Raw genomic sequence first — 115,343 nt, forward strand, 5'->3', positions numbered from 1 at the left:
ATGAGCTACATATCAAGCGCAAACTTAGAGACAGCAGATAAAGAGATATTTGATATCGTTGAGCAAGAGTTAGAAAGACAAACAACACACTTAGAAATGATTGCTAGTGAAAACTTTACTTCACCAGCAGTTATGGAAGCAATGGGTTCTGTATTTACTAATAAATATGCAGAAGGTTATCCATACAAAAGATATTATGGTGGATGTGAATTCGCAGATAAAGCTGAACAATTAGCTATTGATAGAGCTTGTGAAATTTTTGGATGTAACTATGCAAATGTTCAACCTCACTCAGGTTCACAAGCAAATGGTGCAGTATATGCAGCATTATTAAAAGCAGGTGATAAAATCTTAGGTATGGACTTATCTCATGGTGGTCACTTAACTCATGGTTCTAAACCTTCATTCTCTGGTAAAAACTACCAAGCATTTTACTATGGGGTAGAATTAGATGGAAGAATTAACTATGATAAAGTAATGGAAATTGCTAAGATTACTCAACCAAAAATCATTGTTTGTGGAGCATCAGCTTACGCAAGAGAGATTGATTTTGCTAAGTTTAGAGAAATTGCAGATGCAGTTGGAGCTATTTTATTTGCTGATATTGCTCACATTGCAGGACTTGTTGCAGCAAATGAACATCAATCACCATTCCCTTATGCAGATGTAGTTACAACTACAACTCACAAGACTTTAAGAGGTCCAAGAGGTGGTATGATAATGACAAATGATGAAGATATTGCTAAGAAAATTAATTCAGCAATCTTCCCAGGATTACAAGGTGGACCACTTGTACACGTAATGGCTGCAAAAGCAGTAGCATTTAAAGAGATTTTAGCTCCCCAATGGAAAGACTATGCTAAGCAAGTAAAAGCAAATGCAGCAAAACTTGGAGAAGTATTAGTTTCAAGAGGATATGATATTGTATCAGGTGGAACAGATAATCACTTAGTATTAGTATCATTCTTAAATAAAGACTTTTCAGGAAAAGATGCAGATGCAGCATTACAAAATGCAGGTATCACTGTAAATAAAAATACAGTACCAGGTGAGACAAGATCACCATTTGTAACATCAGGGGTTAGAATTGGATCACCAGCATTAACAGCAAGAGGAATGAAAGAGCAAGAGTTTGAATATATAGCTAATAAAATTGCTGATGTATTAGATGATATTGAAAATACTGATCTTCAAACTACTGTTAAAGCTGAATTAAAAGATTTAGCTAACAAGTTTGTTATTTATAATCAGTCTACTTACTAAATTTTGATAAATAAGGATCAATTATGGAAATTAAAGGCGATGATTTTTTAAAAAAAATCCAAGTACATCAAGAAAGAGAAGAGTTAGAACAGAAATTAAATGAATTAGAAGAAGTAGAAAGTCATATAGGAGCTTCTACTAATTTAAATAATAATGTTCCTCCAAAAGCTCAAAGAAATAATGAAGACCCAACAGAACAAGAATTGGATAATATCATGCTTCAATCTTCAAGAACAAATGAAGAGAACAAGAAAAAATATCTAATTTTAGGATTAGTTTTAGTTGTAGTATTTTTATTAACTATCATTGTAATTCGCCTTTTAACAGATAGTCCAAAAGAGGATCCTTTTACTTCAAATCAAAATGAAACTGAGTTTTCACAATCAAATGAAGAAGAAAACATAGAAGAAAATTTTCAAAAAATAATGAATGATAGAGTTAAAAAAAGCAATGAAGACGAAGAAATTATTTCAGAAGAGAAGTTAAATGAAATAAAACAAAGTGTAATTGAAGAAGAAAAACCTAAAAATAAACCTTCAATAGCTGAGAGTGACTTAGATGCAACAATTGCTAAAATTAAAGAGCAAAAGAAAAAAGAAGTAGAACAAAAAAAAGAAGTTGTTAAAAAAGTTGTAAAAAAAGAAGAACCAAAAGTAGAAGTAAAACCTAAAAAAAGCGTTAAAGACTTAATCCAAAGTTCATCAAATGCAGCACCAAAAGGTTACTTTGTGCAAATTGGAGCATTTAGTAAAACACCAAGTGCTAATTATATAAATAAAATTAGAAGTGCAAATCTAAAATATAAAATATATAAAGTTGATGTAAAAGGAAAAATGTATAACAAAGTACTTATTGGACCTTATTCATCAAGAGCAACGGCAAAACAAAATGTAGAAGATATTAAGAAAAAACTGAACCTAAGCGGTGCTTATGTTCTTAAATTTTAAACTGGACAATTAATGAATTTTTATAGTAAAGAACTATTTTTAGACCAATTTACACCTGTTTCAATATATGAAAAGGTAAAAGCCCTATATCAAAAAGAAGTTACATTTCTTTTTGAAAGTACTATCAACTCTAGTGATGGGAACTATTCTTTCATAGTAATAGGAGCAAGAGAACGTGTTTGGTATGAAAATGGAATTTGCTATTTTAAAAATGAAGAAGGAAATATCAAAGAAGTCGATTCTAATCCTTTAAAATTTTTACAAAACTATTATAAAAACTTTGATAAAGAGTTTTATAAACAAAAAGCACTAGAACTTGGTATTGGTTTTGTAGATGGATTTATTGGAAATATTGGATATGACATAGGCAAAGAGTTTGAACCTACTCTTAAAAACTCTATGAATTCTTTAGAAGATCAACTAAATATTCCCGATTTAGACTTAATACGACCAAATATAATTCTAGGTTTTTCCCATAAAACATCTAAACTAATAATGTTAACTTCTATTGACTCTCAAAAAAGTGAACTTGATAAAATTGAACAAGAGCTTTATACTCCATATAATTATGAAGCACCAAAGAAAGCTGAAATTTTAGATGAAGGAAAATTTAATTTCACTAAAGAACAGTTTTTTGAAATGGTAGCAAAATCAAAAGAAATGATTAGATCAGGTGATGTATTTCAAATTCTTATGTCAAATAGATTTATTCAAAAAGCAAAAGTAGACAATCTAAGTTTCTATAGATCTCTTAGAAGTAAAAACCCTAGTCCATATTTAGTTTTTTTAGAATATGAAAACTTTTGTATAGCAGGAAGTTCACCAGAAGTAATGGTAAAGTTAGTAGATGGTCATTTATTATTAAGACCAATTGCTGGTACAAGAAAAAGAGGTAAAACTTTAGAAAAAGACATTGAAATGGAAAATGAGCTTAAAAATGATGTGAAAGAGAATGCAGAACATCTAATGCTTGTTGACTTAGGAAGAAATGATGTGGGAAGAGTAGCAAAAGCTGGAACTGTTAAAGTTACTGATTTAATGAGAATTGAAAAATACTCACATGTAATGCATATAGTATCAGATGTAGAAGCAGTAATAGATGATAAATATGATATGTTTGATTTATTTATGGCAACTTTTACTGCTGGGACGATGACAGGAGCTCCTAAAATTAGAGCTATGGAATTAATAGCACAATTTGAAGGAATTAAAAGAAATTTCTATTCAGGAAGTATTGGTTATTTTGGTTTCAATGGAAATATGGATAGTTGTATTACTATTAGAACAACTATGATTACAGATGATAAAGTAATTTTTCAAGCAGGTGCAGGTGTAGTTGCAGATAGTAAACCAGAAGATGAATATTTAGAAGTTCATAATAAACTTGCTGCAAATATTGCTACGTTAAAAGACTTATCTTAAAAAACTAATTTTTATTCTCTTCTTTATTTAATATTGGATATGATTTCATCATTGAAATTAATCCATTATTAAAGGACCTATTTTGTTACTTGGTGTAAATATAGATCATATTGCTGTTTTAAGAGAAGCTAGAAAAATCAACGACCCAAACCCATTAGATGCTGTAAGTATATGTAAACTAAGTGGTGCAGATCAAATCACAATTCATCTAAGAGAAGATAGAAGACATATTCATGATAATGATGCAAAAGTAATTTGTGAACAATCAGCCTTACCTGTAAACTTAGAGTGTGCAATTGATGAAGATATTATTGATATTATATGCAAGTTAAAACCTGCACGGGCAACACTAGTTCCAGAAAAAAGAGAAGAAGTTACAACTGAGGGTGGGCTTGATTTAAAAGGTTCATATAAAAAACTTGAAAGTGCAATAAAAAAACTTCATAAAAATGAAATAGAAGTTTCACTTTTTATTGATCCAACAAAAGAAGCCATTGAATTATCAAAAAAACTTGAAGTAGAATGGATAGAACTGCACACAGGTTCGTTTGCCAATATCTATGCAATGTTAAATACTAACTTATCAACAACACACCATAGTATAAAACAATTAGAACTTAGTAAAGAAGACCTAAAACAAAAACTTTCTTTATCAATAAAAGAAATTAAAAAAGCTGTAAAATTTGCAGAAAAAAATGACTTAAAAGTAGCAGCAGGTCATGGCTTAAATTATCAAAATGTAACTTTAATTTCTGAAATAAAAGGTATTAAAGAGTTAAATATTGGCCAAAGTATTATTGCTAGATCTGTTTTTACAGGTTTAAAAGACGCAATAATAGAAATGAAAAACTTAATTAAATAGGGATAATTATGAAACCTAAAATAGCTGTAAGTATTGGTGATTTAAACGGTATTGGGATCGAAATTGCATTAAGAAGCCATGAAAAAATTTCAAAACTTTGTAAACCAATATATTGTATTAGTGAAAAAATGCTCAAAAGTGCTGCAAAAGAATTAAAACTTGATATTCCTAATGATTTTACTACTATTAAAGTAAAAGGCGAACATGAAATTAGACCAGGGGTAGTTACAAGAAAAGCAGGAAAATACTCTTTTGATTCATTTATGCAAGCTATTAAATTAGCTGATGAGAAAAAAGTAGATGCAGTTTGTACCTTACCTATTAATAAAGAATCATGGAATAAAGCAAATATAAAATATAAAGGTCATACAGAAGTTCTAAGAGACTATTTTGGGAAAAATGCAATAATGATGCTTGGATGTAAAAAAATGTTTGTAGGACTTTTTACAGAACATATTCCTTTAAGAAAAGTTGCTAAAAAAGTAGAAGAAAAAGATTTATTAAAATTTCTACTAGACTTCCACAAAAATACGAAAGCTAAAAATATTGGTGTTTTAGGATTAAATCCCCATGCAAGTGACAATGGTGTTTTAGGGGAAGAAGAAGTTCAAATTTTTAAGGCTATTAAAACTGCAAATAAAGAATTAAAAGAAAACATCTTTAAAGGTCCTTTAGTTCCAGACACAGCATTTTCACCAATGTCAAGAAAAAATTATACTTATTATGTAGCAATGTATCATGATCAAGGCTTAGCACCTCTTAAAGCTTTATATTTTGATGAAAGTATAAACGTAAGCCTAAATCTTCCAATTATTAGAACTTCTGTTGATCATGGAACAGCTTTTAATATTGCATATAAAAACCAAAAACTAAATACAAAAAGTTATATAAATGCAATTAAAGAAGCAATAAATCTAATAAAAAATAAATGAAAACATTAGAAGCTTGCTATGAGATTAATTTTTCAAAAATTAATTTCATAGAGAGAAAAATCAGAGTTACACACCCTAAAACTATAATAAAAGGTGCTCCTAAAGTAGGAAAAAGTTTTTTAATATATGACTATTTATCCAACTTTAAAACACAAGAATATATTTATATAGATTTTTATGATCCAAGAAATGATAAAGAAGAAATAAAAATATTTTTAGATGAATTTTTAAGAGAGAAAAAGATTAAAGTCTTAGTAATTGAAAATTTTGACTTTAGCTTTGATATTCCTTATTGTGAAAGTATAATAATAAGTTCTAATATAGATAAAAAACTTAAAGGTTTTAGATATATTACTGTATTTCCTTTAGATTTTGAAGAGTATTTGCTCCATGATAAAAAATATCAAAATACTACTCAAAGTTTTAACAATTTCTTGAAATATGGAAATTTACCAGAAATATCAAACTTTGAAGAACATAGAAAAGCCCAAAGACTTCAAGAAATTATAAAACTACAAGCAAAAGATGATACACATTTTAGAATATTAAATATTTTATTTGAAAACATTGATGAAAAGAAATCTTTATATCAATTATTTACTACCCTTAAATCAAAAATAAAAATCTCTAAAGATAAATTTTATGATACTTGTAAAAAACTAGAGAGTGAAAATATAGTTTATTTTCTATCTAAATATAACCAAGAAAAAGCTACTAAGAAAATATACTCTTATAATCATAGTTTTTTAAATGTTATAAGTCATACAAAAAAGTTTAAAAATGAGTTTACAAATATGATTTTTTTGGAACTAATACATAAAAACAAAGAAATCTACTACTTAGATTCTATAGACTTTTATTTAAAAAATAAGAGTCATGCAATTGTTGCTATTCCATTTTTTAATACATTTTTAATGAATGCCACTTTAAAAAAAATTTATAAAAATATGAGTGAAAATAATATAAAAGAACTTTTTATTATAACTATTTCAAATACAGAGATAATTAAACATAAAAAATTTAAGATAAATGTACTTCCTTTTTATGAATGGGCTTTAAGTTAAAAGCAATGTTAATCAAATATTAATTAAAACTTAGATATAATCGCAAAATTGTAAAGGAACATAGATGAATAAAAGAGTACTTGTAAAATTTTCTGGAGAAGCATTAGCAGGAGATGAAGGTTACGGTATAGATACTAAGATTTTAGACTATATTGCAAATGAAATCAAAGAACTAGTTGATAATGGTATTGAAGTTGGTATTGTTATTGGTGGTGGTAATATCATTAGAGGTGTAACAGCTGCTGCTGATGGTGTTATTAAAAGAACTAGTGCTGATTATATGGGTATGATGGGAACTGTAATTAATGGCGTTGCGATGCAAGAAGCTTTAGAATATAAAGGCTTAAGTGCAAGATTACAAACAGCAATTAAAATGGAACAAATAGCAGAACCATTTATTGTAAGAAAAGCAATGAGACATTTAGAAAAAGGAAGAGTTGTAATTTTTAGTGCTGGAACAGGAAATCCATATTTTACAACTGATACAGCTGCAACTTTAAGAGCTACTGAGATTGGTGCATCTATGCTAATCAAAGCTACTAAAGTTGATGGAGTATATAATAAAGACCCTATGAAATATGATGACGCAGTAAAACTTGATACAATCAGTTATGACAAAGCATTAGAAGATCATATTAAAGTTATGGACGATACAGCAATTGCACTTGCTAAAGATAACAACCTTCCAATTGTTGTAGCAAATATGAATGAAAAAAGTAATTTACTAAATATCATCAAAGGTGATTATAGTAAATGCTCAATTGTAAAATAGAAATAAAAAAGGATTTTTAATGATGAGATTAGAAGAAAGAATGACAAAAGCCTTAAAGCAAGTAAATAATGATAGATATATCTTAGCTATTGCTGTTGGACAAAGAGCTGATGAATTAAGTAAAGGTGCAAAACCACTATTAGAACAAAATACTCAAAATATGAAATATACTGACATTGCAATTGATGAAATTGCAAATGGTTTATTAAAAATTGATGGTTTTGTAGAAGAAGCATAGTTATAAAAGCTTAAGGCTTTTATAACTTTAGTTGGTGATCATGGATCCATTTATTACAAAAATTCAAAATATTAATACTGTTGAAGATGCTTTAGCAGAACTTAATAACCAAACAAATCTTTCCCCTAAACTACACGATTTAATCAATTTTATCATAGAAGCTCATGAAGGTCAGTTTAGAAAAAGCGGTGAACCTTATTGTGTGCATCCAATTCTTGTTGCTTGTATTACTGCTCACTTTTCCCAAGATGAAGCTATTATAGCAACAGCCCTACTTCATGATGTAGTAGAAGATACAAATTTTTCATTAGATTATGTTACAGAACAATGGGGTAGTGACATTGCCCACATGGTTGATGGTTTAACAAAAATTGTTGAAATTAGAGAAAGTGAATTTATATCTTCAAATAGTAAAAATGACTCTAAACTAATCTCTTCTGCACTAACATTTAGAAAAATGCTTATTGCCTCTATTGATGATGTTAGAGTTTTAGTTGTAAAACTTTGTGATAGACTACATAATATGCTAACTCTATCAGCACTTCCAGCGAATAAACAAAAAAGAATCGCCGAAGAGACTTTAGTTGTTTATGTACCTATTGCTAATAGGCTTGGTATTTCTACTTTAAAAAATACTCTTGAAGATTTAGCTTTTTATTATATTTATCCAAATGAATATAAACAAATTGATAAGTTTTTACAAGAACAACAACATGCAATGCAATTAAATTTTAATAATTTTATTGCTACAACAACTAAGCTTTTAGAAAAAAATGGCTTTGATCCAGAAAAATTTAAAATTTATAGTAGAGTTAAACATCATTATTCTATTTATTTAAAAATGCAAAGAAAAGGTATTTCAATAGATGAAGTACTTGATTTATTTGCTATTAGAATTTTAGTAGAAGATGATATTGCATGTTATAAAGCCTTAGGTTTTATTCATTTAGAATTTAAGCCTTTAATTTCAAGATTTAAAGACTATGTAGCAACACCAAAAGAGAATGGTTACCAAACTATACATACAACAGTGTTTTCAAATTCAAAAATTTATGAGATTCAAATAAGATCATTTGAAATGAATAAAATTGCAGAATTTGGTATTGCAGCACACTGGAAATATAAATCAGGTGAAAAGAATACTACAAATTTAAACTGGCTAAAATCTTTAGAATTTTCAAATGATAATATTGAAGAGTTTTATCAAGATACAAAAAATGATCTTCATGATGAAGATATGGTAGTTTACTCTCCAAAAGGTGAAACATTTAATCTACCAATTGGTTCAACTGCTTATGACTTTGCTTTTGCTATTCACAGTGATATTGGTAAAAAAGCTATTGCTTGTTATATAAATAAAATTAAAAAGCCTCTTCTTACAGAGTTAAAAAGTACAGATATTGTAACAATAGAAATAGGAGATAAAGAGATTCCTAGATGTACTTGGTATGATATGGTTAAAACATCAAGAGCAAAAAAACAAATCAAATTTTTATGTGCACATAGAAAAAGAGAAATTGATGAAATGTCAGGTAAAAATATAATTGATACTATTTTTTCAAGATATCACAATGAAGTTTCGAAAAAATACCCTTTTGAAGCCCCATATAAAGTTCCAGAAATTCCTGAGTACTTTAAATATGTAAAACAAACAGTTGAAAAAAGCATAGTAAAAGATAAAGGTTTAGTAACTAGATTTAAGATTTTAACTAGTAAAGTAAAAGAATTTAAATTTGATAATGTCTTAGTATATTCAAATTTTAGTATTAATTCTGTATCATTTGACCACTGTTGTCATCCAAAATTTGGTGATGACATAGTAGCCTTTAGAAATGGTAATGAAGCAATACTTCACCATAAAATGTGTGATAAAGCATACGAAAAAATCAAACAAAAACACCAAATGTTATTTTGTAAATGGACAAGAGATACACTATATCAATATAAAATGCTAGTAAGTCTTCCAAATACTAAAGGTGAATTAGCTAGATTGTTAACATATATGAGTCAATATGAAGGTTATATATTATCTGTAGATTATGGTAGACAAAAACACTCATATAGACAATATTGTGATATTGAATTTGAAATTAATAAATCAAATATAGACGAAGTTAAAAAAATTATAGAAAAAAAAGTAAAAGTAATAGAATTTTTTTCAAAAAAAGATGCATATAAAAATTAAGTGAAGGAAATAAGTTAATGGAACAAAAAATTAAAGAAGCATTAGCAGAAATCAAAAGAGGAACTGCTGAAATAATAGATTTAGAAAGAATTGAAAAACTTATTAGAAGATATTTTGAAACAGGTGAAAACTTTAATGTAAAGGCTGGATTTGATCCAACAGCACCTGATTTACATTTAGGGCATACAGTTTTAATTCAAAAAATGGCAACTTTCCAAAAATTTGGTGGAATTATTCAATTTTTAATTGGAGATTTCACTGCTAGTATTGGTGATCCAACAGGAAAAAGTGAAACTAGAAAAGTTTTAAGTAATGAACAAGTACTTAAAAATGCAGAAACATATAAAGAACAAGTATTTAAAATTTTAGATCCAAAAAAAACAAAAGTAATGTTTAATTCAAAATGGTTAAATGAACTAGGAACAGCAGGACTTATAGGTTTAGCTTCTAACTTAACAGTAGCAAGAATGCTTGAAAGAGATGATTTTGCAAACAGATATGCTGCAAAAACTCCAATTGCTGTAAGTGAATTTACATACCCACTATTACAAGGATATGACTCAGTTGCTATGGATACTGATATTGAAATGGGTGGAACTGATCAGAAATTTAACTTATTAATGGGAAGAACTTTACAAAAAGCTTATAACTGTAAAAAACAACAAGCTGTACTTATGATGCCTATTTTAGAAGGTTTAGATGGAGTTCAAAAAATGTCTAAATCTTTAGGTAACTATATTGGTGTTACAGATGAAGCATTTGATATGTTTGGAAAAGTTTTATCAATTTCAGATGAGTTAATGTGGAGATATTTTGAATTATTATCTTCTAAATCATTAAAAGAAATTGAAGAATTAAAAAAAGCAGTTGATGAAAAAACTGTTCATCCAAAAGATGCAAAAGATATGCTTGCAGTTGAAATTGTTGATAGATACCATGGAATTGGTTCAGGTGAGCAAGCAAAAGAAGAATTCAAAAAAGTATTTGCTAAAAAAGACATCCCAACTGAAATAGAAGAATACACATTTGAAGAAAATTCTTGGATTTGTCAAGTCCTAGTTGATGCTAATCTTGTAAATTCTACTTCTCAAGCAAGAAGAGATATTAAAGCTGGTGCAGTTAAAATTGACCAACAAAAAGTAACAGATGATAAACTAAATTTAGAAAAAGGTGAGTATATTTTACAAAAAGGTAAAAAGAATTTCGCTAAGATATTAATAAAATAAATAAGGGCTAATTTTGAAAATAGGAAAATATGAAATAAAACATCCAATCATCCAAGGAGGAATGGGTGTAGGAATAAGTTGGGATCAATTAGCTGGAAATGTAAGTAAAGAAGGCGGATTAGGAGTTATCTCTTCTGTAGGTACAGGATACTATAGACATAAAAGTGAAAATGTACAAGTAGTAATGAGAAAAGATAAGCCTAAAGATGCTGCAAATTTTTATTCAAGAGATGCATTTTTTGAAATTGTAGAAAATGCAAGAAAAATCTGTGGAGACGCACCTTTAGCATGTAATATTTTACATGCTTGTAATGATTATGGAAGAATGGTAAAAGATGCTTGTGAAGCAGGTATCAACATCATAATTACAGGAGCGGGGCTTCCTACAAACATGCCTCAATTTACTCAAGATTATCCAGATGTAGCATTGGTACCAATTGTATCTAGTGCAAGAGCATTAAAACTAATTTGTAAAAAATGGCAAAAATATAATAGAGTTCCAGATGCAATAATCGTTGAGGGTCCACTTAGTGGAGGTCATCAAGGATTTAAATATGAAGATTGTTTTAAAGAAGAATTTCAATTAGAAAATATAGTTGGACCTGTTATTGAAGAATCAAAAAACTGGGGTAAAGATATTCCAATTATTGCAGCTGGTGGAATTTGGGATAAAAAAGATATTGAAAAATTCCAAGCTTTAGGTTGTACAGGTGTACAAATGGCCACAAGATTTATTGGAACTTATGAATGTGATGCGCATGCAAATCTTAAAAATGTTCTTTTAAATGCAAAAGAAGAAGATATTAAATTAGGTAAGTCACCTGTTGGATTACCAGCAAGATCAGTTAGAACTAATTTACAATTTTCTATGGAAAATAACACTGCACCAAAAGTACAATGTATTTCAAACTGTGTAGCTCCTTGTAATAGAGGTGTTGAAGCTAAAGCAGTAGGATATTGTATTGCAGATAGACTTAGTGCAGCATACAATGGAGATACTGATACAGGTTTATTTTTCACTGGTGCAAATGGTTATAGAATCAACAAAATTATTAGTGTTAAAGAACTAATGGAAAAATTAACAAAAGGAGAATAAAAATTTTTAAAAAATTTTTTATTCTTAATCTTTTACTAATAACATTTTCTTTAAATGCTTTTAGTGATAGCTTAAAAGATGAATATCATTCATCTAAAATGAGCTACCTAAAAGCAGTTCTAAAAAAAGACAATGAACAAAAAATAAATTCCTTAAGAAAACTTATTATTTTAGGGAAGAAATTAAATAAAGACACAACTCCTGATAAGAAAAAACTTGAGATTTTATTAAAAAGACAAGATAAATCTCTTGGGAAAAAAATTACAGAAACAAAAAAAACAAATTTCTTTCAAACATCAACAAAAAATAAAATTGAGTCTATATATACACTAGAAAATAATATAGTAATTAACTACTCAAATAATGTAAGTAAAGATGATGTTTTAAGATTTTTTGAGTTAAAAAGCAAAGATTTAACTAAAGATGTATATGATTTAAAAGGCAATTTTCCTTTTGCAAAAGAGACTAAAATCTCTATAAAAGGTGTTGATAAAATTGTAGTAGGACAGTTTAAACCATATACCTTAAGAATAGTAATATCAAATAAAAAAAATCTTAAAACTTCATATTTAGTAGATAAAAAACAAATCATTATAACTATTGATGATTTAAAAATACAAAAGAAAAAAACAATTTTAAAGAGTAAACCTTCACCTATAATTGATAATAAGTTTATTGATAAAAAGAATAACATAAGAACTTTGTATACTCAAGAAAATAAAATAATTGTTGAATTTAACAAAAATATATCAAAAAAAGATGTTAAATATGTGACATATAAAAGTAATGGATTAGTTCAAGAAGTCTTTGATATCAAAGGTAAATTTAAATATGCAAAACCAATAAAACTTAAAATAAATGGTATAGATAAAATTGCAGTAGGCCAAACTAGTTCAAATAACCTAAGACTTAGACTTAGTAATAAAAAAGATTTAAAACTTATTTATATAGTTAATAAAAAAGAATTGGTAATAAAAATACTTAATCTACCTACTACATCAAAAACTTCACAAAACAGTCTATATAACATTTTCAAAGATAAAGTAGTAGTAATAGACCCTGGACATGGAAAACAAGATGTAGGAGCTGTAGGACCAAATAAAAGGTATGAAAAAGTTGTTACGTTAAAAGTTTCAAAACAATTATACTATATGCTAAAAAAAAGAGGTTATAAAGTTTATTTAACAAGGCATAATGATAGTTTTATAAAAGTAAGAAATAGAACAATTTTAGCAAATAAAAAAAATGCAGATATTTTTATCTCAATTCATGCAAACTCAGTTCCAAAAAGTAAAGCCCACAGAATATCTGGAATTGAAACATTTTTCTTAAGCCCTGCTAGAAATGAAAGAGCAAAAAGAGTTGCTGCAAAAGAAAATAGTGTTGATGTAAGAAAAATGAGTAACTCAACAAAAGCTGCATTTTTAGAATCATTAAACAGACCAAGAATTACAGCTTCACATAAACTAGCTATTGATGTACAAGCAGGGCTTTTACAATCAATTAAAACAAAATATAAAGGTGTAAATGACTCAGGAGTAAGAGAAGGACCATTTTGGGTTCTTGTAGGAGCTCAAATGCCTTCTATTTTAATAGAGTTAGGATATATGTCTCATCCTATTGAAAGTAAAAGATTATATAGTACTCAATACCAAAAGTTATTAGCAAAAGGTATTGCTAATGGAATAGATTCTTATTTTCTAAAAAATCCTTAATCTCATTTATAAGTTTTGATTGTTTTTTCTTTATAGGAGGTAAATCATCCAATGAAAAAAACTTTACTTTTGAATTCTCCCAAGATAAATAATTACTTTTTAAAACATAATCATTAAATTTCTCATCTAAATCTTCTATATTATTAGCATTTACTAACCAAATTCCTATATCTTTTTCTAGATTAATTTGTTCAAAATAATCTTCAAATAAGCCTATTTCAATATCAATAGAACTCTCTTCTAAAAACTCTCTTTTGGCACAAGAAAAAGCAGTTTCATCTTTTAACTTCATTCCCTTTAGGCAACCCCATTTATCTCTACTCATTACTGATTTACATAATAAAATCTTAATATCATTATTTTCAACTAGATAAGGAACTACACCATAAGCTTTTGCATGTGATTTCATTTAAGTATTACCTTTAGGAATTTATTTTTCTATTATAAATATAAAGTGATAATAGTACCCAAATTACCATTGGAAGTAAAATAGACACTTCTGGAATTAAAATACCACCATTTGTAAACTTATAAAGCATAAAAAATATACCCCAAACTATAAGTGTTCCAAAAACACTAAAAGAAACAAATTTTCCCATATTAAAAAATCTACTATTTAAAGAAGCAAAAGCAAATGTCAACAGAATCAAAGGAATAACAAAAAATGGTACAACTATTTGATTATATAAAGCTCCTCTAATTTTATCCGTATTAATTCCTTGATTTGTTAATAATATTAAAGCTGAAGCTGCATCGAAAATAGAAAAATTAGATTTTGATTCATAAACATTATCCAAAATTTTTGGTCTAAATCCATCAAGAGTGTGTAAAAACTTTTCGTATTTTACTTCTAGCTTTGCATTGGCTTTTTCCAAATTTGAAGGTTTTGTTATTACTTTTGCATCTACTATATACCATCTATCATTTTGAAAATAAGCATTTTTAGCAATAATTGTTTGAGTAATATCATTGTCTTTTACTTTATAAATATGGATATTTTCAGCTTTTTTTTCCAAAGGTAATAATTTTTTGAAATATACATAATTATCATTATATTTTAAAAAAATATCTGCTTTTGTATTAGTGAAATAATCTCCATTAGAGATTTTTCTTTTTTGATCATAAGAGTATGCTAAAGGTGTTGCTTGAAGCAAAACTAATAATGATATTAATGAAATCGATATTATTACTACAGGCATATATATTTTACTTCTTGTACTTCCCACAGCATTAAAAGCAACAAGTTCATTATTTTTTATAAATAAAACTAAGGTAATTATCCATCCAAAAATAATAGATAAAGGTAATGCTAATGTTAAAGTAAAAAAAGCATTATATAAAAGATATAAAAGTTGTAAGTTTGCTGAATTAGGTAAACTTTTAAAATTTTGTAAAAAATCTATTCCTACGAAAAAAAGTTCTAGGGAGATTAAAACAATAATAAAATTTAGTAAGTATTTTTTTAAAATATATTTAGTTAATATGCTCATTTTATTTCAATGTAAATTTAGATTTTACTTGAGCGATGTCTTCCCCACTTTTAAGTGCTTCAATCGCTTTAATAGTATGAGGTATTATATCTTGTAGTTTATTTAATTCTTCTTTTGAAAAGTTATCTAATACATAATTTACAACTTCGCTTTTATTTGCAGGCTTTCCAATACCTATTCTTATTCTTATATAATCTTTTCCAATATGAGAATCAAGTGATCTTAGACCATTATGTCCCCCATGACCTCCACCAATTTTGAACTTTACAGCTCCAAATGGTAAATCTAAATCATCATGAATAACAATTATATCTTCTAATTCAATTTTATAATACTCTTTTATGGCATGAACTGCTAATCCTGAGTTGTTCATATAAGTTGTAGGTTTTGAATATAGGCTGTAGCCTGATTTTAAAAGTGTTGAATGAAAGTTTGCTTTATTTATATTTGCAGTTGTAAGGTTTTTAGTTATCTCATCGATAACTAAAAATCCTACATTATGTCGTGTTAATTGGTATTTTTCACCAATATTTCCAAGACCAACTATTAAGTTCATAAGTCTAAAATTACTTAGCTTTAATTACACCAACAACTGGAACTCTTGGATCTAAGTAACAATCAACATTTTCTGGCATTTCTAAATCTCTAATTAAGATGTTATTCCCAACATCTAAGTCAGTTACATCTAGAGTGAAGTTTTCTGGTAAGTTTTCAAATGTACATTTAACAGGAACTCTTTTAGTGTGAACCATTAAAAGACCTTTGTTTTTGATACCTTTTGCAATACCAGTTGCTACTACAGGAACTTTGTAAGATGCTCTTACACCTGCTTGTGCTACCATTAAATCAACGTGTAATAAATCAGAAGTGATTGGACATCTTTGGTACTCTTGAACCACTACTTTTAATTCTTTATCTCCAACTTTTACATCAAATGCTAAACTATCTTTATTTTTCATAAATCTAATAAAATCATTTCTTTTGAATGCAGCTGAAATATTCTCTAAACCTTTTCCGTAAATGTTTGCAATTAAGAAACCATCTCTTCTTAAAGTTTTTGTTGCTTGTTTTGTCATACTATCTCTTACGATACCCTCTAACATAACTATCCTTTTTTTTAATTTTGAAGCGCGATTTTACCTGAAAGTAACTTTAAGTTTGTTTAAGTTTTACTCTATTTTAAGTTTAACTTTTTGTAATCGATTTTTAGATAATATATCTGTTTAAAATTAACAATATAAATAAGGGTTAAGCTCCATGACATTAATAGACGGGAAAGCGTTATCTGCAAAAATAAAAGAAGAAGTAAGAGTTGAAGTTGAAGAACTTAAAAATAAAGAATCAATTACTCCAGGATTAGCAGTAGTTTTAGTAGGAGATGATGCTGCAAGTGCAACTTATGTAAATAGCAAACACAAAGCTTGTGAAGCTGCTGGAATTTACTCAGAGGTACATACAAAACCATCGACTACAACTCAAGAAGAGTTATTAGAATTAATCGAAAAAATGAATAATGATCCAAAACTTGATGGTATTTTAGTTCAATTACCATTACCTAAACATATTGATACTACTACAGTTTTAGAAGCTATTAATCCACTAAAAGATGTAGATGGTTTTCACCCATACAATGTAGGAAGAATGGTTTCTAATTTAGATTCATTTTTACCAGCAACTCCATTTGGTGTGATGAGAATGTTTGAGGAACATAATATTGAATTAAGTAGTAAAAATTGTGTTGTTATTGGTTCATCTGATATTGTTGGTAAACCAATGGCATCATTACTTACAAATGCAAAAGCAACTGTAACTGTTTGTAACTCAAGAACAAAAGACTTGAGTGCTCATACAAAAGCTGCTGACATAGTAATCATAGCAGTTGGTGTTCCACACTTACTTAAAGGTAATATGTTAAAAGATGGTGCTGTTGTAATTGATGTTGGGATTAACAGACTTGATACAGGTAAATTAACTGGGGATGCTGATTTTGAAGATTGTAAAGATAAATGTTCATTTATTACACCTGTTCCAGGAGGAGTTGGACCTATGACAATTGGTATGCTACTTAAAAATACTCTTAAAGCTGCAAAATTAAGAGATAAAAGAGAAGGTAAAAATGTTTAGAAAATTATATGACTGGTCCTCTTCATGGACTGGTACTATTGTAATAGTACTAACAATTATTTTTTTCGTGGCACAAGCTTTTGTAATTCCAAGTGGTTCTATGAAAAATACTTTATTAATCGGGGATATGCTTTTTGTAAAAAAATTTTCTTATGGGATAGCAACACCAAGGATTCCTTGGCTTGAAGTAAAAGTACTTCCTGATTTTAATGACAATGGGCATTTAATAGAAGGAGATAGACCCAAAAGAGGTGATATTGTAGTATTTAGATATCCAAAAAATGAAAAGATACATTATGTAAAAAGAGCAGTTGCTACTGGTGGCGATATTATTGCTATTCAAAATAAAAACCTTTACCTTCATCCTAAAGAAGGGGATGAATACGTAAAAGCAAATTATCCAAAAGAAAATATTATAGAGTATGATAATAAACTTTGGGTTATAAATCCATACAAAAAAAAGCATCCTGGAGTTCATAATGATCCAAGCGTTGTAAATAATGGTTTACATCCAAGTGAACTATTTAATATGATGCCTGTAAAAATTCCAGAAGATGAAACATTTATGATGGGAGATAATAGAGATCATTCTAATGATTCAAGATTTTGGGGAACAGTTCCTTATAAATATATAGTGGGGAAACCATGGTTTATTTACTTCTCATGGGATGATGATTATAAAATTAGATGGGATAGAATGTTTAAATCTGTAGAAACATTAGAAGAAGAAATGGACAAGAAAAATTTTAAAATAGAACATAAAGAAGGAATTTATTAATGAAATATTTTATTGGGGCTGATCATGCAGGTATTGATATTAAAGCTTACGTAAAAGAGTTATTTGAAAAAAGAGGCCATGAAGTTGTTGATTTAGGACCAAACAGTAAAGATAGAGTTGACTATCCTGATTTTGCGGCAAAAGTATGTGAAAATGTATTAGATAATGAAGGAAGCAAAGGTATTTTAATCTGTGGTTCTGGTATTGGTATGAGTATGGCTGCAAATAAATTTGATGGTATTAGAGCTGCTCTTTGTCACAATGAATATTCAGCTCAAATGGCTAGAGAACATAATGATGCAAATGTAATTTGTTTGGGTGAGCGAGTTTCTGGATATGGAATGGTTGAAGCTATAGTTGATGCTTGGAATAATTCTTCTTTTGAAGGTGGAAGACACGAAGGAAGAGTTGAAAAAATAAATGCTTTAGGGAAAATGGGTTCTTGTAGAGTATAAAACTAAAATAAAAAAGGATTTTTCATGAGAGAGCCTTGGCAAGTATATTTAATGATGTTTGCTGTTGTAGCCTTAATGCTACTAGGGAAAAAAATGATGTTTTTTGGAGATGATAAAAAAGACCCAAAGGATAAAAAGTGATAAATCCAAAAATTATTGATGATATATTTTCATCTGCTTCAATCCAAAGATGGAATGACTATCCAAGAATGGTTGAACTTGTAGAGCTTGACAAACAAGCTCATAAGTTCATCATTGCTTACTTCATAGCAAAATTAGAAAAAGATGTAAACTTTACACATTTAATAGAAGCTGGTATATTTGAATTTCTAAGAAGAGTTGTTGTAACTGATATTAGACCTGATGTATTTAGAAAAGCTTTACAAAGAAAAGCTGATGAAATCAATAAATGGGTAATCTCAAAGTTAAGCCCTTCTTTAAAAGATATAGATAATGGAAATTTTCTTCAAAAGTTTGAAGAGTATTTAAAAACTCCAAATATGTATAAAAAAGAAAGATTTATACTAAAAGCAGCTTCTTATCTAGCAACAAAATGGGAATTTTCTATTGTTTATCAAACCTCAGCTTTCTTATCTGATATTGAAGATGTTAAAAAAAGTGTAGAAGAAGAGATTGAGGATTATTATGAACTAATAGGTGTCAGAAAAATTGCTTTAAATAAAAAATTAGCAAAAATAGTTGATTTAAGTGGAAGATTAAGGTTTCAAAAAAGATGGGCTCAAACTCCAAGGGTTCCAGAAACATCAGTACTAGGACACATGTTAACAGTTGCAGTTTTTAGTTACTTTTTCTCAATAGATATAAATGCCTGTGATAAAAGACTTCAAAATAATTTCTTCACTTCACTGTTTCACGACTTACCAGAAGCTCTAACAAGAGATATTATCACACCTGTTAAATACTCAGTTGATAATCTATCTGATATTATTGCTGAATATGAAATACAAAAAATCGAAGATGATATTCTTCCTTTCATACCTGCAACTTTACATGATGAATTTTCTTATATCCTAGGACTTTATGATGGACAGAAAGAAGAGTTTTTAAATAAAATATATATAGACAAAATTGAGATTGTAGAAGATACCTCAAAATATAATAGTGATAAATATAATACTATTGATGGAATAGCTTTAAAACAATGTGATAAACTTTCAGCTTTTATAGAAGCTAGTTTATCAATCTCACATGGAATAAAATCCAAAGAGCTTATAAATGGAAAAAAACAAATATTTAAGAGTTTAAAAACGGTACAAGGTATAGACTTTAAAGAAATAGCTAAAAAAATAGATCATGAGTTTGGAACAACTGGCCAAACTCAAGTTAGAATTGATTTTGATTAAAATATAGCTATTAAAAGCTATATTTTAAATTTGCGTAGAAATATCTTCCTGGGTCATTTAATAATTCAGTATTTCCATTTCCTATATATTTAATATCATTATAAGTATTTGTTGATGTATAAGTTTTATCAAAAATATTATCAATTCCAAGTGTAAATCCAATATTTTTAGTGATTTTATTACTATATTTTGTATTTACTACAGTATATCCACTTAACTCTTGCTCTCCATTATCTGAATCAAAACTATCCCAACTATCAACAGCTATAATTTCAGTAGTAAATTTTGCATCACCTTTTTCATAGTTAATAGCAAAATTTCCTTTTAAAGGTGCAATTTCAGCTAAATCTTTATCAGCATAATCTCCATCTTTTTTTCCCCTTTGATATGCAATTCCATAATCAAATGAGAATTCATCATTTAAGTAGTAAAAACCACTTATATCTAAACCATATATTTTGGCATCTATATTTGTAAAAGTTCCAGTATTATAGATATAATCTTCAAGTTTTGAATAAAAAGCTTTTGTTCTAATATTAAAGCTCCCTATTGTTTTTTCAAAACCTAGATCAATTTCATAGTTTTTTGTTTGTTCTAAATCTTTGTTTCCACTACCTGAATAATATAATTCTCTTGAATCAGGAACTCTTGAAGCCTTCCCTACTCCTGCAAAATATTTTGTATTTTCATCTGCTGTATATGTAGTAAATATATTTGCATTTAAGGAAGTATATTTTTTATCATTGTCTATTGAAATATTATCAATATCTGTATAGTCATATCTTGAACCAAACTCTAAATCAAATTTACCATAAGTTTTTTCAACTTTTACAAAAAAAGCTTTATTTGTAGTATCAGTTGAAGCTAAACTAACTGTATCCATAGATAAATCACTTTTAAATTTTCTACCTTTCCAGTTTCTTTGACTTGCATCTAAACCAAAAGTATATAAAGTATCAGAAAGTTCCATACTATTTTTAAGTTTAAGTCCCTTAATTGAGCTTTTCATGTGATTTGTAATATTTTTCATCATCATAGCATTATTTCTTTCTCTTACACTCATAGGATGATCAACATCTGAGTAATAATAATCAAAATTTAGCTCTTTTGAATATTTTCCTAAATCTCTTTTTGTATACCCTAAAGTATAAATATTTGAGTCATCATAATCTGCGTCCATTGGTGTATTCGGATATAAAACATTATCACTTCTGTTTGCATTATAAGATAGTTTTATCTCACTACTATCATCTATATTAAAAATAAGTTTTGTTAAAATTGTCTTTTTTTCATAAGCTTCTAAATCACTTTTTGAGTATTGATTAGACATTGGCACACCATGAGCTTTTTGCTGTTCTAAAAAGTCATTTCCATTTCCATCTTCATATTGATCACTCTTTTCTGTTGAGGCTGATACTAATACTTTAAACTTATCATTTCCTCCACTTACACTAGCACTTAGTTTTTGATATCCAAAACTTCCTAAACCTGCATTGATTTCACCTTTAAATTCTTTTGTTGGTTGTTTTGTATTTACTTTTACCTTTCCACTTAAAGTACCAAAATTTTCCACATCATAAGGGCCTTCAATTACTTCTACACTTTCTATATTGTTTGATAATACATGAGAAGTTGGTGGGTCCATTCTATTTGGACATGCACCATATATTTTCGCATTATCAATTAAAATATTAATATTATCTTTTTTTTGACCTCTTAAAATGATATCATTTGCTATACCACTTCTTCTAACAATTGAAATTGAAGGAACATTTTTCATCAGCGATTCAGCTAAGTCAGCACTTTTAATTTGATTATTACTTACATCTTTTACTATTTTAGTATTTACTTTTTCTTGAACTTCAATTTTTTCAAGTTTTATAATATCATTTGCACTTAAAATGCTCGCAGCGCATAAAAGTGAAATTGTAGTAATCTTTTTCATATTTTTCCTTGATAAATATTTTCGAAAATTATCCTATATAGGTGTTAATTTAATATTAATTATTAGTTAAATAAATGTTAAGTTTGGTGAAACTTTGTTATAATCCAAAGAAAAAAGGATAGGTATTGAGTAAAATTACACTTGATGTTGATAAGCAAAATGTCGAAACACTTTTAGTAATACTGAAAAATCTAAAAAGTGATCTAATAAAAAATATTAGTATAGACGAAAAAAATATTTTAAATAAAATACAAGAAAAAAAAGCTATAAAACAACAAGCAGTTTTAGAAGATGAGTTTATACAAAAACCTACAAATTCAAAATATTTATCAAGAGATGCTTTTAAAAATAAGCTTCATTCAAAAAAAGGATAAAAATGCAAATTTTAATATTTTCATTACTTATTATTGCATTAATAATTTATGTAGTTTATAAGATAAAAAAAACATTTACAAAAAAAGAATTAATTAGTTTTATAAGTATAGTTATTTTACTTATTACAGGTGCAGTGTATTTAAATCACTTAGAAGAAAATAAACTCCCAAATGCCTTTAAAGCAAACTACTTAGATGAAAAAGGTATAAAAATAGAAAAACTTTCTATCAATCAAACTAGTTTAGAAGTTTTAAGTAGTAGTAAACAAATTTATGATTTTATTTATATAATAAACAAAAATGGAAAAGATTTAGTTTGTGAAGCAAAAAATGTTGAAGCTCAATTAATTGAAGATGAATATGTCTTTAAAAATTTCAAAGAAGAATGTAGATTAAAATAGGTAGATAACACTATCTACCTATTTTAAAGTTATTGTGGTTTAAAAGATGACTTTGTCTTACATACATGAGGGAAAAGACAGTTATCACAGTCTGGCTTTACTGCTTTACAAATATATCTTCCAAATAAAACCATAGCTTGATGGAAAATATGTAAATCATCTCCTTTTAATCTTTTTACTAAATCAGCTTCTGTTTGATCAACATTTTTAGCATCAGATAGACCTAATCTATGAGAAACTCTAAATACATGAGTATCAACAGCCATAAGGTTAGCTCCTTCAAACTCAATCATAAATACATTTGCAGTTTTATTTCCGACACCTGCAAGTTTCATAAGTTCCCTTTGATTATGTGGAATTTCTCCTCCAAAATCCTCTAGTACACTTTGAGCCATTTTAATAATATTTTTCGATTTATTATTAAAAAATGAACATGACTTTAGAAGTTCTTTTACATCCTCTAAATTTGCTACGGCAAGTTCTTTTACACTTGGATATTTTTCAAAAAGTGCAGGTGTTATAATATTTACTCTTTTATCAGTACATTGCGCAGATAAAATAATAGCTATTAATAATTCATAATCATTTCTATAATTTAACTCTGTAACTGCATCTGAATATTTTTCAACAAATGCTTCTTTTATAATCTCTATATCTTTTTTTGTTGCTTTTTTCATATTTTTTTCACTTTATCAATTTCATCTCTAAGTCTAATAGCTTCTTCAAAGTTTAAGTCTTTTGCAGCTTTTTTCATTTGTTTATTTAACTCAATTAAGATCTTCTTTCTCTCAGCTGCAGGCATTTTTTCCATCTTCTCTTTTTTCCATGCCAAATCATCGTACTCTTCAAGTTTTAGATTTTCATCTAATCTTCTTTTTGTTGATGTTGGAGTGATACCATGTTTTTTATTATGTGCTTCTTGAAGTTCTCTTCTTCTAGCTGTTTCATCAATTGCATATTGCATAGAATCTGTAATTTTTTTAGCAAATAATATTACTCTACCGTTTTGATTTCTTGCAGCTCTTCCTATTGTTTGAATAAGAGAGGTTCTACTTCTTAAGAAACCTTCTTTATCTGCATCTAAAATAGCTACTAAAGAAGTTTCAGGAATATCAAGCCCTTCTCTAAGTAAGTTAATACCAATTAACACATCAAACTCACCTAGTCTTAACTCTCTAATAATCTGATTTCTCTCAATTGCATCAATCTCAGAGTGCATATATTTTACTTTAATTCCTAAATCAGAATAATAAGAAGCTAACTCTTCTGCCATTTTTTTAGTTAAAACTGTAATAAGAACTCTTTCATCTTTTTCAATTACTCTTTTAACCTCATCGTAAAGTTTTTCAACTTGATGTTCAATATCCATAATCTCAATTTTTGGATCAAGTAATCCTGTAGGTCTAATAATCTGTTCTGCTACTACAGCACTTTTTTCTATTTCTAAGTCATTTGGAGTTGCTGATACAAAAAGATATGAAGCTTTTCTATTAATAAACTCATCAAATTTTAAAGGTCTATTATCAAGTGCACTTGGAAGTCTAAATCCATACTCTACAAGTACTTCTTTTCTACTTCTATCTGCTGCATGCATTCCTCTAAACTGTGGAAGTGATACATGTGACTCATCAACTATAAGTAAAAATTCTTCGTGCATAGATTCAAAATAGTTCATAAGTGAGTATGGTGTTTCTCCTGGCTTTTGACCTGTAAGATGTCTTGCATAGTTTTCAATTCCCTTACACATACCAGTACCTTCAATCATCTCTAAATCAAACTCAACTCTTTGTTTTAATCTTTGATATTCAACTAATTTATCATTTGCTTTTAGGTTAGTTAGTCTTTCATCTAACTCTTCTTCTATTTGTTTAACTGCTGTTGCTAATTTATCATTTGATACAACAAATGGATTTACAGAATAAATTATCGCTTCATTTAACTCTTTTGTTTTATTATTTGTTAAATATTCATGTTTTGTAATTGATTCTACTTCATCACCAAAAAACTCAACTCTAATAAACTCATCTTCAAAGTAAGCAGGGAAAATATCAATAACATCTCCATTTACTCTAAAATCCGCTCTATCAAAAAATTTATCATTTCTTTTATAACCCATTTCCACAAGTTTTAGTAGAAACTCTCGTTGAGAATATTCAAAACCTACTTCAATTCTTTGAACCATAGATTTATACTCTTCTGGATTACCAAGACCATAGTTTGCTGATACAGACGCGATTACAATAACATCATCAAAAGATAAAAGTGAAGCTGTTGCACTAAGTCTTAGTCTTTCTAACTCAGCATTAATCGAACTGTCTTTCTCAATAAATAAATCAGTTCTAGGAATATATGCTTCTGGTTGATAATAATCATAGTAAGAGATAAAATATTCAACATGATTATTTGGGAAAAACTGCTTAAATTCAGAGTATAACTGTGCTGCTAAAGTTTTATTATGAGTCATAATAAGAGTTGGTTTTTGAGTCTTCTCAATTACCTTTGCCATAGTATAAGTTTTACCACTACCTGTTACACCTAATAGTGTGTTATATTGGTTTCCATCTTGGATACTTTTACTTAAGGCCTCTATTGCTTTTGGTTGATCTCCTGCTGGAGAGTATTCTGATTGAACTTTAAATTTTGCCATAGGCGATTATATCGAATTGAAGCTTTTTTAACTATTTTAATAAACTCTTTTTATTTAAGATAAGAAAAAAAAGTATAGATACTTCCCTACCTGAAAGAAGCATATCTTTACAAAGTTCGTCTTTAGTTCTTTTTACATTTACTTCACATACATATTTTTCAAGTATTTCATCTACTTGCCTCAAAAACTCTTCTTTATTCATTCGATACAAAAAAGGATGAAAGTTGTTTTTTGAAACTTCAACATTTAAATTGTAATTTGTTTTTAACAATTGCAGAAGTATAGATACTTGCCAAGAGTGCCACTCAATTTTATTTAAACTATGTTCTGATCTATTTGCATAATCAATAGCTTTAAAAATATCAAATATTTTTGTTGAAGCTTTAAGTAAAGTTGAAGTACTAAAACTCTCTATTTTAGAAGGGATTGGCAACTCTGATATTTTTATTTTTTCTTTTTGTTTTTTTTCTACATTAATTATTTCTTCTTTTTTTACTGTATTTGTTTTCCTAGAGAAAATCAAATATAAAACAATAATAATTAAAAGTAAAATGAAACATAAAAAAACAAAAAATATTAAGTTCATAAAGTTACTCCATTAAACTCTTCTTTTGAAAAAACTGTATACATATTATCACAACACAAAGAAGGTATATTTACATAAAATTTATTATCTAACTTATAAGTTTTACCCTGATGATAATGTCCTTCAATAACTATATTAGCATTATAATTGTCTACTCTTTTCTTCACTAAAGTTTTAAAATCATGAATTTTGTGGCATATATTTTTTTCAAGAAGTGCTTCATCTATTTTTTTTGATATAAAATTATTAAAATCAATTAAGTTTAAAAATTTCAATAAAAAAGTATTTCTTATTATTTTACAATATAAATCATACTGCCAATTTATAAAGTTATCACCATGAGATAAAGCAACACTTTGTTCTTTATAATTTATTATTAAAGGTTGTTCTTCTCTTTTTACAACTAAAATATTTGGAAAAAGTTTTGAAAGATTATAGTCATGATTTCCTTCTAAATATACTATTTGTATTTTATTTGATAGTTTATTTAAAATATCAATCAATTCTTGATTTTGTCTAATGAAATATTTACTTTCACCTGAAATAAAATCAAAATTATCACCCATTAAAAAAAGTTGTTTTGTTTGTATTTCTTGTTTTTCTAGTTTTTTTAAAAATAAAAGAAATTGAGTATTTTTTTTATTATAGTGAGAATCAGCTACAAAAATAGCTGATTCTTCTAATTGTATATTATGGTACATAAGCGATTTTTGGAATACCCTCACCTTCTTCAAAGCCACACATAATATTTGCATTTACTACAGCTTGAGATGAAGCACCTCTAAGTAAATTATCTATTGAAGAGTTTATAAATAAAGCTCTTTTATTACTCTCTACAAAAATATCACAAAAGTTTGTTCCTGCTGTAGATTTTAAATCAACAGGATTATTTCTTACTCTTACAAATTCACTATTTTTATATGCTTGATTTAAAATCTCTTTTACATCAACTTCTTCTTTTAGTGTTGCATAAACAGAAACTAACATACCTCTTGTTACAGGGATTAAATGAGGTACAAAATTAATTTGAAAATCTTTTCCTTTTACTTTTTTAACTTTTTCTTCTATTTCTGGCATGTGTCTATGCTTAAAAGGATTGTAAGCATGATGATTTTCATTTAAATTAGCAAAATGTGCGATTTCACTAAGTTTCTTACCAGCCCCACTTACTCCTGATTTTGCATCAATAAAAATAGGAGTTCCCTCTTCTATATAATCCACAAAAGGTAAAAGTGCTAAAAGAGATGCAGTTGGATAACATCCAGGATTAGCTACTAAGTTTGAATCTTTTAATTCTTTTGCATAATATTCTGGTAAGCCATATACTGAATCTTTTATATGTTCTTTATCCTCATGAGGACAATAATATTTTTCATAAGTTTCTAAGTCAAGTCTATAATCAGCTGATAAATCTACAACTTTTACACCTAGGTCTAATAACTCTTTAGCAAAAAACATTGATGTTTTATGAGGTAATGCCAAAAATGCTAAATCAGCTACTCTTGATACTTCTTTTGCATTAGCTTTACTTACTTCAATATCAATTACATCTTTTAAACAAGGATGTAATTCTTGAATATTTTCTTCACCTGTAGAATTTGCTATATATGTAATATTAAATTTTGGATGGTTTATTAAAATTTTTACTAATTCTAAACCTGTATAACCACTAGCTCCAATAACTGCTACATTCATTATAAATTAAACTCCTTATAATATACATCTAATATTTCAAAAGTTCTTGTAGCCCCTGGTAAAGTAGCAACAACTTCATCACCCTCTTCTTTTCCTAAAAGTTGTTTTGCTAAAGGCGAATTAAAAGAAATTAAACCTTTTTCTGCACTTGACTCAACTCCACCTACAATTGCATAAGTAAACTCTTCATCTGTATCAACATCAACTAACTTAACAGTTGAACCAAAACTTACCTTATCATGAGGAAGTGTTGAAGGATCAATAATCACTGCTTTAGAAATTACTGCACCTAATTCTGCAATTTGAGCATCTATTAATGCTAATTTATCTTTTGCTGCATGGTATTCTGCATTCTCTTTTAAATCCCCTAATTGTCTAGCTTCATCTAGTTCAATTACAGTATGAGGTCTTTCTTTAGATTTTAAGAAATCTAATTCCCCAGTAATTTTTTCATATCCTGCATTTGTCATAGGTTCTTTTTCCATCAACATCTCCATAAATTAATTTATGATATAATAGCAAAAAATTTTAAAAGAGTAGATTATATGCAGTATGATAGAACCATAAAACTTTTTGGTCAAGACAAATTTGACAAATTTAAAGATGTAAAACTAATCTTATTAGGTGTTGGTGGAGTAGGTAGTTTTGCTTTAGATGCCTTATATAATACAGGAATAAAAAATATTACAATTGTTGATTTTGATACTTATGAAGAATCAAATATGAATAGACAGATGGGTAGTCATGGAAATATTGGAAGAGTTAAAGTAGAAGCTTTAAAAGAAAAATATCCAGAAGTTACAGCAATTCATGCAAAAATAACACCTGAATGGATTGACAACTTTGATTTTTCATCGTATGATTACATATTAGATGCAATCGATGATGTAACTCCAAAAGTTCATCTAATCAAACGATATTATACAAAAGTAATTACAACAAGTGGTAGTGCAAAAAGACTTGATCCAAGTAAAATTGAATATAAATCAATTTGGGATACATTTAATGATCCATTTATAAAAAAAATTAGAACACAGTTGAAAAAAGAAGGCTTTAAAAGAAAGTTTAAAGTAATTTTTTCATCAGAAAACCCAAATTGTATTGAAAAGGGAAGTTTTGAAGCAGTTACGGGTTCATTTGGTCTAATGATGGCTTCTGTAGCAGTTCAAAAGATACTTAGAAAAATGAAAAAATAACTTAAAGTTACTTAAAGAATAAAAGATATATAATAAAGTAGTATAACAAAAAAAGGATTCTCATGAGTGGTATTAGTGGTAGTGTTGAACAAATGACTCAAGGTCATTTAAGAAATGTTCAACAATTAGCTGTTTTTTACACTGGTCATAATAATATTTATGCAATAAACATAGCAAAAGTAAAAGCCTTCATTATTAAAGATGAAGTTACTATTAATGATACACCAAAAGAAAGTGATGTAATAGCAGGTATTGCAACAATTAGAGGAGAACCTGTAACATTAATCAATCTTGATGTATGGTTAGGATTAAAACCTTTAGATATGAGTGAATATAAACTTATTATTTATTGTGAGTTTAATCATAAAAAAATTGGTTTCTTAGTAAAAGATATGCTTGACATTGTAGAAAAGACTACAGATCAACTAAGACACTCAGAAGAAACTAATGCAAGAATAACATATACAACTTATGTAAAAGTTGATGACAAAGATGAACTTTGTACAGTCTTTAATGCAGAACAATTATTAAGAGATGTAGGTTGGACTGATGATGGTGAAGATGATGTTAAAAAATATGTAGAAGATAAGCTTGATAGTCAAAAACTTATCTTAGCAGCTGAGGATTCAGGTGTTGCTAGAGAAGTTTTAAATAAATTCTTTAAAAGAACTGGTGTTAGATTTGAAGTTTATACTGATGGGACTCAACTTCTTAAAAGAATAGAAGAGTTAACTCCTGATAAAATTGGTATGGTAATTACTGATATTGAAATGCCAGGAACTGATGGATATCAAGTTGCTTCATTTATAAAAAATAATAGTAAATATGAGCATATTCCTGTTATTGTAAATTCATCAATGACAACAGATGCTGTAAAAGGTAAAATGAGTAGAATTGGTGTTGATGGTTTCGTTGGTAAAACTGATATCCAATCTCTATATGAAATGACTAAAAAATTCTTATAAGAAAAGATGAGTTTTTAACTCATCTTTTACTAAATTTAAATTAGCTTCTATTTAGAAACTAACCACTTTTTAAACTCATCAATTTGATATTTTGTTTGCTGTGTTGATGTTCCACCTAATGATGTTCTTGCATTCATTGAGTTTCTTAAATCAAGAAACATAATTATTTCTTCATCTATATTTTTTAACTCTTCATTTGCTTGTCTAATTTCATCAATAGTTAATTCACTGATATCCTTATTTAAAGAATTAGCTTTTGCCACAACATCTTTTGTAATATAATAAGCTGTTCTAAATGGCATATTTTGTTTTTGTACTAAATAATCAGCTAAATCAGTAGCACTTAAGTGCCCTACTTTACAAGCATTTTCCATTTTATCTACATTTACTATCATTGTTTTGATAACTTCTGTTAAAATTTTAAGAGATATTTCTATAGTCTTAACAGAATCAAATACACCCTCTTTATCTTCTTGTGTGTCTTTGTTATAAGCTAAAGGTAAACCTTTCATTACTGTAAGAAGTGATATTAAGTTTCCATATACTCTACCTGTTTTACCTCTTAATAACTCAGGTACATCTGGATTTTTCTTTTGAGGCATAATAGATGAAGTAGTAGCATACTCATCAGACATTCTTACAAATTGGAACTCATAAGAAGACCAAGTAATTAGCTCTTCTGAAATTCTTGAAATATGCATCATTGAAGTTGAAATATTAAATAAAATCTCTAAAGCAAAATCTCTATCTGATACAGTATCCATAGCATGAGTAGTTGGCGCAGTAAATCCAAGTTTTGTACTAGTTGAATTTCTATCTATATTATGTGGCGTTCCAGCTAATGCTGCACTTCCAAGAGGAGAATAGTTATTTCTTTCATAAGAACTTTCAAATCTTTGGAAATCTCTTTTAAACATATTTGCATAAGCTAATAAATGATAAGCAAAGTTAAGAGGTTGAGCATGTTGTAAGTGAGTCATACCAGGAATTAAAGTTTCAGTATGTTTTGAAGCAACATCTACAAAAACTTCAACTAAAGTTTTTAACTGTTCTTTAATACTTAATGATTTTTCTTGTACATAAAGTCTAAAATCAGTTGCTACTTGGTCATTTCTACTTCTTGCAGTATGAAGTTTCTTCCCAGGTTCACCAATAATTTCAGTAAGTCTTGATTCAACTGCCATGTGAATATCTTCAGTAGCTAATGTAAATTCAAACTTTCCTGATTCTATTTCTTCTTTTACTTGAAGCAAACCATTTTCAATAGCTTCTTGCTCTTCTTTTGTAAGAACCCCTTGCTCAAAAAGCATTTGTGAATGAGCAATACTTCCTCTTATATCTTGTGAATATAGTTCTTTATCGAACATAATAGATGCATTAAACTCATCTAAAATTTGTGCATTTGTGTTTTTTAATATTTGATTATTTTGATTTGACATTTATATCCCTATATTATAATAAGCTTGTTTTGGCGTATTATAACATAAGTGATATTATGAGTTTTTATTTTCTATATCTTTAATTGCTTCTTTTACAATATTTAATATTTTTCTTTGTGCTTCATCTTCATCATTTTCAGGAACATCCCATCCAACAATAGACATATATTTTGAAACAAGTGATTGTACATCATCAACTATTGTATCATGTAATTGTTCTAATTCTTTATCTTGTGCTGTCATTATATACTCCTTATTTATTTAAATATATTATAACATTATAAGTTTAAGTAAATAAAAAAAGGCCTATGTAAAAATATAGACCTTTTAAATAGTTGTTTGTATTTATATAAAATTAAATTGGTAAAACTCTTAAGTTTTCATCAATTTTTTGTTGTAATACAGATTCAATTGCATATAATGTTCCAGTACTTCCAGAAGCACATCCAGAACAAGCACCTAAGTATCTGATATATAAATCATAATGAGGTAGATTTTCTTTAATATCAATAATTTCCATATTTCCACCATCCATAGCAAGCATAGGTCTAATTTCTTCATCTAATAATGAATCAATTGCTTTAATTCTTTGAACTAAAGTCATTTTATCAAATGATAAAGAACCAGATGCACTTGCATCAGCAGCAGATTTTAATTTTTCTTCTTCCATCGCAGCTCTAGTGTCTTTTAAAATATCAACTAAATATACATCTTTTTCTTCATGCCCACCAGGCTTAATACATGATTTACAGAAAGCTCCTGCTTTTGTATAATCAGTGATTTCTTCAACAGTTTTTAAATCATTTAATCTAATAACTTCTTTGATTGTAGCTAAAGTAACTCTAGCACATTCACATACAATTTCCTCTTCCTCAAAAGATTCCATATCAACACCTTTGTACTCCCCAGCAGCTTTTTTGATAACATCATAAGCCATTACAGAACAGTGCATTTTTTGAGGTGGAACAGCAGGTGTATCTGGATTATCTCTTAGTGCATGCTCAACATCAATATTAGTAATTTTTACAGCTTCATCTACAGTCTTTCCAACACATAATTCAGCCATAACATCAGAAGATGCAATTGCAGTACCACAACCAAAAGATTTAAATTTAGATTCTAAAATTTTATCATTTGATTCATCAACTGCCCAATATAATCTTACTGCGTCACCACATGATTCAGCACCAAAATCAGCAATAATTAATTTTGCACCTAATTCTTTTGCTCTCTCTTCTGTAATCTCACCTTGATGTTGTGGATTATTCATTCTATTTACTACTTCATTTGAGTACTCGTCCCAAATTGAACCGCTAATTAAATCATTTTTAGCCATTTATTATCCTTTTTAAATTCTTTTTTATATTTGTTTGTATCTATTATAAACCTGAGTTATGAGATTCTGGTGCATAAGCATAAGAACTAGATAATCCTCTTAATCTCTCAACTGCATTTTTAATAACATTTATTGCATAATCTATTTGCTCTTCTGTATTAAATCTACTTAAAGATAATCTAACACCTGTATGAGCTAATTCACTATCACTACCAAAAGCATTCATAACTGGATTTGCTTCTAAGTCTTCACTTGCACAAGCACTTCCCGTAGATGCACCAACACCATTTTGATTTAAATCCCATAACATTGATTCACCCTCAACACCTCTGATTGAAATAAGTGTTGTATTTGGAGTTCTATTATCTTTTCCACCAATTACAATAGTTTCAGGAATTTCTAAAATTGCATCTTCTAATTTATCTCTTAATTTTCTTACATGATTTTCTTCATAAGCTAAAGCCATTGGATTAGTTGCTAAATGCATAGCAAGTCCCATACCTACCATTGATGCAACATCAACAGTACCAGCTCTATAACCACCCATTTGTTCTCCTCCATGTAATAAAGGAGTTAAAGCATAACCTTTTTTAACATATAAACCACCAACACCTTTTGGTCCATGGAATTTATGTGCAGAAAAAGTTAAATAATCAACATTTGCATCTTGAACATCAACTTTTACTTTTCCTATTGCTTGAGTTGCATCTGTATGGAAAGGAACACCTGCTTCTTTACATATTTCACCAATCTCTTTTATAGGGAAAATTTTACCTGTTTCATTATTTGCCCACATAATAGAAACTAATGCAGTATCATCTTTAATATAATCTTTTACAGAATTTGCTTCTAATATACCTTGTTCATTTACAGGTAAATAAGTAACAGCTACGCCTTGAGACTCTAAAAATTTACATGTAGCAGTAACTGCTGGGTGTTCTACTTCTGAAGTAATTATATGTTTTTTATCACCATTTAAAATTTTATCTACCCAGATACCTTTAATAACAGTATTTATACTTTCAGTTGCATTTGACATAATAACAATATCATCTTCATCTGCTGCATTAATACCTTCATATAAATAATTTAATGCTTCAACCATCTTAGGATGAGTTCCCGCTCCAAATCTATGTAATGAGTTTGGATTCCCATACTTTTCACAAAAAAATGGTTTCATTTCTTCAAAAACTTTTGGGTCAACCATTGTTGTTGCATTATTGTCTAAATAAACTTCCATCATATTTAATTTTCCTATTCTTTATGATAACAATTATCATTGTTAATTATAATTATTTTTTATATTTGTAATTAATTTTTTGTATTCTAATCTAAATCGGATAAAATTTGTCTTAATTAAAAGATTATGAGAAATTTTATTCCATTTTGTAACAAAAAACTGTAATAAATACTATATTATTAGTTTCTTTTCTAAAAAAATCGCGTATATTATATTGTAATCTTAATAAATTCTACAACTACAAATAAAGAAATGTTAAGTAAAGAGTAGAGATAATTAAAAAAAAATTATCCAAGGAAAAATATGAAAAATAAATTATTACTAATAATTACGCTATTTGTTGCTGTGTTATTTACAGCTTGTGATGATAAAAATCAAAATGAAATGACTAATGAGAATAAAAAAGAAGTATTAAAAGTTGGTATGGAACTAGCATATCCACCTTTTGAAATGAGTGATATTGATGGAAATCCAAAAGGTGTATCTGTAGATTTTGCTAAAAAATTAGGTGAATACTTAGGAAAAGAAGTAGTTATTGAAAATACAGCATGGGCTGGATTAATCCCATCACTTAAAACAGGTAAAATTGATTTAATTATTTCTTCAATGACTATCACAGATGAAAGAAAAAAATCAATTGACTTTTCAATTCCTTATGCACAATCATCTTTAGCTATTTTAGCAAATAAAGAATCAGGGGTAAGTTCAATTGATGAACTAAATATTGAAGGTAAAAAAATAGCTGTAAAAAAAGGTTCAACAGGTCATGTTTATGCTTCTAAAAATCTTAAAAATGCAGAGATTTTAGTTTTTGATAAAGAAAATGCTTGTGTACTTGAAGTAGTACAAGGAAAAGCTGATGGTTTTTTATATGATCAGTTAACTATTTATAAAAATCATGTACAACATAAAGATACAACTGTAGCATTATTAAAACCTTTCCAAAAAAACTTTGAATACTGGGGTGTTGCTTTAAGACAAAATGATCCTTTAAAAGAAAAAGTTAATGAGTTTATAAAAAAAGCAAAAGAAGATGGTACTTTTGATAAATTTGCAAACAAACACTTAAAAGAAGCAAAAGCTACTTTTGATGAACTTAATATTCCATTTTTCTTTTAGGACTGTCCTATCAAATTAAAAGACTTATTTATTAATGAATTAAGTTATAAAAAAGATAAACCACTTTCAAAATTGGTTTATCTTTTTAACTTAACTTTTTTAGCATTATTGATTATCACACCTGTTTATTTGATGTTTTCAAATATCTCTTATGATTTTAATTGGCCTCATGTATATGAATACAAGCAAAAATTTATAAATGGTTTTATAATGACAATTATAATTTCATTTTTTGCATTACTATTAAGTTTTGTGATTGGATTATTTTTTGCTTATGCTCAAAACTCAAAAATAATTATTTTAAGATTTTTCGCAAGGTTTTATATTGAAATTATTAGAGGTACACCTCTTTTAGTTCAGATACTAATTTTCTTTTATGTATTTGCTAATAATTTAGGTTTTGAAAATAGGTATATTGTAGGAACATTTATACTTGCTATTTTTTCAGGTGCTTATGTATGTGAAATAATTAGAGCTGCCTTACAATCTATTGAAAAAGAACAATTTGAAACAAGCCTAAGTTTAGGAATGACAAACTATCAAATGTATAGATATATAATTTTCCCACAAGCTTTTAAAAGAATGCTTCCTGCACTAACAGGACAATTTGCTTCTATCATAAAAGATTCATCATTATTATCAATAATAGCAATATCTGAATTTACTATGAATGCTCAAGAAGTTGATGCTATAACCTATTCTACTTTAGAAAGTTACATACCTTTGGCAATTGGTTATCTAATTTTAACTTATCCTATTTCTTTTTATACTAAAACTTTAGAAAATAAAATCAAATAGTTTAAATCTAAAAAACAATCTCTAGTTTTATTTTTATTTAATATATTTTTCGGTTATAATAAACACTAGTAGATTGTTAATCTCTAAAAAATAATTTTAAAGAAAAGGATTAGATATGGCAACAGCACAAGAAGTTACAAAACTAAAAGAAGAAATAAATGACTTAAAGTCAGACTTAAAAAGTTTAACTGAAACAATGAAAGAAATAGCTAGTTCAAATATTGATAGAGAAAAATCAAAACTACTAGATGAATTATCAATAGAAGAATTAACTAAAAAAGTTGAGAGCTTAAAAACTAAAGGACTTGAAGAAGTTGATGAAGTTGAAAAAAGAATTAAAAAAGATCCACTAAAAAGTGTTGCTATTACATTTGGAGTTGGATTTATAGCTGCTTGGTTACTTAAGAGATAATGTCAAAAGTAACAATTTCAGAATTTATAATATCTGTAGTAGAGCTAATTGAAGCACAAGTTGAGGAAATAAAATTATCTTTTAGTGAAACACTAAAAGGTTTAATCTTATTTTTTTTAGCTGTTTTAATATTTTTCACTACAATAATCTTCTTATTATTAGGAATTAAAGCAAGTATAGCAATTTATTGGGGTGAAATACCTGCTTATTTTTTAACAGCTTTAATTACGATGATAATAGGTTTAATCATATTGAAAGTTTCAGCATGGAAAATCAAAAACAAAAGATAGAAAAATTAGAAAATTTAATTTTATTATTAGAAGGTCAAGAAAAAAAGTTAAGAAGAAAACCCTCTCTTAAGAGTGCAAAAATGCGTCTTAGACTAAATGATCCAGGTTTTGATATATCAAATACAATGACCTATTTAAATACTGGTTCAAAAAAAGAGATGTTAATTTCTTTTTTAAGTGATAATTATCTAACTCCCTTTTTAATAAAATTGATTAGTTCACGATGAAACTTTAAGTTATTATAAATTCAATTTTAACTACAAAATAAATAGTAAAAAAGTATCAAATTTTTTAAATAGGACTTTATTTGTCCTATTTAAGTTCACTTTAATTATTTTACTGTTATATTCTAATTAAGACAAATTTTGTCCTATATAAAAATCTTAAAAATTGGAGTCTGTTATGAGTCAAAATCAACAGATACATGATGTTATTAATAGTGATTATAAACTAGGATTTGAAACTTTAGTAGAAAGTGATACATTTCCTAAGGGCTTAAATGAAAATGTTATTAAAGCCATTTCAGCAAAAAAAGATGAGCCCCAATGGCTTTTAGATTTTAGATTAAAAGCCTATGAAAAGTGGAAAAATATGGAAGAGCCTAATTGGGCAAATTTAAAATATCCTACAATAGATTATCAAGACATTGCATATTATTCTGCACCCAAAAAACCTTTAGGTTCACTAGATGAAGTTGATCCTGAAATTTTAAAAACTTATGAGAAACTAGGTATTCCACTAGAAGAGCAAAAGCAACTTGCAGGTGTTGCAGTTGATGCTGTATTTGATTCAGTATCAGTTAAAACAACTTATCAAGAAGAGTTAGAAAAATTAGGAATCATTTTCTGTTCAATCTCAGAAGCTGCAAATAAATATCCAGAACTTTTAGAAAAATACTTAGCTTCTGTTGTTCCAGTTGGTGATAACTATTTTGCCTGTTTAAACTCTGCTGTATTTACAGATGGAAGTTTTGTTTATATTCCACCAAATACAAGATGTCCTATGGAATTATCAACATACTTTAGAATAAATGCCTTAGATACAGGACAATTTGAGAGAACTTTAATCATCTGTGATGAAGGAAGTTATGTATCATATAATGAAGGATGTTCAGCTCCTACAAGAGATGAAAGACAACTTCATGCTGCAGTTGTTGAATTAGTTACTTTAGATAATGCACAAATAAAATATTCGACTATTCAAAACTGGTACCCAGGTGATGAGCAAGGTAAAGGTGGTATTTTAAACTTTGTAACAAAAAGAGGTTTATGTAAAGGTGAAAACTCAAAAATCTCTTGGACACAAGTTGAAACAGGTTCAAGTTTAACATGGAAATACCCTTCATGTGTTCTAAAAGGTGATAATAGTGTTGGTGAGTTTTACTCTGTTGCTATTTCATCAAAGGCCCAACAAGCTGATACTGGTACAAAGATGATACATTTAGGTAAAAATACTAAATCAACTATTATATCAAAAGGTATCTCTGCAATGCAAGGAATAAATGCCTATAGAGGATTAGTTAGAGTTGGTAAAAATGCCTACAATGCAAGAAATATTTCTGAATGTGATTCACTTCTTATTGGAAATGCTTGTAATGCACATACATATCCATATCATGAAGTTAAAAACATGACAGCAAAAATTGAGCATGAAGCAACAACTTCAAAAATTTCAGATGAGCAACTATTCTACATAGAACAAAGAGGAATTAATCCTGAAAATGCAGTATCTATGATAGTTAATGGTTTCTGTAAAGAAGTATTAAAAGAGCTACCAATGGAGTTTGCAGCTGAAGCTAAAGAGCTGTTAAATATATCACTTGAGGGAAGTGTTGGATAATATATCCAAGACCTAAGAATAAAAGAAAAAACATTTTAAGGAAATATATAATGTTAAGTATAAAAGATTTAAAAGTAAATATAAATGAAAAAGAGATTTTAAAAGGTCTTGATTTAGAAATCAAAGAAGGAGAAATCCACGCACTTATGGGTGTAAATGGAGCTGGTAAATCAACACTTGTGAAAACTTTAAGTGCTCACTATGACTGTGAGGTAACAGGTGGGACAATAACTTATAAGAAAAAAGACTTACTTGATTTAGATGTTAGTGAACGAGCTAATGAAGGTATTTTTATGAGTTTTCAAAACCCAGTTGAAGTTCCAGGAGTAAATAATAGCTACTTTTTAAAAACAGCAATCAATGAAAAAAGAGCTTATGAAGGTCAAGATGAAATCGATGCTATGGAATTTCTAAAACACGTGAAAAAAGAAACTGCAAAATATAATCTTGATAGAAAACTTCTTCAAAGAGATTTAAATGATGGATTTAGTGGTGGTGAGAAAAAAAGAAATGAACTAATTCAACTATTATTACTAAACCCTGATTTAATTATGCTTGATGAAATAGATTCAGGATTAGATGTAGATGCTATAAAAACAGTTGCAAATGTAATAAATGGTATGTTAGATGGTAAAAAATCAGTTCTTATGATTACTCATTATGATAGACTTTTAGAGTTAATCAAACCTGATTATGTACATATTTTAAATGATGGGAAAATTGTAAAAACTGGAGATTATAATCTAGCCTTAGAACTTGATGAAAAAGGTTTTGAGGGAATAGGAATAAAAGATGAGAATAAGTGATTTAGAAAATATTAATCTTCCTTCAAAATATGATGAAGAGTTTAGAAAAGTAGATTTACAAGCTCTTTTTTCTTATGATTTTAAAAATATAAAAAGTTATGAATTGGATATAGTTGGATTAGAATTAAAAGAAGATACAAACAATTATGAAAATCCATTATTTGAAATCACAAAAAACTTTGAGAAAAAACAAATAGTTCTAACTATAAATTCAAATATACCTGAACCTATTTGTTTAGTTCATAAGATAAAAGAGGATGAAACTTTTTATACAAATTCTATAAAAATAGAAGTAAAAAAAGGTGCAAAAGCTTCTCTTATTGAAGTATTTACAAATAGTTCTCAAAATAGTGCTTATAGTGTAAATAGAGAGTTTAATATAGAAGAAAATACTGATTTTGAATACGCCAAAATTCAAGATATAAATGAACAAAATAGCTTTTTATTTAATGCAATATTTAAACAAGAAGAAAACTCAAAATGCAAAGTATCAAATTTTGAACTTGGAACTGGCTTAATAGTAAATAGTTATGAAAACAGTATTGACAATAAAAATATTGAGTATAACTTAAATGGTTTAGTAAAATCAAAAGATAGTTCAAATACAGCAAACCTGATCAAAACTATCCATAATAATGAGAGTTCAACTAGTGATATAAACTATAAACATTCACTAAAAGATAAAGCAAAAGCTGTATTTAAAGCAAAATCAATAGTAAATAAAGAGGCTTTATACTCTAAAGCTTTCCAAAATTCAAATACTATTTTATTATCAAATGATGCAACGATTTTTGCTCAGCCTCATCTTGAAATTTTAATAGATGAACTTGAAGCAAGTCATGGAGCAACAACAGGTACACTTGATAAAGAGCAGCTTTTATATCTTCAATCAAGAGGTATAAAAAAAGAAAAAGCTTATGATATGCTTTTAAACGCTTTTGAGGGTCAAATATATGATAATATCAGCGATGAACTAATAAAAGAGTTTATCGATTCTTATGAAAGGACTAAATATGTTTAAAAAAGATTTTCCATATTTTCAAAACTCAGATATTATATATTTAGATAATGCAGCTACAACTCAAAAACCAAAAGAGGTTGTAAACTCTCAAATTGAGTATTATGAACACTACTGTTCTAATACTCATAGAAGTAATTTTGGTCATGCAAATAAAGCAACACAAAACTTTGAGAATGCAAGAAAAGTTCTAAAAGAATTTATCAATGCTTCTAAAAATGAAGAGTTGATTTTCACAAAAGGTGTAAGTGAATCTATAAATTTTATAGCCGAATCTTTTGTGAAAGATTTTAAAACAGTAATTATCTCTTCACTAGAACACCACTCAAATATAGTGCCTTGGCATATACAAGGAAGAACTTTAAGAGAGGGTTTAGAAGTTGTAAGATGTGATGAAAATCTTAGTTTTGATTTTGCTCATTTTGAAGAGTTACTAAAAAACAATCCAAATGCTTTTGTGTCAGTTACTCATATTTCAAATGCCTTTGGAAAAATCCATGATATAAAAGCTATTTGTGAATTAGCACACAAATATGAAGCTGTTGTTATGATAGATGGAGCTCAAAGTTTAGCTCATACTAAAATAGATTTACAAGATATAGATGCTGATTTTTTTGCTATTTCTGCCCATAAAACTTTTGGACCAACAGGTGTTGGAGCTATTTATGTAAAAGAGAAATATCTAAAGGATTTAAAACCTTATCAAACAGGTGGTGCAACTATTGATCAAGTTGACTTTGAAAAATCAACACTACTTGACTCTCCTTATAAATTTGAAGCCGGAACACAAAATATTGCAGGAATTATAGGTTTTGCAGAAGCACTTGAATATCTAAATCATGTTGGATATGAAAATATTGAAGCAATTGAAAAAGATGTATATCACTACTTAGATGAAGAACTTAGAAAAATTCCAGATATTGAATTTTATAATAATATAAAAGACTCTATTGGAAGTAGAAGCTTTAATATTAAAGGTTTAATTCATGATGATATTGGTATTTTAGTAGATAAAATGAAAATAGCATTAAGAGTTGGACATCATTGTGCTCAACCGATTATGAAGCAACTAGGAATAAAAGGAACTATTAGAGTTTCACTTGCATTTTACAATGATTATAAGGATGTAGATGCCTTAATAACTGCTCTTAAAAAAGCTATAAGTATGTTGAAATAAGAGGATATAAAATGAGTAATATAGAAGCTAGAGTTGAAGAAATAAAAGAAGATTTAGACTTTTTTGAAGATGAATTACAAAAATATGAATATATTATTGATTTAGGAAAAAAGCTAGAACCCTTAGATGAAAAACACAAAGTTCCAGCAAATTTAGTACATGGCTGTACATCACAAGTTTGGCTTATTTGTGAACAAAAAGATGGAAAGCTATATTTTTATGGAACAAGTGATGCAATAATAGTAAAAGGTTTAGTTTATATGATTTTACAAATTTTTTCAAATTCTACTGTTGAAGAATTAAAAGAAGTTGATATGGATATTGTACATGAACTAAAATTAGCTGAAGTTATTACACCAAATAGACAAAGTGGAGTAATAGGAATGATAAAAAAAATAAAAGAGTTTGCACAAAACGCATGAAGGAAAAATCATGTCATTATTAGACAATAAAGAAGAAATAGAAAAGAAAATTATAAATAATCTAAAAAGTGTATTTGATCCTGAAATTCCTGTAAATATTTATGATTTAGGATTAATATATGATATCGGTTTTGAGATGAAAGGAAATTATTTATACTGTAACGTCCTTATGACTCTTACAAGTCCAGCTTGTCCAGTAGCTGAGAGTTTAGTAGAACAAACAAAATATGTAACACTTGCAGTTGATGAAGTTGATGAAGTTAAAGTTAATCTTACATTTAACCCTCCTTGGTCTAAAGATTTGATGAGCGAAGAAGGAAGAGAAATAATGGAAGCTTCAGGAGCTGTAATATAAAAGCTCAAAAACTATTTTTGAGGGATTAAATAATAATTTAACTTAAAAGAGAAAAATTATTAATAATATTTAGATATTAATTTTATTTTTCTTTTTTAGTTTTTAACTACCTATTTTACGATATTTTGCTAATTAAAACCTTTTTTTAATAATTTTATCTATATAATATTAATCTTATAAAATAATAAAAAGCATATATATGAAAAATAAAAATATAAATTCAACTTTTTTAGAAAATGAAGTAATAATTAGTCCAAAAGAATATGATAATATTTTAACAATACAACATGAAATATTAAATATGATTGCTGAACAAAAAGAGACACAAACAATCTTAGATATGCTTTGTATTTTAGCTGAAACACTTTTACCAAATTCTGTAGCTTCAATTATGATGATAGATGAGAATGAAGAATATATGAATGTTTTAGCAGCCCCTTCAATTCCTAAAGAAGCACAAAAAGAGCTAAATTTTCTAAAACCAGGGCCTAATGCAGGTTCTTGTGGAACAGCTGTTTTTACAAATGAAGCAGTATTTGTAAAAGATGTAAAAACAGATAAAAGATGGGAAGATTTAAAAGAGTTTGTATCAAATTTTTCTTTATGTTCTTGTTGGTCTATGCCAATAAGAAATGAAAATAGAAAAGCTATTGGTTCTTTTGCTTTAACATCTTTTGAAAAAAGAGCTCCAAGTATTTTTCATAAAAAACTACTAGAAACAAGTTCTTCTATTGTAAGTATTATTTTAAAAAATCAAGAAAATGAAGAAAAATCTAAATATTTAGCTTACTATGACAATCTAACTTCACTAAAAAATAAGTCTTATTTTGAAAAATTAATTTATGATAAAAAATTTAGAACACTACTTTTATTAAATATAAATAACTTCAATTATATAAACACTGCTTATGGTTTTACCATAGGAGATAAACTTCTAAAAAAATTAGCTAAAATTCTCAAAGAAAAATTTGCTTCTGATAATACATTTAGATTCAATTCTGATGAGTTTGCATTATTATATGAAGAAAAAATAGATATAAAAGAAAAAATTAAAGAAATCAAAGAGTATTTTTTCTCTAATTCAATCAATATAAAAGAAATAAAAATCAATTTAACTTTTTGCATTGGTGCAGTATATGATAATAAAAATCTTTTAAGAAATTCATCATTATCTCTTAGAAAAGCAAAAGAATTAGGTAAAAATAGATCTTATATTTTAGAAAAAAACACTCAAATTAACTATGAAACAACACAAAGTTTCATTAAAGCTACAAACTTAATAAGAGAGGCAATAGATAAAAATAGTATAATTCCATTTTATCAAGGAATACATGACAATAAAAAAAATGTTATTACAAAATATGAAGTCCTAGTAAGAATAAAAAAAGATAGTAAAATAATAAGCCCTAGTGAATTTTTAGAAGCAGCAAAACTATCGGGCTTACTTCCTGACATAACAAAAATAATCATAGATAAAAGCTTTGAATATATGAGTAAAAATAGTTATATGTTCTCAATCAATATTACAGAAGAAGATTTAAGTAAAAACTATCTTATTAGCTATTTAAAAAGCGCTTTATTAATTCATAATATTAAACCATATAGATTAACATTAGAAATACTTGAAGGAGTAAGTTCAACAGGTAAAAAAAATCATATAAAACAATTAAAAGCAATTAAAGAATTAGGAATAAAATTAGCAATTGACGATTTTGGAAGAGAGTATTCTAACTTTGAAAGACTTATTGATTTAGATATAGATTCTATTAAAATTGATGCTAAATATATAAAAGACATTGATACAAATAAAAAAAGCTATGAAATCACAAAAGCCTTATCTAGTTTTGCTAAAGGTGGAAATATCTCTTGTATTGCAGAATATGTCTACACACGCGAAATTCAAGAAGTTATAAATAGTTTAGGAATAGACTATTCACAAGGTTACTTATTTAGTAAACCTTGCGAAAAAATAGACTAATTTAGCTTTTTAAAAAACATAAACAGCCGCAAACCATCCAAATAAAACCAATGGTATATTATAGTGAATAAAAGTTGGAACAACTGAATCCCATATATGATCATGTTGCCCATCTACATTTAATCCAGATGTAGGGCCAAGGGTACTATCAGAAGCTGGGCTTCCTGCATCTCCTAAAGCTGCTGCTGTACCTATAATAGTTATTGTTGCCATTACAGATAAATCAAGCTGCATACATAAAGGTGCATAAATAGTAGCAATAATTGGAATCGTTGAAAAGGATGAACCAATTCCCATAGTAATAAATAAACCAACAATTAACATTAAGAATACAGCTAAAGATTTATTATCTCCAATTAAACTTGAAATAGATGAAACTAAAGTTTGAACACCACCTGTTTCATTCATTACATTAGCAAAACCATTTGCAGCTATCATAATAAAACCTATCATCCCCATCATTTTTAAACCTTTTTCAAAAAAGTTTTGTGTTTGATTTGCTTTGATTACACCAGCAACGATAAAGATGATAAAACCTGCTAATGAACCTAAAATAATAGAGTTTGTATATAACTGTAAACCCAAAGCTAAAACTACAGAAACAAGAGCTATTAATACATAAAAATTATTTACTTCTTTTTTCTGTGATTCAGTTTCTAATATTTTACTCACATCATAAACTCTTTTTTTTCTGTATGAAAAAAATATGGCTACAAGAAGTCCTATAAACATTCCAAATACAGGAATAGACATAGCAATAGGAAGTTGACCCCTTGAAGCTTCTATACCACTATCAAGTAAGTTTTTTAATAAAATTTCATTTAAAAATATCCCACCAAAACCTACAGGCAATAACATATAAGTTCCTACTAAACCAAAAGTTATAACACAAGCAACAATTCTTCTATCTAACTCTAACTTAGACATAGAATGAAGTAATGGTGGTATTAAAATAGGAATAAATGCGATATGTACAGGGATAAGATTTTGAGAAGAAATAGCTGCTAATAAAATCAATGTAAGCATTAAATATTTTATATAAATAAACTGCATTGAAGAAGTGCTATTACCTACTTTTTTTATAATCATATTTGATAATAAATCTGTAATACCTGATTTAGAAATAGCTACAGCAAAAGTACCTAACATAGTATAGCTAAGTGCAATAGTAGCTCCATCACCAAGACCAGCATTAAAAGCTTTTATAGTTTCATTTAAGTCTAAGCCAGCACTTAAACCTCCAACAATTGCTCCAATAATTAAAGCAATAACAATATTTACTCTAACAAGCGAGAGTAAAACCATGACCATAACGGCAATAACTACAGAATTCATCTGTTTCCTTTTTAACTACATTTAGTGATTGTTTCACAAACAAAGTTAAAAGTTTACTTAAACTTATGTAAATATTTCATAAAATAGTATTTTAAGAGACTTAGAAGAAAAGAGAAAAACTACCTTTTTTGAGGTAGTTTTTTGTATTATTTATAAAAAAAGTCTATTTTCTCTTTATGATTAGCAGCCCACTGTTCAAAACTCATAGCTCTTTCTTTTTCAACATTTAACTTTGTTTGAGCATAAATTTCTTCTGCTTTATCTTTAGGAATTACAGCAATACCCTCTTCATCAGCGACAATAACATCTCCAGGATTAACAGCAATACCACCAGCAGTAATAGGAACATTTACAGGTACTGCATTTTTTTTACCTCCAGGCATTGGTAGTACACCTCTTCCAAACATTGGCATTTTAAGTTCTTTTATTTCACCAATATCTCTTACTGTACCATCAATTACAAAACCTGCTATTCCTCTTTTTTGTGCAATGGCTGTAACATTTCCACCTATTACTGAATAATCAACTGTATTTGATTGAGCTACAATGATAGCTCCAACTGGTGCTTCATATATTGCTCTATGTAAAGCTAGATTTTCACCTGCTACCATTTCTACTGTAAAAGCAGGCCCTGAAACTCTTGGAATACCTACCCATAATTCCTTCATTCCAGAATCCATAAAACTCTCCCTTTTTAAAGGCCCTGCATAATCACAAGGGGAAAAATCTGCAAACTTTTTATAATCCATTTCTACTCCTGAATATTAATAAAAGTATTATACTCCAAGAAAATAAATCAATACTTACTATTACAACATTCGAGGGATTTGTGATGAATGATGATGTAAAATTGGATTCTCTTTAGAAATATCAATAACATAAGAAAACCTTGCTTCAAAATTAAGTAATTCATCATCAATAATAAAACGCCAATTGTAAATACCACTTATTATTGAGATAAAATCACTTACTTCTTGAACTCTTAGTGTTTTTTCATGTAAAGTAACACTTAAACCCTCTCTACTTCCAAGCTTCATAAAATAGTCTTGAATTTTTTCTTCTGTATCTAATACTCTATTTGAAAATGTAGGAATTAAAACAGCATTTTTATCATATAAGTTTTCTAAATTTTTAACACTTTTTTCATTTACAGCTTGAATCCATTGCTCAAGTATAACCTTAGAATTTTTCATCATCTTTTTCTCCTTTTATTTAGTTTTTTCTTGAATAATTTTATCAATACTCCAAGATAAGGTTTGCCCTTCAAATAAAGGCACTACTTTTTCATTTCTGTAAGAATATTCCTTAGGAACTATAAAATCTTTTTTTACCAATACCACTTCTTTACCAAGGGGCTTTAAATCATAAATTTTTTGTGCATTTAAACTTATAAAAGCATTTAAATTATCAAGTTTTCCATTTTTTTCAAAAAGCTGTGTTAAAACTTGAAGCAAAATTGGTGAACTAAAAATCCCTGCAGCTCCATGATGGCACTCTTTTGTATTTTTTTGATGAGGAGCTGAATCTGAACCAAACATTACTTTTGGATGTGCATTAAGAGCTAATTTCAATAAGGCTTCTCTATCTTCTGGTCTTTTTACAATTGGTTTACAAAAAATATGAGGGTTTAACATTCCACCTGCTACATCATCTAAAGTAAGCATTAAATGATGTACTGTGATTGTTGCATATAAATTATCATATTTTTCAAGCAAAGATATAGACTCTTTTGAGGAAATATGTTCCATTATAATTTTTAACTTAGGGAAATTAATAGCCAATGACTCATAAATAGGTAAAAACTCTTTTTCCCTATCCATAACAAAACCTTTTGTTTCTCCATGAACACATAAAGGAATACCTAGTTTAGACATTGATTCCAAAGTAGGTCTTAAAACCTCAACATCCATTGAAGACACACCTGTTTGTGAATTTGTAGTTACTCCAAAAGGGTATAACTTAACTGCAATTATTTCATCTTTTATATCTTCTAAAAACTCATAAGAATAATCTACTTGAAAAAAAACAGTCATAAAAGGTTCAAATTTATCATCTTTACAGGCTTCTTTGATTCTTTTTTTATAAGATAGTAAATCTTTTTTTGTAGTAATAGGAGGTAAAATATTTGGCATTATAAGTGCTCCACAAAAACCATTTGAAGTCATATGTGCCACCAGTTTTAACATATCATCATCTCTTAAATGCAAATGCATATCTAAAGCTTGATTTATTATAAATTTTTCCATAGAAATTAATCCTTTTATTTTATGCAACTAAGTTGCATTTAAAATTACTTTGATACTATACCAAAATGCAACTTAGTCGCAAAAGGAATTTTATGAAAATAGATTTTAAAAAATCAAATGGTCTTGTTCCAGTTATAACTCAAGAGTTTGGAACAAATGAAGTTCTTATGCTTGGATATATGAATCAAGAAGCTTTAGATTTAACAAATCAAACAAAGATAGTTCATTATTTTTCAAGAAGTAAAAATAGAATATGGAAAAAAGGTGAAAGTAGCGGGCATATCCAAAAACTTATAGATTTAAAAGTTGACTGTGATTATGATACTATATTAGCTATTGTAGAACAAGTTGGAGAATCTGCTTGTCATACAGGTGCTAAGTCATGTTTTTTTAGATCCTATGAACTTGATACTTAGAATATGCTTTTTTATATTTCTTACAAATGAAGCTTTTAGTCATCCTCATACATTTATCGAAGTTAAACCAACAATAAATATAAAAAAAGAAACTATAGATAACTTTAATATAAAATGGATTATTGATGAAATGACATCGATGATGTTGATTATGGAGCTTGATACAGATGCAAATGGTAAATTTGATAAAAATGAAAATAAATATATTTTCGAAAACTATTTTAGTTCATTAGAAAAACAAAATTATTATATGAGTATTTACTTAGAAAAAAAAAATATAACTATAAAACCAAAAAATTTTAAAGCTTCAATAGAAAAAAATCGTTTAATTTATAGCTTTAATATTGAAAATATTAAAACACTTAAAAATTTAAAGATTGAATTTTTTGATAAAGATTTATTTGTAGGAATGATTATAGAAAAAAAGTATATAAAAACAATAGGTTTAAATAAAAATAAAAGTGAAAAAATAAAAAAATCTGTATTTGGAGTGGATTAAATGCAACTTTATGATAGCTTTTTAAAAGAATTAATACAATATCAATATAAAATAAATAGCTTTATTTCAGAAACAATAAGAAACATAAATGATGAAAATACCTTAACAAGCTCAATTATAGTTTTAAGTATTGCTTTTTTATATGGATTAATACACGCAGCAGGACCAGGTCATGGAAAAGCATTAGTTGCATTTTACTTTTCAACTACAAAAAATAAATATAGTCAAGCTTTTATTTTAGGATATTTAATATCAATAGTTCATGCAATTTCTGCATTAGTTTTAACTTTTGGAATATATTTTATTTTAGAGTCAATGTTTAAACAAAACTTTGATTACTACTCAAAAATCACAATGAAAATAAGTGCATTTATGATAATAAGTATAGGTTTTTATATAATTTTATCTTCATATTTTTCAAGAAAACAAAAAGAAAAAAATATAGAAAAAAATAAAAACAAGTATAGTATTGCCATTAGTACAGGAATTGTTCCTTGTCCTGGAGTTATGACTATAGTTTTATTTTGTATTGTATTAAAAAAATATTTATTAGGTATTTTAGCTGCTATTGCTATGAGTATTGGAATGGGTCTTACTATTTCAATAGTTGGTATTTTATCTATTATCTTAAATAAAAAAGCAAATAATTTTTTTGAAAATAAAAGTTTTATACTTGAAATAATAGGTGGTTTTTTAATAGTAAGTTTAGGGAGTTTATTATTTTATATAAATATTTAAGCACAAAGTAAAACTACCTATGACACTTAGGTAGTTTTTAATTTACCTTTTCCTAAAAGCTTGCGCTAATTAAACCTATTGCCGCAAATGACACTATAACTAATAGTATTAAGTTTCTTAGAAATTCCATTTTATATCCTTTTAAAATCTTTTTTTCTGCTGTTAATAAAATTATATAAAATATGTGTCAAGTATAAAATGTAGTATTTCTTTACATTTTCTTGACATATTATTTGCTTTTAAAATCTATAAAAAAAACATTTTGTGAATTTTCATACTTATAACCTAAAGTAAAATCATGTATTTCAATGATTTTATTTACAATATTTAAGCCAAGACCATGTCCTACTTGTTGATTAAGTTCTCTTGTAAAGGGTTGAATATAATAAATAAGACTACTTGAAAGTTTATCAGCAGTATTTTGAATTTGAATTTTATTATCAAAAGATTTAATCTTTATGGGGTAAGTATTTGCATATTTCATTGCATTATCTATTAAATTTTTAAGTGCTATAGTTAAATAGTATTTATCACCTTCTATATCAAAATCATCTTTTATATCAAGAAAAACCTTTGATTCATCATCAATTGAAAGTTTTGATAAAGCCTCTAAAATTAAAGAACTAATTTTAAATTTTGAGGGATTTATTTTTGCGAAGTTAAGTTTTTCTCTTTGTAAAAGTTTACTTATAAGCTCTTCCATATCTATGAAAACATTATTTATATTTTCAATTTGTATATTATCTTTATCGTGTTTTAAATTCTCAAGTAAAAACTTTGCTTTGGCAATGGGAGTTTTTAATTCATGGCTTATATTTCTTAAAAGTTCTTCTCTTGAATGTATTATATCTGCTTGTTTTTCAAGATATGAATTTAAATTATTTGTTATTTCACTTAATTCATTATCTTTACCAATATCAACTTTTATACTATTCTCGTCATCTTTAAAAAGCTGTAAAACTCCTTTATTTAATTTATCAAGCATATCTTTTATCTCTTTTGTTATCTTTGATGAAATAACAAAAGATAAAAGAAAAGCTATTAAAAGAAGTATTACTAATTCAAGTTTTATAGTATCAATAAACTGATTTGTATTTTCTTCTGTTTCATCAAGTTTTGTTTGAAGATAAGCAATTTCTTCTTCCAAAAGCTTATGAATTTTTAAATTTATATTTTCAAAGTTTTTATTAAATAGCATAAAATCATTTTGATTTTTACTTTTTTGTACTATTTTGTATAAATCATGATTTATAAGTATTTGTATTTTTTTAAAGTATTCAAATAATTGTTGAAGATTTTCTTTTTCTTTTTTTATTTCTGCATTATTTATAATCTCTTTTTTTTGTGAAAGCAAAGCTTCAAAAAGTTTATTTGATTTATTTAGACGTTCTTGAACTACATCTTTTTTTTCATAATCAGTAATAATATCTAAAACAACCCATGAAAAAGAGTTATTGTATTCTTTTAATTTTTCTACTCTTCTTATTTGAGCATATCTATGTATTTGAGTTTTATGTATTTCACTCAAATTAAAAGTAGTATAAAAAAATACTCCTATAATAGATATAATAATTAGTAAAATTAATGAAAATGAAATAAAAAGTCTTTGTCTAATTGTCATCACAAAACTTGTACCCTATTCCCCATACTGATTTTATATATCTAGCTTCTTTTGAATCATCATTTATTTTAAAACGTATATTACTTACGTGCATATCAATCGTTCTATTTTTAGTGTCTTCTTTTAAAGAAGTTTGATTTATAATATCTTCCCTTGAAACTACTTTATTTAAATTATTTATAAACATAAAGAATATTTCTGTTTCTATTTTAGTAAACTCAATTTGATGATTTTGTAAAAACACACTTTTTTTATCTAAATCAATAAATAAATCATTAATCTTTAATTCATCACTATCATTATATCTTTTAAGTGTTGCATCTATTCGTAAAACTAACTCTCTTGGTTCATAAGGTTTTGATAAATAATCATCAGCTCCTAACTCAAACCCATAAATTTTATTTCCTATATCATCTCTTGCAGTTGAGATAATAATAGGAATGTTTTTAATAGCTTTTAGTTTTTTAAAAAGGTCAAAACCATCCATTCTTGGAAGACCTAAATCTAAAATAATTATAGAATAATTAAAATGATTCTTTTCAAACTCTTCTAAGGCTTCTAAGGGTTGAGAATAAACACTACACATATACTTATAATCCTTTAAAAAATCACTTATAAGTTTTTGTAGTTCAAGATTATCTTCAATCAAAAGAACATTTTTATTTTTCATTTTATGCCTTTGTCATTTATTACACTATTTTAGTATTTACTCTTTTTTGATATTGATTTTAACCAAAAATATCCAAATAAACCTGAAAATAAAGAAGCACTTAAAATTCCAATTTTTGATTGAAATATAAGTTCAGGATTTCCAATAAAAGCTAAGTCAGCTACAAATATAGACATTGTAAAACCAATACCAGCTAAAAAAGATACTCCAAATACTTGACTCATTGAGCTATCTTTAGGAAGTTGTGCTATTTTTAATTTGATAGCTATCCATGAAACACCAAATATTCCAATGACTTTTCCTAAAACTAATCCTAATATAATTCCAAGGGATACAGGTTCTAAAATAGTAGTTCCAATTGATGCAAAATCAATTTTTATACCAGCATTTGCTAAAGCAAATATTGGAATAATCAATAAAGCAACAGGTAAATGAAGCGAATGCTCTAAACGAGCAGCTGGAGTTCCAACCTCATCAACCTTATCTTTTATATTAGTAAGTATTTTTTTCTGTTCTTCATGCATAGTATGATTTTCTTTAACTGAGTATTCATCATATTTATCTAATAAATGTTTTGTATCTAAAGTAAAACTTTTAGGAGCTCTTTTAGGGGTAGATGGAATAGCAAGTGCTGCAAGAACTCCTGCAATTGTTGCATGAACTCCTGACTCTAGCATAAAAAACCACATAAATAAACCAATAACAAAATAAGGTAATATAGCATGAATACCGAATCTATTAAATAATATCATTATTAAAAACATTGTTCCTGCTAAACTAAGAGGAAGCATATTGATTGTTTCTGTATAAAATATAGCTATAACTAAAACAGCTCCCAAATCATCTACTATAGCAAGTGCTACTAAAAAAGTCACCAATGCTGTTGGAACTCTTTTTCCTAATAAAACTAAAGCACTAATAGCAAAAGCAATATCAGTTGCCATAGGAATCCCCCAACCTGATGCTCCTACTGTTCCGTAATTTAAACTAGTATAAATAAGTGCAGGGAAAAGCATACCACCTATTGCAGCTAAAATAGGTAAAAGGGCTACTTTAATATTTGATAACTCTCCTGCTGTTATCTCTCTTTTTATTTCTAAACCAATTAAAAAAAAGAATATTGCCATAAGTCCATCATTTATCCAATGATGAAGAGAATGAGAAAGTTTCCATGAACCAACATTGAAATCAATATATGTATGAAAAAAATGAGAATACATTTCAGAAAGTGCACTATTTGCTAAAACTAAAGCTAATATTGTCATTACGATTAAAATTAAACCTGTAGTAGTTTGAGCATGTAAAAACTCTTCAAAGGGAGTTGATACTTTTTTAAAAGCCTTTTCCCATGGTGCATATAATTTCATCTAAACTCCTAATATTTATATTTATAGATTGTCAAATTATAGTGTTAAAATGTAAAGATACTTACACAAGATTTATTGACATTTTCTTGACAATAACAAAAAATAAAAGAAATAAAGATGAGATATTTAAGTTTTTGATTTAGTTAAATAAACTGTGTTTAAAGGGATTTTAAAAGCTTAATTATTCAATAATTGACTTGGGTTTGAATATTAATTGCTTTAAAAACTCTAATATATCTCATCTTAAAATATTGGAGAATATTTTAATCACATTAAATAATGTTGAAATTGCACTCTTTTCTTAGGAAAGTCCATGCTACTTGTGATTAAAAAAAGTATACAAAAAAACTGTAAATTTTAAAATGTAATATATCTTGACAGTTTATTTACATATATAATAATATAATCTTAACTAATTATATGCAAAAATAAAAATATAAAAATAGTAGGAATAAAAATGTCAGAAAAAAAAGAAAAAGAAGATGATTTATCAGGAAAAATATTTAAAATACTTGTAGCACTAGTAATATTAGTTTTTTTTCTAGTTATTCTAAAACAACCTAGTGGTAGTTTTTCTTTTTCTCAAAATAAATTAAGAGAACCTAGTTCAAAAACAGATTCAAGACCTTCAAAAAGTGTACCATCTGAACTTAAATGGACTGATCCTTTCAAAGGTATTTCCAATGAAGAAAGATAAGGATTAAAAATGGAATTATTATTTATTATTTTTTATATACTTATGTTTATATTAGCTTTATTTCTTTCTTTTCAAAGCTTTAAATATTTTAAAACAATGTGGAAATTTAAAAATAGAAAAAAAGATGGAAGTGAAGACAAGGATTTTAGATATTTTGATTAGTTTTTCTTTTAACAATAGAAATAATTACTCCTAAAGATACTAATATTGTCGCAACTAAAAGATTTGTAGTAAATATTTCATCTAAAAATATTACACTAATCAATATAGCTAAAATAGGTACTAAAAGTTGTAGTATACTAGCTGTAATAATAGTAATTTTAGGTAAAACTTTATACCAAAGAACATAACCAATTGCAGAAGTAATACTTCCAGAAATAAAACTTAATAAAAAGCCATTTAAAGAAATATTCAAACTATGAACACTAACAAATATAAAAAAAATAAACGTAAAAATAAAAGCTTTAAAGAAATTGTCATAAGTACTAAATAAGGCATTTTTAGATTTTTTTCCAAAAACAGAATAAACTCCCCAAGCAAAACCAGAAAGACACATCAAAAATAAATGAAAATACGATATTTTAAAATCTTGTGAAGGATATAAAAGATAAATCAAACCTATAAATGCAAGCACTAAACCTAAGATTTTATTTAAACTTATCTTTTCTTTAAAAAAAATAGAGCTAAATAGCATAGTTATCTGTACAACTGTAAATAAAAGTAATGTTCCAAATCCTGCTTCTAAACTCAAATATGAATAAGAAAAACCAATTGCATATAAAAAAAGCATAAAAGCACTCAACCAATTACTCTTAAAATCTATTTTGTTTTGTTTTAGTTTTTTATTTTGATTAAATTTAATCAAAAAAAGAAGTGTTAAAAAAGCAGAAAGAACTCGGAAAAAAGTAAAAGAATAAGGATCAATAAAACTATTTACTAAAGCTATTTTACATAAAATAGAGTTTAAACTTAAAAATAGTAAAGAAAGAGTTATCAAAATAAATAATTGAAACTCTTTTTTTACTAAGTTTTGCATAGAACTATTTTACTTCAAAAATTCTATCAAGCGTTGCTATTGATAGATACTTATCAAAATACGCTCTATTATATTTTTGTTTTGCAGAAGTTAATAAAAAGTTTGCATCTGTTAAATCTGTAGAAGTTGAAACACCTTCTTTAAATCTATTGTTTACAATTGAATAGTTTTCTTTTGCCTGCTTTAATGCTAAAGTTGCTGTCTCAAAGTTTTCACTAGCAACTTCTAAGGCTGATTTTGCATTTTCATACTGCAAATTTATATCAAGCTGTGTTTTTTGTATTTGTGTTTTTAACTTTGATATTTGCGTATTAAAAATAGCTAATTGCGTTTGAGTAGAACCACCTTCATATAAATTCCAAGTGGCACTTAATGTTGCTACATTTTGATTATCATTTCCATCAATTTCATTAAAACCTAAATCTTCATAAAATCTATTATGTGATAGCTTTGCATCTAATTTTGGAAGATAAGAGCCTTTTTGAGATTTTTTTTGTTTTTTTAAGGCTTCAAGACTCATTTTTAAAGCTTCAATTTCACTTCTTTTTTCTAATAATTCTTCTTTATGTATAGAAGAAGAGATTGTTTTAGGTTCTAAGTTTTCTATAAACTCATTTGATAAATCAACTCCTCCCAAAATATTTGATAATTGAAGTTTCGCAACTCTAAGATCTGATTTTGCTTTTACTACATTTTGCTTTGCACCTGACATATTTACTTGAACTTGTAAAAAGTCATTTCTTGCCAATAATCCTTGGTCATATTTATTTTTTGCATCATTAAACTGATTGTTAAAAAGTTTATATTCACTTTCATAAGTTTTTAAAGCATTTAATTTATCAAGATAATTAATATATGCTTTTTTAGTTTCTAATATAATATCATGCTTCAAAGCATTTAGTGAATAACTTGAAGATTTTGATAAAAATTTTGAAGCTTGTTTATTTGATATATCTTTTAAACCATTAAATAGGTTATAAGAAATAGCTGCACTAAATGTAGCATCTTCTTTATTTTGAGAACCTATTACTTCATTTCTTTTATTATAATCATAAGATAAATCAAGTTTTGGTAAATAGTTTGCATTTGAAAGCTGTATATTTTGAATACTTTGTTTATAATCATAAGCTTTTGCTTTTAGCTCATGATTATTTTTAAGGGCAAGATTTACAGCCTCATCTAAATTTAAAGCAAATGCTTCACCTACAAAAATAGATGCTACTAAAGATAATTTTAATAACTTGTTTTTAATATTTTTCATATACTTATCCTTTATGCTTTACTTACATCAACTGGTTTATTTTTACTTCTTACTACTTGCTCTAATTTAATGAAGAACATTAAAAGTGCAGGAGTTACAAAAATAGTAAAAATTGTAGAGAATGCTAAACCACCTGTAATAACAGATCCTAAACCTCTATAAAATTCTGAACCAGGACCGGGAACTAAAACCAATGGTAGCATACCAAAAATAGAAGTTAATGAACTCATATAAATAGGTCTTACCCTTGTTCTTGTAGCTTCAACAACTGCTTTTTTATGTTCCATTCCATGATTATTAATATAATTAATACTTTGGTGAACAATTAAAATTGCATTATTAACAACAATACCAACTAAAATAATAAAGCCTAGCATAGTTAAAATATCAAGTGGTTGTGGTGCAATAAAGGCGTTTGTTAAGGCAAGACCAATAAAACCACCAGCTGTTGCTAAAGGAACTGTAAACATAATTACTATTGGATATATAAAGTTACCAAATAATGCTGACATTAATAAGTATACAATAACTAATGCTAATAAAAAGTTACCAAGTAATAAACCAATTGTTTCAGTTAATTTATCTGCTGTACCTGAAAGATTTATTTCTACATCTGATGAAATCATTCCTTTTTCTTTCATACCAGCTAACATTCCACCAATACTTTTCATAGCTTCATCAATAGTCATACCAGGAGGTGGTGTAACTTGTAGTGTAATTGTTCTTTTCCCATCTAAGTGTCTAATTTCTGAAATACCAGTTGTAGACTCATAAGAAGCAAGAGAAGAAATAGGAACTAAAGATCCATTTGGTAAAGCTATTTGAGAACCCATAATATCTTGTGGTGTTTGAATAAACTTATCATCAGCTTTTAAAACTAAATCAATTTTCTTTTTACCATCTTGTTCAAAATCACCTACTTGTCTACCACTCATAAGTACATCAACAGCTACACCTAAATCACGAGAACTCATACCTAAAGCTTTTAAAGCATCTTGGTTAGGTTTGATTCTAACTTCTGGATATAAAAGCTCAACTGATGGAACTGGTCTTACTTGACTACCTTCAATAGCTTGCATAGTAGCACCAAATAATTGTCCTCCAACTGTAGCAATATCTTCAATACTTTCACCACTAATATCAATGTTTACAGTATTACCCTCACCAATACCATTTTCAAATACTCCTGATTGTAAAGATACACCAAATACTGATGGCATTGAGTTTACAATTGGTCTAAACATTGGTATTAAATCTTTTGCTCTATCCTCAACCATTGAAGTTCCACCAAATAAGTTGAAATCACCAAAAGATACAAAAAAGGCTCTATTTAATCCAGGTACTCCATCTACTTCTTGGTTTACATGAGGTTCAATTCTTTTCATTAAATATGCTCCCATATCATATCTTTCTTGATATGATAAGCCAGGAGGTGCAATCAAAATATTGAAAATCAAGTTTTTATTACCTTGTGGTAAATAATCCAATTTAGGAAATAAAACATATATAGCCCCAACTGAGAAAGCAGCTAATGATAAAATAGTAACTATTTTTGTAAATAAATTTTTTAGTGAGATATTTACAATTGACATAATAAAATCAACTAGCTTTTCTCCAAATTTTGCTACTGCACCTGCATTTTTTGGTTCTTTTTTAGAAATTGCTGCAAACTTTTTCCATAACATTGGAATTACTGCAATTGAAACAAATAATGAGAATGATACAGCTGATGTAACAGCAATAGCAATATCTTTAAATAATTGACCTGCTTCATCTTCTAAGAAAATAATAGGTAAGAATACAGCAATAGTTGTAGATGCTGAGGCAATTAATGCACCCCAAACTTCACTAGCACCCTTATATGCTGCCTCACTAATACTTGCACCATTTTTTCTATGTCTATCAATATTTTCTAAAACAACAATAGCAGCATCTACTAACATACCAACAGCAAAAGAAATACCTGCTAAAGAAATAGTATTTAAACTTCTTCCCATTGCTTGAAGTATAATAAATGTACCAATAACTGATATTGGAATTGCTACTGCTACAACAGCTGTTGGAGATACACTTCTTAAGAATGTAATTAAAATAATAACTGCAAGTATTGCACCTATCATAATATTTTGTTGTACTAAATCAACAGAACCTACAATATAAGGTCTTTGATCATATAACCAATGAATTTTTAACTGTTTTTCTTTTAAAACACCTGCATTTAATTCATTTACAACTTTTTCAACATCATTTGTTAGTTTTACAATATTTGCTTCACTATTTGGTTGAACACCTAAGAAAATACCATCTTTACCTAAGAACATAGCAACAGTACTAGCAGTTTCATAACCAAAGTTTACCTTTGCTACATCAGCAACTCTTACTCTTTGTTCTCTATTTGAAATAAGAATTACATTTTCTATATCTTCAGGTGTTGAGAATTTATGTACTGTTCTAATTCTATATGATCTTCTATCTAAATTTTGAATACCTGCTGAAACATCAACATTTTCATTTTCTATAGTATTAATAACTTGTTGCATAGTAAGACCATAAGAAGCTAATTTATTTACATCAAACTCAATTTGCATTTCTTGCTCACGGCCACCACCGCCCATAGTTCCTGAAACACCCTCAACTCTTTTTATAGCTGGTTCTATTTCATTATCAAAGAACGTTTTATATTCATCTACATGTCTATCATTACCTTCAAGTGTTTGTAACATCATCCAAATAACTGGACTAGCACTTGCAGTTTCAATTACAGGTTCATCTGCTGCACTTGGATATGAACTTACTTCATTTAATTTATTTGATACATCTTGTAATGCTGCTCTAATATCTGTTCCAAGTTTAAAAGTTAAAGTAATTTCACCATAATTATCTTTTGAAGATGATTCATACTCTATTAAGTTATTTAAACTTTTTAATGCTTCTTCTTGCTCTTCAATTATCTCTCGCTCAATCTCATAAGGAGTAGCTCCACCCCAACTAGTAGTTACTTTAATTTCAGGTTTAGTAACTGTTGGTGTTAATTGATAAGGAAGTTTACTAAGTGATAAAAAACCAAAAATTACTACAATAAGTACTGATACTATTATAGTAACTGGATTTTTTATGGAAAATTTGATTAAATCCATTGATTATTCCTATTTATCTTTGTTTATAATTTTTACTGGTGATTTAGGGAAAACTCTTTCATTTCCTTTTACCACAATTTGCATTCCTTCTTTTAGTCCTTGTCCTTCAATAGCTACTTTACTAGATAAAAAACCTACTACTTTTACAGGAATCATCATAGCTATATTTTTTTCATCTACTGCAAATACTACATTTTGACCAAATCTTTTAATTACAGCATCTCTTGGTAAAACAAGTGCTTGTTTTATTGCATCTTTAGAAAGACTAACTTTTGCTTCTTGTCCATCAAAAACAAAAATATTTTCAACATTTGCTTTAAATTTAACAGGGAATGTTCTAGTTAATTTATCTCCATTTGGAATAACAGATGAAAGCTTTGCTTTTACAACTTTTTTCCCAATTTTAATATCATACATATCACCCATTCTAAGACCATCTACAATTTCTAATGGAATATTAAATGTAATTTCAGCCTTAGAAGTATCAACTATTTTAGCAATTTTACTTCCTGCTGATACCCATTCACCTAAATTTACACTTTTTTCAACTACAACACCTGAAAATGGTGCTTTAATTCTTTTCTTTTGGCTTTGAATAGTAAGTTCTTTTAGTTTTGCTTCTAAAGCTTTTACGTTACTTTTTGAAGAATTTGATTTTAAAAGAGAATCATCATACTCTTTTTGAGTAATTGATTTTGACTCTAAAAGTTTCTTATATCTATTGTAATCTTTTGATGAATTTTTTTGTTCATTTTTAGCAATATTTAAATTTGCTTTTGCTGCATTAATTTGTGCTGTTAATAAATCATCATCAATTTGAACTAAAACCTTTCCTTTTGATACTTTATCTCCAACCTCAAAATTTACTTTTTTTACAAGTCCTGAGTTTTGTGCAGCTAGCATAGATTCATTATCAAATTTTAGAGTACCAACAAACTCTTGTAAAGGATTTACTTCACCTTTTTCTAAAGTTGTTGTCTCAACTAATGATGGTCCTTTAGCAAATAAAAGACCCATACCTAAAAAAGCTGTAACTAATATCTTTTTTATCATTATTTTTCCTTATTTTTTTACTTATTTTTTAATTTCTATCAATTTAAATATAATGTCTAAAAAGTTTTCAAATTTTCTTTTTACATCATGGTTATTTTGACTCATTTTCATCAATACTAAACCTTTTTCAAAAATAAGTAAACTTTCTGCTAAATCAATAGCTTCTGGTTTTAAATCACCTATTTTCACACCATCTTCTAAAATTTGTACTAATTGTTTTTTAAAAAAATCATGAGTATCACAATTAAACTCTTTCATAGAACTATTATCATCTGATAAAACAATAGATAGAAACTCTTTATATCCATTGAAATGTTTCATATTTTCTTCACTATCATCTAAAGCAAACTTAAAAAAATGTGCAATTTTATCTCTAGTATTTTTAACAGTCTTGATACTTTCTTTAAATTCATTATGATACTGTTCTATATGAATATTTATAATCTCAAAAATGATGTCATCTTTATTTTCAAAATATTCATAAACAGTACCTTTTCCAATTCCTGCTGTTTTTGCAACTTGGGCTACAGTAATACTTTTCATGCCAACATCATGTATTAAATCAGAACAAGCAAGAGCAACTTCTCTTCTTTTTTCTTCTTTATTTACTTTTCTTGGACTCACTTTACTCCTTTATCATTGACCGACCGTCAGTCAATGTTTTTTGTAGTATATTAGAAGAAAACTTAAAAACTTTTTAATCATTGACCCTTGGTCAGTTAATAAAAACTATTTTTTTATTAGATAAATAATAATAGTGTGTTATAATATAAGTAACAATATTGAAGGTAATTGAGATTGAAAGAAGAAAATAAATTTGAAGCGATAGTTATATTTCCTTGGAATAAAAATTTTGAAACAGGTATAAAACAAGTTGATGAAGAACATAAAACATTAATTAAACTACTAAATAAACTTGCTAATAGTTTAACACAAGATGAAACTTTTGAAATTGAAGAGACTTTTAATGAATTAGCTAAATATGCAGACTATCACTTTAAAAGTGAAGAAGCAGTTTGGGAAAAACATTTAAAAGACAATGTTCTTATTAACTTTCATAAAAAAAGTCATAACTCATTTCTTCCAAAAGTCCTAGAAATAAGAGAAAAAAATAAAGACAAAACTTTACATGAAACAATAGAAGAAATACTTATGTTTTTAATTAGATGGTTAGCATTTCATATAATTGATGAAGATAAAAGACTTGCTTATATTATTCATTCTATTAAAGATGGAAAACAAATCGATGAAGCTCAATTAATTTCTGATAATCAAATGGGTGGTTCTATGAGAGTACTAATTGATGCAATATTATCAATGTATGACAATATCTCTTCAAAAGCAATAAAACTAATAAGAGAAAGAAAAGCTAGAATTGAAGCCCAAAGAGAACTTCAAAAAATAAATAAAGAGTTAGAGAGATTGTCAATTACTGATCAATTAACAAATCTTTATAATAGAAGATTTTTTGAAGAGCTATTTCAAAGAGAGTTACAAAAATCAAAAAGAAATAAAAATATTTTTAGTGTAATACTTTTTGATATAGATTACTTTAAAAAGTTAAATGATACTTATGGACATGGAAAAGGAGACGAAGCTCTTATAAAAGTAGCACAATGTCTTAAAAAGGTATGTAAGCGTCCAAATGACTTTGTATTTAGAATTGGAGGAGAAGAGTTTACTATCATAATTACAAATGAAGATGCTCACACTGCAACAAATTTAGCACAGCTTATAAGTAAGGAAATCAAAGCATTAAAAATTGATAATATAAATAGTGAAGTATCAGCATATCTAACCATTTCAGCAGGAGTAATATCTATAAAACCTACGCAATATGATACTATTGAATCAATCATGCAACAAGCAGATAAAAAACTTTATCAAGCTAAATCACTAGGAAGAAATATCATTATTGATTAAAATATCACTCAAAATAAAAATATAAAATTATTAGATTTATAAAAAATTTATAAATTTAATAATTTAATACAGCTAACTCATATTTTATTTTTATATAATTGTTTTATCTATAAATCATAAAAGGAGTATTCATGTTATCATGGTCTTTAACATTTTTAATTCTAGCGCTTATTGCTGGGGTTTTAGGATTTACAGGTATAGCAGGTGCTGCAGCAGAAATTGCTAAAATATTATTCTTTATTTTTATAATATTATTAGTTGTTTCAGCAGTTTCTAACGCATTAAGAGGGAAAAAACCCTAATTAAAATTAAATAATAAAATCTAAAGGAGTATCTAAAATGAAAAAAATTATAAATTTATTACTAGTTCTAGGACTGACAGTTTTCACATTACAAGGTTGTATGCAAAATGATACAACAGAAGATAAAATTGAAGATGTGACAGAAGAAGTAAAAGATAAAGCAGAAGATGTAGCAGATAAAGCAGAAGACGTAGTGGACAAAGCTGAAGATAAAATTTAAACTAACTATTACTAAAAGATAGTGTTACTCAACACTATCTTTTTACTTATATAAAAATTAAAATTATTTAACTCTAAAAATATAAATACTTTAAACATAAATCCCATATAATAAACTATGATTATTAAACAATAAAGGATTTTAGATGAAAAAATTTGTTATTTCAAGTTTACTTAGTATTGGTTTACTTACAAGCTCTTATGCTTATGAACAAAATGGAGAGTTACAAGTAAAATGGACAGGTTTTAAAACAGAGAAAAAAGCCCCTGTATCTGGTTCTTTTAAAGATATTTCTTTAAATATTAAAAAAGCAGATGAATTATCATCTTTTTTAAAAAGTGCAAACGTTAAAATTAAAACAGCTTCTTTTGACTCTAAAAACCCTTTTAGAGATAAAAATATCACAAGTACTTTATTTTCATTAGCTACAGCACAAACTATTGAGGGTTCAATTTCTGATGTTGATACACAAAAACAAATGTTAACATTAGATTTAACTATGAATGAAGTAACAAACAAAGTACCTATGAAATATGAAATAAAAGATAACTCTATTATCGCAAAAGGAACTATTGAAATTTTAGATTATAAAATGAAAGATTCATTTATGCAGTTTGCTAAAAAATGTGCAGGATTTCATCAAAATAAATCCTTTTCTGATGTAAATATTGAATTTACTCTACCATATAAATAAAAGAAAGCTTATGCTTTCTTTTACACTAAGAAGAACAACTAAGTTGTAAATTTCCATACTCAATAGGTGTAGGATTTGAATATCGTTCAAACTCTTTATGTTCATCAAAAGGATTTTGAGCAATTTTTAGTAAATCATTTACTAAACTATAGTCCTCCTCATGGGCTTTTTCTATAGCTTCTTGAAGCATATAGTTTTTGATAATATATTTTGGATTTATTTTTTTCATAATATTTTGTCTTTTCTCAAAACTACTATTTTCATTTTCACATACTTTTTTATAAGACTCAAACCAATTTACTAAAGGTTCTCTAAAAATAGATATATCCGTAATACTACTTAAATTATCAAAATTATCAAGTTTACTTAATCTATAAAAAAAGACATTGTAATCCATTTGTGAGCTTTCTAAACTTCCTAATAACTCTTTTACTAAAGAAGCATTATTATCACTAGTTTTAGAACCATCTAATCCTAATCTTTTGTTCATAAGATTTAAATATACATTTTCATGTTGTGGTAAAAAAGAGTGTAAATACTCTACTGCTTTTTCTTCATCTATAATAGAGCCCATTGCATTTGCTAAAACCATCAAATTCCATCTTGCTACATAAGGTTGATTGTCATAAGAGTATCGCCCTTCACTATCTGTGTGATTACAAATAGAATTTTTTTCAAAATAATCCATAAAAGCAAAAGGCCCATAATCAATTGTAAGACCTGCCATTGAAAAATTGTCAGTGTTCATAACTCCATGCATAAAGCCATAAGCCTGCCAATAAGCAAGAAGTTCACTACTTCTATCAACTAATTCATAAAACATTTTTTGATATTTATTCTCTTCATTTTTTAGATGAGGATATGACTGATTTATCACATAATCAGCAAGTTGAGTTACATTTGCTTTAGCATCATTTGTCCTTGCAAAAAACTCAAAAGTTCCTATTCTTATCCAAGAAGGAGAAAGCCTCATAACAATAGAGCAAGACTCACTCTCCCACTCTCTATGTGCAAAAGATTCTGAATCTATGATAGCTAAAGCTCTTGTAGTAGGTATTCCTAAAGCATGCATAGCTTCACTCATAATATACTCTCTTATTGATGATCTAAGTACTGCTCTTCCATCTGCATGTCTTGAGTATTTTGTAAGACCTGAACCTTTTGTTTGTAAATGCCAGTTATTTATACTTCCAAGATTTATAGCTCTTCCATCACCTAGTTGTGGCACAAAGTAGCCAAACTGATGACCGGCATAAACCATAGAGTAAGGAATTGAGCCTTTTAAAATTTTTTTCCCATTCATAAAATCTAAAAACTCTTGCCTCTCACACTCTTCATAATCTAAACCTATTAAATCACAAGCTTGTTTGTTGTAAGATACAAGCTTAGGTTTTAAAACAGGCGTTGCATTTAGTTTTTGATATAAGCTTTCATCAAATTCAAAATAATCAATATTTACTTTTAATTCATCTAATTTCATATTATTCTCTTTCATAATTGTTTATATTTATTTTATTCACACTATCAAAAGAAACTATAAAACAAGATAAAATTTATCCTATTTTACTTAACATAAACTAAACGAAAAAAAAATATACTAAAAAAAATAAAAAAAAGGTAACTTATGAAAAAGATAGTACTAGTTATGCTGTTTTTTCTAACTACATCTTTATTTGCATTTGAAGAACTAACAAATGAAAATTTTGATGAGAAAATAGCTGGTAAAAACGTAATAGTTGATTTTCACGCAATCTGGTGAGGTTCTTGTAAGGTTCTAGAGAAGAACATGACAAAATATGCTACAAGTACTAAACCAAAAGATATCTACATCTATAAAGTAGACGTTTCAAAACAAAAAGAACTAACAAAAAGATTTAAAGCCTTTGGAGTTCCTACACTTGTATATCTCGAAGATGGTATGGAAGTTGGGAGACAATCAGGTGTTTTAAGTGTAAAAGAACTTGAAGAAACTGTAAAAGAATACTTTGAATAAATAAAAGAGGCTTTGCCTCTTTTATAATATAAGTATTTTTTATAATAAAAATTACTCAATTTTTTCTCTTAGTAAAACTTCGATATAATCCCTAAAAAGTATTAGGATTTTTATGAAGAAACATGTTGAAACATCATTAAGCCATATCGCAAAATTTGCACCATTTGCTGAACAAGCTGGTGCTTCTCACTTTCCTATTTATAACACAGGAACATTTGATTTAAAAAAGCAAGATGGTGATAAAATTTATGACTATACAAGAAGTGACAACCCAACTAGAGAGATGTTAGAAAATCTTTTTACTGAGGTGGAAAGTGGTGCTGGATGTGTATGTACACACACAGGTATTGCTTCTGTTGCACTTTTATTTGAAACAACTTTAAAAGCAAACTCACATATTTTAGTAGAAGCTGACTGTTATGGCGGAACATTTAGACTTCTTAAAGTATTTAAAGAAAAATACAATGTAACAGTTCATTTTGCGAACTTTTTAGAGTTAGATAGTATGGAAGAGATTCTAAAAAACAACCCTATTGATTTAGTTTTATGTGAGAGTCCAACAAACCCAGGTCTTAAAATCATTGATTTAAAAAAAGTAGCTAACTTAGCACACAAATACAATGCTTTATTCGCAGTTGATAACTCACTTGCTACATTTATCTCTCAAAGACCCATTGAGCTTGGAGCTGATTTTTCTCTTTTCTCAACAACTAAATATATTTCAGGTCATGGAGCAGTGGTTGCAGGAGCTATTGTTGCAGCAACAAAAGAGTTAAGTGATGAAGTTCATTACTATGCAAATGCAGGTGGAAGATCTCAAAATCCAATGGATGTATATCTAATCACACTTGGTATTCCAACACTAAAAGTTAGAATGAAAGAGCATGAGAAAAACTCTATAATTATTGCTAAGTTCTTAGAAGAGCAAGAGTATATCACTAAAGTTACTCATCCAGCACTAGAATCACATCCACAACACAAGCTAGCAAAAGAGCAAATGGATTATATTCCAGGGCTATTCTGTGCAGATTTCAAAACACTTGAATTAGCTGAAAAGTTTATAGAAAACACTAAGATTTATGGTGAAAAGTGTTCATTTGGAAGCCCAGATTCAAGAGTAGAAATTCCAGCTAAGATTTCTCATGCATCTTTTTCTAAAGAAGAGTTAGAGGCTATTGGAATAGCTGAGGGAACAGTAAGATTTTCTATTGGTTTAGAAAATGTAGAAGATTTAATCGAAGATATTAAACAGGCAGTAAAGTAAGAAGGTAATAAATGAGCAAAAACTATTTTAATCACATCCCAACAGGAGAAACACTTCCTGTAAAAAATGTACATGCTGTATCAGTATCGATGCCATACTTACAAGATGTGATTGATTATGAACTACAAACTCCTGAAATACTTGAAACTATAAAAAGTGGTTACCCAAGATTTGTACTTCACCCTTACCTAAAACAGCTTGGACTTTATATCAAAGAAAAATATAAAGTAAGTGATGAATATGAAGTAGTAGTGCTTAGTTCACAAAAAGCTGTAAAACTTGTAAGTAATAAATATTATATAAACAATAAACTTGAAGTTGATGAAGCTTTTGGTGTTATCTTAGTTCAAAAAAATACTTGTCAATTACAAAGAGTTTTAAGTTATATTCAACATGTAGGATGCAACCTTTCTTCAAGACTTGCGGAAAAATATCTTTTTGATTTAGGATTGATTGATAAAATTCATGAAGAAGAGCTTGAAGAAGAATCAAAAGCCCATGATATAATCATAGATACTCTAGCAAGTGCCTATAATCAATCAAAAGATAAAGTATGCTTAGCACCATCTGGAATGAATGCTATTTATTCAGTAGTAAGAGGTATCAACTCTATTCAAGCACATAATGGGCGAACTGTTTTAGTACAGTTTGGTTGGCTTTATTTAGATACTATGAATATTGTAAATCATCACTATCAAGAATCAAAAGTATTTCCAGATATTTTAAATCTTGATTTACTTGAAGAGTATTTAAAAACAGAAGGTTTTAAAGTAAGTGCTATTATCACAGAGGTTCCGACAAATCCTCTTTTAAAAACAGTAGATATTAAAAGATTAAGAAAGGTATGTGACAAATACAATATTCCTTTAGTTATAGATACAACTTTTGCTACACCTTATAATCTAAACTTAGAAGATTATGCAGATATTTTTGTAGAATCACTTACTAAGTTTGCTTGTGGAAATGCTGATGTTTTAATGGGTGCAATTATTTTAAATAAAAGAAATAATCTATCACATATGACAACAGAGTTTTTCAAACATTGTGACCCAGTTTACATAAAAGATAAACAAAGATTAGCACTACAAATAAAAGATTATAAAAGTAGAGTAAAAAAAGTAAGTGCCAACACAAAAGCTTTAGCTACTTATTTTGAAGAATGCTCTTACATAGATAAAGTTTTCTATTGTTTAAATGAAGAAAACAAAGATAACTATTCTCAAACCATGAGAGATGACAATAGCCTTACAGGTATTATCTCTGTTACTTTTAATAGAGCATTTAAAGAAGTATATGACAAACTAAACTTTGCCAAAGGACCTAGCTTGGGTACTGAGTTTACACTTCTTATGCCTTATACTTATTTAGCTCACTGGGATCTAATCCAATCAAAACAAGGAAATAAGTTCTTAGATGAGATAGGACTTCCTATAGATTTATTAAGAATATCTGTTGGAATTGAGCCAATAGATGAGATTATAAATGAGTTTAAAAAACTAGAAGAGTTCTAAAACTCTTTTTAGTTTTCAAACCATTTTATTTCTTTTCGCAAGTTTACAACCTCTCCTACTATAAAAACAGCAGGTGTTATAGCTTCTTTTGATTTTTCAACTATATTTTCTAAAGTTCCAACTATTGTTTTTTGTTTTTTTGTTGTACCATTTGAAATGATTGCACAAGAAAGAGTTTTCTTTTTACCTATTTCTAGTAGTTTTGAAGTAATAAGTTCAATATTATGAAGTCCCATTAAAAAGACTAATGTTTCATCATCTTTAAAACTATTCCAATTTATATCATGCATGCTTTCATTTACTTTTTTATGTCCAGTTACTACTCTAAAAGATGAGCATACACTTCTATGTGTTACAGGAATTCCAGCATAAGCAGGAACACAAATAGCTGAAGTAATACCTGGAACTATTTCAAAGCTAATACCTCTTTGTTTTAAATAAAGAGCTTCTTCACCACCTCTACCAAAAACAAAAGGATCTCCACCCTTTAATCTTACAACACACTCATATTTTAAAGAACATTTATAAATCAATTCATTTATTTGCTCTTGGGGTAAAGTATGATTATCTTTTACTTTACCCACATAAATTAATTCAACACCCTCTTTTGCTTCTTCTAGTATCTCTTTATTTACTAAATTATCATAAATAATCACATCAGCTTTTTGTATCAGTTTATATGCTTTTAGAGTTAATAACTCTTTATCTCCTGGCCCTGCACCAGTTAAATATACCTTTGACATAATTTTTACTTTAAATTTAAATAGACTAAACTATTTTCTATTTTTAAATTATAAGTTTTAGTACACTCATAATCTTCACCAATTGCCTCACCACTTAGCATATCAACATCAGTATTATGTAAAGGGCAGGTTACTATTTTTTCATGAACTAAACCATCAGACAACTTACCTTGTTTATGAGGACAGATATTGTTTATAGCATAGATTGAGCCATCTTTTGTTTTAAAAATAGCTATTTCTAAATCTTCATATTTTACTACTCTTGAACCCATTGAAGGGATATTTTTAAGTTCTGTTATTTTAATCCAGTTTTGCATTAGTTTATCTCCTTTGATTCAAAGCTTACTGATTCTTCTGGTTTTATTACAATTGGGCTAAACTCTTTAGTAAATCCATCTTCAATTGCTTTTGCCCAAGGGTCAACTTGTGCACTTTTTTGTGATTCTTCAAATCTTAAAGCGTAATATTTTCTTTTTTGAGAATCAAGCATAACTTTCTTCACATACTCTAAACCTACTCTTTCAAGCCAATGAGCTGTTCTTTCTAAATAGTAAGCATCCTCTCTATAAAACTGCATAAATACTTTTGTATACTCAATCAACTCTTCATCAGTTTCAACCTTACAAAGTAAATCAGTAACCCTAACTTTAATACCACCATTTCCTGCAATATGTATTTCCCAACCAGAATCAACTGCAACAACTCCAAAGTCTTTTATAGTTGCTTCTGCACAGTTTCTAGGACATCCTGATACTGCAATTTTATATTTATGTGGTGTCCATGATCCCCAAGTTAACTTTTCTAGTCTCACACCCATTGCCATTGAGTCTTGGGTACCAAATCTACACCATTGACTTCCTACACAAGTTTTTACCGTTCTAAGACCTTTTGCATAAGCTTGTCCTGAAACAAAACCACAATCATTTAAATCTTTCCACATAGGAGCCAATTGTTCTTTTTTAACACCTAACATATCAAGCCTTTGCCCCCCAGTAAATTTAACTGTTGGAACATCATATTTCACAGCTATATCTGCAATGTCTTTTAGCTCTTGAGGACTTGTAAGACCTCCCCAAATTCTAGGAACCACAGAGTAAGTTCCATCTTTTTGAATATTTGCAAAGTTTCTATCATTTACCAAAGCACTTCTTTTGTCATTTTTATATTTATCATCATTATATTTAACTAATAAATAGTAGTTTATAGCTGGTCTACATTTGATACAACCATCATCAGTTTTCCAATTTAGTTTTTCAAAAACTTCATACACATCTGAAAACTCATTTTCATTTATACACTCTTTTATCTCTTTATGACCCACATCACAACAATCACAAATACCTTCTTCAACGGCGTTATATTCATCACCTAAAGTATTTACTAAAATTTGCTCAACTAAGCCTAAACAAGAACCACATGAAGCACCAGCTTTTGTACAACTTTTTACATCCCCAAGAGACTTTAAATCTTTATCTTTAATAGCATTTACAACATCACCTTTACAAACACCATTACATCCACAAACTTCTTCATCATCACTCATAGAGTTTATATCATCTCCTCCATGTCCACTATCCCCAGAAAGTGCTGACTTCCCAAATAAAATTTTAGTTCTTAAATCACTAATATCTGTATGCTCTTTAAAAAGCTTTAAGTACCATGAAGCATCAGCTGTATCTCCATAAAGAACAATTCCAATAATCTTATTATCATAGATTACAAGTTTCTTATAAATACCAACCTTTTCATCAAGTAAAATAAGCTCTTCTGTTGTCTCATCACCTAAGTAATCCCCTGCACTAAATAAATCAACACCAGATATTTTAAGTCTTGTTGATAATGTTGAGCCACTATACCCCTCAACCTCAACATCTGCAAGTTTTTTAGCTAATACTTTTCCTTGTTCATATAAAGGAGCTACTAAACCATAAGTATTTCCTTTATGCTCAACACACTCACCAACAGCATAAATTGATTTATCACTTGTACTCATAAAATCATCAACTAAAATCCCTTTTTTAGTATCAAGGTTTGCCTCAATTGCCAAGTCTTTATTTGGAATAATCCCCGTTGCAAACACTACAATATTTGACTCAATACTACTTCCATCACTAAACTCTACTTCTTCAACATCACTAGTTCCATTTATTTGTTTTATTGTTGTATTTAGTTTAAACTCTATTCCATATTTTTCTAAATTCTCTTGAAGAAGTTTACCTCCTGTACTATCAAGTTGCTGTGAAAGAATCGAGCCACTTCTATGAACTAAAATAGTCTTAACTCCATGCATAGCAATTCCATAAGCTGCTTCAAGACCAAGTAATCCACCTCCAACTACAACAGCTGTTTTTGATTTATCTATAGTTTTTATAATAGTGTCAACATCTGCTTTATTTCTAAATGCAATTACATTATTTAGATTACTTCCTACTGTTTGAGGAATAAAAGGTTTTGAACCAGTAGCTATTAGAAGCTTGTCATAATTTTCAACTTTTCCACTTTGAGAGATTACAGTTTTTTTCTCTTTATTGATTTCTACTATCTTTTCACCTGTATATAAATTAATATCATTTTTTTCATACCATGACTCATGATTTATAATAGTGTCTTCAAAAGTTTTTTCTTGAGATAAAATATAAGAGAGCATGATTCTATTATAGTTTACATAAGGTTCTTCACCAAAAATTGTAATATCATATTTATCTTTATTTATTTCAAGTAAATCTTCAATAACTCTAAGTCCACTCATTCCATTTCCAATTACAACTAATTTTTCTTTCATGTTATACCCTTTTCTCAATTTTTACTGCACTATGGTTATAGTCAGGTTCTAATGACTCTTTGTCATATATGTCGTTTGTTAAATAGTTCATATCTCTATTACTTACAGGAATAAAAATTGTTCCTTTTTTTATAGTCTCAACAACTTGTGCATAAGAGATCAACTCACCTCTTTTAGATTTAATTATGATTTCATCACCATTTTTTATATCCAAACTATTTGCATCTTCGCTATTTATTTCACAAAAGTTCAATTCTTTAAACTTTAAAAGAGTTCTTGGAAGATTTGTTTTTGTTCCACTATGCCATTGGTCTCTGGTTCTTCCTGTAAGTAAAATAAATGGATATTCTAAAGATGCTTTTTCACTTAACAACTTATTTTCAACAAAAAATAGATTTGCCTTTCTATCACTTGTTAAAAACTCTTTATTTTCAACTATTTTTTCACCCCAAATAAAAGGTTCTTTGGATAAATCATCATAATTTGCTTCATTAATATCCATATAAGAGTTTAATTTTATCATTTCTTGATACTCTTGAAATATCTCTTTTGGATGAGAATAATTAAAATCTTTTTTAAAGCCTAACCCCTGTGCTATTAGCTGAAAAATCTCCCAATCAGGTTTACAATCAATAGAAGTTCTTGTTAGTTTTTCTTGTTTTGTTATAGTTCTATCAAGATTAGTTTGTGTTCCTTCTTTTTCACCCCAAGGAGCTGCAGGAAGTTTTATATGAGCAAACTTTGAGGTTTCAGAGTTTTCATAAGCGTTTATCTCAATTACTAAAGGAATATTTTTTATTAACTCTTCCATTTTATTTCTGTTGGGAAGATGATATATTGGATCAGTATGACAAACTATCAATACTTCAAGACTTGCTTCAAGCATTTGTGTTGCCGTAAGTCCAGGCTTATTACAGATACCCTTTACACCCCAAAACTCTTCAACTTTTTTTATAGATTCTTCATCAAAGCCTAAATGAACAGCAAGCATTGTAGAAAGTCCTCCAACTTCCCTACCTCCCATTGCATTAGGTTGACCTGTTAAAGATAAAGGGCCATTTCCTTCCTTGAAAATTTTTCCTGTTAAAAGATGAGTATTAATTAAAGCAAGATTTTTATCAACACCTTGAACTGACTGGTTAAGTCCCATTGTCCAAGCTGTTATTATATTTGGACTATTTTTATATAAAAGCCAAAACTTTTCAAACTCTTCTTTTGTTAAACCTGTTCTTTTCAACATTTTTGTTACAGGAATTCGTTTGAATTTATTTACTAACAAATCATAATTATTTACATGAGAGTTTATAAACTCTTCATCAATTAAACCTTCATCAATAATTCGCTTAGAAATCAAATTAAAAAGGTCAATATCACTTCCAGGTTTTACAGATAAATGAATATCAGCAATCTTTGCTGTATCTGTATATCGAGGATCTATTACAACTACTTGAAGCCCTTGTTTTTTAGCTTTTTTAATTTTATTATGAAAAACCACATGTGCTTCAGCTGTATTTGCTCCTGCAAGTATTAATAAGTTTGCTTTATTAATATCTTTCATTCTAAGAGGTACGAAATCTGCTCCTAAAGATTTTTTATAAGCAACTACGGCACTTGACATACAAGTTCTACTATTTGTATCTACATTATTTGTTTTTAAAAAACCTTTTCCTAACTTATTTGCTATATAGTAATCTTCTGTTAATAACTGACCTGATAAATAAAATCCAACCTTATCCTTATTAACCTGTTTAATTTTTGATGATATTTTTTGTATACTTTCTTCCCAAATTGATATTCTAAATTCACTATTTATTGTATCTCTTATCATTGGTCTTAATAATCTAGTTGGTGTTTGAATACTTACTAATTCACTAACTCCTTTTGAGCAAACCTTACCCTCATTTACAGGATAAGCCACATCACCAAGAAGTTTGCTTTCATCGAATTCTAGTCCACATCCAACACCACAATAACCACAAACTGATTTAATCATAAAATATTCCTTTTATATAGTGGATGTAAAAAACTAATGTTTTACTGTAATCCATTATAAAACAAATTTTATGTAATTTTAAGATTTTATTGTATGTTTTATATACAAAAAACTAGTATATTTTAATAACTAGTAGTGTTATAATGATTACATCAAAAATCATTAATGTAAATTTAAGGAGAAAACATGATTAAGCAGGTATTAAAAATCGGATTAGGTGTTTCTATTGTTGCAAGTTCACTTCTAGCAGCTCCAGAAAAAACAAAGTTAAAAATTGGTTTTATTGCATTAACTGACTGTGCTCCACTAGTAATTGCAAAAGAGAAAGGTTTCTTTGAAGAAGAAGGTTTAGATGTTCATGTTGCAAAAGAAGGTGGTGGTTGGCCTGGAATTCAACAAAAAGTTATTAGTGGAGAGTATGACTTTTCACATGCACTTGCAGGTATGCCAATTGCTGCAACACTTGGAATAAATGGAGACGCTCATTTACAAGCTTTATTATCTTTAGACTTTAATGGTAATGCAATTACGTATGGTAATAACATTATTAAAGAGATGGAAAAATATGGACTTGATAAAACACAAAGACCTGTATCTGCTGACTCACTTAAAAAATACATAGATGCAAAAAGAAAAGTTGAAGGAGATAAATATCAGCCTTTAAACTTTGGTATGGTTCACCCAGTTTCTACACATAACTATGAGTTAAGATATTGGATGGCAGCTTCTGGAATTAGACCGGACCAAGATTGTACTATTAAACCATTCCCACCACCAACAATGCCATCAAACTTAATTGCTGGAAATATTGAGGGTTATTGTGTAGGTGAGCCATGGAACTCTAGAATCGTACTAAAAGGTAAAGGTAGTGCACTTGTAACAAACTACGACATTTGGGGGAATAATCCAGAAAAAGTACTTCAAGCAAGAGCTGACTTTGTAAAGAAAAACCCTGAAACAACAAAAGCGGTTATGAGAGCAGTTATTAAAGCACAAAAATGGCTTGATGCTTCATGGGAAAACAGAGAAGAAGCTATTAAATACCTTGCTAAGAAAAACTATGTAAAAGCACCTAAAAAAGTATTACAAAAATCAATGTCAGGAACTTTCCTTTATAACAAAGGTGTAGATTCATCTAACCCAATGTTTAACGTATTTGCTAATAACTATGCAGCATATCCTTACTACTCACATGGAATGTGGTTTATTACTCAAATGTATAGATGGGGACAACTTGATAAACCTGTTGATATGAAAGCTACAATTGAAAAAGTATATAGACCTGACTTGTTTGCCCAAGTTGCAAAAGAGGTTGATTATAAATTGCCTCCAAGTCCATGGAAAAAAGATGGTCTTGATAAATACAATAAATTCTTAGATGGAAAAGTTTGGGATCCAAATAAAGCTGTAGATTATATCTTTGACTTCAAAGTTCAAAACTCACTTGTATCAAAAGAAGAGTTATTAAAAGTTAATAACTGGAAAGTTAATACTGCACAACCAAAATATGAGTGTCACTATGGACCTGCTGGATGTGCAGATCCTAAATATGTTACAAAGTAAGTCTTTTAGACTTACTTTAATAAAGAGAAATAAGCTTGTTTTTTTAAATGCCTAGTTTTATTATCTCTCCTACTAGCAAGTCGAAAGCTAGGCATCTAAAAGAACAAAGAAAGGTTAAAAATGAAAAAAGAAATCTATAAAAAAATACTATTTCCCCTAATAGTACTAGTAGTCTTACTTCAAGTGTGGTCAGGGATTGCTGCAATGGTTGAGGACTTCCCAACACCAAGTGATACTTATGTATATGCCTTTGGTGGAGAGACATCAGATGGAGATGAATTAGAAGGTGTTTTATCTGATCCATTTTACATTGAAAATCAAGATGATAAAGGTGTATTTTGGCAAATTGTAGCTTCATTACAAAGAGTATTCTCAGGATTTGGTCTTGCTGTTTTAGTGGGAGTTCCATTAGGACTAATTATTGGTATGAGTAAAAATTTCCAGTATGCTTTTGATCCATTTATACAAATATTTAAACCTGTATCACCTTTAGCTTGGTTGCCATTATTACTTTTTGTATTCCAAGATATTGATGCAACAGCAATTTCAACAATCTTTGTAACATCAATTTGGCCTATTATTATAAATACCGCTCTTGGTGTAAAAAATGTTAATCAAGACTATTTAAATGTAGCAAAAGTATTACAGTTTTCACCTATTGAAAAGGTATTTAAGATTATCTTACCTGTAGCGGTTCCATATATTTTTACTGGAATGAGATTATCTTTAGGTATTGCATGGTTAGTTATTGTTGCAGCAGAAATGCTAACAGGTGGAATTGGTATTGGTTTTTGGATTTGGGATGAGTACAACAATCTTTCATACCATAATATCATCATAGGTATTATCTTAGTTGGTATTATTGGTTTTATTTTAGATGTTCTTATGGGAAAAATTGCTGACTATTTTGACTATAGAAAAAAGATGTAAATGAGAAGGAAAAATCATGAGTAATAATAACTTTTTAGAATTAGAAAATATATATAAAGCCTTTCCTCTACCAGGGGGGAAAGAGTATAAAGCAGTAGTTGATGTAAATGTAAAAATTGCAAAAAATGAAATTATTTCAATTATTGGACATAGTGGGTGTGGAAAATCAACTTTATTAAATATGATAGCAGGACTTGATGCGCAAACACAAGGAAACATACTACTAAAAAATAAAGAGATTAAGGGACCAGGACCTGAGAGAGCTGTAGTATTTCAAAACCATTCACTTCTTCCTTGGCTAACTGTTTATGAAAATATTGAAATGGCTGTAAAAAAAGTAATGCCACATCTAAATAAACAAGAGTTAAAACAAAGAGTTGAACACTTTGTTTCAATGGTAAACCTAGACCATGCAAAAGATAAATACCCTGGTGAAATATCAGGAGGAATGAAACAAAGAGTTGGTATCGCAAGAGCATTATCAATAAAACCTGATGTACTTCTTATGGATGAGCCTTTTGGTGCTTTAGATTCACTTACAAGAGCAAATCTTCAAGAACATCTAATGAGAATTCAACAAAGTGTACAAAACACAGTAATTATTATTACCCATGATATTGATGAAGCAGTTTTATTAAGTGATAAAGTAATTATGATGACAAATGGACCCGAAGCTACTATTGGCGAAATATTAGAAGTAAATTTAGAGCGTCCTAGAGATAGAGTTGCTCTTCAAAGTGATCCTGAATATATCAGATGTAGAGAAGCAATTTTAGATTTCTTATACAAAAAGTTTGCAAAAGAGGATGAATAAACTAGAGTTTTAACTCTAGTTTATAGTTTTAAAACACCTTTTACTCTATTTATTGAATCACTTTTTGATAAAGTAAGTCTTACTATTGAGTCTTCATTTGCTTTAAGATTATGTACAATACTGGCTTCTAAACTTACGATATCGCCTTTTACAAGATTGTAAACCTTTTCACCAACTCCAAAATCAATTGAACCCTCAAAAATTTCAACTGTAATAGGATAAGCTGTTTTATGATCTTTCATAATTTGATCTTTTTTAAAAACTATTCGTATCTCTTTTGAAAATTCTGTTTCTAAAATAAGAGATACTTTTACTTTCTCTTCACCGTATACAATATCATCATAAATATTTACTTTTTCCATAATAAAACCTTTTAATTTAATATCATAATTTTATCTTGAGAAAAGAAACAATACATTGATTATAATCAAGAAAGTTTTGCTATAAAAAAGAAGTTATTATCAAAACTACCCTCTTCTAAAAGCTCATAATTCTCATTTAATAAAGTTAAAACTTCATTTTTTTCAATCTTATTTTTGTCTAAAATATGAAAGATTAGACCTTCTTTATTTAAAATATTTTTTTGATTTTTTAAAGAATCATTGAGTTGAACAAGAGATAAACTATCTAAAGTATTTCTTGAAAAAATAGCATCGAACTTCTTGTGTGTATCAACTGTAACTTTATCTATTAAAATAACTCTTATATCAATAAATTCATCTTTTAAAAATCTAGTTTTTACTTTTTCATCTTCACTTGCTACTACTTCATAGTACGAATGAAGTAGTCCCAAGTCATCACCTTTTTTACTTCCAAGCTCTAAAACTTTTTTAAATCTTGGAAGATATTTTCTCAAACTTGAGATAATATCCATTTTATTTCCTTATAAAATATCTGCATTCAAAAGAAGTAAAAGTCCTAAAACAAACATTATAATAGGAGCTAAAACCTCAACAATATTTACTATTTTAGTAGATTTAGCTGATACTTTATTTAAAGACACCCCTAAAAATGATGAAGCAAATATCACAAGTCCCATTCCTAAAGAAATAGCAATACTAGCAAGTATTACTGAAAAATATGTTTTTAGAATAAAGGCATATACAAAAAGTACAACTGTACCAGGGCAAGGAATAAGCCCTGCTGTTAATACAAAGATTAAATCTTCTTTTTTTCTTGAACTATCAAAATGTATTTTATTCTCATTTTTTTCAACAAAATTTACATTTCCTGTTGTTGAGAAAATAGGTTTATTTTCCTCAACACTACAACAAGCACTACAAGCACAAGATTTTTTCTTTAATTTTCTGTATAGAATATAAATAGATAATAGCATAATCAAAACAGCACTTGTTTGTGTAATATACTTAATAGAATCATCTAGGAAACTATTTAAAACACTTTGAAGTATAAAAATTGAGATTACTACTAAAACCAAAGCTCCTACTATATGAATAAATGCTGTTGCTAAAGAAATTAAAAAAGCTTGAAAATATGAACTTTTTTGAGCACTAAAATAAGAAAAAGCTAATGCTTTACCATGTCCTGGTCCCATAGCATGAATAATTCCATAAACAAATGAAACAAAAAGTAAAAAGACTAAAGCCCATTTATCCTCGCCCTTTTCTATTTCAACTAAATAATACTTCACTTTTTTTACAAAGTTTTCTAAAATAGTCTCTTCTTTTTGTACCTTGTTTTCTTCTAAAGATTGCTCAATTAAGTTCTTTTCTTTTTTTCTTACTTCACTTGCACTTTTTAAAGGCTCTTCGTGTGTTTGTGTTTTCTCATCATTTTTAGCTAAAGATGGTGCATTTATAGTATACGTCACACTATTATAATCTAAATCTTTTTTGATTTTATAAGGGATACTAAACAACTGTCTTTTTTCATCTATCAACATGATAAAATAGCTTGCATCATCATAAACTTCAATATATAGTTTATGATTGTGTTTAATTTCATAATTTAAATCAAACTCATACTCAAAACTTAAAATGCCTCTTTTAAAATCAAATTTGTATTTTTTTACATTTAAAGGTCTTGAAACTTCTTCAATTTTTGTACTGTAAGTTAGATGAGTTAAGTAGTTTTTAGGTTCAATATAAGCTAAAAGAGCATCTTGAATAACTTCAAGCTCTTTTTTATCAAAAGAGGCATCTAAATTTGTATCATAGAGGTTTAAGAGTTCTTTTGTAAACTCTTTTGCAAATACCCATTTAACTTTAGCATTTTTGATATATTTTTTGTCAGCTTTTACACTTGTGCTTACATGAGTTTTAGGAGAATAAACGGAACACAAAGAACATCCAAAGAGGATGCTCTTAAGTAAAAATAATAATATTAAATAACGTATCATTTATATGTTTTTGCTATTTCATTTGCCACTTTTAAAAGATTTTTATCCCATTCATAAGATAAAGGATCTATTACACTTGTATTTCCATTAATACTTTGAGAAATAACTTTTGCACCTTTTTGAGAAAATTGAGGAGCTACAAAAACAATTTTAATATTATGTTTTTTTGCTTCATCTACAAGTTCTACTAATTGAGCTGGCTTTGGTTCTTTACCTTGAACTTCTATTGATATTTGTTCTAAATCATATCTTTTAGCAAAATATCCCCAAGATGGGTGAAATACCATAAATGCTTTATCTTCATAAGGTTTAAGAATATTTTCAAGTTTAGTATTTAAAGCTTCAAGCTCTTTTACAAAAGCTTTATAATTTGCTAAGTAAAAATCTTTATTTTTTGCATCAATTTTTACTAATGCTTCATAAATATTTTTTGCTTGAACTTTCACTAACATAGGGTCTAACCAAACATGAGGATCTAAGCCTGTATGTTTATGTCCGTGTTCTTCATGTTCATCATGCTCATCATGTTTTGCATGATTATGTTCTTCATGATCATGATCGTGGTGTTCATGGTTTTTATGTTCATCATGTTCATCTTCATGTTTTGCGTGCCCTTCATGTTCATCTTCATCATGATGTTCATGAGCTTGCATTTCAATCTTTTTAATTCCTTTTGAAGTATCAACTAAAAGCATATTTTTATTTGCACTTTCAAACTTTTCTAGCCATATTTTTTCAAAAGGTACACCAATAGAAAAATATGCTTTTGAAGCTGATAAACTTCTCATTTGTGAAGTTTTAGGTTCATAAGTAGCAGGAGAAAAACCTGGCTTAACCATAACATTTACTTCAAACTTATCTTTTGCGATTTTTTCTACAAAGTATTTTTGAGGTAAAATACTTACTGTAAGCTCTTTTGCATATAAACTAAAACTAATAACTAATAAAAAAGCTAATATTTTCTTCATAAAAATTCCTTAATAATTTTTCTTTCTTTTGCAATTGGGTTGCATTATTGGAATAATAATATAGTAAAACTTTAATGCAACTTAGTCGTAAAGTATTATTTTAGTAAACTACTTTTAAATTAATATTGCTATAATATTTTTATGAACATAGAAAAATTAACAGATGAAAAAAACATTAAACTGACAACAGCTAGAAAGGCTATTTTAGAAATCTTAGTAAATGCAGACAAACCTTTGTCTTATGAGGATATCAAGGATAAACTTTCAATGGATAAGGCAACATTTTACAGAAATATTACAAAATTTGAAGAAGAGAATATTTTGAATTCTTTTGAATCAAATAATAAAAAAAGATACTTTGAAATATCAAAAACTAAACACTCTCACTTTATATGTAATAATTGCTCTAAAATACAATGTATTCATGAAAAACTAAATTTTAATTTAGAAGGTTATCAAGTTGATAATATAATAATCAAAGGCATTTGTCCAAATTGCTTAAAATAAAAAAGGAAACTATATGATTAAACAATTAATTACTATTGAGAGATTTATAAATAAAGAAGCTCTAAGTGGTATTATACTTTTCATAGCAACGGTAGCAGCAGTTATTGTAGCAAACTCAAGTTGGGGACAAGAATATTACGACTTATGGCATTTACCTCTTGGTATTAACCTAGGAGATTTATCTATCTCGATGACACTTACTTATTGGATTGATGATGGTTTAATGGCATTATTCTTTCTTATGGTTGGACTAGAAATAAAAAGAGAAATGTTAATAGGTGAACTATCAAGTGTTAGTAAGGCTTCATTTCCAATAGTTGCTGCTATTGGTGGTATGGTAATACCTGCATTAATTTATGTAGGATTTAATCCAGACAATCCTTTAGGATTTGGAGTACCGATGGCTACGGATATTGCTTTTGCACTTGGTATTTTAATGCTTTTAGGAACAAGAGTTAATCCTGCGCTTAAACTATTTTTAGTTGCTCTTGCTGTTGTAGATGACTTAGGTGCTGTTTTAGTAGTAGCAACAGTTTATACAAGTGATATTCAAAGTCAATACTTTCTACATGCTGGTATTATTTATGCAATTATTTGGATTTTAAATAAAAGAGGTGTTACAAGTTTAGTTCCTTATTTAATTTTAGGTATTGGACTTTGGGTTTATATTCATGCTATTGGTATTCACGCTACAATTGCAGGTGTATTATTAGCCTTTGCTATTCCTATTAGATCTAAAATTGATGAAAAAAAATTTATTAATGAAACAAGACACTCTGTAGATGAGTTTGAAAAGCACATGGATCCTGTACCTGTTTTAAATCATCATCAAATTGATTCTTTAGAAAATATTGCATTTGGATATGATAAAGTTCAAAACCCACTTGTAAGATTAGAGCATAACTTACATGGTCTTTCGGCATTTTTTATTATGCCTTTATTTGCATTTTCTAATGCAGGTGTTTTAATTGACTTTAGTACAGTAAGTGCAAACTTAATGATTGTATTAGGTGTAGTTTGTGGTTTAGTGGTTGGTAAACCTGTAGGTATTTTAGGTCTTACTTATTTAGCTCATAAACTTAAAATTGTTAAAAAACCTGATACTATTTTATGGAAAGAGATTCTAGCAGTAGGATTTATAGCCGGTATTGGATTTACAATGTCAATTTTTATTACTCACCTAGCTTACTTAGATGAAGGAACAATTGCTGCTGTTAAACTTGGAGTATTTGCTGCTTCATTTGTTGCTGCTGTAATTGGAGTAGTATTACTTCTTACTATCAAAAGAGAAAAAGCTTAAGCTTTTCTCTTTTGTATAAATTATGACAATTTTTTTAATTTTTTAATAAAAAATTATAATATAATACAAAATGTCTAATTTACTAAACAATATACTTTTTGAAAATGTTAAAAAATCAAATGATAATTTTACAAAACACTACCATGATACTTATACAATTGGACTCACATATAAAGGTGTTTTAAAATCTTTTAATGCCAATCAATCTTATGATTCTTATGAATATTCAATAAGAATAAATAACCCCGGAGAAGTTCATTCAGGAACATCAAAACAATGGAGCCATGCAAACTTTTATCCAACAATAGAGCTTATTTCAAATTTATATGCCCAAATATTTGATGAAAGAAGAACTCCTTTTTTTGAAAGACATATAGTTGAAAATAGACTTTTATTTATGAAACTTCATGATTTTTTTACAGCTTATTTTTCAAAAGAAGATGAGATATTAATTGAGTCCTTACTTATTGAAGCTTTGAGTGAATTAATACTTTCAAACACTATTTATACAAAAGAGTATGATAAAATTTTTGAAGATAAAAAAATAGTAAAAAATACTTATGAGTATATAAAAGATAGTATAGATAGTGAATTTACTCTTGATAATCTTGCTACAAATGTAAATCTTAGTAAGTTTCATTTTTTAAGACTATTTAAAAAAGAGTTTGGATTAACACCTCATGCTTTTATAATCAATCAAAGACTTAATAAAGCTAATAACTTAATACAAAAAGGAATTCCTATTAGCCAAGCTAGTATTGAAGTTGGATTCAATGACCAGTCACATTTTACTAGAAATTTTAAAAAATACTTTGGTTATACACCAAAGGCATTAAAGCAAAATAGCAATTTTATTCTATAAAAAGATATTATTTTCAATTATACTTTTAAAAATTTATTTTTAAAGATTATACTATGACAACAACAAACAAAAACTTATTCTACTTTTTGATGTTTCTTGCTATGGCAGGATGGGGAGCTTCGTGGGTAAATGCAAAAGTATTAAGCTCTTATATAAATGAATACGAACTTATTTTTTTAAGAAACTTTTTTACAATAGTTACTTTAATTCCTATTCTTGTTTTTACAAGAAAATACTTTTATATAAACAAAAGAAGCTTAGCATTAGCAGTTTTAGCCTCAATAATTATGATTGCATATATGAAATGCTATTTTCTTGGAACAAAATTCGGTACTGCATCACTTGGTGGTGCTTTAGTTACTACTTTAATACCTATTAATACTTTTATTATTATGGCTTTATTTTTTAAAAAAAAGATAGTAAAAAAAGACTATTTTGCTTTAGCTATAGGTGCAATTGGGGTTATGACAATGCTTAATGTATGGTCATTTTCAAGTGAGCAAATATTTACTATTCAAAATATGTATTTTTTAGGGGCATCTATTTTATGGCCTGCTTTAACTATTACTAGTTCAAAAATCACAAAAACCTCACCTATGGTTTTTACTTTATATATGTATATCATTACATCAATAATGGTAGTGATATTTTTTACAGATTCTTTAGAGTTAAACTATAGTAGTTATGATAAGATTTTTTGGTTAAATATTTTAGGACTTGCTGTTATTTCTACAACATTTTCTACAACAGTATATTTTATAGGAATTGAAAAATTAGGAACAAATGAAGTTAGTTCTTTCATCTTTTTAGTACCACTTTTTGCTATTTTATTTAGTGTTATTTTTCTAAAAGAACATTTAAGTATCTCTCTTTTAATAGGAACAATTTTAACACTAATTGCTGTTAAAATTTTAAATAATATAAAGATATTTAAAAAAAGACAAGACATTCAAACACCAAACTAAAAAGCTTAATACTTTTACTTTATCAGAACTTATTTTAAGAAGTAAAAACTTTACTTCTTAAATCAATGCCTATTTTAAAGCATTTATTTCTTTTGCGATTTCTGCTTTTGAACTAGTAATATTTACTAGCTTTTTCATAACAATTGAAGCTGTTAAATCCCCTGTTACATTTATAGTCGTTCTACACATATCAAGAATTCTATCAACTCCTAAAATAAGGGCAACTCCCTCAACAGGAACTCCTAAACTTTGAAGAATTGAAGCTAAAATAACAATTCCAACACCTGGCGTACTTGGAGCTCCAATAGAAGCTGCTACTGTTGTTAGAGCTAATACAGCCATTTCTATTATACTTAACTCTATTCCAAATAATTGAGTTAAAAAAATAGCTGCTATTACTTGATAAATAGCTGTACCATCCATATTTATTGTTGCACCTAAAGGTATTACAAACTTTGAAATAGGAGTTGGTATATTTAGTTTTTCTTCTGCTGTTTTCATTGATAAAGGCATAACAGCAGCAGATGATGAAGTTGAAAAAGCAAGAAGTTGAACTTCACGTATTTTACTTAAAAACTCCAAAGGTTTTATTTTTGCAGCAATAAAAACGACTAGTATATAAAAACAAAGTAAAGTAAATAATCCCACTAAAACTGTCAATACATACATTGACATTGAAGAGATTGCATCAAATCCAATCTTGATTGTAATACTACATAAAAGGCCAAATACAGCATAAGGAGCAAGTTTCATAGCCCAACTAACAACTGTCATAGAAAAAGACTGAAAAGACTTTGCTAAATCCTTTAAAGGTTTTGAGTCTTCATCTTCCATATTCATCAAAGCAACACCTACGAAAATAGCCAATATCACAAAAAATAAAATATTTCCATCAAGTTCAGCTTGACTTACATTTATAGGAATTAAGCCTACAATCATATCAGGAATAGATGTGTTTGAAATAGGATTTACTTCTTTTATAACAACCGTACTTGTATTAATCGTATTTAAAATATCTTTTGATACATACTGCCCTGGATTTATATATAAAGCTACAAATAAACCTAAACTTACAGCAACAATAGTTGTAAATACAAAATAAGGAGCAATTTTTAAACCTAAACTTTTTAGGGTGTCAGTATTATTTGCACTTGTTATTCCTAAAATAATAGAACTCATTACAAGTGGAATAACAACCATTTTAATTAAAGCTAGGAAAATATTTCCTGCTAATGCTACCCATGGAGCTATTATAAATGCTACATTACTAGGAACTAAAGCAAAGGCATTAGGAGATAAAAGTAAACCTACAATTACACCTAAAACCATACCTACAAGAACTTTAAACCAAAGTTTATTTAGCATTTTTTTGCCTTTTTACTTTATAAAAAATTGAGTATAAAACTGGAATTAAACCTAAAGTTAATACAGTTGAGAACATTAAACCAAAAATAATTGATATAGCCATAGGCTGCCACATCTCACCACCACTGTACCATAAAGGTACAAGCCCAAAGATTGTGGTTATTGTTGTTAGAATAATTGGTCTAAATCTACTAACTCCTGCTTCTATAATTGCATCATAAAGTTCTAAACCATTTTCATATTCAAGTTTAATTCTTTCAAGTAAAACAATGGCATTATTAATAACTATCCCACTTAAAGATATGATTCCAAGAAGTGTCATAAACCCAAAATATGAACCTGTTATATAAAGTCCTATTGAAACACCTATTATTCCAAAAGGAATAGTTAAAAGTATAATTATAGGTTTTCTAATAGAATTGAACTGTGCAACCATTAATAAAATTATTGCCATTAAAGCAATTGGAAGATTTACTACAATAGATTTATTTGCTTTTCCAGAAGCTTCATACTCTCCACCAAATTCATAATAGTAACCTAAAGGAAACTCTTTTTCTATTTTGTCCATAAAGGGTTGTATTTTTTCAAACACAGCAAGTGCGTTTGCATCTTGTTTTATATTTGCCCCAATTGTTACTGTTTTTAATCTATCTCTTCTTATTATTTTTGATTCTTCAAATACAACTTTTAAACTTGCCACTTGAGATAAAGGAATATTTTTCCCACTACTTTGGGAATAAACACTAATTGATTGAAGCCTATCTAAATCATCTTTTGTATTTTCATTTGATCTTAAAACTATAGGGATTAACTTGTCATTTTTTCTAAAAGTTGTCACCTCAAATCCACTTAAAGCACTTTGTAAAGAAACAGCAATATCAAGATTTGAAATACCTTCTTTTAAAGCCTTTGCTTCATCTATATCTACCACAAATTTTTTATTTCGAATACCCCAATCATCAACAATAGTCTTAACCTCATCATATTGTGATAATTCTTGTTTTATCTTTGCACTTAAGTTGAAAAGTTTATTCATATCTTTTCCACTTACCCTAATTTCAATAGGTTTTTTAACAGGAGGTCCATTTGCTAAGACTTTAGCTGTAACTTGCATATCAGGGAAGCTATTTTTTGTGAAGTCTTCCACATCTTTTTTTACACTATAAAGGTTTTTATACTCTCTTACATTTACTAAAATAGTACTGTATTCAACACTTGCTAACTCTTGATCATAAGCTAACCAAAACCTAGGGGCACTCTGTCCTATAAAAGATACAAAACTTTTCACTTGTTTATTTTCAATATAGTTTTTGTTTATATATTCCTCTATCTTAGCCACAGCCTCTTTTGTAGTATCTATATTAGTTCCTACCGGGAGTCTAAGTTCTAAGGTAAAACTAGGTTCACTTGATGGTGGGAAAAATTTCTTAGGTACAATATCTAATAATTTTAAAGAAGCTACAAAAACTAGTATTACAACTAAAATAGTTGCATATCTGTATTTTAAAATAGCTTTTAAAAACTTTCTATAATAGTAGTAAAACCTACTCTCTTTTTCTTCCACATCTTTTTTCTTCATAAAATATTTACTTAAAACAGGTGTTAAAGTAAGAGCTAAAACCCAAGAAGAAAGTAAGGTAATTGTTACTACTTTAAAAATAGAGTTTGTATATTCTCCCGTCATAGATTTTGCTAAAAATATTGGTAAAAAGGCTGCTGATGTTGTCAATGCAGAAGTTAAAAGAGGTATTTTTAACTCATTTGCACTTTGAAGTGAGGCTTCTACTACACTTTTTCCTCTTTGCATTAAAACCATAATAGATTCACTCATAACAATAGCACTATCAACTAAAAGTCCAAGAGAAATAATAAGTGCAGCTAAAGATACCTGATCTAACCAAATATCAAAAATCCCCATGATAATAAATGATGTTAAAACAGACATTGGAATTAAAACTGCAACTATAAGTCCAGTTCTTAAACCAAGAGAAAAAAGCATTACTAAAATTACAAGTCCCATAGCTTGTAGTAAGTTATCAACAAAATCTCCTACAATCCCCTCAACTATTTTTGGTTCATCAAAAAGCTTATCAAGCTTTACTCCTAAAGGAAGTTTCTTTTGAACATCAACGATTAAAGCATCAAGTTTTTCACCAAGTTTGATAATATCTCCATCATCTTTCATAGAAATAGCTAAAACAATACTTTCTTTTCCACCTTTTCTTACTATAAAACTACTTGGATCTTTATACTCATACTTGATATTTGCTATATCTTTTAAATATATATATTCTTTTGTTGGCAATACAATTATTGTGTTTTCTATTTGTTTTATATTTTCATAGTTTCCTGTAGGTTCTATTAGCATTCTTGAACTATCAACTTTAATACTACCACCTGATAAAACTATGTTTTTTTGTTCTAAAATATTTTTTAAATATGAAGCACTTAAATTTAGCTTTGCTAATTTTGTGTTATCAAACTCCACATAAACTCTTTGAGGTTGTTCACCCAAAAGCTCTACTTTAGCAACTTCACTAATTCTTAAAATCATATCTTTTGTGTCGTTTGCTATATCTTCTAGTTCTTTATACTCTAAACCATCACTTGTAACTGATATTAAGTTTCCATATACATCACCAAACTCATCATTTACAATAGGTTCACTTGTCCCCTCAGGTAATTCTCGTGAACCTTTTTGAACTTTTCTTCTAAGAGAATCCCATATTTCTCTCATATTTTTATATTTTTCAAGAACATTTACAAATATAATAGATACACCATTTTTAGATGTTGATCTAATATAATCAATTTCAGGCATTTCTTGAATTGTTTTTTCTAGTTTATCAGTTACTAACTGTTCAACTCTTTTTGCACTTGCACCAGGAAAATAAGTAACCACAGTAGCTGTTCTTACTATAAAACCAGGATCTTTAGCCCTTGGTAAATCAAAAAATGAAATAACACCGTAAACTAATAACATAAAAGAAAAAACAATTGTTACAGTACTTTTTTCTAAAGCAAATTTTGTAATTGACATTTTATTGTCCTAACTCTTTTAAATTAGCAATTTTAACTTTCATATCTTCATAAACTTCACTCATACCAGCTTTTAGAACTATATCTTTATTTGTTATTCCACTAGTTATCTCAAACCCATCAGAACTCAACTCTCCTACTTTTACTTCTGCTTTTTTTACCACATAAAAATCATCTTGTTTTTTTAAGATATATAAGTAGTATCCATTTTTATCATTTAACACACTAGCTGAGGGTACATAAAATATATTTTTTTCATCTTTATTTGAAAGATCAAAATATACATCTGCTGACATTCCTGATTTAATCAAAGTTGAACTATTGTTTAGTTTTACTACTACTTTATAAGTTTTTGTTTTTGATGACGAATATTTTGATAGCTCTTTTACTTTTGCTGTAAAAACTCTTGTTTTATCAATTGAAGGGAAGATTACTTTTACTAAATGGTTTTGATCTATTTTGTTTATTATTGATTCTGGAACTTGTAAAGATACCTCATCTATTAATTTATCTCCTATTAAAACAACAGGAGTACCAATAGCCACATTTTCATTTTCATGTACATATTTTAGTGAAATATAACCATTCATTGGAGAGTATAGTTTAGTATAAGATAATTTTAGTTTTGCATATTCTAACTCTTTTGTAATATTCTTCACTTTTGCACTTATTGCATCATAGGCAGCTTTTGCATTATCAATATCACTTACACTTGCATTTTGATTTATATAAAGTTTTTTAACTCTTTCATAACTACTTTTTGCATTTATCAAACTGGCTTTTGCCTCACTTAAAGCATACTTTATTTGTGATACTTTTAACTCATAAGGTTTTGAATCTAATTTTGCTATTAATTGTCCTTGTTTTACTTCATCTCCAATTTTTACTTTTAAATAAGAGATATTACCTTGAACTTTAAAGCTTAATTTTGTTTCATTATTTGATATTGCAAGTCCATTTAAAACTCTGTTTTCATTTGAATCTTTTGCTTTTGGAATTGTAGCAAATACTGTTTTTACATCTGTTTGTTCACTTTTAGTTTCTTTTTCTTCACAAGCTGTAAAAGCTAATATTATAAATACTGCTAAAAATAGATTTTTCAACCTTTATCCTTTATAATCATTTGTATTTTTCTTTCAACTTCTTCTTTTTTTAATTCATCTAATAAAATATCAATCTTCCCACTAAAAAAATAAATAGAACTTAAATCAACTAAATACTCAATATTTGAAATATTTAGATTCAATTTTGACACAATATAAGAGTTTTGAGCATCAAGTAAAGAGATAATATTTTCTTTTCCTTTTTGATACTTATCTTCTATTAACTCAAAGTTCTTTTTTGATGAAATTAAAGAGTCTTTTGAATAAGCTATTTTTTCATAAGATTGCTCTAAAGACTCATAGTTTTTTCTTACATTTTCTATGATAAGATTTTTTATTTCATTGTATTGAAGTTTTAAATCAATAAGCTCAACTTCATTTTTTTGAATTTTAGATTTCTTTAAACCACCCTCATATAAAGGAAGCTTTAAATTTAAAACAGCTTGATACTCTTCATCATCAAGACCTTGTGGTAAAGTTGAACTTTCACCATTTCTATCTATTATTTTTTTTGCTGTTCCTTCAAAGGCTAAAGTAGGTAAAAAATAAGAGTCTTTATTCATTTTAAGCTGTTTAGATTTTGCACTTACTAGCTCTTTTATTTGTTTTAGTCTTGGGTGAGTATGTACAATCTCTTTTGTAAAGGTATTTTGGATTCTCTTATCTTTTAGATATTTAATTGCATCACTATTTAAAAGTTTAAATAGTTTTGAATTTAAACCATACTCTATAAAATCATATTCATTTTTAACTCTTAGAAGATTTGCTAACTCTATTTTAAGTTTTTCCAACTGCTTTTTAGAACTAGCTAAATCTATATTTGCATTTGCTAATTCACTTTGCCATCTATAAACATCACTTCTATCTTTTACACCAATCTCCAATCTTTGCTTAGCAAACATAAGATTTCTTCTTATAAAATCATGTTTTATTCTAATGATCTCATTATATTTTTTGGCTTTTATAATATTTAGATAAATCAAAGTAGCTTTATATAAAATCTCATCATTTAAAGCTTTTGATTCTTGCTTTGTTGATTTATAAAGAAGTTGATTTATTTCAATATTTTTTAAAGCCTTATCAGAATAAATAAGCTGTGATAGTTTGACTCCAGCTTCAAGAGTTTTTTGTGCATTTAAGCCTCTACTTGCTTTTGCTCTATCTTCATCAATTTGAATATAATTTGAAAAAATATCTATCTTAGGTCTATAAAGTGTTTTTGTTTCATATACACCTATTTCTCTAAGTTTAATACTATTTTCATTTCTTTTTATTTTTAAGTTATTGTTACTTGCTAGATGTAACACCTCTTCAAGATTTAAACTTTTTAGTTTTTTATCTTTTTTTGTATCTAAAAGTAAAGGTTTATTTTTTATATGAACCACTTTTCTTTTGTTCTCTTTTAAAAACTCAAATATTCCTAAAGCAGCAGTTCTTATAATCCTATTTTCATCATAAACAGAAGAAATTAAATTGTAAGTAATAGCATAAGAACTATTTGCTTTTGAAATTGAATCAAAACTATTAATCAAAAAAAGTGTATTTGCTTGAAAGAAATATTTATCACAATTTTTTAAACAAATCTTTGTATTGTAGTTGATACTATCTGCACTATCAAAAAGTTTTGAAGCTTCTTTTTTTATAGCTTCAAGATAGGTTTTAGACTTGCTATCAAGTATTAAATTTAATTTATAATCTTTAGAATAAGCAAATGTACTAAAAGCTATAAACATTAATATAAATAATTTTTTCACCTTATACCTCACTATTTAAATAATCTATTGAATGTACTAAATTTGTATGTTCTATTCCCTTTTTTGTCATATAAGGTTTTATAAAATATAAAATATTTAGTATTCCCTTTTTTCTTCTTTGAAGCTCAGTTTGTGACTCATCTATAAGCCAATAAATTTCCCATTGACTTACTATAATCCATGTATTTGATACTAAAAAATCCAACTCATTTTTATCTAAAGTTTTTAAGTATCCATACTTGATTTGATGTTCATAAACTTTTCTTATTTGTACTTTGTTTTTTAGATGATTTTCTTTGAAAACTTCTCTAACCTTTGGATACTTTTGATATATATTGTTTAGCTCAAGTCTAAAGAACCTATATCTTAATTCATTTTTCATTTGTTGTTGTAAAAAAGCATAATAATCAAAAGCTTTATCCTCTCCATCTTTTACACTAGTAAGCTGTGAAGAAATAGCTTTCATAAACTCTTCATAAATCTCAATAATAATCTCTTCTTTGTTCTTAAAATAATAATAAAGATTCCCAACACTAATACCCAGCCTAGATGCAATATGCCTTGTAGTAGTATCTATACAACCTTTTTCATTGAAAAGATTAATTGATTCTTGAATTATTAAATTTTTTCTTAATGACAAAAAAATCTCCTTAGAACATTTGTTCTAATTATAGAACAAATGTTCTAATAAAGTAATTAAAGAAAATACTATAATATCATATATGAAGTGAAATAAATAATTTTTAAAAGTAGTGAAAATTTAATAAACTAGAGAAATCTCTAGTTTATTATCTAGCATAAAAAGTGTTATTGATATCTATTGTAATACCATTTATATATTCAGGACAATCAGTAGCAAGCCAAACAATAGCCTTTGCCACTTCTTCTGGTTCGGCAAATCTATTTGTAACAACAGCTGCTTTAAAAGCTGCTTTTCTTTTTTCATCATTATCATTTTGCATATCAGTCTCAGCAGCACTTGGAGCAACACAATTTACAGTAATACCATCACTTCCAAGAAGTTTTGCATAGATTTTTGTAGCATTTATAAGCCCAGCTTTTGCGATACCATACCATACATCAGGGTGACCTATTTGTCCTGCAATAGAAGCAGTATTTACTATTCTTCCAAATTTTCTTTTTTTCATACCCTCACTAAAAAGATTCATAAGCTCTACAGGAGCGTGTAAGTCTACATTCATTAAATGCTCTTTGGCTTCCTTTGGGTAATTGTCATAAGTATATTTTGGTTGCATATAACCAGCATTGTTTATAAGAACATCTATTTCACCAACCTCTTTTGCTAAAGCTGGTAGATTTTCAATATCTGATAAATCATATTGTATTTCAGTTACATTGGGTAGACCACCTAACTGAAAATCATCAAAGTTTCTAGCAACAACTATAATCTCATAATCAAGTTCAAGAAGTGCAGCTGATACAGCTAAACCTATACCTTTATTTCCACCTGTGATTAATGCTCTTTTTTTAGTCATATTATCTCTCCATAATTTTTCTATGTATTGAGTATATAATGGCTTTGGTTTTATGTTTCTTAAAAGTTTAAGTAAGTATTTAAAATTTATTATAAAAGAATAAAGAGAGTTTTAACCTCTAATAATGCTCATGATTCTTTTTCGCTCTGCGTTCTTGCATAAAACGATTTCTCTTTTACTTCTAGAGTTTTTTAAGCAAATAAGAGTTTTTGAAAGTAGTTTTGCTCTTTGATGAAGTTTATCAAGTCGTGCAACTTCTATTCTGATTTTATATCTATTTATTAAACCTGCTTTTTCTTCTTTTAATTTTAGAAACTGAGCTTTATAATCAGACTTATTTTCAGCAAATAAAAAAGTAGTAATTGAAAATAATAGTATAAATCGTAAAATAGTATTTCCTTTTTGTTTATAATACCATATTTTTATTGTTTTTTTTAGTAAAAATTGCAGTTTTATTTCTAAAAAATAAAATTTTTTAAAGAAAAAATAATTTTTGTTGAAATATTTTTATTTTTATATAAAACGCGAATAATTTCGCGCTTTATTTTACTTTTCTAGTAAGTGTTCGTATTTTTTATCTGTAAGTAGTTTCATAAAAGCAACTAAAGCTTCTACTTTTCTATCACTTTGTTTTTTAGCTTTTAGCTCTTCAAGTGAGATAGTCTCTTTAACCTCAGGTTCACCCCATGGTTTACCAGTTTCTGGGTTTAGTTTTCTACTTGGGTTATTGTACTTATCATAGAATTCAACTACAGTTTTAAGCTCTTTAAATACTCCGTTGTGCATATATGGAGCTGTTACTGCTACGTTTCTTAAAGTTGGAACTTTATATTTTCCTTTTTCTTTTTCATCATTTACTGCTGGATTATTTAATAGTCCATTATCTATAGCTGTTACACCATTTCTTGCTCTTAGTTTATGATTTACTGGAACACCTATGTTATGATATTCATAGTTTGTAAACGTCTCACCAGCTTTATCCTCACCTTTTAGAACGTGACAAGTTGCACAAGAATTGTTATTGTTTGAGAAGAAGATTGATCTTCCTAAATCTTCTAGTACAGTTAAGTCATATTCTCCTCTTAAATATCTATCATATTTTGAATCAAAAGGTGAAAATTCATCTGTCATTTCAAACTTTTCTATTGCATCTGCCATTGCTTTATAGGCTTCTTCATTTGAAGCAAAAATATCTTTTCCATAAAGTTCTTTAAAAGTTTTAACATAATAAGGATTTTCTTTGATTCTATCAACTACAGCTTTTTTACTTGGCATTCCCATTTCAATAGGATTTGTTGGAGGACCACCTGCTTGACCAGCTAAAGTTGCTTCTCTACCATCCCAAAACTGACCACCTATATATTTTTTCTTCTTTTCATTAAAATGAAATTTTGGTGAAAACTTAGCATAAGCTGCACTTGGAGCTTGTCTATCACCTAATGACTTTCCATCATCTCCAAGAGAAGCCATTGCACCTATTGTGTTGTCTCTGTCATCTGCAAATCCTTTTTGGGGATTGTGACAAGTTGAACATGATTGAGTTCTATTTTTTGATAAATTTACATCAAAAAACAGTGATCTTCCTAAATCCTCTTTTACTTTTAAGTTTGCTAACTTTTGAGCTTTTGAAACCTCAGCATTATTTACACAAGCTGTAAACAATAAAGCAACACTCGCTGTTAAGGCAAATGATTTTAAATATTTCATTACCTCTTACCTCCTACTAAATTTTTAAATGGTGCTATTATTAAGTTTGCTATTGAATTGTACTGATTCATTTGTTCACGTCTAAGTCCAAACTTTAAAACTTTTACATCTTTAGAAAATCTCAAAGTGCCAAAAGCCCAATCCCAAACAGCTAAATATCCTCCATAGTTTTTATCAAAATGTTTTTTACTATGGTGTATTTGGTGTTGTTTAGGTGAGATAAAAAATCTCTCCAAAAATTTAGAATAAGAAAAAGCCACGTGAGAATGTCTTAAGTTAGAACCTATTAAAGAAAAAGCAAATACAAGTACATTTACCCCTAAAATAGCATATACATCAATCATCGCACCAAAAAAGTATATAAACACCCCTGTTACAAGTCCAATACTTAGTGAATATCTAAGTCCAAAAAGTAGATTTTCAATAGGATGAACCCTATAAAAAGTAATAGGTGTTAATACCTTTGCGCTGTGATGAATCTTGTGAAATTCCCACAAGAAAGGAATAGTATGTAAAAATCTGTGAGTCCAATATCTAGTGAAATCACTCACAACAAACAAACAAATAGTATACATAAGTAAAACAGCCTCATAAGAAAAGAAAGTGTTTTCATAAAAATCAAATGATAAATAAAGCTGTTTATTTATAAATAAAGCGATAGTTTTTGCACTTACTACTATAGGAAATAACATAAATACCTTTATAAAATAACCAATAAAAAAGTAATAATAATCAAGCTTAGCACTAGGATGTAACCAAAGCTTTGAAGATAGATTTACTTTTAATTGTTTTTTATTAAAATAGAAATATATCCCTGCTATTAAAATAGAAGATAAAATATAAACCCAAAAAACTCTTTTATTTGGGTTTATAAAATACTCTAGTGCAAAAAAATCGCTCAACTTTTAATCTCCATCAGCATCAAGAATTTTTGCAGTTACAGCTAAATCTTCCACTAAAGATAAATAGTAAGCATTATGAAGTTCTTTTGTTGCTTCATATAAAACTTTTGCATTTGTAAAGTCATCATTTTTATAGTTTTTTAATACTTTTAATGACTTATTTAAAGCTTCTTGTGCTTCAAGTATTGCTTTTTTTGCACCAGCATTTTTAGCCATTGTTGCGAAGTTTTCATAAGATTTATCTCCTATGATTTCATCATGTGCTACTAGTATTGCTTTTATCGCATTTAATGAATTTTTACTTAAGTAATACTCTGATCTCTCATTTTTAGGATCATTTTTATATTTTGCAGCAAAACCTGATGCTTCACCTATTCTCCACTCTCTTAGTTTATAAGAACTTGAAATAAGTGTATTTATTACAAGTGAATTCTCCCATTTTTCGCTTTTTGCATTACCATTTAAATACTCTTTATATACATCTTTTATATCATTTAAATTTGAAATAATAGTATCTAGGATATTTACAGCTAAAAGTTTTTCTCTTTTTGTGATAGTATCATCATTAAAAAGTACATATTCTAAAGCATTTATAGTTCTAAATGAGTTTTTAAAAAGTGCAACTTTAGGTTCATCACCTGATGCAATTGCTCTTTTCATTTGAACACTTAAATCTTCTTTTAAATTATGATATACATCTATATATCTTGGTGTATCTATATAGTTTTCATCAATATCACCTGCAAAATATAAAGACTCAACTTTTTTCCAGTTTGTTACTAAAGTTTTAAAGTTTTCTTTATTCATATCTTTTTTTAAACTTTTTGCAGCTTCAATAGATTTATTTACATTTGGTACTGAAACATTTTCTAAAATCGAGTGTAGACTTGTTTGTGCAAATACACTAGAAACTAAAAGTGCTGTTCCTACTAATAGTTTTTTCATTATAACCTCTCTAAAAATTTAATTAACTTTTCTCTATCTTGTTTTGAAGCATTCATATATTTCTTTTTAGAAATATTAGCTTCTCCACCATGCCAAAGTATTGCTTCTTGGAAGTTTCTTGCTCTTCCATCATGTAAAAGTCTTGGTGTTTTTTTATTTATCTTTTCATGAAGAGCTAATCCCCATAAAGGTGCTGTTCTAAACTCTCTTTTACTAGCTTTAAACTCAACTCTACCATCACTTAATTCTTCACCCATATCATGCAAAAGCATATCTGTAAAAGGCGAAATAGCGAATCCATCTCTTGTTTTTAAACTTGGCTTATGACATTTAGCACAATCTAAGGCTTTGAAAAGTTTTAAGCCGTGATTATACTCTTCATCAACTTTAGGTTTATACACTTTTATATTTTTTATATAAAAATCAAGTGCACCTAATCTCATATCAGTGATATCTTCTTTATCTCTTGGTTTAGGAGCTTCATTACAAAGTTTTTGAGAAGAAGTACAGTTTTCATTTGGATGTAAAAAAGTTGTTAAACCCATATCATTATTTGCTGCACCTGCTATTTGCTCAATAAGTGTAGCAGCACTTGCTTTCCAAGTATATCTTCCAAGCTCTTGTTTTTTTGTAAGTGGAGAATAAACTATATTTGCACGACCAGAAATACCATCACCATTTTTATCAAACTCATCTTCATTTGATAAGATTTCTTCATCCGATACTTTTTCTAGTAAACCCAAACCATTTAAAGATGGTGCCATTCTATAAGTTACAGCTGTATTTTTTGATAGTTTCCCATAATTTTTATCAATAAGTTTATATTTAGGTTTTAAAAGAGTATCTACTTCCCCATCAGGAAACTTTACTTTTACTTCTTCAAACTTTATATCAACTCTAGCTTCAAAAGGCACTCCGTGGATTCCATTAACTGATATTTGAGAACCATAAGTTGGCTCAGGAACAAATCCTTGTTTTTCTAAAAATTCTTTATGCTCTTTTGAATTATTTGAAGGTATCGATAATCTAGCAACTAGTGATCTTGATGGCTTCATACTTTTATTGTATAAACTACCCCTACCATTTCTTGGATGACAGGAAACACAAGTATTTGCATTAAAAAGTGGTCCTAAACCATCCCTTGCAGTTGTAGCACTTGGTGCTTCAACCCATGGTATAACAAAAAAGCTTCTTCCTAAAATAAATTGATCATATTCCTCATCACTTAAACCTTGGATAGGTTTTTGAAGTAAAGACTTATTTTTTTCTGTTGAGAAATATTTGCCCTCGTTATTAACGGCAAAAAGCCCTGTAGCAAAGATTGCTACAAGGCTTTTTGTTAAAATAGCTTTTTGTAAAAGTGAAAAATTAAATTTTTGTCTCTTCTGCATCTGTAACATCATCTGTTGTTAAGCTAATTCCATTTGCTTTTGCTACATTTACCATTTCATCACCTAGTTTTCTCATCTCATTTTTAAGTTTTACAATAACTTTTGCTTGAGGGTTACCTGGTTGAATTTGGTAATCAAAATGTTGTTTAGTTTTTGCCATTTCATCTACTAAGTTAATCTTAGCTTCAATTGATGCCATTTTATTTAAAATTCTTTGTTTAGTATCAGCGTCAACTGCGTCTAATAAAGAAGGCCCAAATTTTTTACCATTGTATGTAGAAGTTAAAGCGTTTCTAAATCCTAAGTAATTCATAGCAATATCTCTATGTGTATTATCAGAGAAACAAGAATGCTCATCTTCTTCTGATGGAGTTAATACTGCAACTGCAATTCTTTCATTTGCTAATTCAGATTTAATAAATACACCCATACCAGCAATAATTTGTTTTAAAGCTTCTTCTTTTGAGATATTTTTAGAAGCATTATCACCTGAAAGTTTACCTTGTAAAGCTGCTTGATATAATCCAGCTGTACCATTTACTTCTTTTTCCCAAGCAGATTTAACCATTTTTAAATCAGCTACAATTTTATCTGCAGCTGCTTGTAAATAAGCAATTCTTCTATCAGCATTTTTATCAACTGTAAAGTCTGTTAAACTTCTTTGACCAGCAGTTAAAGGACCCTTAGTAACTGAATCTTTGATAAAGTTAGAGTAATCTTGATCTTGTCCCCATAATAAGAACTCAATTGCATGGTATCCAGTAGAAACGTTTGCTTCTCCTCCATTTTCATTTAATGCAGTTAAAGCATCAACAGTAATTTTCTTAACATTTACAGCTTGTGCGTCTTCTCCACCTGGATTAAATACACCAGCAGTATCAATGATATTTCCTGAAGTTCTTTTACCATTTGCATCAATAGTATAATCAATCATATTTTCATCTAAAGGCCAAGCGTTTAATTGTCCTTCTAATGCACCATAAGTGTCAGCAACCCAACCTTCTTCTGCATCAATTGGACCATTTGAAAGTCTAAAGATTTCAGTTTGTCCATAAGATTCTCTTGAAAGTAACCAAGCCTTCTTAGCTTGCTCAAAAGTATACTTGTTTGGTTTTGCTGCAAAAGCATCAATTCTAAACTTTAATTTTATTGCATCATCTAATGCATCACTATAGTTAGCTAATGCAATATTAGAATAAGCACCTAAAATTGTGTTTGCTTTTGTCATTTCTGTAGGTGTAGCACTTTGTGATGATGATGTTGCACAACCTGTTAAAGCTAATGCTGCCGCAACAGATAATGAAGCTGCAAATAATTTCGTTCTTTTAAACATTATGTTCCTTTTTTTAATTTTAATATCAATTATCATTAATGTAATTAAAACAAAAACTAGCTTTTATTAAACTTAAAATGATAATAATTATCAGAACAATGTAGATTTAATTAAGAATTTATTCAAGTTAATAAATCTATACTTAAATAAATTATAAAAGGATTTCTTATGTATAAACTATTTTTGATATTAAATATTTTTTGTTTAAGTGCCTTTGCTATAAATCCAACTGCACTTCAGTTTAGTGGTTTTGAAGTAACTCACAAATACTCAAACAATACTAGTGAAAAATATACTATTGAAAGAAAAGTTGATGAAAGCTGTGTAAATATTGGTGTTAGTCCATATTTTTTTAATGAATCATATATAAAAGAAGATATTGATGAAAATTGTAAAAAAGTATTTATAACAACAACTGGTGTTATACAAAATAATCAAATTCATAAAGATATAAAAAATGTAGGAGAAAATGAACTAATGCACTTTATTTACTCTAAATCAAGTAAAAATCCTGAAAAATATATCTTAGTTGATGCAAGAAATAAAGCTTGGTTTGATTTTGCTACTATTCCTAGTGCTGTAAATATTTACTATGATGACTTAAAATATGATTTTGATTTTGAAGAGGATTTTTATAGAGCTTACAAACTTTTAGGAGTGAAAGTAATAGATGATGATAAATTTGACTTTACAAATGCAAAAACTGCTGTGTTTTTTTGTAATGGAGCTTGGTGTCCTTTATCATCAAAAAGTATTTTACATCTTATGAGTATTGGCTATCCCAAAGAAAAACTTCTTTGGTATAGAGGAGGAGTCCATGCTTGGAGCATGGTATCACTTCCTTTAACAAAAAAATTAAAACAAAAAGAGTAAATTTTCTTACTCTTTTTTTATCTAAAATAACTTTTTAAAATTATTTAGAAGATCTTTTGCACCCTCATCTCCTAACTTTTCTTTTAACTTATTTCCTACTTTATCATTTATTTTCTCTTCAATTTTGTTTTTAAGTAAGTCTTTTGTGTTTAGTCTTACTTTTGGACTTTTCATATTTCCTTTTACATTGAAGTCTAAATCTAATTTTCTAATTTTTGCATTTATGTCTGCATTAACATAAGATTTATTTAAATCAAGTAATGATTTTGTTACATCAATCTGAGTATTTTTACTTTTCATATTGATAACTGTTTTTAAAACCATATCGTTTATATCACTATTTATTACAACACTTTCATAAATTTCTCTTGTTAAATCAAATTTGGCAAATTGATTTATCAAACTTGAAAAATCATTTGGTAAGAAATGTCCTTTTATAAGATTTCCTTTTAACTTTCCTTTTTTTGATAAAAGATTGTAATTTAATGCTAAATCAGAAGATGAATCAAAAACTTCTGGATAATATAATAAATGAGTTAACTCTTTGATTTCTATACTCTTTACATTTGCATTAAAGACATTGTTATCTAATTTAAAGTCTAAATCTCCTCCTAAAAGTTTTGATGTACCTGTAACTAATAAGTTTTCTTTTTTAGATTCAAGTTTTCCTGATAAATCAACTTTTCCTCTCATTTTTGTTTGTGTTACATCATAAAGATTTGATAAATTTGGTATGTTTAATACATAATCACTATTTAATGAAGCTTCTTTGATATCAAATATTGCATTTTTAATATCTAAGTTTGCTAAAGATGAAGTTACTAAACCATTTGTAATTGCTTTTGTTTTTTCTAAATTTGTTTTTGTATCAGCTTTAAAATTTACTGTTTGTTTTAGTTTTTGATTAAACTGCTTATTTATTACTTTGTTTACAAGTTTTGCTTTTGTAATTTTTGTAGTTACTAAGCCATCAAGATTATTTATATCAGCATTTTTTATTTCTGCATTTAAGTTTAAAATTCCTGTTGCATATTTTGGTTGATTTAAAAGATAAAGTAATTTATCAATTTTGGCATCTTTTATATCAGCATTTATAAAATCTACCTTAGAATTTTTTATAGAAGCAAGATAAGTAGTAAAACTATCAAAAACATCTGATTGTCCATCAATTTTTATATTTTCATTTTCTACTAAAACTGTACCTGTTGTATTAAACTTTCCGTTTAACTTTATACCGATGATATCTTCCAATTTATTTAAATTTGTAATATCAACTTTGTATTTTGAGTTTACAGTTTGTTTATCTAATAAAATAATAGTCTCTTTTGAAGAAATAGTAGCTAAAGAACTAATAAGTGTTGCTTTTGCAGTTACTTTGTTTGGTGTTAAAATTGCATTTGTTCTTGACTTTAGTGAAATTGTATCTTTTAGTTTTAGACCAAAACTTTTATTTACAATTGAGTTATTGATTTTTGCATTTGTTATACTAGATACAATATTTCCATCTAAACTTTCAGGTTTCGCATTTTTTATATTTGCAGTGATATTTAATAATCCATTTGTATATTTGGGTTGGTTTACTAAATATAAAAGTTCTTCAATCTTTGCGTCTTTTACTAAAACATTAATATTTGAAGGTTCAAAGTCTTTTAATTCTAATTTATATGAAGTATTACTACTTGCTATTGTAGATACTCCATCAACTAAAGCAAACTTTTGATCACCTTTAAATGTACCTTTTATTTGTAGAGGACCATTTAGTTTTTGATTTATTAAAGCTTGTAAAGTAGATAAATCTTTGATATCAATATCATATTTTAAATCTACTTTCTTCCCAAAAATATCTAAGTCTCCATTTATATTGATATAAGAACTATCTGCAATTGTTATATCTAAATCAATACTATTAAAACTCAAAGTAAAATCTCTAACTTTTAATTTTGCTTCTTTATTTTGAGAGTTTACTGTATCTTCAATGTATGAAGCAATGATACTATTTCCAGGTTTAGTAAATAAAATACCATAAACAGAACCTATCATCACTAAAAGAATTAAGGTTAATGCTATAAAAAACTTTTTCATAATATATCCTTTTTAATTGTCTAAAAATAACTATATAAACTAATATACAAACATTTAACTTTGAAAAAGTTTTTTAAATAACTTAATTTTAACTTTACTTTCAATTTTAAAGCTTTTTGTTTAATAATTATTTAATATACCAAAAGATATAATATCGCCAATCAAAGTGATAAGTAGGGATACGCAAGCCGAACGGACTTTGTAAAACAAAAAAATATTAAGGAATCTAGAATGAAAAAAATCGTTCTTTTAATGCTAGCTATCGCTGGTGCTGCATTCGCTGCTGATGGTGCAGTTGCAAACGAAACTTTAAAAGCTTACTCTGTAGTTGCTGCAGGTATTGGTCTTGGATTAGCTGCACTTGGTGGTGCTATTGGTATGGGTAACACTGCTGCTGCAACAATCGCTGGTACTGCTAGAAACCCAGGTTTAGGTGGAAAATTAATGACTACTATGTTCATTGCATTAGCGATGATCGAAGCACAAGTTATTTATGCATTAGTAATTGCGATGATCGCATTATATGCTAACCCATTCTTAGGGTAATCAGTCTACTACAGAACTGATATCTAAAAAAGGTCAAGAGTTTTTGCTCTTGGCCTTTTTTTATGCCTATTATAAACATCTACTCTTTTTAATTATTATATTTACTTATCTCTAATTATTTTTAAAATCTTATGTTATATTGTTTGTTTTATACCTCTAAAATGACACTTTTAAAGACTATAATAAATAAAGGTTAAAGGACAAATCATGAAAGCAACTAGCATAAAAACAAAAATATTAGTCGTTGTGTCATTTAGTATTATAATATCTTTTTTTATTTTAGGATTTTACAATACTATAAATAACTATAAAACACACTACGCAACTATAAAAAGTGAAGAACTAGCTTTATCTAAAAATAGTTCTAGGTTTATTAATACCTATATAGAATCAAAAATTAATATAATTGAAGCTTTATCTAAAGAGTTAGAAAAAATAGACACTGAATCTGAAAGAAAAAAGCTTGCAGAAAAATTATATCTTTCTAAAAATGCAGGTAAATTTGTAGATGTATATTTAGGCTTTGAAAATACAGGAGAATTAGTATTATCAAATGCTAAGGTTTTAAATATTGAAAAAGACAATTTTGACTCAAGAACAAGACCTTGGTATAAAGATGCTATAAAAAGTAAAAAGTCTGGTGTTTCTAAACCTTATATTGACATAACTACAAAAAAATTAGTAATTTCCATTTATACTCCTCTTGTACAAAATGGTAAAACTATAGGTGTAGTGGGTTCTGATATTTTTATAGATACAATCGTAAAAAGTATCCTTGATGTATCAATAGAAGGTGAAGGCTTTGCTTATTTATTAGATAAAACCGGAACGATATTAATCCATAAAAATAAAAAACTCTTAAATAAAAAAAGTTCTATTAACTCTTTATTAAAACCATCTAAAAATGCAAAATTTTTAGAAATTAAAGATGAAAATAATACAGAAAAATTAATAGCCTATAATTCAATAAAACAAACAGACTGGACTTTTGTAATTGAACTTGATAAAAATACAATTTTTGAAGAAATTGAAAGTGGAATGATAAAAGAAATTATTCTATATTTAGTATTACTTGTATTAATTCTAGCAATATTATATTTTGTATTAATTAAAATCCTTTCTCCTTTAAAACAACTAGAAAATGGATTGAAATTTTTCTTTAGATATTTAAAAGCAGAAGAATCAAATATCTCAAAATTAAATATACAAACAAATGATGAGTTTGGAAATATGGCTAAATTAATCGACTCAGAAATGCAAGAAGTTGCTAAAAACTTAGATAAAGATAGAGAACTAATAGAAAATGTAAAAAAAGTAGTTTCTTTAGTACAAGATGGAAAGTTAAATAAAAAAGTAGAAGTAACAACGAATAATAAATCATTAAATGAACTAAAAGATATATTAAATGAAATGATTGAAACTATTAAAAATAATGTTAATAGTGATATAAACTTAATTTTAGAACAACTAAAAGAGTATTCAAAATTAAACTTTACAAATGATGTACAAAATGCAAATGGTAATGTAGCAAAAGGATTAAATAACCTATGTAGGATTATCAATGAAATGCTTCAAGAAAATAAGCACAATGGATTACAATTAAAAGAGAGTTCAAATAAACTCTTAACAAATGTAGATATCTTAAATAAATCATCAAATGAAACAGCTGTTTCCCTAGAAGAAACAGCAGCAGCTCTTGAAGAAATAACTAGTACAGTAGCAAATAATACTGAAAGAATTACTCAGATGTCTTCACATTCAGAAGAATTGATACAATCAATTAAAAAAGGTCAAGATTTAGCTAACTCAACAGTAGTTTCGATGGATCAAATAAATGAACAAACACAAGCTATAGCAGATGCAATTACAGTAATTGATCAAATTGCTTTTCAAACAAATATATTATCATTAAATGCAGCAGTAGAAGCAGCAACAGCAGGTGAAGCTGGAAAAGGCTTTGCAGTAGTTGCACAAGAAGTAAGAAACTTGGCAAGTAGAAGTGCAGAAGCTGCAAAAGAAATCAAAGATATTGTAGAAAAAGCAACTGAGAAAACAAATAATGGTAAAACAATAGCGGATGAAATGATAAATGGTTATCAAAAATTAAATGAAAATATCTATAAAACAACAGAAGCTATTGTAGATATTTCAGAGTCATCAAAAGAGCAAAAAACTAGTATAGAACAAATCAATGATGTAATTAATAAACTTGATCAACAAACACAAAATAATGCCTCAGTGGCTACACAAACACACAATATCGCTAAAAATACATCCGATTTAGCTCAAACTATACTTGAAGCTGTTCATCAAAAACAATTTAGAGAAAAATAAAACTAGGAAAAAATCCTAGTTTTAAATTATTTTTTGCTAATATTACCTTTTAAAGGGATTTTATGAAACTTATTACTCTTATAATTTATTTCTTACTTACAGTATCTTGGCTATATATTTTATATTTTTCAGTAAAAGAAATAATAAAAGGAAAGTTCTCTTCAAAATCACTATTTACAATACTTTTTTTGATTTTAATAATTGATTCAATAAGAACAATAATAGAGAGTCTTTATTTTGGAACAAGACTAGCTTCACAATATGGAGTAATACCTAAAGAAATATTTTTAGCTTTATCAAATCCACAATTTCTTTTTATTCCCAAACTTATCAATGCAATTGCAGCAATAATTATAATACTTCTAATTTTTAAAAAATGGTATCCAAATAAAATAACAGAAGAAGATAGATTAAATCAAAAATACTTAGAAGAAAAGAGAAATAAAGAAGAATTAGAAAAATTAAATAAAAATCTTGATTTAATAGTAAGAGAAAAAACTAAAGAACTTGAAAAGCTTAATAAAAATCTCGAATCAAAAGTAAAAGAAGAAATAGAAAAAAATAAAAAAAATGAACAAAAACTTTTTAGTCAATCAAAAATGGCAGCTATGGGAGAAATGATTAAAAATATAGCTCACCAATGGAGACAACCTCTAAGTAGTATATCTACTCTTTCAAGTGGTACAAAATTTCACATAGAATTGGGAGCAATTAAAGAAAAAGAAATCAAAGAGAACCTTCAACATATTACAGATACAGCTAAACACATGTCTAAAACAATAGATGATTTTCAAAACTTTTTTAAACCAAATAAAGAGTATGTAATTTTCACAATGCATGACTTAATTGAAGCAAGTTTAAAAATAACAGCTCCAATGCTTAATTCTAAACATATAAATGTTGAAATACAAAATGATTCAAACTGCACAATAAAAGGCCCTCTAAATGAATATACACAAGTAATGATGAACCTTATCACCAATGCAAAAGATGCTTTAATACAACATGAAAATGAAAATAAAAAAATAAAGATTCATACCAAAAAAATTAATGATAAGTGTACAATAAACATAAGTGATAATGCAGGTGGAATAAAAGATGAGATAATAAACAGAATCTTTGAGCCATATTTTACAACAAAACACAAATCACAAGGTACAGGACTTGGGTTATATATGTCAAAAGAAATAATAGAAAAGCACCTAAATGGCTCACTTGAAGTAAAAAATACAAATGATGGAGCAACTTTTACAATATCAATACCAAGTAATACTTGTACAATTTAAGTGTAATTTATGGTAGAAATATGTATTATTTCGTCCTAAATGCGGTTGTGGTGGAATGGTAGACACGTACGCTTGAGGGGCGTATGGCGCAAGCCGTGGGGGTTCAAGTCCCCCCAACCGCACCATTTTTCAGATTATCTTTATTTATTAAATGCTTTTTTAAGTTCTAACTTATAGCCTATTCCTGAATAGTTTTTTATCATATTTTTATGTGTTTTTTTTCTTAGATCTCTAATTAGAGACTTTAAAGCTGCTTGTGTACATTCGTTATCCCAAATATGATATTCTATTTCTTCATAGCTTACAACTCTTCCTTGATTTTGAATAAATAAGTCTAAAAGTAAACTCTCTTTTTTATTTAATACATAAGATTTATTATCTTTTATAATACTTTGAGTTTGAAAGTTAAAGAAGATATTATCTGCTAGTTTGAAGTTACTATAAAGTCTTCTTTCTATTATTTCCATACATTTATTTAGTGCTTTTAATATTGTATTTTTATCATAGGGTTTTAATATATATTTTGTAATATACAATTCGATAAGTTCTACAAAATATTTATTTTCAGTACTTTTACTTAGTATTATAAATGCTGTTTTTATATCATCTTCTCTAACTTCTTTCATAAAATCTATTATTGAGTAATCATCAAAATTACTGTCTATTATGATTAGACAAGGTGACTCTTTTTTATATTTTTGTTTTGCCTCTATTATTGTATTTGCACCAAATACTTTTTTTACTGTATCACAAAGAAGAGAATATAAATTCTCTTCTTTTTTTTGTTTATGCATTATATACAGTACGGATAAATCGTTTAGTTCCATTAAAAACCTTAAATTTCTTCTAATATCTCATTTGTACTTTTTACCTTTGCATAACCAAATTCAAGTGCAGCCATAAAAGAAGCATGAACTAATGTAGCTTCTACTTTTATGCCATTAAACTCAACTGCTTTTGAAGCACAAGCATCGTGAATAACACTACAATTATAGCCATAGTCACTTGCGGCTCTTGTTATTGCATCTATACATATATGAGACATTGCTCCTAGGATTATTACATTTTCGATATTAGATGTATCTAATATCTGTTTTAAATCTGTATTTTTAAATGAATTTATATTATGTTTTAGAACTTGTTCTTCATTTTTTTGTGGATTTAAAGCTGAATGAATTTGAGCACCTTGCGTGTTCTCTTGAAAAAACAAAGCATTTTTTCCAACTGATTCATGTCTTATATGAATTATTTTCATATTCTTTTCTCTAAATTTATTTAATATTTTTAAAGCATTAGCTAAAGCCTCTTCTGTTTTAAATAATGGATATTTAGCATTTTCAAAACTACTAAAATAATCATTTTGTAAGTCAACTATTATTAAAGCTGTGTTGTTCATATTTTCTCCTTTTTAATAAATAAAATTATAGTTATTTTTTGTAGGAAAAAAGAAGGATAGTTATTTTAGAAGTTATAAATTAAAAGCTATTTTATATATTAAATATCTTATAATGAGAACATAAATAAATTAGTATAGGCTTTGTGTGAAAAATATTACCTTTAAATTTAAAAACCTTGGAGATATGTATAAAAATCTAGATTTATCTCAAATTGATTCAAACAAATCTTTGGTTCAAATTTTTAGTGGGCTTTGCAAAAAAAAAGAAATAGTTCAGATTCAAAATATTTTAAAAGAAAGATATCCTTATTTAAATTACATAGGCTCAACAACTTCAGGAGAAATTTATGAAGGTGTTACTACTGAAAATGAAATTATTATTTCAATTTTAAATTTTGAACATACTACAACACAATACTTTTATGCTAAAGAAGAAAGTGATTTTCAAACAGGAGTATGCTTAGCAAATACACTTTTTAAAGAAAACACTAAAGCCATGATTTTGTTTATTGACGGTTTAGATTCAAATGGAAATGATATTATAGATGGAATTAGCTCTGTAAACTCTAATATTCCAATAGCTGGTGGACTTGCAGGAGACAATGGTGATTTTAAAGAAACATTTGTTTTTGACAAAAATAATATCTATAAAAAAGGTGTTGTTGCAGTAGCTTTAAATAGTGACAAATTAAATGTATTTACTGACTATCAATTAAACTGGCAACCAATTGGCCATACAATGACTGTAACAAAAGCAAAAAAGAATCATTTATATGAACTAAACCATACACCAGCAAGTGAAGTTTACAAAAAATACTTAGGAGAAAAAATAGGGAATAATCTTCCTTTTTCTGCTACAGAATTTCCTCTTTTAAAATTACATGATGAAAGTGATTTCCAAGTTTGTAGAACTTTTATAAATAAATTTGATGATGGTTCATTAATAACTATAGGAAATTTAGAAGAAGGAGATAAAGTTCGATTTGCCTTTGGAAATGTAGATTTAATTTTAAATAATACTAAAAAAAATATTTTAGAATATGAAAACTTTGAACCTGAAGTTATTTATACTTATAGTTGTACTGCAAGAAAAGCTTTTCTTCAATCTCAAATAGATATAGAACTAAATCCTTTAAATACAATAGCTCCAACTTATGGTTTTTTTACTTATGGGGAAGTTTTTCATAAAAATAATAAAAACTCTTTGCTAAATGTAAGTTTAACAATTTTAGCATTTTCAGAAAAAACAAATAAAATAAACACTAAAAGTAAAAAGAAAATTATTGATGAAAAGCTTGAGAAAAATATAATTTCAAACAAACACTATTTAGTTTTAGATGCATTAACCAATTTATCAAATAAAGTAATCGAAGAGTTAGAAGAGGTACATAAAAAATTAAAAGAAGAAGCAAACAAAGACTATCTAACAAACCTTTATAACAAAAGATATTTTGATGAAGTTTCCCATAACTTAATAGAAATAGCAAAAAGACAAAACTCTCCTATTAGTGTTATTATGATAGATATTGATTTTTTCAAAAATATAAATGACACTTATGGACATATCGTAGGTGATGAAGTTATCAAAAATATCGCTTCTTTATTAATAAAAAACACAAGAAAAAGTGATATAGTTTCTAGATTTGGAGGAGAAGAGTTTGCTATACTACTTCCAAATACAAATAAAAAAGATGCAAAAGAAATTGCAGAAAAACTAAGAAATATTATAGAAGAACATATCATCATACTAGAAAATACAAAAGAAATAAAACTAACTATTAGTCTTGGTGTTTGTCAAATGAATTTAAAATGTGATGAAAACATCTCAAAAGTTATTGATAATGCTGATATTGCTCTATATCAAGCAAAAAAACAAGGACGAAACAAAGTTATAATAAATTAGTATTTATTTGATTACTGTTTAAAATTACACAATTATTCTTTTTTTATTCTTATAATTAACATAAATAATTAAATAAGTTTAAGTTCTATTTCAATCTAATATGTTAAAAACTGTTTTAGTTATAATAAATTTTAACATTTTACAAAAAATAATAATTTAGAAAAGTATCTATGGAGACCAATATGCAAAAACATATATTTTTATTCTTTTTACTTCCTTTGCTTTTGTTTGCACAAACTAGCACACAAGAACCAGTAAAACTCATTAAACCCCCAGCAGAAGAAAATAAAAAGTCAGAAGTAATAATAAATAACAACTCATTAAAAACAATTGAAAAAGAAATTGCGGAAAATGAAGAAAAAGAAGATAAAAAAACACAAAAAGAGAAAAAGCCATTATCAGAAGAACAAAAACAAATAAAACTTCAAAATGAACTTCTTGATTCTATCATTAGAAATATAAATAATGAGTCATTCCTAGAAACATTAGACAATGACAAAAAATATAAAAAAGAATTAAATTTACTATCTAATAAGATTGCTATTAATAAAAAAGCAAATAATGATGTTGCCGTTATTAGAGATGAATTGAAAATGATATATATAAGAGAAAAAAAGCTTTATGAAGAGACTTTAAAAAATATTATTAAAGGGAAAAGAGAGTTTAGAGAGAAACAATATTTTGTAAAACTTTTACAAGACAGTATTGCTAAAATGAAAAAAACATCTCTTGAAAAATATGAGGCTATTTACGAAGAACATAAAGATTATTCAAATTATATTTCAGAACAATTAACTCAAAACTACATAAATGCCTATAATCAAAGACATACACAAGAGTTTGTACTTCAATATTTACTTGAAAATATTTCAACTTTTAGAAAAACAAACTTTTTTGTAGATGAATTTAATCTACAATATTTTGTTAAAAAAATTGATTCTATACAAGGAATATCATTTATTTCAAACTTGACTTCATATCATTTCAAATTTTCAATTGGTGAGCTTATAGTTGTATTATTTATATTTGCCCTAATAAGACTTCTAAATCTAAAAATCATTTCATTAATCGCAAGTTTTATAGCAAAAATATTTGTACAAAGAAAGAATATTGATGATGAAGATACAGAAGAGATTAGAGATTATTTAAAAAAATCAATCAATACTCCATTAATTTATGCCTTATATATTTTATCTGTTCAGATATCTATTTATATTTTAGTTAAAGATCCAATAATTATACAAAAAATAATTCCTTGGATAAATACTATTTATATGGCACTATTAACTTGGGGACTATATGCAATATTAAATAATAGTATTAACTATTATGCTCAAAATTTATTAGAAAAGTATCCTAATGTAAGAAAAGAAATGATTGTTTTTATTCTAAGAATTGTAAAAGTTATTTTAATTCTTTTAGTAATTTTATTTTTATTTTCTCAACTTGGTATTGATATAAAAGCAATAGCAGCTTCACTTGGTGTCGGGGGTATTGCTATTGCATTAGCATCTAAAGATACACTTACAAACTTCTTTGGTTCACTTAGTATCATGACTGATAACTCTTTTTCTCAAGGGGATTGGATAAAATCAGGAGATGTTGAAGGAACTGTAATTGATATTAGAATGAGAACAACAAGAATAAGAACATTTGACAATGCCATGATTACTATTCCAAACTCACAACTTGCGAATACACATATTTTAAACTGGTCAAAAAGAAGAATTGGTAGAAGAATTAATATGAGTATAGGAATAACTTATGAATCAAAAATGGAAGATATAATAAACTTAAAAGATGATATTTTTGAAATGTTAAGTAATCATCCAGGTATTGCTACAAGTAAAAATGCACTTGTAAGTTCAAGAAAGTTTGAAGTAATCAAAAGAGAAGATTTACAAGGAGTAAAAAGAACACTTTTAGTTTATATTGATGAGTTTGGACCTTCTTCTGTAAATATATTAGTTTATTGTTTCTCAAAAAGTCCAGATTGGGAAGAATGGCTTACTGTAAAAGAAGATGTTATTGTAAAAATATCTGAACTAACAAAGAAAAATAATTGTGAATTTGCTTATCCTACACAATCACTTTGGTTAAAAAAATAACCAAAGTGAAAATCTAAAATAAACTCAAAAATATAATAAAATAATTATATATTAACTTAAATATAAGACTTATTTGCATATAATTATTTGTTATATTAGGAGTTATATTGTATTAAATAATAAACTCCTTGAATCAAGTAAAAGAAAAGTATTGGAAATCAAAAGGAAAATAATAATGTCAAAAGAAATAGTACTTAATGATAATGTTTTTTTGGTAAGTGAAACTGATTCAAAAGGCTTTATCACTTATGCAAATGAACAATTTTGTAAAGTAGCCCAATATGATTTTGATGAGTTAGTAGGACAATCTCATAATATAGTAAGACATCCTGATATGCCAAAAAATGCATTTAAAGAGCTATGGGAAACAGTAAAAAAAGGTAATGTGTGGCAAGGATATGTAAAAAATAAAACTAAAGAAAATGACTATTATTGGGTTTTTGCTACAGTTTATCCATACGAAAATGAAGCTGGGGAACAATGCTATATATCATGTAGAAGAAAACCTGAAAGACAAAAAATAGAAGAAATTAAAAAATTATATAAAAAAATGTTCTAATTTATAAAATAATAGGTTCAGGCTTTCCAAAATAATAACCTTGAGAAAAGTCTACACCTAATTCTTTCACTTTTTTTGATATATTCTCATCAGATACAAACTCAGCAATAGTTTTTATATTGTTTTCTCTGGCAAAAATTATAATTGATTTTACAATACTCTCATTGTATTTACTAATCAAAATATCTTTTATTAAGCTTCCATCAATTTTTATAAAATCAGGTTGAAAGATATTTAATCTTTCATAATTTGAATATCCACTACCAAAATCATCAATTGATATCTTTACATGACCAACTGCTTTTATTAATTCAATAAATATTTTAATAGTTTTTAAATCTCTTACCTTCTCATCTTCAAGAAGTTCAAAGGTAATTCTACCTTTATTTGATTTCTGACTAACTAACTCAAAAAGTAAATCTCTTATTTCTAAATCTTCAATATCAAAAGAAGATAAATTTATAGAAATTTCAACTTGTTTATTTAAAGATAAAACTTTTTTAGCATTCTTTATTACTTTTTTTGTTAAATCATGATAATAACCAGACTTTTTTGCTTCTTCCATAAAAAAGAAAGGAGATATTATTTCATCTCTTTCATTTACTATTCTTAATAAAGATTCATATTTAATAATTTTATGACTTTTATTACAAACAATAGGTTGATAAAAAGATAATACATTTTCTTCATTACTTAGAGCATATTTGATTAAATTTAAAACTTTTAATTTATCTTTAGCTTCAATTTGCTTTTTTTCATGTAAACCATTTGAAAAAATCAACTTATCTTTTCTTTTTTCTATAAGCTCTCTTACACCAGTAATTGCATCATCAAATAAGTTTTCTTTTTCACTTGAAAAACTTAACAATAAATCTATTTCGTATTTATTACCCTTAAAAAATACATCTGTTTTAGCTAAATTACTAAGCAGCTTATTTAAATATATTCCCATGTGCTCACTATTAAACTGTTCATTTTTTAAAAAAGCAAAAAGTCCACTACCTAAAATATAAACTTTATTTACCTTTAAATGAGAAGGAAAAGAAGCTAATAATATTTTAGAGAATTCTTCTTCAAAATCACTTCTTTCTTTTTCAGTATAAAACTCTTTTAATATATTATAGTTATCAATTTTTGATAAAATAAGCATGGGTTCATTCATATTTTCAATATCATCAAGTAATTGTTTTTTAGGATTCATAATATCTGTAATATCATGTCTAATACCAATATATTCTATTATTTCACCTTTTGAATTTAATATAGGATCAATAACCGAATCAACATAATAAACTTCACCATTTTTATTTTTATTTTTTATTTTTCCAAACCAAGTTTGCTTTTTATCACGAATAGTATGCCAAAGATTTTCATATAATTCAGAAGATACATCTTCATGTCTTACGATACTATGATTATTTCCAATTAATTCTTCTTTTGAATATCCTGATATTTCTTCAAACTTTTTATTTGTATATGTTATAACACCTTTTAAATCAGTTTTAGAAACAATAGAACTTAAATCAACAACCTTTTTATATTGTTCTAAAAGATTTATAACTTCTTTATTTTCTCTTTCTAAAAGTATTGTTCTATATATTTTATTTATAGAATCATGTAAAGTTTTTAAATTTGTAGGTTTAATTAGATATCTATCTATATTAAGATTTATAGCATTTGTTAAGTTTTCACTATCATTAAAAGCAGTAAGTATTATAATTCTTGCATTTTCATTTATTTTTTTTATCTCTTCACACATTTCAATACCATTTAAATTTGGCATTCGTATATCAGAGATTATTATATCAGGATTAACTTCTTTATATAACTGTAAACCTTCAAGTCCGTCACTTGCTACATAAAGTTTTTTAACCCTTTTTTCTAAAAAATAAGATAACTCTTCTCTTATACTTTCTTCATCTTCAACATATAAAAGAGTTATATCAAATATAGAATTCAAACTAGTGCCTTGTAATATTTTTTTATTATTTAACAATCATACTACAAAAATATTTAAAAGTAACAATGAATTATTTTTCTAAAAGATAATCTGCTTTTGATTTTAACTTTTTTCTCTTTAGAAAACTTTTTTCTCTTTCACTAAGTGTTTCTTTTTGCTTTTTTGATTCATTTTTTTTAGTTGTTTTTTTCTTTATTTCTTCTTTTTGATTTTCTTGTTTTTTAAAAAGAGTAAGAATTAAATAAATAGAAAAAACTAAATTAAAAAGAATTATAAACCATTTTATAAAAAGTGCTAATTCTAAAAACTCTAATCTATTTTTCAATTTTAAATATTCAATTATATCGCTATAAATTGCATTTGCGAATAATGCTACTATTAAAAGAAGAGAGATTAAAAGTACTCTTTTTCTAAACTTATACAAATAGTACCAAAACAATGCAGATTTAACTTGCTTAAACATTTATAATCCTATATAAAAAAATTTAATCCAAGTGCAGCTAAAGCTACTACTAAAGATTTAGTTTTTAAGTCATCCATAATTTTTCGTTCTTCATCTGCAATAATTATTTCTAATTCATCATCACTAAAGTCATCAAAGCTTTTATGATTTTCAACCAGTCTAGCTTTCGTAGCTAAAATAGCTTTTTCCCTTACTTTTAATTTTATAGCTTCTTTAACTTGTTGGCTTTTTATCTTTGGATAATCAAAAGCTTTTGTTGTGTTTTCAGAAGCTATATTTAATAATCTACTTGATTTCTCTTTTAATTTATCTTTTATTCCCATATTAAATTCTCTTTTTTTTATTTATTTTTTTATTATAACATTTGAATATTAATGAAAAATATTATTTTACTCAAAATTCTTTTTTTAATTCACTTGCACTTTTGATAATATCTACACCAAACTTTGCTCTTAATTTTTGCATTTGATTTGTAAGTTCTCTTTTTTTTAAATCCCCTTCATATTCAAAAAGATTATAAGTATATTCATTAACTTTAGCAAAGTTTGATACAGTTATATTTAACTGTATTACACCATGTTTTGGGTGTATATCACTTTCTAAAAATAGATTTGCCATTGCTTCTTTAAAATCTGTTTCATTAAATATTCTATTTACATTAATATAGTTTTTTGATTTTACTTTATACTCATATTTTATTTTTATAGAATATGTCAAGGGATTTACATTTGCTTTTTTTACTAAAAAACACAAATACCTACTAAGTATCATAACTCTTCTTCTAAGTTCAATTCTATCAAAAATAGGATCGAAACTTCTTCCTATTCCTATGGATTTTTTTTCTCTCTCTAGGGTTAACTTTGTATCTCGTATACCACATATACGATTGTATAAATCTATTCCTGGTTTTTTCCAAGAGTAAAATAATTCTCTTTTTTTTCTAATATCTCCAAGAGTTTTTATTCCATAGCCTTTAAGCCTTTTTTGAAAAGCTTTTCCTATTCCTGGAAATTTTTCAATAGGAATATTTCTAGTAAAGTTTGAAATATGATCAACAC

Annotated in this window: 111 protein-coding genes, 1 tRNA gene and 1 pseudogene (1 of these 113 running past the window's edge); 59 read left to right on the forward strand and 54 right to left on the reverse strand. The window is 27.4% G+C overall.

From position 1 onward, the window contains the following. The 12 genes from ACH5BK_RS08120 (at position 1) to ACH5BK_RS08175 (ending at position 13,722) form a co-directional block, all read left to right on the forward strand. Positions 1-1,263: a serine hydroxymethyltransferase gene (locus tag ACH5BK_RS08120; RefSeq protein ID WP_404303645.1), complete on the forward strand. Its 1,263-nt coding sequence runs from the start codon at positions 1-3 to the stop codon at positions 1,261-1,263. A gap of 23 nt (positions 1,264-1,286) precedes the next feature. Continuing rightward, the gene (locus ACH5BK_RS08125) at positions 1,287-2,210 is read left to right on the forward strand and encodes an SPOR domain-containing protein (RefSeq protein ID WP_404306255.1); all 924 of its coding nucleotides are present in this window, start codon (positions 1,287-1,289) and stop codon (positions 2,208-2,210) included. Between the two features lie 12 nt (positions 2,211-2,222). Further along, positions 2,223-3,632 carry an anthranilate synthase component I family protein gene (locus tag ACH5BK_RS08130; protein WP_404306257.1) on the forward strand — a complete coding sequence of 470 codons (1,410 nt, stop codon included), beginning with the start codon at positions 2,223-2,225 and terminating at the stop codon, positions 3,630-3,632. Between the two features lie 82 nt (positions 3,633-3,714). Beyond that, the gene (locus tag ACH5BK_RS08135; protein ID WP_404306259.1) at positions 3,715-4,494 is read left to right on the forward strand and encodes a pyridoxine 5'-phosphate synthase; all 780 of its coding nucleotides are present in this window, start codon (positions 3,715-3,717) and stop codon (positions 4,492-4,494) included. Positions 4,495-4,499: 5 nt separating this feature from the next. Beyond that, a complete protein-coding gene (gene pdxA, locus ACH5BK_RS08140) occupies positions 4,500-5,426 on the forward strand; it encodes a 4-hydroxythreonine-4-phosphate dehydrogenase (RefSeq protein ID WP_404306575.1) in 927 nt (308 codons plus the stop codon). After that, on the forward strand, positions 5,423-6,490 hold the full coding sequence (locus ACH5BK_RS08145) for an ATP-binding protein (RefSeq protein WP_404306261.1): 1,068 nt from the start codon (positions 5,423-5,425) through the stop codon (positions 6,488-6,490). Before pdxA ends, ACH5BK_RS08145 begins: the two co-directional genes overlap by 4 nt. A 64-nt stretch (positions 6,491-6,554) precedes the next feature. Further along, complete coding sequence (gene pyrH, locus ACH5BK_RS08150; protein WP_404306262.1) at positions 6,555-7,262, forward strand: UMP kinase; 708 nt, start codon at positions 6,555-6,557, stop codon at positions 7,260-7,262. Between the two features lie 19 nt (positions 7,263-7,281). Next, on the forward strand, positions 7,282-7,500 hold the full coding sequence (locus tag ACH5BK_RS08155; RefSeq protein WP_404306264.1) for a DNA-directed RNA polymerase subunit omega: 219 nt from the start codon (positions 7,282-7,284) through the stop codon (positions 7,498-7,500). 40 nt (positions 7,501-7,540) lie between these two features. Further along, positions 7,541-9,685, forward strand: a complete 2,145-nt coding sequence (locus ACH5BK_RS08160) for a RelA/SpoT family protein (protein ID WP_404306266.1) — start codon at positions 7,541-7,543, stop codon at positions 9,683-9,685. Between the two features lie 17 nt (positions 9,686-9,702). Beyond that, the gene (tyrS, locus tag ACH5BK_RS08165; protein ID WP_404306267.1) at positions 9,703-10,911 is read left to right on the forward strand and encodes a tyrosine--tRNA ligase; all 1,209 of its coding nucleotides are present in this window, start codon (positions 9,703-9,705) and stop codon (positions 10,909-10,911) included. 13 nt (positions 10,912-10,924) lie between these two features. After that, on the forward strand, positions 10,925-12,007 hold the full coding sequence (locus ACH5BK_RS08170; protein ID WP_404306269.1) for a nitronate monooxygenase: 1,083 nt from the start codon (positions 10,925-10,927) through the stop codon (positions 12,005-12,007). Positions 12,008-12,105: 98 nt separating this feature from the next. Further along, positions 12,106-13,722: an N-acetylmuramoyl-L-alanine amidase gene (locus tag ACH5BK_RS08175; protein ID WP_404306271.1), complete on the forward strand. Its 1,617-nt coding sequence runs from the start codon at positions 12,106-12,108 to the stop codon at positions 13,720-13,722. Here ACH5BK_RS08175 and ACH5BK_RS08180 read toward each other — a convergent pair. From ACH5BK_RS08180 to ACH5BK_RS08195, 4 genes are read right to left on the reverse strand one after another with little or no spacing between them, the layout of a single operon-like run. After that, entirely contained in the window at positions 13,685-14,131 is a 447-nt protein-coding gene (locus ACH5BK_RS08180; protein ID WP_404306273.1) for an NUDIX domain-containing protein, read from the reverse strand. The two genes, ACH5BK_RS08175 and ACH5BK_RS08180, sit on opposite strands and share 38 nt — an antisense overlap. Before the next feature lie 13 nt (positions 14,132-14,144). Continuing rightward, positions 14,145-15,212, reverse strand: coding sequence for an LptF/LptG family permease (locus ACH5BK_RS08185; RefSeq protein ID WP_404306275.1), 1,068 nt, complete (start codon positions 15,210-15,212; stop codon positions 14,145-14,147). Position 15,213: 1 nt separating this feature from the next. Continuing rightward, positions 15,214-15,768, reverse strand: coding sequence for an aminoacyl-tRNA hydrolase (pth, locus tag ACH5BK_RS08190; protein ID WP_404306277.1), 555 nt, complete (start codon positions 15,766-15,768; stop codon positions 15,214-15,216). Positions 15,769-15,778: 10 nt separating this feature from the next. After that, entirely contained in the window at positions 15,779-16,315 is a 537-nt protein-coding gene (locus tag ACH5BK_RS08195) for a 50S ribosomal protein L25/general stress protein Ctc (protein WP_404306279.1), read from the reverse strand. Between the two features lie 154 nt (positions 16,316-16,469). Here ACH5BK_RS08195 and folD point away from each other — a divergent pair, with 154 nt between their 5' ends. From folD to ACH5BK_RS08215, 4 genes are all read left to right on the forward strand, one after another. Beyond that, on the forward strand, positions 16,470-17,336 hold the full coding sequence (folD, locus tag ACH5BK_RS08200; protein WP_404306281.1) for a bifunctional methylenetetrahydrofolate dehydrogenase/methenyltetrahydrofolate cyclohydrolase FolD: 867 nt from the start codon (positions 16,470-16,472) through the stop codon (positions 17,334-17,336). Then, entirely contained in the window at positions 17,329-18,114 is a 786-nt protein-coding gene (gene lepB / locus ACH5BK_RS08205; RefSeq protein ID WP_404306283.1) for a signal peptidase I, read from the forward strand. Before folD ends, lepB begins: the two co-directional genes overlap by 8 nt. Further along, positions 18,114-18,569 carry a ribose 5-phosphate isomerase B gene (rpiB, locus tag ACH5BK_RS08210; RefSeq protein ID WP_404306285.1) on the forward strand — a complete coding sequence of 152 codons (456 nt, stop codon included), beginning with the start codon at positions 18,114-18,116 and terminating at the stop codon, positions 18,567-18,569. Before lepB ends, rpiB begins: the two co-directional genes overlap by 1 nt. Before the next feature lie 137 nt (positions 18,570-18,706). Then, the gene (locus ACH5BK_RS08215; protein WP_404306287.1) at positions 18,707-19,933 is read left to right on the forward strand and encodes an HD domain-containing protein; all 1,227 of its coding nucleotides are present in this window, start codon (positions 18,707-18,709) and stop codon (positions 19,931-19,933) included. Between the two features lie 10 nt (positions 19,934-19,943). On the opposite strand, the gene ACH5BK_RS08220 is transcribed toward ACH5BK_RS08215, so the two are convergent. Beyond that, the gene (locus ACH5BK_RS08220) at positions 19,944-21,878 is read right to left on the reverse strand and encodes a TonB-dependent receptor domain-containing protein (RefSeq protein ID WP_404306289.1); all 1,935 of its coding nucleotides are present in this window, start codon (positions 21,876-21,878) and stop codon (positions 19,944-19,946) included. A gap of 125 nt (positions 21,879-22,003) precedes the next feature. On the opposite strand from ACH5BK_RS08220, the gene ACH5BK_RS08225 reads away from it, so the two are divergent. Then, a complete protein-coding gene (locus tag ACH5BK_RS08225) occupies positions 22,004-22,252 on the forward strand; it encodes a hypothetical protein (RefSeq protein WP_404306291.1) in 249 nt (82 codons plus the stop codon). 2 nt (positions 22,253-22,254) lie between these two features. Further along, positions 22,255-22,653, forward strand: coding sequence for a hypothetical protein (locus ACH5BK_RS08230; protein ID WP_404306293.1), 399 nt, complete (start codon positions 22,255-22,257; stop codon positions 22,651-22,653). A 29-nt stretch (positions 22,654-22,682) separates the two neighbouring features. Here the strand turns inward: ACH5BK_RS08230 and nth are convergent, their stop codons facing one another. From nth to greA, 6 genes are read right to left on the reverse strand one after another with little or no spacing between them, the layout of a single operon-like run. Then, positions 22,683-23,330, reverse strand: coding sequence for an endonuclease III (gene nth / locus ACH5BK_RS08235; protein ID WP_404306295.1), 648 nt, complete (start codon positions 23,328-23,330; stop codon positions 22,683-22,685). Continuing rightward, on the reverse strand, positions 23,327-25,300 hold the full coding sequence (gene uvrB, locus ACH5BK_RS08240) for an excinuclease ABC subunit UvrB (RefSeq protein WP_404306297.1): 1,974 nt from the start codon (positions 25,298-25,300) through the stop codon (positions 23,327-23,329). Before uvrB ends, nth begins: the two co-directional genes overlap by 4 nt. A 31-nt stretch (positions 25,301-25,331) precedes the next feature. Further along, positions 25,332-25,886: a hypothetical protein gene (locus tag ACH5BK_RS08245; RefSeq protein WP_404306299.1), complete on the reverse strand. Its 555-nt coding sequence runs from the start codon at positions 25,884-25,886 to the stop codon at positions 25,332-25,334. Further along, on the reverse strand, positions 25,883-26,587 hold the full coding sequence (locus ACH5BK_RS08250; RefSeq protein ID WP_404306301.1) for a UDP-2,3-diacylglucosamine diphosphatase: 705 nt from the start codon (positions 26,585-26,587) through the stop codon (positions 25,883-25,885). Before ACH5BK_RS08250 ends, ACH5BK_RS08245 begins: the two co-directional genes overlap by 4 nt. After that, entirely contained in the window at positions 26,577-27,581 is a 1,005-nt protein-coding gene (gene argC, locus ACH5BK_RS08255; RefSeq protein WP_404306303.1) for an N-acetyl-gamma-glutamyl-phosphate reductase, read from the reverse strand. The genes ACH5BK_RS08250 and argC overlap by 11 nt, the downstream gene beginning before the upstream one ends. After that, entirely contained in the window at positions 27,581-28,066 is a 486-nt protein-coding gene (gene greA, locus ACH5BK_RS08260) for a transcription elongation factor GreA (RefSeq protein ID WP_404306305.1), read from the reverse strand. Before greA ends, argC begins: the two co-directional genes overlap by 1 nt. Before the next feature lie 60 nt (positions 28,067-28,126). On the opposite strand from greA, the gene ACH5BK_RS08265 reads away from it, so the two are divergent. Both ACH5BK_RS08265 and ACH5BK_RS08270 read left to right on the forward strand, forming a co-directional pair. Then, the gene (locus tag ACH5BK_RS08265) at positions 28,127-28,777 is read left to right on the forward strand and encodes a ThiF family adenylyltransferase (RefSeq protein ID WP_404306306.1); all 651 of its coding nucleotides are present in this window, start codon (positions 28,127-28,129) and stop codon (positions 28,775-28,777) included. Positions 28,778-28,839: 62 nt separating this feature from the next. Beyond that, complete coding sequence (locus ACH5BK_RS08270; protein ID WP_404306308.1) at positions 28,840-29,742, forward strand: chemotaxis protein CheV; 903 nt, start codon at positions 28,840-28,842, stop codon at positions 29,740-29,742. Between the two features lie 47 nt (positions 29,743-29,789). On the opposite strand, the gene argH is transcribed toward ACH5BK_RS08270, so the two are convergent. The 4 genes from argH to ACH5BK_RS08290 all read right to left on the reverse strand — a co-directional run bounded on the left by argH (position 29,790) and on the right by ACH5BK_RS08290 (position 33,757). Then, positions 29,790-31,181 (reverse strand): argininosuccinate lyase, encoded by a 1,392-nt coding sequence (gene argH, locus ACH5BK_RS08275; protein WP_404306309.1) that lies wholly within the window; start codon positions 31,179-31,181, stop codon positions 29,790-29,792. 54 nt (positions 31,182-31,235) lie between these two features. Continuing rightward, a complete protein-coding gene (locus tag ACH5BK_RS08280; RefSeq protein ID WP_404306311.1) occupies positions 31,236-31,424 on the reverse strand; it encodes a hypothetical protein in 189 nt (62 codons plus the stop codon). A gap of 112 nt (positions 31,425-31,536) precedes the next feature. Next, positions 31,537-32,517, reverse strand: a complete 981-nt coding sequence (locus tag ACH5BK_RS08285; RefSeq protein WP_404306313.1) for an iron-sulfur cluster assembly scaffold protein — start codon at positions 32,515-32,517, stop codon at positions 31,537-31,539. A gap of 43 nt (positions 32,518-32,560) precedes the next feature. Further along, entirely contained in the window at positions 32,561-33,757 is a 1,197-nt protein-coding gene (locus ACH5BK_RS08290) for a NifS family cysteine desulfurase (protein ID WP_404306314.1), read from the reverse strand. A gap of 303 nt (positions 33,758-34,060) precedes the next feature. Here ACH5BK_RS08290 and ACH5BK_RS08295 point away from each other — a divergent pair, with 303 nt between their 5' ends. The 12 genes from ACH5BK_RS08295 to ACH5BK_RS08350 all read left to right on the forward strand — a co-directional run bounded on the left by ACH5BK_RS08295 (position 34,061) and on the right by ACH5BK_RS08350 (position 43,971). Beyond that, positions 34,061-34,876 (forward strand): transporter substrate-binding domain-containing protein, encoded by an 816-nt coding sequence (locus ACH5BK_RS08295; protein WP_404306316.1) that lies wholly within the window; start codon positions 34,061-34,063, stop codon positions 34,874-34,876. Between the two features lie 132 nt (positions 34,877-35,008). Further along, positions 35,009-35,674, forward strand: a complete 666-nt coding sequence (locus ACH5BK_RS08300) for an amino acid ABC transporter permease (protein WP_404306577.1) — start codon at positions 35,009-35,011, stop codon at positions 35,672-35,674. Positions 35,675-35,789: 115 nt separating this feature from the next. Then, a complete protein-coding gene (locus ACH5BK_RS08305; protein WP_404306317.1) occupies positions 35,790-36,086 on the forward strand; it encodes a YqjD family protein in 297 nt (98 codons plus the stop codon). After that, positions 36,086-36,376, forward strand: a complete 291-nt coding sequence (locus ACH5BK_RS08310) for a hypothetical protein (protein ID WP_404306319.1) — start codon at positions 36,086-36,088, stop codon at positions 36,374-36,376. Before ACH5BK_RS08305 ends, ACH5BK_RS08310 begins: the two co-directional genes overlap by 1 nt. Next, the gene (locus tag ACH5BK_RS08315; RefSeq protein ID WP_404306321.1) at positions 36,352-36,603 is read left to right on the forward strand and encodes a hypothetical protein; all 252 of its coding nucleotides are present in this window, start codon (positions 36,352-36,354) and stop codon (positions 36,601-36,603) included. Before ACH5BK_RS08310 ends, ACH5BK_RS08315 begins: the two co-directional genes overlap by 25 nt. Before the next feature lie 175 nt (positions 36,604-36,778). After that, positions 36,779-38,215 (forward strand): Fe-S cluster assembly protein SufB, encoded by a 1,437-nt coding sequence (sufB, locus tag ACH5BK_RS08320; protein ID WP_404306323.1) that lies wholly within the window; start codon positions 36,779-36,781, stop codon positions 38,213-38,215. A 50-nt stretch (positions 38,216-38,265) separates the two neighbouring features. Next, on the forward strand, positions 38,266-39,021 hold the full coding sequence (sufC, locus tag ACH5BK_RS08325) for a Fe-S cluster assembly ATPase SufC (protein ID WP_404306325.1): 756 nt from the start codon (positions 38,266-38,268) through the stop codon (positions 39,019-39,021). After that, the gene (locus ACH5BK_RS08330) at positions 39,008-40,042 is read left to right on the forward strand and encodes a SufD family Fe-S cluster assembly protein (RefSeq protein ID WP_404306327.1); all 1,035 of its coding nucleotides are present in this window, start codon (positions 39,008-39,010) and stop codon (positions 40,040-40,042) included. Before sufC ends, ACH5BK_RS08330 begins: the two co-directional genes overlap by 14 nt. Further along, the gene (locus tag ACH5BK_RS08335; RefSeq protein ID WP_404306329.1) at positions 40,035-41,216 is read left to right on the forward strand and encodes an aminotransferase class V-fold PLP-dependent enzyme; all 1,182 of its coding nucleotides are present in this window, start codon (positions 40,035-40,037) and stop codon (positions 41,214-41,216) included. Before ACH5BK_RS08330 ends, ACH5BK_RS08335 begins: the two co-directional genes overlap by 8 nt. 11 nt (positions 41,217-41,227) lie before the next feature. Continuing rightward, positions 41,228-41,638, forward strand: coding sequence for a SufE family protein (locus ACH5BK_RS08340; protein ID WP_404306331.1), 411 nt, complete (start codon positions 41,228-41,230; stop codon positions 41,636-41,638). A 10-nt stretch (positions 41,639-41,648) separates the two neighbouring features. Then, positions 41,649-41,993: a metal-sulfur cluster assembly factor gene (locus tag ACH5BK_RS08345; protein ID WP_404306333.1), complete on the forward strand. Its 345-nt coding sequence runs from the start codon at positions 41,649-41,651 to the stop codon at positions 41,991-41,993. A 199-nt stretch (positions 41,994-42,192) separates the two neighbouring features. Further along, complete coding sequence (locus ACH5BK_RS08350; RefSeq protein ID WP_404306335.1) at positions 42,193-43,971, forward strand: EAL domain-containing protein; 1,779 nt, start codon at positions 42,193-42,195, stop codon at positions 43,969-43,971. 9 nt (positions 43,972-43,980) lie between these two features. Here ACH5BK_RS08350 and ACH5BK_RS08355 read toward each other — a convergent pair whose 3' ends face one another. The 4 genes from ACH5BK_RS08355 to pyrC all read right to left on the reverse strand — a co-directional run bounded on the left by ACH5BK_RS08355 (position 43,981) and on the right by pyrC (position 47,552). Beyond that, positions 43,981-45,306, reverse strand: a complete 1,326-nt coding sequence (locus ACH5BK_RS08355; RefSeq protein WP_404306337.1) for a Na+/H+ antiporter family protein — start codon at positions 45,304-45,306, stop codon at positions 43,981-43,983. Positions 45,307-45,452: 146 nt separating this feature from the next. After that, complete coding sequence (locus ACH5BK_RS08360; RefSeq protein ID WP_404306339.1) at positions 45,453-46,055, reverse strand: RraA family protein; 603 nt, start codon at positions 46,053-46,055, stop codon at positions 45,453-45,455. Positions 46,056-46,115: 60 nt separating this feature from the next. Beyond that, a complete protein-coding gene (locus ACH5BK_RS08365) occupies positions 46,116-46,502 on the reverse strand; it encodes a nuclear transport factor 2 family protein (RefSeq protein ID WP_404306341.1) in 387 nt (128 codons plus the stop codon). A 12-nt stretch (positions 46,503-46,514) separates the two neighbouring features. Then, positions 46,515-47,552 (reverse strand): dihydroorotase, encoded by a 1,038-nt coding sequence (gene pyrC / locus ACH5BK_RS08370; RefSeq protein ID WP_404306343.1) that lies wholly within the window; start codon positions 47,550-47,552, stop codon positions 46,515-46,517. Positions 47,553-47,644: 92 nt separating this feature from the next. Here pyrC and hisI point away from each other — a divergent pair, with 92 nt between their 5' ends. The 3 genes from hisI to ACH5BK_RS08385 are packed head-to-tail and all read left to right on the forward strand — an operon-like array spanning position 47,645 to position 49,205. Beyond that, entirely contained in the window at positions 47,645-47,968 is a 324-nt protein-coding gene (gene hisI, locus ACH5BK_RS08375; RefSeq protein WP_404306345.1) for a phosphoribosyl-AMP cyclohydrolase, read from the forward strand. Beyond that, positions 47,952-48,467: a DUF1007 family protein gene (locus ACH5BK_RS08380; RefSeq protein ID WP_404306347.1), complete on the forward strand. Its 516-nt coding sequence runs from the start codon at positions 47,952-47,954 to the stop codon at positions 48,465-48,467. The genes hisI and ACH5BK_RS08380 overlap by 17 nt, the downstream gene beginning before the upstream one ends. Then, a complete protein-coding gene (locus ACH5BK_RS08385) occupies positions 48,468-49,205 on the forward strand; it encodes a nickel/cobalt transporter (RefSeq protein WP_404306349.1) in 738 nt (245 codons plus the stop codon). A gap of 229 nt (positions 49,206-49,434) precedes the next feature. On the opposite strand, the gene ACH5BK_RS08390 is transcribed toward ACH5BK_RS08385, so the two are convergent. Genes ACH5BK_RS08390 through nhaA (ACH5BK_RS08400) form a run of 3 tightly spaced genes read right to left on the reverse strand, consistent with a single transcriptional unit; the run spans position 49,435 to position 52,863 of the window. Beyond that, positions 49,435-50,826, reverse strand: a complete 1,392-nt coding sequence (locus tag ACH5BK_RS08390) for an ATP-binding protein (RefSeq protein WP_404306351.1) — start codon at positions 50,824-50,826, stop codon at positions 49,435-49,437. Next, on the reverse strand, positions 50,816-51,496 hold the full coding sequence (locus ACH5BK_RS08395; RefSeq protein ID WP_404306353.1) for a response regulator transcription factor: 681 nt from the start codon (positions 51,494-51,496) through the stop codon (positions 50,816-50,818). The genes ACH5BK_RS08390 and ACH5BK_RS08395 overlap by 11 nt, the downstream gene beginning before the upstream one ends. Positions 51,497-51,525: 29 nt before the next feature. After that, positions 51,526-52,863, reverse strand: coding sequence for a Na+/H+ antiporter NhaA (gene nhaA / locus ACH5BK_RS08400; protein WP_404306355.1), 1,338 nt, complete (start codon positions 52,861-52,863; stop codon positions 51,526-51,528). Between the two features lie 457 nt (positions 52,864-53,320). Here nhaA (ACH5BK_RS08400) and ACH5BK_RS08405 point away from each other — a divergent pair, with 457 nt between their 5' ends. Together ACH5BK_RS08405 and ACH5BK_RS08410 are read left to right on the forward strand one after the other, a co-directional pair. Then, positions 53,321-53,560: a hypothetical protein gene (locus ACH5BK_RS08405; RefSeq protein WP_404306357.1), complete on the forward strand. Its 240-nt coding sequence runs from the start codon at positions 53,321-53,323 to the stop codon at positions 53,558-53,560. Between the two features lie 9 nt (positions 53,561-53,569). Then, positions 53,570-53,722, forward strand: coding sequence for a hypothetical protein (locus ACH5BK_RS08410; RefSeq protein ID WP_404306359.1), 153 nt, complete (start codon positions 53,570-53,572; stop codon positions 53,720-53,722). Here ACH5BK_RS08410 and ACH5BK_RS08415 read toward each other — a convergent pair. Genes ACH5BK_RS08415 through ACH5BK_RS08435 form a run of 5 tightly spaced genes read right to left on the reverse strand, consistent with a single transcriptional unit; the run spans position 53,706 to position 60,671 of the window. Then, positions 53,706-54,596: a DMT family transporter gene (locus tag ACH5BK_RS08415; RefSeq protein ID WP_404306361.1), complete on the reverse strand. Its 891-nt coding sequence runs from the start codon at positions 54,594-54,596 to the stop codon at positions 53,706-53,708. The two genes, ACH5BK_RS08410 and ACH5BK_RS08415, sit on opposite strands and share 17 nt — an antisense overlap. A gap of 4 nt (positions 54,597-54,600) precedes the next feature. Next, the gene (locus ACH5BK_RS08420; protein ID WP_404306363.1) at positions 54,601-55,857 is read right to left on the reverse strand and encodes a TolC family protein; all 1,257 of its coding nucleotides are present in this window, start codon (positions 55,855-55,857) and stop codon (positions 54,601-54,603) included. A gap of 11 nt (positions 55,858-55,868) precedes the next feature. Then, entirely contained in the window at positions 55,869-58,994 is a 3,126-nt protein-coding gene (locus tag ACH5BK_RS08425) for an efflux RND transporter permease subunit (RefSeq protein WP_404306365.1), read from the reverse strand. A gap of 9 nt (positions 58,995-59,003) precedes the next feature. Continuing rightward, a complete protein-coding gene (locus tag ACH5BK_RS08430; RefSeq protein ID WP_404306367.1) occupies positions 59,004-60,047 on the reverse strand; it encodes an efflux RND transporter periplasmic adaptor subunit in 1,044 nt (347 codons plus the stop codon). A gap of 21 nt (positions 60,048-60,068) precedes the next feature. Beyond that, positions 60,069-60,671: a TetR/AcrR family transcriptional regulator gene (locus ACH5BK_RS08435; RefSeq protein ID WP_404306369.1), complete on the reverse strand. Its 603-nt coding sequence runs from the start codon at positions 60,669-60,671 to the stop codon at positions 60,069-60,071. Positions 60,672-60,845: 174 nt separating this feature from the next. Here ACH5BK_RS08435 and ACH5BK_RS08440 point away from each other — a divergent pair, with 174 nt between their 5' ends. From ACH5BK_RS08440 to ACH5BK_RS08450, 3 genes are all read left to right on the forward strand, one after another. After that, positions 60,846-61,970, forward strand: a complete 1,125-nt coding sequence (locus ACH5BK_RS08440) for a GGDEF domain-containing protein (RefSeq protein ID WP_404306371.1) — start codon at positions 60,846-60,848, stop codon at positions 61,968-61,970. A gap of 131 nt (positions 61,971-62,101) precedes the next feature. Next, the gene (locus ACH5BK_RS08445; RefSeq protein ID WP_404306373.1) at positions 62,102-62,272 is read left to right on the forward strand and encodes a DUF1328 domain-containing protein; all 171 of its coding nucleotides are present in this window, start codon (positions 62,102-62,104) and stop codon (positions 62,270-62,272) included. Positions 62,273-62,637: 365 nt separating this feature from the next. Further along, positions 62,638-63,186, forward strand: a complete 549-nt coding sequence (locus ACH5BK_RS08450) for a YceI family protein (RefSeq protein WP_404306375.1) — start codon at positions 62,638-62,640, stop codon at positions 63,184-63,186. A gap of 25 nt (positions 63,187-63,211) precedes the next feature. Here the strand turns inward: ACH5BK_RS08450 and ACH5BK_RS08455 are convergent, their stop codons facing one another. Further along, positions 63,212-64,666, reverse strand: coding sequence for a YdiU family protein (locus ACH5BK_RS08455; RefSeq protein WP_404306377.1), 1,455 nt, complete (start codon positions 64,664-64,666; stop codon positions 63,212-63,214). A gap of 144 nt (positions 64,667-64,810) precedes the next feature. Between ACH5BK_RS08455 and ACH5BK_RS08460 the strand changes: the two genes are divergently transcribed. From ACH5BK_RS08460 to ACH5BK_RS08475, 4 genes and pseudogenes are all read left to right on the forward strand, one after another. Then, positions 64,811-64,945 carry a hypothetical protein gene (locus ACH5BK_RS08460; protein WP_404306378.1) on the forward strand — a complete coding sequence of 45 codons (135 nt, stop codon included), beginning with the start codon at positions 64,811-64,813 and terminating at the stop codon, positions 64,943-64,945. 12 nt (positions 64,946-64,957) lie between these two features. Next, a pseudogene (locus ACH5BK_RS08465) lies at positions 64,958-65,179 on the forward strand (thioredoxin family protein); the annotation flags it as partial. A gap of 112 nt (positions 65,180-65,291) precedes the next feature. Then, positions 65,292-66,443: a trans-sulfuration enzyme family protein gene (locus tag ACH5BK_RS08470; protein ID WP_404306380.1), complete on the forward strand. Its 1,152-nt coding sequence runs from the start codon at positions 65,292-65,294 to the stop codon at positions 66,441-66,443. A gap of 11 nt (positions 66,444-66,454) precedes the next feature. Continuing rightward, the gene (locus ACH5BK_RS08475) at positions 66,455-67,954 is read left to right on the forward strand and encodes a PLP-dependent transferase (RefSeq protein ID WP_404306382.1); all 1,500 of its coding nucleotides are present in this window, start codon (positions 66,455-66,457) and stop codon (positions 67,952-67,954) included. An 8-nt stretch (positions 67,955-67,962) separates the two neighbouring features. Here ACH5BK_RS08475 and cobA read toward each other — a convergent pair whose 3' ends face one another. The 4 genes from cobA to ACH5BK_RS08495 are packed head-to-tail and all read right to left on the reverse strand — an operon-like array spanning position 67,963 to position 73,472. Then, complete coding sequence (cobA, locus tag ACH5BK_RS08480; protein ID WP_404306384.1) at positions 67,963-68,697, reverse strand: uroporphyrinogen-III C-methyltransferase; 735 nt, start codon at positions 68,695-68,697, stop codon at positions 67,963-67,965. 5 nt (positions 68,698-68,702) lie between these two features. Continuing rightward, positions 68,703-69,014 (reverse strand): nitrite reductase small subunit NirD, encoded by a 312-nt coding sequence (gene nirD / locus ACH5BK_RS08485; protein ID WP_404306386.1) that lies wholly within the window; start codon positions 69,012-69,014, stop codon positions 68,703-68,705. Beyond that, a complete protein-coding gene (gene nirB, locus ACH5BK_RS08490) occupies positions 69,014-71,479 on the reverse strand; it encodes a nitrite reductase large subunit NirB (RefSeq protein WP_404306388.1) in 2,466 nt (821 codons plus the stop codon). Before nirB ends, nirD begins: the two co-directional genes overlap by 1 nt. Before the next feature lies 1 nt (position 71,480). Continuing rightward, the gene (locus tag ACH5BK_RS08495; RefSeq protein WP_404306390.1) at positions 71,481-73,472 is read right to left on the reverse strand and encodes a molybdopterin oxidoreductase family protein; all 1,992 of its coding nucleotides are present in this window, start codon (positions 73,470-73,472) and stop codon (positions 71,481-71,483) included. 186 nt (positions 73,473-73,658) lie between these two features. Between ACH5BK_RS08495 and ACH5BK_RS08500 the strand changes: the two genes are divergently transcribed. From ACH5BK_RS08500 to ACH5BK_RS08510, 3 genes are all read left to right on the forward strand, one after another. After that, positions 73,659-75,035: a CmpA/NrtA family ABC transporter substrate-binding protein gene (locus ACH5BK_RS08500; RefSeq protein ID WP_404306392.1), complete on the forward strand. Its 1,377-nt coding sequence runs from the start codon at positions 73,659-73,661 to the stop codon at positions 75,033-75,035. A 120-nt stretch (positions 75,036-75,155) separates the two neighbouring features. Then, complete coding sequence (gene ntrB / locus ACH5BK_RS08505; protein WP_404306394.1) at positions 75,156-75,965, forward strand: nitrate ABC transporter permease; 810 nt, start codon at positions 75,156-75,158, stop codon at positions 75,963-75,965. Between the two features lie 16 nt (positions 75,966-75,981). After that, positions 75,982-76,779 carry an ABC transporter ATP-binding protein gene (locus ACH5BK_RS08510; RefSeq protein ID WP_404306396.1) on the forward strand — a complete coding sequence of 266 codons (798 nt, stop codon included), beginning with the start codon at positions 75,982-75,984 and terminating at the stop codon, positions 76,777-76,779. Positions 76,780-76,799: 20 nt separating this feature from the next. On the opposite strand, the gene ACH5BK_RS08515 is transcribed toward ACH5BK_RS08510, so the two are convergent. The 4 genes from ACH5BK_RS08515 to ACH5BK_RS08530 all read right to left on the reverse strand — a co-directional run bounded on the left by ACH5BK_RS08515 (position 76,800) and on the right by ACH5BK_RS08530 (position 80,106). Continuing rightward, positions 76,800-77,141 carry a cupin gene (locus ACH5BK_RS08515; RefSeq protein WP_404306398.1) on the reverse strand — a complete coding sequence of 114 codons (342 nt, stop codon included), beginning with the start codon at positions 77,139-77,141 and terminating at the stop codon, positions 76,800-76,802. A 65-nt stretch (positions 77,142-77,206) separates the two neighbouring features. Further along, positions 77,207-77,653, reverse strand: coding sequence for a hypothetical protein (locus ACH5BK_RS08520; RefSeq protein WP_404306400.1), 447 nt, complete (start codon positions 77,651-77,653; stop codon positions 77,207-77,209). Positions 77,654-77,662: 9 nt separating this feature from the next. Beyond that, positions 77,663-79,081, reverse strand: coding sequence for a DUF1007 family protein (locus ACH5BK_RS08525; RefSeq protein ID WP_404306402.1), 1,419 nt, complete (start codon positions 79,079-79,081; stop codon positions 77,663-77,665). 53 nt (positions 79,082-79,134) lie between these two features. After that, positions 79,135-80,106: a metal ABC transporter solute-binding protein, Zn/Mn family gene (locus ACH5BK_RS08530; RefSeq protein ID WP_404306404.1), complete on the reverse strand. Its 972-nt coding sequence runs from the start codon at positions 80,104-80,106 to the stop codon at positions 79,135-79,137. Between the two features lie 141 nt (positions 80,107-80,247). Here ACH5BK_RS08530 and ACH5BK_RS08535 point away from each other — a divergent pair, with 141 nt between their 5' ends. The 4 genes from ACH5BK_RS08535 (at position 80,248) to ACH5BK_RS08550 (ending at position 83,740) form a co-directional block, all read left to right on the forward strand. Further along, positions 80,248-80,613 carry a Fur family transcriptional regulator gene (locus ACH5BK_RS08535; protein ID WP_404306406.1) on the forward strand — a complete coding sequence of 122 codons (366 nt, stop codon included), beginning with the start codon at positions 80,248-80,250 and terminating at the stop codon, positions 80,611-80,613. Between the two features lie 13 nt (positions 80,614-80,626). Further along, positions 80,627-81,913: a Na+/H+ antiporter NhaA gene (gene nhaA, locus ACH5BK_RS08540; protein WP_404306408.1), complete on the forward strand. Its 1,287-nt coding sequence runs from the start codon at positions 80,627-80,629 to the stop codon at positions 81,911-81,913. A gap of 70 nt (positions 81,914-81,983) precedes the next feature. After that, the gene (locus ACH5BK_RS08545) at positions 81,984-82,775 is read left to right on the forward strand and encodes an AraC family transcriptional regulator (protein WP_404306410.1); all 792 of its coding nucleotides are present in this window, start codon (positions 81,984-81,986) and stop codon (positions 82,773-82,775) included. A gap of 53 nt (positions 82,776-82,828) precedes the next feature. Next, entirely contained in the window at positions 82,829-83,740 is a 912-nt protein-coding gene (locus tag ACH5BK_RS08550) for a DMT family transporter (protein ID WP_404306412.1), read from the forward strand. A gap of 69 nt (positions 83,741-83,809) precedes the next feature. On the opposite strand, the gene ACH5BK_RS08555 is transcribed toward ACH5BK_RS08550, so the two are convergent. The 11 genes from ACH5BK_RS08555 to ACH5BK_RS08605 form a co-directional block, all read right to left on the reverse strand. Beyond that, complete coding sequence (locus tag ACH5BK_RS08555) at positions 83,810-85,105, reverse strand: dicarboxylate/amino acid:cation symporter (protein WP_404306414.1); 1,296 nt, start codon at positions 85,103-85,105, stop codon at positions 83,810-83,812. After that, entirely contained in the window at positions 85,095-88,145 is a 3,051-nt protein-coding gene (locus ACH5BK_RS08560; RefSeq protein WP_404306415.1) for an efflux RND transporter permease subunit, read from the reverse strand. The genes ACH5BK_RS08555 and ACH5BK_RS08560 overlap by 11 nt, the downstream gene beginning before the upstream one ends. A gap of 1 nt (position 88,146) precedes the next feature. After that, positions 88,147-89,247, reverse strand: coding sequence for an efflux RND transporter periplasmic adaptor subunit (locus tag ACH5BK_RS08565; RefSeq protein WP_404306417.1), 1,101 nt, complete (start codon positions 89,245-89,247; stop codon positions 88,147-88,149). After that, positions 89,244-91,001 (reverse strand): TolC family protein, encoded by a 1,758-nt coding sequence (locus ACH5BK_RS08570; RefSeq protein ID WP_404306419.1) that lies wholly within the window; start codon positions 90,999-91,001, stop codon positions 89,244-89,246. The genes ACH5BK_RS08565 and ACH5BK_RS08570 overlap by 4 nt, the downstream gene beginning before the upstream one ends. A gap of 1 nt (position 91,002) precedes the next feature. After that, positions 91,003-91,641, reverse strand: coding sequence for a TetR/AcrR family transcriptional regulator (locus ACH5BK_RS08575; protein WP_404306421.1), 639 nt, complete (start codon positions 91,639-91,641; stop codon positions 91,003-91,005). A 148-nt stretch (positions 91,642-91,789) separates the two neighbouring features. Further along, positions 91,790-92,497, reverse strand: a complete 708-nt coding sequence (locus ACH5BK_RS08580) for an SDR family NAD(P)-dependent oxidoreductase (protein ID WP_404306423.1) — start codon at positions 92,495-92,497, stop codon at positions 91,790-91,792. Between the two features lie 546 nt (positions 92,498-93,043). After that, positions 93,044-94,204, reverse strand: coding sequence for a cytochrome-c peroxidase (locus tag ACH5BK_RS08585; protein ID WP_404306425.1), 1,161 nt, complete (start codon positions 94,202-94,204; stop codon positions 93,044-93,046). Then, positions 94,204-95,106 carry a sterol desaturase family protein gene (locus ACH5BK_RS08590; protein WP_404306427.1) on the reverse strand — a complete coding sequence of 301 codons (903 nt, stop codon included), beginning with the start codon at positions 95,104-95,106 and terminating at the stop codon, positions 94,204-94,206. The genes ACH5BK_RS08585 and ACH5BK_RS08590 overlap by 1 nt, the downstream gene beginning before the upstream one ends. A gap of 3 nt (positions 95,107-95,109) precedes the next feature. After that, entirely contained in the window at positions 95,110-96,051 is a 942-nt protein-coding gene (locus tag ACH5BK_RS08595; RefSeq protein ID WP_404306429.1) for an imelysin family protein, read from the reverse strand. Beyond that, entirely contained in the window at positions 96,051-97,442 is a 1,392-nt protein-coding gene (locus ACH5BK_RS08600; RefSeq protein WP_404306431.1) for a di-heme oxidoredictase family protein, read from the reverse strand. Before ACH5BK_RS08600 ends, ACH5BK_RS08595 begins: the two co-directional genes overlap by 1 nt. Beyond that, entirely contained in the window at positions 97,420-98,775 is a 1,356-nt protein-coding gene (locus ACH5BK_RS08605; protein ID WP_404306433.1) for an imelysin family protein, read from the reverse strand. Before ACH5BK_RS08605 ends, ACH5BK_RS08600 begins: the two co-directional genes overlap by 23 nt. A gap of 168 nt (positions 98,776-98,943) precedes the next feature. Between ACH5BK_RS08605 and ACH5BK_RS08610 the strand changes: the two genes are divergently transcribed. Next, positions 98,944-99,648, forward strand: a complete 705-nt coding sequence (locus ACH5BK_RS08610; RefSeq protein WP_404306435.1) for a rhodanese-like domain-containing protein — start codon at positions 98,944-98,946, stop codon at positions 99,646-99,648. A gap of 21 nt (positions 99,649-99,669) precedes the next feature. On the opposite strand, the gene ACH5BK_RS08615 is transcribed toward ACH5BK_RS08610, so the two are convergent. Next, positions 99,670-101,730, reverse strand: coding sequence for a hypothetical protein (locus ACH5BK_RS08615; RefSeq protein WP_404306437.1), 2,061 nt, complete (start codon positions 101,728-101,730; stop codon positions 99,670-99,672). 231 nt (positions 101,731-101,961) lie between these two features. On the opposite strand from ACH5BK_RS08615, the gene ACH5BK_RS08620 reads away from it, so the two are divergent. The 4 genes from ACH5BK_RS08620 to ACH5BK_RS08635 all read left to right on the forward strand — a co-directional run bounded on the left by ACH5BK_RS08620 (position 101,962) and on the right by ACH5BK_RS08635 (position 106,021). Continuing rightward, on the forward strand, positions 101,962-102,276 hold the full coding sequence (locus ACH5BK_RS08620) for a F0F1 ATP synthase subunit C (RefSeq protein ID WP_079579822.1): 315 nt from the start codon (positions 101,962-101,964) through the stop codon (positions 102,274-102,276). Positions 102,277-102,483: 207 nt separating this feature from the next. Continuing rightward, entirely contained in the window at positions 102,484-104,610 is a 2,127-nt protein-coding gene (locus ACH5BK_RS08625; protein ID WP_404306440.1) for a methyl-accepting chemotaxis protein, read from the forward strand. A 62-nt stretch (positions 104,611-104,672) separates the two neighbouring features. Then, a complete protein-coding gene (locus ACH5BK_RS08630; RefSeq protein ID WP_404306442.1) occupies positions 104,673-105,896 on the forward strand; it encodes a sensor histidine kinase in 1,224 nt (407 codons plus the stop codon). Between the two features lie 41 nt (positions 105,897-105,937). After that, positions 105,938-106,021 (forward strand) — tRNA-Leu (locus ACH5BK_RS08635). 15 nt (positions 106,022-106,036) lie between these two features. Here the strand turns inward: ACH5BK_RS08635 and ACH5BK_RS08640 are convergent. Further along, positions 106,037-106,723: a response regulator transcription factor gene (locus ACH5BK_RS08640; RefSeq protein WP_404306444.1), complete on the reverse strand. Its 687-nt coding sequence runs from the start codon at positions 106,721-106,723 to the stop codon at positions 106,037-106,039. Between the two features lie 8 nt (positions 106,724-106,731). After that, a complete protein-coding gene (locus ACH5BK_RS08645; protein WP_404306446.1) occupies positions 106,732-107,292 on the reverse strand; it encodes a cysteine hydrolase family protein in 561 nt (186 codons plus the stop codon). 145 nt (positions 107,293-107,437) lie between these two features. On the opposite strand from ACH5BK_RS08645, the gene ACH5BK_RS08650 reads away from it, so the two are divergent. The 3 genes from ACH5BK_RS08650 (at position 107,438) to ACH5BK_RS08660 (ending at position 111,862) form a co-directional block, all read left to right on the forward strand. Beyond that, complete coding sequence (locus tag ACH5BK_RS08650; protein ID WP_404306448.1) at positions 107,438-109,195, forward strand: diguanylate cyclase; 1,758 nt, start codon at positions 107,438-107,440, stop codon at positions 109,193-109,195. A gap of 182 nt (positions 109,196-109,377) precedes the next feature. After that, positions 109,378-111,303, forward strand: a complete 1,926-nt coding sequence (locus ACH5BK_RS08655) for a mechanosensitive ion channel domain-containing protein (protein WP_404306450.1) — start codon at positions 109,378-109,380, stop codon at positions 111,301-111,303. A gap of 175 nt (positions 111,304-111,478) precedes the next feature. Continuing rightward, positions 111,479-111,862, forward strand: coding sequence for a PAS domain-containing protein (locus ACH5BK_RS08660; RefSeq protein WP_404306452.1), 384 nt, complete (start codon positions 111,479-111,481; stop codon positions 111,860-111,862). 1 nt (position 111,863) lies between these two features. Here ACH5BK_RS08660 and ACH5BK_RS08665 read toward each other — a convergent pair whose 3' ends face one another. The 4 genes from ACH5BK_RS08665 to ACH5BK_RS08680 all read right to left on the reverse strand — a co-directional run. Continuing rightward, positions 111,864-113,822: an EAL domain-containing protein gene (locus ACH5BK_RS08665; RefSeq protein ID WP_404306454.1), complete on the reverse strand. Its 1,959-nt coding sequence runs from the start codon at positions 113,820-113,822 to the stop codon at positions 111,864-111,866. Between the two features lie 70 nt (positions 113,823-113,892). Further along, positions 113,893-114,285 carry a hypothetical protein gene (locus ACH5BK_RS08670; protein WP_404306456.1) on the reverse strand — a complete coding sequence of 131 codons (393 nt, stop codon included), beginning with the start codon at positions 114,283-114,285 and terminating at the stop codon, positions 113,893-113,895. 8 nt (positions 114,286-114,293) lie between these two features. Further along, positions 114,294-114,608 carry a hypothetical protein gene (locus ACH5BK_RS08675; RefSeq protein WP_404306458.1) on the reverse strand — a complete coding sequence of 105 codons (315 nt, stop codon included), beginning with the start codon at positions 114,606-114,608 and terminating at the stop codon, positions 114,294-114,296. A 70-nt stretch (positions 114,609-114,678) separates the two neighbouring features. Next, positions 114,679-115,343, reverse strand: the 3' portion of a protein-coding gene (locus tag ACH5BK_RS08680; RefSeq protein WP_404306460.1) for a Y-family DNA polymerase. 613 nt of this gene lie beyond the right edge of the window; only the last 665 of its 1,278 coding nucleotides appear in the window; the start codon falls outside the window, past its right edge; the stop codon is at positions 114,679-114,681.

Source organism: Arcobacter sp. YIC-80 (assembly GCF_044841725.1).
Lineage (GTDB): Bacteria > Campylobacterota > Campylobacteria > Campylobacterales > Arcobacteraceae > Arcobacter_B.

Coding starts and splice junctions, on each gene's coding strand:
- ACH5BK_RS08120 (WP_404303645.1), top strand. CDS start 1: ATGAGCTACATATCAAGCGCAAACTTAGAGACAGCAGATAAAGAGATA.
- ACH5BK_RS08125 (WP_404306255.1), top strand. CDS start 1,287: ATGGAAATTAAAGGCGATGATTTTTTAAAAAAAATCCAAGTACATCAA.
- ACH5BK_RS08130 (WP_404306257.1), top strand. CDS start 2,223: ATGAATTTTTATAGTAAAGAACTATTTTTAGACCAATTTACACCTGTT.
- ACH5BK_RS08145 (WP_404306261.1), top strand. CDS start 5,423: ATGAAAACATTAGAAGCTTGCTATGAGATTAATTTTTCAAAAATTAAT.
- pyrH (WP_404306262.1), top strand. CDS start 6,555: ATGAATAAAAGAGTACTTGTAAAATTTTCTGGAGAAGCATTAGCAGGA.
- ACH5BK_RS08155 (WP_404306264.1), top strand. CDS start 7,282: ATGATGAGATTAGAAGAAAGAATGACAAAAGCCTTAAAGCAAGTAAAT.
- ACH5BK_RS08160 (WP_404306266.1), top strand. CDS start 7,541: ATGGATCCATTTATTACAAAAATTCAAAATATTAATACTGTTGAAGAT.
- tyrS (WP_404306267.1), top strand. CDS start 9,703: ATGGAACAAAAAATTAAAGAAGCATTAGCAGAAATCAAAAGAGGAACT.
- ACH5BK_RS08175 (WP_404306271.1), top strand. CDS start 12,106: ATGAGCTACCTAAAAGCAGTTCTAAAAAAAGACAATGAACAAAAAATA.
- ACH5BK_RS08180 (WP_404306273.1), bottom strand. CDS start 14,131: ATGAAATCACATGCAAAAGCTTATGGTGTAGTTCCTTATCTAGTTGAA.
- ACH5BK_RS08185 (WP_404306275.1), bottom strand. CDS start 15,212: ATGAGCATATTAACTAAATATATTTTAAAAAAATACTTACTAAATTTT.
- pth (WP_404306277.1), bottom strand. CDS start 15,768: ATGAACTTAATAGTTGGTCTTGGAAATATTGGTGAAAAATACCAATTA.
- ACH5BK_RS08195 (WP_404306279.1), bottom strand. CDS start 16,315: ATGTTAGAGGGTATCGTAAGAGATAGTATGACAAAACAAGCAACAAAA.
- folD (WP_404306281.1), top strand. CDS start 16,470: ATGACATTAATAGACGGGAAAGCGTTATCTGCAAAAATAAAAGAAGAA.
- lepB (WP_404306283.1), top strand. CDS start 17,329: ATGTTTAGAAAATTATATGACTGGTCCTCTTCATGGACTGGTACTATT.
- rpiB (WP_404306285.1), top strand. CDS start 18,114: ATGAAATATTTTATTGGGGCTGATCATGCAGGTATTGATATTAAAGCT.
- ACH5BK_RS08220 (WP_404306289.1), bottom strand. CDS start 21,878: ATGAAAAAGATTACTACAATTTCACTTTTATGCGCTGCGAGCATTTTA.
- ACH5BK_RS08230 (WP_404306293.1), top strand. CDS start 22,255: ATGCAAATTTTAATATTTTCATTACTTATTATTGCATTAATAATTTAT.
- nth (WP_404306295.1), bottom strand. CDS start 23,330: ATGAAAAAAGCAACAAAAAAAGATATAGAGATTATAAAAGAAGCATTT.
- uvrB (WP_404306297.1), bottom strand. CDS start 25,300: ATGGCAAAATTTAAAGTTCAATCAGAATACTCTCCAGCAGGAGATCAA.
- ACH5BK_RS08245 (WP_404306299.1), bottom strand. CDS start 25,886: ATGAACTTAATATTTTTTGTTTTTTTATGTTTCATTTTACTTTTAATT.
- ACH5BK_RS08250 (WP_404306301.1), bottom strand. CDS start 26,587: ATGTACCATAATATACAATTAGAAGAATCAGCTATTTTTGTAGCTGAT.
- argC (WP_404306303.1), bottom strand. CDS start 27,581: ATGAATGTAGCAGTTATTGGAGCTAGTGGTTATACAGGTTTAGAATTA.
- greA (WP_404306305.1), bottom strand. CDS start 28,066: ATGGAAAAAGAACCTATGACAAATGCAGGATATGAAAAAATTACTGGG.
- ACH5BK_RS08265 (WP_404306306.1), top strand. CDS start 28,127: ATGCAGTATGATAGAACCATAAAACTTTTTGGTCAAGACAAATTTGAC.
- ACH5BK_RS08270 (WP_404306308.1), top strand. CDS start 28,840: ATGAGTGGTATTAGTGGTAGTGTTGAACAAATGACTCAAGGTCATTTA.
- argH (WP_404306309.1), bottom strand. CDS start 31,181: ATGTCAAATCAAAATAATCAAATATTAAAAAACACAAATGCACAAATT.
- ACH5BK_RS08280 (WP_404306311.1), bottom strand. CDS start 31,424: ATGACAGCACAAGATAAAGAATTAGAACAATTACATGATACAATAGTT.
- ACH5BK_RS08285 (WP_404306313.1), bottom strand. CDS start 32,517: ATGGCTAAAAATGATTTAATTAGCGGTTCAATTTGGGACGAGTACTCA.
- ACH5BK_RS08290 (WP_404306314.1), bottom strand. CDS start 33,757: ATGGAAGTTTATTTAGACAATAATGCAACAACAATGGTTGACCCAAAA.
- ACH5BK_RS08295 (WP_404306316.1), top strand. CDS start 34,061: ATGAAAAATAAATTATTACTAATAATTACGCTATTTGTTGCTGTGTTA.
- ACH5BK_RS08300 (WP_404306577.1), top strand. CDS start 35,009: ATGTTTTCAAATATCTCTTATGATTTTAATTGGCCTCATGTATATGAA.
- ACH5BK_RS08305 (WP_404306317.1), top strand. CDS start 35,790: ATGGCAACAGCACAAGAAGTTACAAAACTAAAAGAAGAAATAAATGAC.
- ACH5BK_RS08310 (WP_404306319.1), top strand. CDS start 36,086: ATGTCAAAAGTAACAATTTCAGAATTTATAATATCTGTAGTAGAGCTA.
- ACH5BK_RS08315 (WP_404306321.1), top strand. CDS start 36,352: ATGGAAAATCAAAAACAAAAGATAGAAAAATTAGAAAATTTAATTTTA.
- sufB (WP_404306323.1), top strand. CDS start 36,779: ATGAGTCAAAATCAACAGATACATGATGTTATTAATAGTGATTATAAA.
- sufC (WP_404306325.1), top strand. CDS start 38,266: ATGTTAAGTATAAAAGATTTAAAAGTAAATATAAATGAAAAAGAGATT.
- ACH5BK_RS08330 (WP_404306327.1), top strand. CDS start 39,008: ATGAGAATAAGTGATTTAGAAAATATTAATCTTCCTTCAAAATATGAT.
- ACH5BK_RS08335 (WP_404306329.1), top strand. CDS start 40,035: ATGTTTAAAAAAGATTTTCCATATTTTCAAAACTCAGATATTATATAT.
- ACH5BK_RS08340 (WP_404306331.1), top strand. CDS start 41,228: ATGAGTAATATAGAAGCTAGAGTTGAAGAAATAAAAGAAGATTTAGAC.
- ACH5BK_RS08345 (WP_404306333.1), top strand. CDS start 41,649: ATGTCATTATTAGACAATAAAGAAGAAATAGAAAAGAAAATTATAAAT.
- ACH5BK_RS08350 (WP_404306335.1), top strand. CDS start 42,193: ATGAAAAATAAAAATATAAATTCAACTTTTTTAGAAAATGAAGTAATA.
- ACH5BK_RS08355 (WP_404306337.1), bottom strand. CDS start 45,306: ATGAATTCTGTAGTTATTGCCGTTATGGTCATGGTTTTACTCTCGCTT.
- ACH5BK_RS08360 (WP_404306339.1), bottom strand. CDS start 46,055: ATGGATTATAAAAAGTTTGCAGATTTTTCCCCTTGTGATTATGCAGGG.
- ACH5BK_RS08365 (WP_404306341.1), bottom strand. CDS start 46,502: ATGATGAAAAATTCTAAGGTTATACTTGAGCAATGGATTCAAGCTGTA.
- pyrC (WP_404306343.1), bottom strand. CDS start 47,552: ATGGAAAAATTTATAATAAATCAAGCTTTAGATATGCATTTGCATTTA.
- hisI (WP_404306345.1), top strand. CDS start 47,645: ATGAAAATAGATTTTAAAAAATCAAATGGTCTTGTTCCAGTTATAACT.
- ACH5BK_RS08380 (WP_404306347.1), top strand. CDS start 47,952: ATGAACTTGATACTTAGAATATGCTTTTTTATATTTCTTACAAATGAA.
- ACH5BK_RS08385 (WP_404306349.1), top strand. CDS start 48,468: ATGCAACTTTATGATAGCTTTTTAAAAGAATTAATACAATATCAATAT.
- ACH5BK_RS08390 (WP_404306351.1), bottom strand. CDS start 50,826: ATGACAATTAGACAAAGACTTTTTATTTCATTTTCATTAATTTTACTA.
- ACH5BK_RS08395 (WP_404306353.1), bottom strand. CDS start 51,496: ATGAAAAATAAAAATGTTCTTTTGATTGAAGATAATCTTGAACTACAA.
- nhaA (WP_404306355.1), bottom strand. CDS start 52,863: ATGAAATTATATGCACCATGGGAAAAGGCTTTTAAAAAAGTATCAACT.
- ACH5BK_RS08405 (WP_404306357.1), top strand. CDS start 53,321: ATGTCAGAAAAAAAAGAAAAAGAAGATGATTTATCAGGAAAAATATTT.
- ACH5BK_RS08410 (WP_404306359.1), top strand. CDS start 53,570: ATGGAATTATTATTTATTATTTTTTATATACTTATGTTTATATTAGCT.
- ACH5BK_RS08415 (WP_404306361.1), bottom strand. CDS start 54,596: ATGCAAAACTTAGTAAAAAAAGAGTTTCAATTATTTATTTTGATAACT.
- ACH5BK_RS08420 (WP_404306363.1), bottom strand. CDS start 55,857: ATGAAAAATATTAAAAACAAGTTATTAAAATTATCTTTAGTAGCATCT.
- ACH5BK_RS08425 (WP_404306365.1), bottom strand. CDS start 58,994: ATGGATTTAATCAAATTTTCCATAAAAAATCCAGTTACTATAATAGTA.
- ACH5BK_RS08430 (WP_404306367.1), bottom strand. CDS start 60,047: ATGATAAAAAAGATATTAGTTACAGCTTTTTTAGGTATGGGTCTTTTA.
- ACH5BK_RS08445 (WP_404306373.1), top strand. CDS start 62,102: ATGTTATCATGGTCTTTAACATTTTTAATTCTAGCGCTTATTGCTGGG.
- ACH5BK_RS08450 (WP_404306375.1), top strand. CDS start 62,638: ATGAAAAAATTTGTTATTTCAAGTTTACTTAGTATTGGTTTACTTACA.
- ACH5BK_RS08455 (WP_404306377.1), bottom strand. CDS start 64,666: ATGAAATTAGATGAATTAAAAGTAAATATTGATTATTTTGAATTTGAT.
- ACH5BK_RS08460 (WP_404306378.1), top strand. CDS start 64,811: ATGAAAAAGATAGTACTAGTTATGCTGTTTTTTCTAACTACATCTTTA.
- ACH5BK_RS08470 (WP_404306380.1), top strand. CDS start 65,292: ATGAAGAAACATGTTGAAACATCATTAAGCCATATCGCAAAATTTGCA.
- ACH5BK_RS08475 (WP_404306382.1), top strand. CDS start 66,455: ATGAGCAAAAACTATTTTAATCACATCCCAACAGGAGAAACACTTCCT.
- cobA (WP_404306384.1), bottom strand. CDS start 68,697: ATGTCAAAGGTATATTTAACTGGTGCAGGGCCAGGAGATAAAGAGTTA.
- nirD (WP_404306386.1), bottom strand. CDS start 69,014: ATGCAAAACTGGATTAAAATAACAGAACTTAAAAATATCCCTTCAATG.
- nirB (WP_404306388.1), bottom strand. CDS start 71,479: ATGAAAGAAAAATTAGTTGTAATTGGAAATGGAATGAGTGGACTTAGA.
- ACH5BK_RS08495 (WP_404306390.1), bottom strand. CDS start 73,472: ATGATTAAATCAGTTTGTGGTTATTGTGGTGTTGGATGTGGACTAGAA.
- ACH5BK_RS08500 (WP_404306392.1), top strand. CDS start 73,659: ATGATTAAGCAGGTATTAAAAATCGGATTAGGTGTTTCTATTGTTGCA.
- ntrB (WP_404306394.1), top strand. CDS start 75,156: ATGAAAAAAGAAATCTATAAAAAAATACTATTTCCCCTAATAGTACTA.
- ACH5BK_RS08510 (WP_404306396.1), top strand. CDS start 75,982: ATGAGTAATAATAACTTTTTAGAATTAGAAAATATATATAAAGCCTTT.
- ACH5BK_RS08515 (WP_404306398.1), bottom strand. CDS start 77,141: ATGGAAAAAGTAAATATTTATGATGATATTGTATACGGTGAAGAGAAA.
- ACH5BK_RS08520 (WP_404306400.1), bottom strand. CDS start 77,653: ATGGATATTATCTCAAGTTTGAGAAAATATCTTCCAAGATTTAAAAAA.
- ACH5BK_RS08530 (WP_404306404.1), bottom strand. CDS start 80,106: ATGAAGAAAATATTAGCTTTTTTATTAGTTATTAGTTTTAGTTTATAT.
- ACH5BK_RS08535 (WP_404306406.1), top strand. CDS start 80,248: ATGAACATAGAAAAATTAACAGATGAAAAAAACATTAAACTGACAACA.
- nhaA (WP_404306408.1), top strand. CDS start 80,627: ATGATTAAACAATTAATTACTATTGAGAGATTTATAAATAAAGAAGCT.
- ACH5BK_RS08545 (WP_404306410.1), top strand. CDS start 81,984: ATGTCTAATTTACTAAACAATATACTTTTTGAAAATGTTAAAAAATCA.
- ACH5BK_RS08550 (WP_404306412.1), top strand. CDS start 82,829: ATGACAACAACAAACAAAAACTTATTCTACTTTTTGATGTTTCTTGCT.
- ACH5BK_RS08555 (WP_404306414.1), bottom strand. CDS start 85,105: ATGCTAAATAAACTTTGGTTTAAAGTTCTTGTAGGTATGGTTTTAGGT.
- ACH5BK_RS08560 (WP_404306415.1), bottom strand. CDS start 88,145: ATGTCAATTACAAAATTTGCTTTAGAAAAAAGTACTGTAACAATTGTT.
- ACH5BK_RS08580 (WP_404306423.1), bottom strand. CDS start 92,497: ATGACTAAAAAAAGAGCATTAATCACAGGTGGAAATAAAGGTATAGGT.
- ACH5BK_RS08585 (WP_404306425.1), bottom strand. CDS start 94,204: ATGAAATATTTAAAATCATTTGCCTTAACAGCGAGTGTTGCTTTATTG.
- ACH5BK_RS08595 (WP_404306429.1), bottom strand. CDS start 96,051: ATGAAAAAACTATTAGTAGGAACAGCACTTTTAGTTTCTAGTGTATTT.
- ACH5BK_RS08600 (WP_404306431.1), bottom strand. CDS start 97,442: ATGCAGAAGAGACAAAAATTTAATTTTTCACTTTTACAAAAAGCTATT.
- ACH5BK_RS08605 (WP_404306433.1), bottom strand. CDS start 98,775: ATGTTTAAAAGAACGAAATTATTTGCAGCTTCATTATCTGTTGCGGCA.
- ACH5BK_RS08610 (WP_404306435.1), top strand. CDS start 98,944: ATGTATAAACTATTTTTGATATTAAATATTTTTTGTTTAAGTGCCTTT.
- ACH5BK_RS08615 (WP_404306437.1), bottom strand. CDS start 101,730: ATGAAAAAGTTTTTTATAGCATTAACCTTAATTCTTTTAGTGATGATA.
- ACH5BK_RS08620 (WP_079579822.1), top strand. CDS start 101,962: ATGAAAAAAATCGTTCTTTTAATGCTAGCTATCGCTGGTGCTGCATTC.
- ACH5BK_RS08625 (WP_404306440.1), top strand. CDS start 102,484: ATGAAAGCAACTAGCATAAAAACAAAAATATTAGTCGTTGTGTCATTT.
- ACH5BK_RS08630 (WP_404306442.1), top strand. CDS start 104,673: ATGAAACTTATTACTCTTATAATTTATTTCTTACTTACAGTATCTTGG.
- ACH5BK_RS08640 (WP_404306444.1), bottom strand. CDS start 106,723: ATGGAACTAAACGATTTATCCGTACTGTATATAATGCATAAACAAAAA.
- ACH5BK_RS08645 (WP_404306446.1), bottom strand. CDS start 107,292: ATGAACAACACAGCTTTAATAATAGTTGACTTACAAAATGATTATTTT.
- ACH5BK_RS08655 (WP_404306450.1), top strand. CDS start 109,378: ATGCAAAAACATATATTTTTATTCTTTTTACTTCCTTTGCTTTTGTTT.
- ACH5BK_RS08660 (WP_404306452.1), top strand. CDS start 111,479: ATGTCAAAAGAAATAGTACTTAATGATAATGTTTTTTTGGTAAGTGAA.
- ACH5BK_RS08670 (WP_404306456.1), bottom strand. CDS start 114,285: ATGTTTAAGCAAGTTAAATCTGCATTGTTTTGGTACTATTTGTATAAG.
- ACH5BK_RS08675 (WP_404306458.1), bottom strand. CDS start 114,608: ATGGGAATAAAAGATAAATTAAAAGAGAAATCAAGTAGATTATTAAAT.